Raw genomic sequence first — 112,883 nt, 5'->3', positions numbered from 1 at the left:
GGTCGAGCTGGAGGTCGACCGCCTCCTGGGGCGCGTCGGCGAGCTCACGGAACGGCTCGAACGCAGCGAGCGGCGTGCCGAGCAGCAGGCGACGGCCCTGCGCAAGGCACGCCAGGAGGCCGCACGCCTGCGCCGTCGGCTCGGTGACGCCGGAGGCGAGGAGCCCGAGGACCGCTACTTCCTCGACGACGAGGAACAGCTCCGGTTCGAGGTCCTGGCCGAGTGGGCCCGCGCGATCCCGGCCGCCGAGAAGTCCGGTCGCCCCCTGGCGGAGTACACGGTCGGGCCACGGTTCCTCGCCTCCCTCGCCGACGTCGAGGGAGTCAGCCGGGACCGCGTGGTCTGGACGCTCGTCATGGTGCTTACCGGGCACGCGCCCGAGATGAACGGCCTGCAGGTGCACCGCCTGCGGACGGGCTCCGGTGGTGACGACCCGGTCCGCCAGCGCGACGACGGCGCCGCGTGCTGGCGGGTGTCGCTCCAGGTCAACACGCCGTCGGCGCGCAGGCTGCACTACTGGAAGCTGCCGGGCGGGGCCTACGAACTGTCGCGCGTGGTGGTCCACGACGACGTGGAGCCCTGACCGCGGTCCTTCTCGTCCAGCTCCTCCAGGAGGTTGCGGATCTCCGACCGCACGAAGTCGCGGGTGGCGACCTCCGACAGGGCGATCCGGAGCGCCGCCATCTCGCGGGCCAGGTACTCCGTGTCCGCGAGATTGCGCTCGCCCCGCCGTCGGTCCTGCTCGGCCGTGACGCGGTCGCGGTCGTCCTGCCGGTTCTGCGCCAGCAGGATCAGCGGGGCCGCGTAGCTGGCCTGCAGCGACAGCATCAGGGTGAGCGCGGTGAACCCGTTGGCAGCGCTGTCGAACCGCAGGTTCTCCGGGCCCCACGCGTTCCACGCGAGCCAGATGATGCAGAACACCGTGAGGTAGATCAGGAAGCGTGGAGTACCCAGGAACCGCGCGATGCCCTCGGTGGCCTTCCCGACGGCGTCCTGCTCCATCCGGAACCGGGGTACCAGGCTGCGCCGTTGCGCGAGCGGGGTGTCCAGGCGGTCAGCCACGGGTCGCCTCCCGTCGGTTCGACTGCCGTCGGTTCGCGGGGGCGGACTGGGCGGCGATCGACTCGAGGTGCTCGTCGTCGCTCGCCCGCCAGTCGTCCGGGAGGATGTGGTCCAGCACGTCGTCGACCGTGACCACGCCAAGCAGCCGGCGCTGGGCGTCGAGCACCGGCAGCGCGAGCAGGTCGTAGGCGGCGAGCAGGCGCGTCACCTGACCCACCGACGCGTCATGGGTCAGCCACTCGGTCTCCGCGTCCAGCACCGACGCGACCGCGGCGTGCGGCGGTTCGCGCAGCAGCCGCTGGAAGTGCGCGACGCCGAGGAACCGGCCGGTCGGCGTCTCCTGCGGGGGCCGCACCACGAACACCATGGACGCCAGCGCCGGGGGCAGCTCGGCTCGCCGGATCTGGGCCAGCGCGGTGGCGATGGTGTCGTCCGCACCGAGGATCACCGGCTCCGTGGTCATGAGGCCGCCCGCCGTGTCCTCGGCGTACTCCAGCAGGCGCCGGACGTCGGCCGCCTCCTCCGGCTCCATGAGATTCAGGAGCTGGGTCGCCTGCTCGTCGGGCAGCTCGTTCAGGAGGTCGGCGGCGTCGTCGGGCTCCATGGCGTCCAGCACGTCCGCCGCACGCTCCCGGTCCAGGCCGGACAGGATCGCCACCTGAGCGTCCTCCGGGAGCTCCTCCAGCACGTCGGCGAGCCGCTCGTCGTTCAGCGCGCCGGCGATCTCCAGCCGACGCGCCGTCCCGAGCTCCTGGATCACGTCCGCGAGGTCGGCCGCCCGCATGTCCTCGTACGCCTCCAGCAGACGAGCGGCACCCTGCTCGACCGACCGACGGGTGAGGTCCTGCACGGCGTCGACCGGGATGGTCAGCGTGGAGCCCCGGCGGAACCGGGTCGATCCCCGCGCGGACCGGCGCCGCACGAACAGCTGGTCCACCAGCCAGTCGCCGGTGCGCTGCTGCGCGATCGAGACGTCCTCGATGGTGACCTCGCCCGAGCCGTCCTTGAGCTGCACGCGGCGGTCCAGCAGCTCGCCCAGCACCACCGACTCCATGGCCCGCTGCTCGAACCGCCGCAGGTTCACGAGGCCCGTGCTGATCACCTGGCCCGAGTCGATGCTGGTCACCCGGGTCAGCGGGAGAAAGACACGGCGACGGCCCGGGACCTCGACCACCAGACCCACCGCCCGCGGCGCGCCCTTGGCCCGGACCAGCACGACGACATCACGAACCCGGCCCACCTGGTCGCCGATCGGGTCGAAGACCACCGTGCCTGCCAGGCGTGCGACGAAAACCCGGGTGCTGGCGCTCACGCTGGTCAGCCTACGACCCTGCTCTGTCGCACGCTCCTCGCCACCAGCGACAAGGTAGGGGAGACTATGGGGTATGAGCATGTCTCGCCCGGGTGCTGTCCCGAAGGTCCCGACCCTGCCGGCAGGCGACGAGGTCGCCGCGTACTCCACCTATCTGGAGGCGCAGAAAGCAGTCGACTACCTCTCCGACAACAAGTTCCCCGTCGAGAACGTCACCATCGTGGGCACCGACCTGCGCATGGTCGAGCGCGTCACGGGGCGCCTCACGTACGGCCGGGTGGCGCTCGCTGGCGCTCTCTCCGGCGCATGGTTCGGTTTCTTCGTGGGACTGCTGATCACGCTGTTCGCCGGCGAGGCCGGCTTCCAGGTGATGTTCGCCGGTATCGCGCTCGGTGCCGGCTTCGGCCTGCTGTTCTCTGTGCTGTCCTACGCCTTCACGCGCGGGCGGCGGGACTTCACGTCCTCCTCGCAGATCGTGGCAGCCACCTACGCGATCCTCTGTGGCCACGACCACGCGGGCGACGCACGGGCGCTCCTGATGCGCTCGCCGAGCGGGCTGGGCAAGTCGCGCGGCAACGCCACCGTGGGGGTGCCGGCTCCCTTCCCGCCGCAGGCACCTGCCGCCCCGGCGCCTGGTGCGCAGGCACCTGGCGCCGATCCCGCGCAGCCCGCCGCGCCGCCGACTCGCCCGACCGACCCGCGCTGGGTCACGCCGACGGGTGAGCCCCGCTACGGCGCGATGCGGCCGGGAGCGGGTGGCGCCGGAGCGGCGCCGGCCGAGCCGCCGTCGGATGCGCGGGCTCCGGAAGCTCCGGCCGACGCGCAGACGGGGTCACCGACCCCGCCCGACCAGGCAGCGCAGGCCCCGGACAAGCAGCGCCCGGACGGGACGAACAGCCCGGACGACGACTCGCCCACGTCGCGCACCCGCTTCACGAACCCCTACGCCCCGCCGAGCGACGACCAGAAGTAGCACCACTGCCTGAGCGGGCGTGACTTCGGTCGGATGGGATGAGCTCGGTCGGTCAACCGACCGAGCTCATCCCATCCGACCGAAGTCACTGCCGTGCCGCCAGGGGATCAGCGCAGCGACGCCATCCAGGCCTCGATGTCCTCCGCGCGACGGGGCAGCGCCGCCGAGAGGTTCTCGTTGCCGTCCGCGGTGATCAGCACGTCGTCCTCGATGCGCACGCCGATGCCGCGGAACTCCTCGGGCACGGCGAGGTCGTCGGCCTTGAAGTAGAGGCCGGGCTCGATGGTGAACACCATGCCCGGCTCCAGGACGCCGTCGAGGTAGAGCTCGCGCCGGGCCTGGGCGCAGTCGTGGACGTCGAGGCCCAGGTGGTGGGAGGTGCCGTGCACCATCCAGCGGCGGTGCTGCTGACCGTCGTCCGCCAGGGCGTCGGCGGCGGTGACGCCGTCGGGCAGGAAGCCCCACTCCTCGAGACGGGCCGCGATGACCTCCATGGCGGCCGCGTGGACGTCGCGGAACTTGGCACCGGGCCTGGAGACGGCGAACGCCGCGTCGGCAGCGTCGAGCACCGCCTGATAGATCTTGCGCTGCACGTCGCTGTACTCACCGTCGACGGGCAGGGAGCGCGTCACGTCGGCGGTGTAGAGCGAGTCGACCTCGACGCCGCCGTCGAGCAGCAGGACGTCGCCGGGGTGGATCTCGCCGTCGTTCCGGATCCAGTGCAGGGTGGTGGCGTGCTCACCCGAGGCCGCGATGGTCTCGTAGCCGACCGCGTTGCCCTCGAGGCGCGCGTGCCCGTCGAAGGTGGTCTCCACGACGCGCTCGCCGCGGCGGTGCTCCTTCGCTGCGGGCAGTGCTCGGATGACGGCCTCGAAGCCCTCGATGGTGCGCGCCACCGCCTCGCGCATCTGCTCGATCTCGTACTCGTCCTTGACCAGGCGCAGCTCGGAGGTCACCTCGACGAGCTTCTCGTCGGTCAGCGCGTTCTCGTCCTCGCCGGCCTCCAGGCGCAGCTCCTCGACGAGCGACTCGACGGCGTCGTCCGCGCCGGTCACCACGAGGAGGTGCACGCCGCCGTCGCCCACGTCCTTCGCCAGGGCGTCGCCCAGCTCGTCGATGTGGCGGGCCTCGATGCCGGTGAGCGCCTCGACGTCGGCCAGCGACGGGCGGGCACCGACCCAGAACTCGCCGTAGCGGGCGTCGGCGTAGAACTCTTCGTTGTCGCGCGGTGCGAGGGGGCGCACGTACAGCACTGCGTGGTGGTTCGCGCCTGCGTCGCCGGAGCCGGACTCGACCGGGTGCAGCACCAGGACGGCGTCCGGCTCGCGGTCGGTGCCCAGCCCGGTGAGGTGCGCGAACGCCGAGTGCGGCCGGAACCGGTAGTCGGTGTCGTTGGAGCGGGTCTTGAGCGAGCCCGCCGGGATCACGAGGCGCACGCCGGGCAGACGCTCGGAGAGAGCGGCTCGCCGCGAGACCGTGTGCGGCGCGGCTGCCGATGCCGTCAGGCCCAGCTCGGCACGCGGGGCCCACTGCGACATCACGAAGTTCTTGAACGCGGTGGAGGCGGGGCGGTGTGAACGGTTGGACCCGCGGTCGGCGGTTCCCTGCTCGTCAGGCTGCGATGTGGTGGTGGGCTCGCTCATGCGCCCCAGTGTTTCACGCACGCCGCTCGAAGTCCGCAAGCGCCTTGGTGAGCACGCGGTTGAAGGTCGAGGGGGCCTCCATGTTGACGTCGTGGCCCGCACCGGGGATGACCACGAGCGACCCGTACCGGGCCGCTGCGAGGTGCCGCTGCTCCTCGATCCGCATGGCGTCGCGAGCGCCGTTGACGAACCAGAGGGGGACCTGCGCCGCGCGTACGTTGGCGATCGACGAGCGTCCGGCCAGGTGGGTCAGTGCGTCGGTGACGACGTCCCAGGCGGGGTGGTACGGCTCGGCGGTCTGGTGCGGCGCGATATCGACGCGGCGGAGGTCGGCACCGCCGGGTGGGCTGCGGAGGGGGCGGAGCGCGGGCACGGAGAGGCGTGCGCGGTGCACGCTCGGGCGCACCACCCTGCCGGTCACGCGACGAGTGAGGTAGGCGGCGTTCGCCACGCTCTTCGCGACGTCCCGGTACAGCCGGACCGGCTTGCCCTTCGGGTCCGAGGTACAGCCGGCCGCGAGCACGCCCACCAGGCGGTCGGTGGTGTCGGGGCGGGCAGCCCAGGCGAGCGAGGTGTAGCCGCCAAGGGACAGCCCGACCATCGCGACCGGTCCCGGCGGGAGGCCGGCGACGGCCTCGTCCAGCGCTTCGAAGGCGCCGTCCATGCTGAACCGGTCGTGGCGCCGTGCGCCGTGTGCGGGCAGGTCCACTGCGACGGCCTCGTGGCCGGCGGCGCGCACGTGGGCGAGCTGGTTCTCCCAGATCACGCCGGAGCTGCGCACACCGTGCACGAAGACGACGCTCGTGCTGGCGTCCTGCGGGGGCTGGTTGCAGCTTTTCATCCCTTCGATGATGCATTATCGGCTTGGGCAGGCGGCGGACGGCGGCGGAACAGCCCGTGAACGTGCTGTGTGGGCTTTTTACCCGCGCGCCGGGCACCGGCGGGGGTGCCGCACCTCACGCCGCCGTGACCCGCCAGCGGCCGCGACCGGGCCGGGGGATCTCTACGCTGGTGGAGTGATCGACCTCCATACGCACTCCACCGCGTCAGACGGCACCGACTCGCCAGCGCGCCTGGTGGAGGTCGCGGCGCTGGCCGGCGTCACCACGCTGGCCATCACCGACCACGACACGACGTCGGGCTGGCCAGAGGCCGCGGAGTCGGCGGGCCGGCATCAGATCGGCCTGGTGCGCGGCGCCGAGATATCGGCGCTCGCCAGGACCCCCGGGTGGGGTACGGGTGTGCACCTGCTCGCGTACCTGCACGACCCGACGCATCCCGACCTGCTGGCCGAGACGGAGCGCACGCGCGACGACCGGACGTCCAGGGCCCGGCGCATGGTGGACCTGCTCGGTGAGGACTACCCGATCACCTGGGAAGACCTGCTCGCCCAGACGAAGTCGGGGACCACCATCGGCCGTCCGCACATCGCGGACGCGCTGGTGGCGGCGGGCGTCGTGCCCGGCCGTGACGAGGCGTTCGCCACGATGCTCCGTCCCGGCACCCGGTACTACGTGGGCCACTACGCGCCCGACGCCGTCGCCGCCGTCCGGGCGATCCGCGCCGCCGGCGGGGTCCCGGTCTTCGCGCACCCCGGGGCCGACGCGCGGGGTCGGGTGGTGCCCGACTCGACCATCGAGGAGCTCGCCGCAGCCGGTCTCGCGGGTCTCGAGGTCGACCACCGCGACCACACCCAGGACGGGCGCCGACGGCTGCGCGACATCGCAGGGTCGCTGGACCTGCTGGTCACGGGCTCGAGCGACTTCCACGGGGAAGGCAAGAAGAACCGCCTCGGCGAGAACACGACCGCGCCGGACGTGCTCGAGGCGATCGCTGCGCAGGGGGCGCTCGAAGTACTCAGGTGACCTGGACGGGTTCTGCCGGGCCCGCGGCGGACATCTCAGATGTCGATGGTTTCTAGGGCTACCGTCACCGGCCGCTCCGGGGTCAGGTCCTCCGCCTGCCGAACCTTCTTCTTCAGGGGCAGCACGTAGCCGCCGTCGCGGTCACTGGGGAAGACGGAGGTGGTCCAGGTGGTCCTCCCGACCGTCACGCGCACCCGGATCGAGCCGAACCCGCGTGGAGGCAGCGGGAGGTCGGCCAGCTCGTCGGAGTGCTCGGGTGGCACGGTGACGAACCACCAGGAGTCGGTACGTACCTGCCACTGCCACAGGACAGCCGTGAACTCGATCTGCACGGGAGCAACCTAAGGGCTGACACGCTGGCTGGACCTGAGGCACACCGCCCCCGACGAGTTCGGTCGGACGGGATGAGATCGGTCGGTTGATCGACCGATCTCATCCCGTCCGACCGAACTCATGCCACGGCTGGTCAGTCCTGTGCCTCGCCGCCACGCGTGCGGCGGCGGTTGCGGCTCCGACGGCGGCGCTGACCGGCCTCGTTCTCGCCGCTCGACGCCGGGCGCTCACCCGAGTCGGCGCTCGTGGCGGCCGGCGCACCGGCGTCCTGCCGGGTGGCCACGCGCGGCTCGCTGTGCGAGCCGCCCTGCCGCCCGCCGGAGCGCGGTGCGCCGGAGCGCGGTGCGCCAGAGCGGGGTGCGCCGGAGCGTGGGCCGCCGTTGCGCTTGCCGGTCTCGCCCAGGTCTTCGACGACCTCGGCGTCCAGCCCGGCGAGGTGCTGCGCGGACCGCGGCAGGCGGCCCTTGGTGCCCTCGGGGATGTTCAGGTCGGCGAACAGGTGCGGCGACGTGGAGTACGTCTCGACCGGCTCGGGGTACCCGATCTCGAGCGCCTTGTCGATGAGCGACCAGCGCGGTACGTCGTCCCAGTCCACGAAGGTGACGGCGGTACCGGTGTTGCCCGCGCGGCCGGTGCGGCCCACCCGGTGCAGGTAGATGCGCTCGTCCTCGGGGCACTGGTAGTTGACCACGTGCGTGACGTCGTCGACGTCGATGCCGCGGGCGGCGACGTCGGTGGCGACGAGCACGTCGATCTTGCCGTTGCGGAACGCGCGCAGTGCCTGCTCGCGTGCGCCCTGGCCCAGGTCGCCGTGGATCGCGCCTGACGCGAAGCCGCGCGTCTGCAGCTCGTCCGCGACCTTCGCGGCCGTGCGCTTGGTGCGCGCGAACACGATGGAGCGGCCGCGGCCCTCGGACTGGAGCAGGCGGGCCAGGACCTCGACCTTGTCCAGGGCGTGGGCCCGGTACACGACCTGCTTGATGTTCTTGACGGTCGCGCCCTGGTCGTCCGGCTCGGCGGCCCGGATGTGCGTGGGCTGCTTCATGTAGCGGCGGGCCATCGAGACCACGGCGCCCGGCATGGTGGCGCTGAACAGCATGGTGTGCCGCTGCGCGGGGGTACGGGCGAGGATCTTCTCGACGTCGGGCAGGAACCCGAGGTCGAGCATCTCGTCGGCCTCGTCGAGCACCACGGTCGCCGCGCGGAGCAGCGTGAGGTGGCCCTGGTTGAGCAGGTCGATCATGCGGCCGGGCGTGCCCACCACGACGTCGACGCCGGTCTTCATGGCCTCGATCTGGGGTTCGTAGGCGCGGCCGCCGTATACCTGCACGATCCGCACGCTGCGGTGGGAGGACGCCGTGCTCAGGTCGTTCGCGACCTGGACCGCGAGCTCGCGCGTGGGGACCACGACGACGGCCTGCGGCTTGCCGGGAGCGACGAGCTCGTCGTAGCCGGGCTCGCCGGGGGCGACGACGCGGTGCAGCAGCGGCACGCCGAAGCCGAGCGTCTTCCCGGTACCGGTCTTGGCCTGGCCGATGATGTCGTGGCCGCTCATCGCGACGGGCAGGGTCATCGCCTGGATCGGGAACGGATGGGTGATGCCCGAGTCGTTGAGCGCCGCGACGATCTCAGGGCGGACGCCGAAGTCCGCGAACGTCACGTTCTGCGCCTGGATGGCGGACGGGCTGGAGTAGTCGGGTCCCGAGCTGATCGTCGGCTCGGGACTTGTCGTGATGACCGCGTCTGCGGCCGGGGTGTCTGTGGTAGTCACTGGCGCCTTCATCTCTCGCGGCGCGGTGGGCCCTCATGGCCCGGCGATCGCGCCTTCGTGCGGCAGCCGATCGTGAAAATCATCGCGCGCCGGGATTGACCCAGGCTGCGCGTCCTGTCGGGGCGGCCTCCTGGGAAGACCGAAGCACAGGCTCGGGGGTCGGAACGTGACGACCGGGCAACCGATGTACGCCATTCATGGTACGCGCACGATGTTTCCGTGCGGTTAGCGAAACACGTCAACCACCCCGTTAGTAATGAACGCCACGTGGCGGACGGCCCCTGCGGGCGTGCCGTCCGCCACCTGGCGTCAGGGACAACTCGCTCAGACCGCGCCGAAGCCGACCTTGCGCTGCTCCTCGGAGCCGATCTCGACGTAGCCGATCGCGGCGCCGGGGATGATCACTTGACGGCCGCGGGAGTCGGTGAGCTCGAGGGGGCCACCGGTCAGGGCCTTCTTGACGGCTGTCGCGACGGCGTCCGCGCTCTCGTCCGTCTCGACCACGACCTCGCGCGGCAAATTCTGCACACCGATGGTGACGTCCACGTTTACTCCAGTTCGGTCGGGGATTGCGCCGTGTGCCCGGTGATCCGGGGACCCGGCCTGTCGATCCTAGTCACGCTCCGGCGCCGTCGGCCCTCGGTTTCGCCGTGAGCCGACAGGACGTGCGCCACGTGGCCCACCGGACCGGGGCGGGCGGGCGCGATCACGCGACTCCCTGTGGACAGAGGCATGGGCTCGCGGGCGTGTGCGTGGCACCATGGTCGGCGTGAGCAGTCCGTCCTTCCACCGGCGTACCGGCAGGCACGCCACTGGCGGCGTGCCCGTCGGTCTCGGTGCGGAGGGCGTAGGCGCCGGTCGTCCCGCGGCGCGGAGCGTCAAGCGGCGCCCTGCCCAGAACCCCCGGCGTTCGATGATCGCGCTCAGCCTGTGCCTCGCGGCAGGGCTGGGCGGAGGCATGGCGGCGACCATGAGCACAGAGCCGGACGCGTCCGCCGCCGTCGTCGCAGGGGCGGTCGAGGACAGCCTTGGCGTCGAGGCGGGCGACGCGGTGCGCAGCGCGTACGAGGCCGCCAGGTCCGGTGACCGCACGTCGCCACCCGCGCAGGCGCTCTCGTCGGAGGCCACCTCGGAGGCCGCCTCGGAGGCCGACGTCGCCTCGGGCACGGGGCCAGGGGTCGGCGCCGCCGGCGCGGAAGGCTTGCCGGAGCCGGCGGCTTCCGGGCTGCCCGCGCCCGTCGCCTCGGCGCCGGCGGGCGGGTCGTCCCCCGAGAGGTCGGCGCCGCCGTCGCCCGGCCCGAGCCCGAGTCCCAGCGCTGGTCCGACGCCGGAGCCCGGCTCCGGCCTGATCGGTTCGAGGTTCGATGTCGAGCAGAAGCTCTCGGGCAAGCTCGTCGTGGCGAGCGGGTCCCGGCGTGCGCCCGCCGACGGGAAGGTCTGGCGGGTCCAGATCACCGTCGAGAAGGGCCTGCCGGTGGACCCGGAGGTGTTCGCCGAGTCGGTGCTGGCCACCCTGAACGACCCGCGCGGCTGGAACGCGGCGGACGGCTCCACCTTCGCCTGGACCGACTCGGAGCGCTACGACGCCCGCGTCGTGCTCGCGAGCCCTGACACCACCGACGAGCTCTGCCTCCCGCTGGACACGATCGGCGAGCTCTCGTGCGGCATCGAGGAGACCGCCGTGCTCAACTTCAAGCGCTGGGCCACGGGGTCCCAGGCATGGGAGAGCACCTCCCGCTACCGGCAGTACCTCGTGAACCACGAGGTGGGGCACGTCATCGGGTACCGCCATGACCTGTGCGCCGGCGAGGGGAAGCACGCGACGATCATGGTGCAGCAGACCACGACGACGAGCGGCTGCATCCCCGAGCCCTGGCCCGTCCCCGACGCGGGTTGAACAGGCCCCTGCGGGATGAATCGGGCATTCGTGACGCCTCCGCGCGGGGCGTCGGGGACTGTCAGTGGCTCGTGGTTCGATCGTCCGCGTGACACCGACCCTCGCTCTCGCACCTCGGCTGACGCCGCCCGGGACTCGTCCCGACGCCGCGGTCTCCGTGCCGCTCGACGACACCCAGGCGGCCGCCGCCGAGGCTGCGCTGAGCCACCGTGCGACGCTGGTCCTCGGCGCCCCCGGCTCGGGCAAGACCACGGTCACCTGCGAGGTCGCAGTGCGGGCCCTCGCCTCGGGTATGCGGCCGGAGCGCGTGCTGGTCCTCGCGTCGTCACGGCGTGCGGCGGCGCGCCTGCGGGACGAGGTGGCGGCTCAGGCAGGGCAGACGGTCGGCGCACCGATGGTGCGCACGGCGTCGTCGGCCGCGTTCGCGGTACTTCACAAGCGGGCCGCGGCGCTCGAGCAGCCCACACCCACCCTGGTCTCGGGTCCGGAGCAGGACCTGGTGCTGGCCGAGCTGCTCGCCGGCCACGTGGCAGGAGAGGGGCGGCCGCTCGTGCTGCCGGTGGGCCTGCCGGAGGAGTCGCTCGGCCTGCGTGGCCTGCGCCAGGAGCTGCGTGACCTGCTGATGCGGGCCGCCGAGCGAGGCCTCGGGCCGGTCGAGCTCGACGAGATGGGGCGCACGAACGATCGCCCGGAGTGGGTCATGGCCGCGCAGCTCTACGAGGAGTACCTCGACACCATGGCGCTGCGGCTCGCCACGCCCGACGCAGGGCCGCGCTACGACCCGGCGGTCGTGATCGACGAGGCTGCTGAGTCCCTGCGCTCCTGGTCGGACGAGGTGCCTGGTGTGGCCCGTCCGACGTGGGACCTGGTGGTCGTGGACGACTACCAGGAGGCGACGGCCGCGACGGTCCGCCTCCTGCGGGTCCTGCACGACGACGGTGCGCGTCTGGTCCTGCTCTCCGACCCTGACTCCGCGGTCCAGACCTTCCGCGGCGCCGCACCGGGCCTCACCGGCCGGGCCGCCGCTCCTGCTGGTCCTGGCCGTGCCTTCGGCGCCTTCGACGCCGAGACGGTGGTGCTGGGGACCGTCTGGCGGCAGTCACCCGAGCTGCGCGCGGTCACGCGTGCGGTGACGAACCGGATCCCGGTGTCGGCGAGCGCGCTGCACCGGCGCGCGACGGCGTACACGGCCGAGCCTGCTGCCGACGAGCCTGCCGATGATGAGCCGGCCACCGACGAGTCGGCCCCGGGCCAGGCCTCGGACACCGTGGGAGAGACGCCCGCGGCCGCGGGGATGCCCGCAGGGCACGCACCGTCCGTCCAGGTGGCGGTGCTCTCGGGTGCGGCACAGGAGGCGGCCTGGATCGCGCGGGAGCTGCGGGCCGAGCACCTGCTGCGGGGCACGCCCTGGGAGCGGATGGCGGTCATCGCCCGCAGTGGCACGCGGTTGGGGGCGCTGCGGCGTGAGCTGGTGTCGGCCTCGGTGCCCGTCGCGCTGCTCGGTTCGGACCTGCCGCTGCGTGACGAGCCCGCCGTGGCGCCCATGCTGGCGGCCGTGAAGACCTGCGCGGGTGCGCCGCGGGGAAGCCTGGAGGCGCTGATCGCAGAGGAGCTCGACGGCGATGAGCGCGTGCTGGACCCCGAGACGGCGGCGTTGCTGCTCATCTCACCGATCGGCGGACTCGACGCCGTGGCGCTCCGCCGGTTGCGCCGCGCACTGCGGTCCGACGAGCTGTCGGCCGGGGGCGGTCGTACCTCGGACGCCCTGCTGGTGGAGGTGCTGGCCGACCCCGCACGTGCGGCGCTGCTGCCCACGCAGGTGCGACGAGGGCCGCTCGCGGTGGCCCGGGTGCTCGCCGCCGGGCGCGAGGCCGCTGGGGAGCCGGGCGCCACCGCGCAGACGGTGCTCTGGGCCGTGTGGGCGGCGACCGGCCTGGCCGAGCGGTGGAGTGCCGCCGCCCTCACCGGTGGTCCGGCGGGCCTGCGGGCCGACCGGGACCTGGACGCCGTGCTCGCCCTGTTCCGAGCGGCCGAGACGTTCGTGGACCGGATGCCGGGCGCTCCGGTCGCCGCGTTCGTCGACTACCTGGCGTCTCAGGACCTCCCTGCCGACTCCCTGGCGGCGTCCGCCCAGGGTGCGGGCGCCGTGGAGGCACTGACACCCCCGGGCGCCGCGGGGCGGGAATGGGACGTGGTGGTCGTCGCCGGCGTGCAGGACGGGGTCTGGCCCGACCTGCGCCTGCGTGACTCCCTGCTCGGCTCGCAGGCCCTCGTCGAGCTCATCGCCGGCCGGTCGGAGGACGGTCGGGTGGTCGGCGCCGAGGCGCGGCGCCAGGTCCTCACGGACGAGCTGCGTGCCTTCGCGGTGGCGGTCTCCCGCGCCCGCCGGCGCCTCCTGGTCACCGCCGTCGAGGACACGGAGGAAGCGCCCAGCGTGTTCTGCGACCTGGTGTCCCCGCGGGACGACGGCGGCGACGGGCCCGACCCGCGACGGGTACCGGTCGGTCCGCCGCTCGATCTGCGCGGCGTGGTGGCCGCCGCCCGCTCGGACCTGGTGCGGGCGGCCGCGCTGTCGGCGTCGGGCAGCCAGCCCGCTGCCGCGCTCCTGGCGGACCTCTCGGCAGCGGGGGTCGCCGAGGCGGAGCCGAGCACCTGGTACGGCGTTGCCGGGGTGTCGAGCGAGGTGCCGCTGTGGGGGGCGCAGGACACGGTGACGGTGTCGCCGTCGAAGGTCGAGACGGTGACCACGTGCGCCTTGCGCTGGGCGTTCGAGGCGGCGGGCGGCACCAAGCCGGACGACACGCACCAGACGCTCGGCACGCTGCTGCACTCGATAGCACAGAGCCACCCCAAGGGTTCGCTCACCGACCTGAAGAAGGAGCTGGACAGGCGCTGGCCGGAGCTCGCGCTGCCCGACGGGTGGCCGTCGCTGCAGCTTCGCAAGCGCGCCGAGCGCATGGTGGTGCGGCTGGCGGACTACCTGGCCGACTCGGGCGAGCCGCTCCTCGTCGAGGCCGACTTCGACCTGCAGGTGGGGCGCGCGCGGCTGCGCGGCCAGGTCGACCGCGTCGAGGATGCGGGCGAGGGCGGCGTGACGGTGGCCGACCTCAAGACCGGCAAGACAGCGGCCAGCAAGGACAAGGCGGTGGACAACCCGCAGCTCGGCGCCTACCAGCTCGCTGTGGAGGAGGGCGCGCTCGACCTGCCCGACGGCGCGGTCAGCAAGGGCGCGAGCCTCGTCTACGTGGGCACGGAGACGGTGTCGGCGAGCGTGCGCAACCAGCCGGCCCTGGTCCCGGACGACGAGGGCAACAGCTGGGCACGTACCGCCGTGGAGGGCGCGGCCGACACGATGGCCGCGGCCGAGTTCGCGGCCAAGAAGAACGACCTGTGCGAGATGTGTCCGGTGCGACACTCGTGCCCGCTGCAGCCAGAAGGACGGAAGGTGGTCGAGTGACCGGGCACGAGCCGGAGGTCCGGCTGTCCGCGCGGGCGATCGCGCGGCTCCTCGGCCGTCATGACCCCACCGACGAGCAGGTCCGCATCATCGAGTCGCCCCTGGAGCCAGCGCTCGTCGTGGCGGGCGCAGGCTCGGGCAAGACCGAGACCATGGCGGCGCGCGTGGTGTGGCTCATCGCCAACAGGTTCGTCCAGCCCGAGCAGGTGCTCGGCCTGACGTTCACGCGCAAGGCCGCCGGCGAGCTCACCCAGCGCGTGCAGACACGGCTGGCGCAGCTGGGCCGGGCACTGGGGGAGGAATCGGGCGAGGCGCTCGCCGGCCTGGACCTCGACCGGCCCACCGTCGCCACCTACAACGCCTACGCCGCCTCCCTGGTCGCCGACCACGGCCTCCGCCTCGGCGTCGAGCCCAGTGCTCGCCTCCTCGGCCAGGCCGAGCAGTGGCAGCTCGCCTCCCAGGTCGTGGAGTCCTGGGACGAGGACCTCGGTACCGACAAGGCGGTCAGCACCGTCACCGGTGCGGTCGTTGCGCTGTCCGGCGCGCTCGGCGAGCACCTCGTCGACCCCGCCGACGCCCGCGACCGGCTCACCGAGATGGCCGAGCACCTCGAGTCCATCCCGCTCGGTCCGAAGCAGAAGAAGCGCACCAAGGACGTCGACAAGCTCATCGGCTCGGTCGCCGAACGGGCACGGTTCGTGGACCTCGTCGTCGAGTACCGCCGCCGCAAGCGCATCGCGGAGGCGCTCGACTTCGGCGACCAGGTCGCCTTCGCCGCCCAGCTCGCCCGCGAGGTGCCGATGGTGGGCGCCGCCGAGCGGGCCCGGTTCGAGGTGGTCCTGCTCGACGAGTACCAGGACACGTCCTACGCCCAGGTCGAGCTGCTGTCCGGCCTGTTCGGCGGTGGGCACCCCGTGACCGCCGTCGGCGACCCGCACCAGTCCATCTACGGGTGGCGTGGCGCCTCCGCGGCGGGCCTCGCCCGCTTCCCCGGCCGCTTCCAGCGCGACGACGGCGTCCCCGCCGCCGTCCACTACCTCTCGACGTCCTGGCGCAACGACGCCGCGGTGCTCTCCGCCGCCAACGTCGTGTCCAGCCCGCTGCGCTCGCGGTCAGGGGCGGGCACCAACGTCGAGGTGCCTCCGCTGGACCTGCGCCCTGGAGCCGGCGAGGGCGTGGTGTCCGCGCACGTCGCCGCCACCCTGGAGGAGGAGGCCGACGCCGTCGCCGAGTGGGTGGCGGCACGCTGGCGCTCCGGCACGCACCCGGACGGACGCTCCACGGCGGCAGTTCTCTGCCGTGCGCGGGCCCAGTTCGCCACCATCGAGGTGGCGCTACGCCGCCGCGGCCTTCCGGTCGAGGTGGTGGGCCTGGGCGGTCTGCTGTCCACGCCAGAGGTGGTCGACGTCGTCGCGCTGCTCCAGGCCGCACACGACCCGTCCCGTGGTGACTCGCTGCTGCGCCTGCTCACCGGCCCGCGCCTCAACCTCGGCGCCGCAGACCTGCACGCGCTGGGGTCCTGGGCGGCGGACCTGGCGCGTATGGACGACCCGCGCCGGGCCGCGGCGGCCGCTCGGGCGAGCGACGGTGCGGAGGGCGCCGACGACGATCCCCGTGTGGTGGAGGGTGACGTCTCCGACCACCGCTCGATCATCGACGCGCTCGACGACCTTCCGGTGGCGGGGAGGCCGGCCCGTGACGGGCGAGTGCTGTCCGAGGACGCGCACCAGCGGCTGGCCGCGCTGGCCCGGCTGCTGCGCGACCTGCGCGGCCTCACGTACCTCTCGCTTCCCGAGCTGGTGGTCCAGGCGGAGCGCGCGCTCGGGCTCGACGTCGAGGCGGCCACGGCGCTCGCCCTGGCGGGCGCAGGGGTCGGCGGAGCCGTGAGCGATCGCGGGCGCGAGCATCTCGACGCGTTCCGGGACGTCGCCGCGTCGTTCGCCCAGTCGTCCGACACGGCGACCCTCGGTGCGTTCCTCGCCTGGCTCGGGGTCGCAGGTGAGAAGGAGCGCGGCCTCGACATGCCGGTGCGCGAGCCCGACCCGGACGCCGTCCAGGTGATCACGGCGCACGCCGCCAAGGGCCTGGAGTGGGACGCGGTGGCGGTGGCGGGCCTTGCCGACGGGGCCTTCCCCACGTGGGACAGGGGTTCGCGGTCGGGGGAGTCGTCCTCGGGCTGGCTGTCCGACCTCGGCGAGCTGCCCTACCACCTGCGCGGTGACGCGGACGACCTGCCTGCCTTCGCCTGGGAGCACGCCTCCGACACCAAGGACCTCGTCGCGCTGCGGGACGAGTTCAAGCTCGACTGCGGCGAGCACCGCCTCGCGGAGGAGCGCCGGCTGGCCTACGTGGCGTTCACGCGTGCCCGGCGGGAGCTCTTCCTCACGGCGTCGTGGTGGGGCACCGCGAGCCGCCCGCGCGGTGTCTCCCCGTTCCTCGTCGAGCTGGCCGAGGCGGGCCTGGTCGCGACAGACCTCTGGGCGCCCATGCCTGACCCGGACGCCGAGAACCCCCGCAACGCGGAAGAGCTCACGGCGGTCTGGCCCACGCCGGACGGGCGCCCCGACCGGCCTGGAACCGACGGAACCACCGGAACCGACGGAACCGACCAGGCCGGGACCGACCAGGGCACGGCCGGCGGTCAGCTCCGGACCGCCCGGGACGTCCTGCGCGCCACGGCCAGGCTCGTCGACGAGGCGGCGGAGGAACGTCTGGTCGCACTCGCCGCCATGCGCCTCCCGACCGGCGTCCTCACCGCGCCGCAGGGCGCCCTCACCGATGCGGCGGGTCACGACCTCGTCGACCTCGCCCGCATGCTCCTGGCGGAGCGTGACCGGCACGCGGACCGGGAGGTCGCGTTCCCCGCGCACGTTTCGGCGTCCGGACTGGTACGGCTGGCCGCGGACCGCGAAGCGTTCGCGCTGCAGCTGCGCCGCCCCGTGCCGGTGCAGCCCACCGTGCACGCCCGGCGGGGTACGAGGTTCCACGAGTGGGTGGAGCAGTTCTTCACCTCGGCCACGCTGCTGGACGTCGACGACCTGCCCAGTGCCGAGGACGAGGACCTCCCGGAGGACACCGACCTCGAGAAGCTGCGCGACACCTTCCTGGGGTCCGAGTGGTCAGCCCGCACGCCTGTGGCCGTAGAGGCCGACGTCGAGACGCCGGTGGCCGGCGTCATGCTGCGGTGCCGCATGGATGCGGTCTTCCGGGACCCGCCCAGGGGGCCGGACGCCGTGGTGGTCGTGGACTGGAAGACCGGCCGTGAGCCCCTCGACACCGCGGCGCGGGCCGCCCGCGAGGTGCAGCTCGCCGTGTACCGGCTGGCGTGGTCCCGCTGGACCGGGGTGCCGCTGGACCAGGTGAGCGCTGCCTTCTACTACGTGGGCTCGGACACGACGGTCCGGCCAGAGCGGCTGCTCGACGAGGCGGAGCTGGAGGCGCTCATCCGGGGCGAGTAACGCTGTCGTCCACGCGAGCGTGGCCGACAGGCGGAGCCTAAGCGCCCTCTTCGAGCGTCGCCTCGTCCAGGTCCTCCAGCATCGACGTCGCGTCCTCGACCACCTCGGGCAGCCGGTGCCGCACGCCGTGCAACAGCCACCGTGCGAGGGCCAGCTCGCCCACGAGCATCGCGCGCTCCGCGAGGCGCGAGTCGCTCAGCTCGGTGCGGCGCAGCTGGTAGGCCTCCATGATCGAGTCGACCGCCTCGATCGGGGCCGCGGCGATGAGCCAGGCAAGATCGTCGGCCGGGTCGGCCACGCGGGCCTCCGACCAGCCCGAGACCGCCACGACCCGCTGCCGGTCCACGAGCAGCTGGTCCGGCGCCAGGTCGCCGTGCGCGACGACCGGCTTGAACTTCCAGAGGGACACGTCCTCGAGCGCCGTCTCCCAGCGTCGCAGCAGCGTGGATGGCACCCGCCCGGTCCTCGCGGCCTCGTCCACCTCCGTGAGCCGCCGCTCGCGGTACTCGGTGGCCGTGTAGCTGGGCAGGCCGCACGTCTCGACGACGGAGGTCGGCAGCTCGTGGATGGCGGCGATGGCCCGGCCCAGGTCGGCGGCCAGACCGGGGCCCGACTCCAGCGCCTCGACGTCGAGGTTGCTGCCGATGATCCGCCGGTGCACCACCGCCCGGCCACCTTCCGGCAGCAGGGCGTAGCCGGCGACCTGCGGCACGACGAACGGGAGCACCCCCGTGTCGATGTACAGGCGGAGCGCGTCGAGCAGCTCGATCTCCGCCTCCAGAGCCGCGCCGGCCACCGTGGTGCGCGGTGCGCGAACTACCCATTCCTGGTCGTCCTGGCCCGTGACGACGGCTACGTCGTAGTCGCCGACGAGGTCGCCGACACGGACCGACTGGGCGTCGAGACCGGGCACGGCGGCGGTCGAGAGGGCGGCGAGGGCGAGGGGCGTGCGGGACACGTGCTCACCGTATTGCAGTGTTCGCGTGCCATGGCACAGCGCGGTGGTGTGTCCGTGCTCCCGCGTGGACCGGAGCGGCACGTCAGAGGCACGTCACACGGTCGGGTGGTCTCGCACCCGGCGACGTGACGTGCCTCGTTCTCGGACGGACCCGGTGGTGGGGCCTGGCAGTGCTACATGCGGCCGGGCGTGCGCGGCCGGGCGTGCATGAGGGCTTGGCTCGCGCCGAGGGTGATGAACAGCCCGCCCGCCCACCAGACGCCCGAGGTGAGCATCCCCGGATCGAGCGCGGAATACACCAGAGCCGCGACGCCGACCACGGCCAGGATGATGCCGGCCCACGGCTTGCCGAGGGCCATCAGCACGCCAAGAGCGGCGACCACGGCGGTGTAGAGCACGCTCTCGAGGGTCAGGCCCCAGCTGCCGACGAGGGCCCCGCCGACACCCAGGGCCATGGGCAGGACGGCGAGCACACCTCCGGCGATCCGCCAGCCGGCCGCGGGCGGTCCGTTGCGGGCGATGACCGGTACGACGAGTGCGGCCCACGCGAGCCAGGCGGTGGGGGCGAAAGCCCAGCCCTCGGGGAAGGTGAAGCTCACGACCGACAGCATGATCGCCACCGCGGCGGTGAAGACGGTACGGGCACGCGAGGAGGCGAAGTTCGGGAGCGCCGCGATCAGCGCGGGGACCAGGCTCAACAGCACGATCCCGAAGCCGTGCGCCTCGAACTGGGTGTTCGGCATCGGGAGGGAGTCGTCCGGGTGCCAGAACGAGACGAACATCGCGGAGAAGACCGCCACACCGGTCGCGAGCCACTGCAGCACGCGCCTCATCCGGTCGGTCTGGCCTCGTTCGTGGCCCAGCTCGGTCCGTACTCGTTCGGTGAACTGCGCAGGGTCGCCGAGGCTCTCCGCGGCCTGCTCAGGGGTGCGGCCCGCATCCGCGGCATCCGCGAAGTGGGCTCGGACGTCGTCGAGCACCGCATCGCGCTGCTCGGGGGTGAGCGCACGCAGGCGCTTGCCCACGTCACGCAGGTAGGCGCCCTCGGTGTTCGCGTTCATCGCGGTCCTCTCGGTCATCGTGATGTTCTCAGTCATCGTGATCCCTCCAGCAGGGCGTCGACCTGCGCGCCGAGCGACGCCCAGACCTGGGCGAAGGTGGTGAGCTGGCCGGTGCCGTCATCGGTGATGGCGTAGTAGCGGCGGGGACGGCCGGTGCCGGACGCGTCCCATCGGGGCTCGACGAGCCCGTTCTCGCGCATGCGGGCCAGCAACGGGTACAGGCTGCCCTCGCTCGCGATGAGCCCTCGCGTGGTGAGGTCGTCCGCCAGCTCCAGGCCGTACTTCTCGCCGTGGGAGAGCAGCGCGAGCACGCAGTACTCGAGCACTCCCTTGCGGAGGTTCGTCGCGATGCGCTCTTCGGTCATGACAGAAATCTAACCTTGCGTAGCAAGACTTGCAATACAAGTCTTGCAAGACAAGGTTCGAGGTCGCCGAGATGGTGCTCCGTCGAGCCGGCCAGGATCCGGGTGCCGTGGTGGGCGGCTACTGTCGTCCTGTGCCAGTTCTCGACCTCCCCCTCGCCCGTGCCGCTCACTACCGCGCCGCGCATCGACGCGCCGAGCCGGGCCTCGTGGGCGACCTTCTCAAGGAGCTGGGCACCCGGGTGCTCGTGGTGCGCGGGAACCGGGCAGCGTTGGCCGGCCAGCGGCTCGCACTGTTCGCGCCCGACGACGTCGCGCACCTCGCCGTCGGCACGTACCTCTTCCTCGGGGAGGCCGACGGCGTCGCCTACCTCGCGGCGGTCCTTGCCGACGCGGAGGCGGAGCCCGACCTCGACGTCGAGTGGGCCGGGCTGCGCACCATCGACGAACCCGACCTGGCACAGGGACTCGTGGTCGAGGCCATCGCGCTGTCCCAGTGGCACGCGGTGCACACCCACTGCCCGCGGTGCGGCACGAGGTCGGAGGTGACGCAGGGCGGCTGGGTCCGGCACTGCCCGGCCGACGGCACGAACCAGTTCCCGCGGACCGACCCCGCCGTGATCATGGCCATCACCGACGCCGACGACCGCCTGCTCCTGGCCCGCGGGGCGCAGTGGGCCCCAGGCCGCCGGTCGGTGCTGGCCGGGTTCGTGGAGCCGGGGGAAGGGCTCGAGCAGGCGGTGGTGCGCGAGACCATGGAGGAGGTCGCCGTCGTCGTCGACCCCGACTCGGTCGAGTACCGCGGCAGCCAGTCCTGGCCGCTGCCCGCTTCCCTCATGCTCGGCTTCCGCGCTCGCGCGTCCACCACGCGGCTGGTGCGACAGGAGGACGAGATCGCCGAGGCCGACTGGTTCACCCGGGAGGAGATGGCCGCGGCGGTGGCCGACGGCGACCTGGGCCTACCGGGCCGCTCCTCGATCGCCCGCTCGCTGATCGAGGACTGGTACGGCGCTCGCCTGGAGGACTGACCGGGGCGGATGGTCGGCAGAACGTCAGATGATCGGCACCCCGGAGTGCCGAACACGTGACGGACTACCGACTACGGGACGTCCTGCCGACCAGCCCGGGGGTCAGTTCGCCAGCGCAAGCTTCACGGCTGCCAGGCTCGGGTTCGTCGCCGCAGAGCCGTCGGGGTACACGACGGTGGGTACCGTCTGGTTGCCGCCGTTGACCTGCTCGACGTAGGCGGCGAACTCGGGCTGCTGCTCGATGTCGATGACCGTGTAGCCGATGCCCTCCGAGTCGAGCTGTGTACGCAGCCGACGGCAGTACCCGCACCAGGTCGTCGAGTACATCAGGACCGTGCCGTCCGCAGGGATCGGCGCGAGGATCGGCGGGGTCGTCTCGGACATCTGTGCTCCTTGTCAGTGGTTGCTGCGAGAATCGCAGACGATGCTCACCCAGACCAACTCCGCCGCCGGTTCGAATCATCCTGGACCGATGAGCCCCGACGCGATCCTGACCGCCCTCGACCCCGAGCAGCGCGAGGTCGCCCTCGCGCTCAACGGTCCGGTGGTGGTGCTAGCCGGAGCGGGCACCGGCAAGACGCGCGCCATCACGCACCGCATCGCGTACGGCGTCCGCATCGGCGCCTACAAGCCGACCAGCGTGCTGGCCGTGACCTTCACGGCGCGAGCGGCCGGAGAGATGCGCACCCGCCTGCGTGAGCTCGGCGTCCAGGGCGTACAGGCCCGCACGTTCCACGCCGCGGCGCTGCGCCAGCTCGGGTACTTCTGGCCGCGCGTCGTTGGCGGAGCCCCGCCCCGGCTGCAGGAGCACAAGGCACAGATCATCGCGGAGGCGGCGCGCCGGCTCGGTCTCAGCGTGGACCGCGTGGCCGTCCGCGACCTCAGCAGCGAGGTGGAGTGGGCGAAGGTCTCGCTGGTCACGGCGGACGACTACGAGAGGGCGGCGTCCGCGACCGGCCGCGAGGCGCCGTCGGGCTACGACGCGCAGACGGTGTCGCGCCTCATCACGGCGTACGAGGACGTGAAGACGGAACGCGAGGTCATCGACTTCGAGGACGTGCTCCTCATGCTCGGGGACATGCTGAACAGCCACAAGAACGTGGCGGACGAGGTGCGCTCGCAGTACCGGCGCTTCGTCGTGGACGAGTACCAGGACGTGTCGCCGCTGCAGCAGTTCCTGCTGGACCAGTGGCTCGGCGGACGCAAGGAGCTGTGCGTGGTGGGTGACCCGTCGCAGACCATCTACTCCTTCACCGGCGCCTCGCCGCGTCACCTCCTGGAGTTCCGGCGTGCCTACCCGGAGGCGCAGGAGATCCGCCTCGTGCGCGACTACCGCTCCACGCCCCAGGTGGTGAACCTCGCCAACGAGGTGCTCAAGCGCGCGGGCCGCGCGGGCGGGGCCCACCAGGCGCTGGAGCTGGTCGCACAGCGGAAGCCCGGCCCGCCGGCCGCCTTCACGGCGTACGACGACGACGAGGCCGAGGCGAAGGGTGTCGCCACCCGCGCCGCGCGCCTGATCCAGTCGGGCGTGAAGCCGAGCGAGATAGCCGTGCTCTACCGCACCAACGCCCAGTCGGAGGCCTTCGAGGCGGCGTTCGCCGACGCCGGTGTGGGGTACCTGGTGCGGGGCGGGCAGCGCTTCTTCCAGCGCAAGGAGGTGCGCGACGCGATAGTGCTGCTGCGCGGCGCCGCCCGGTCGGCCGATCCGGAGCTGCCCATGCCCGACCAGGTGCGCGACGTCCTCGCCGCCGCAGGCTGGGCCGACCAGGCACCCGCGGCGCGTGGTGCCGCCAGGGAACGCTGGGACGCCATGCAGGCGCTCGTCTCGCTCGCCGACGACCTGGCCGCCGCCGCGACCCCGGAGGACCCGGCGACGATCACCGGGCTCGTCGCCGAGCTCGACGAGCGCGCTTCCGCGCAGCACGCGCCGACGGTCGAGGGCGTCACGCTCGCGTCGCTGCACGCGGCGAAGGGCCTGGAGTGGGACGCCGTCTTCCTCGCCGGGATGAGCGAGGGGCTCATGCCCATCTCGCTGGCGGAGACCGACGCCGCCGTGCACGAGGAGCGTCGCCTGCTCTACGTGGGGATCACCCGCGCCCGTGAGCACCTGGAGCTGTCGTTCGGGCGTGCGCGCAACCCGGGTGGTCGCGCCAGCCGCAAGCGCACGAGGTTCCTCGACGGGCTGTGGCCGGACGAGCCTCGCGCACCGCGTGCCCGCAGCGTGCCGAAGGGCCGGGCCCGCGCGCTCCTTACGGGCGTGCACGACGCCGCGCTCTTCGACGCGCTGCGTGAGTGGCGCCTCGAGGTGGCCCGGGAGACGGACAAGCCCGCCTATACGGTGCTCACGGACGCGACACTGGCGGCTATCGCGGAGATCCGACCTTCGGCCATAGCCGAACTGGCTCGCGTGGACGGGATCGGTCCCGCGAAGATCGACAGGTACGGCGCCACGATCCTCGCGATCGTGGCGAGCGCACCGGCTGAACCGAGTCCCTGAGCGGCTCGCCGGGGCGCCGGGCGAAGAATTTCTGAGTGGTTCCGGCTGTCCGGGAGGGCAGTCCAGCTGGTCATCCCGGCTGGTCCGAAAAACTTCTCAAGAAAGTTTGGAAAAAGAGTTGGCTCGCCATGGCGGCCCGGCATATTGTTCACATGTCCCTGACGGCAGTGGGCGAGACCGAAAGGTCTGGCCCGGATTCGAGTGAGGAGGTGGGTGTCTTGGAGATGAACATGATTTCGCAGACGGATCTGCAGGTGTGCGCGTACACGCTCGGCAACGAGCCCGTTTCGGCAACCGGCGCAGCTCTGTCCTTCCGCGCGCGCACTCACCGCGGAGGCAGCAAGCCGTCCGCTCTCGCACCCGACTCCGCATCTCCAGGAGACTCGCCGGTCTAACGACCGAGTCATCCAGGCCGCGGAGTCCATCTAGGACCCGCGGCCTTAGTTTTTGCCCGGAGACCCGGCCCTGTCAGGGCCGGCCGGCAGAGATCTAGCCCGGGGTCCTGTTCCCCCAGACGTTCACCGACGACGTTCATCCATACAGGACACAGGAGACAACCGTGCGCCTCACTGCGCTCCTCGACACTCTTCCCCAGGGCGGCTCGGGCCCCTGGGACCCGCCCCAACACCCCGCAACGAGCCGGACCGGTTCGGACTCGGCGGAGTTCAACCGGCTGATGGACACACTGCTGCCGTGCCGTACCAACGACCCGGAGCTGTGGTTCGCCGAGCACAGCACCCAGGTGGAGCAGGCCAAGGCCCTGTGCCGCACCTGCCCCCTGATGCAGGGTTGCCTCGCCGGCGCCCTCGAGCGCAACGAGCCCTGGGGCGTCTGGGGCGGCGAGGTCTTCGTCGACGGCGCCGTCGTCGCTCGTAAGCGTGGCCGCGGCAGGCCCCGCAAGTCGGAGAACGTCGCCGCGGCCTGACCAAGCCGAAGCATCGAGTGCTGGGTATTCGCTGGGCAAGCAGCCCTGGACCAACAAATACCCAGCACTCAACGGGAGGGTCAGGCTCTACTCGTACTGCCTGAGCCTGCGGTTCCGCTCCGGGCGGGTGCCTCGTCCCTCGGCCCCCACCCTGCGCTGCACCTCCGGCTCAGGCAGGCAGGGTCACGCAGCCGCAGCGCGGGTGCGGGTCTGCCGGCCTGGCGCGGGGGAGCCCCGCCGGGAGCGAGATCTCCAGGCACGCACCGACGGCCGCCGGCCGGTGCCCGTCCAGCTGGGCGAGCACCTGGCCGGCGGCCGTTGCCGCTGCCACGGCGGCGAGCGTCGCCTCGTGCGTCGGCTCCGCCGTCTTCCGTAGCTGCGTCGCCAGCGCCGGCCACTCGCGGTCGGCGTCGGCGTGGGCAAGGTCCACACAGGTGACGCACGCTGACCGGCCCGGCCGGACGAACGGCCCCACGACGACGTCCGCCTCCCGCACCACCACCGGCAGGTGCGGCACCCCGAGGCCGAGCAGCCGCTGGTACCGCGCAGGATGGGCGGCGTGCGGCTCGGTGACCACCACGACGTCGAGTGCTGTCGGGTCCAGCCCCATGCCGCCCGCCCCGCTGTCGTCCACCCGTACGGCCACGCGCGGTGAACGCTCCGCCAGCAGCGCTCGCACCGCGGCGTCGCGCGCCTGTCCCACGTCGATGGTCCGCAGGCCGCCCAGCCCGACGTCGGTGATCTGCACCGGCAGGGGGTCGTGCAGAAGGAGCCGGCCGACGCCGGCTGTCGCCAGGTGCAGCGCGACGGCCGTCCCCAGCCGCCCGAGGCCGACCACGCCGACCATGCGCCGCGCGCGGTCGGCCAGGGTCGCGAGGCCCGCGCCGTCGGGCCGCAGCATGCCGAGCGCCGTCGCGTCGGCGGCGCCGTCGGCCGGAGCGGTCACCGCACCCACGGTTCCTGGCACCGGGACGAGCACACCTGCGCGAACCAGGACGGTCATGATCTCGTCGCGCCGCTCGGCGGGCACACCGCACCGCGCCGCAGACTGCTCGACCGTCACGTGCCGGCGCTCGGCGATCTCCTCGAGCCACGTCTCCTCGGCAGGGGTGAGTCCCGACAGCACGAACGACCAGCGCGGGTCGGATCCGCACTGCATCTGGCCGCCGCCGCGGCTGAGCACCGGCGTGCCCGGCCGCAGCCGGAGGAGAGGAGGGGGCTTCATGCCCACAACGATGCCCGACGGCGGCGTTCGCCGCGGGTGCTCGTCCACAGTTCCAGAGGTATATCCAAAGCATCGCGAGAGCCGGAAGTTCCCGTGTGCGCCCAGAGCCAAATGGACGGCGTAGACCTTGCGGACCCGGTTACGGTGACTCTATGAGCGACCAGCACCAGCCCGGCGAGACTCCCCAGTCGTGGGAGGAGATGCTGCGCTCCATGCTCGGCGACGGCGCAGACGAAGTGATGGCCGAGATGCGGGAGCGGGGTATCGACCCGACCGCCCTCGGCGGACCACCCGACCCCGTGATGATGCAGTACGCGCTGGCCCAGGTGCAGAAGATGCTCTCGGCCGAGGGCGCCGGACCGGTCAACGCCGACGTCGCGCACGACGTCGCCCGGCAGGTCGCCGTCAGCAAGGGCGACCCGTCCCTGACGGGAAAGCAGGCCAAGGAGGCCACCGACGCGCTGGCCGTGGCCGAGCTCTGGCTCGACGCCGTCACCGACCTTCCGCCCGCCGGCGGGACCAGGCGCGCCTGGAACCGGTCCGAGTGGGTGGAGGCCACGCTCCCGGTGTGGAACCAGCTGGCGGCCCCCGTCGCCTCCTCCGTCTCGGAGGCCCTCGCGACCGTGCTGCGCGACCAGCTCCCTGAGGGCATCGACGACGGTGAGGCGATCCCGGGGATGCCCGCGGGCGTGCTGCACGGTCTCGGCGGTTCGATCGACCCGGCCCAGATGATGCGGAGGCTCGGTTCGGCGGTGTTCGGCATGCAGGTCGGCCAGGCCGCCGGCACGCTCTCGCACGAGGTGTTCGGCGCCACGGACGTCGGCCTGCCGCTGCTGGACAGCCCGGACACCGTGCTGCTGCCCACCAACGTGGCCGCGTTTGCGGAGGGTCTGGACGCGCCGATCGAGGAGGTCCGGCAGTTCCTGGCGGTCCGCGAGTCCGCCCACGCCCGGCTGTTCACCCATGTCCCGTGGCTCCGGTCGCACCTCCTGTCGATAGTGGAGCGCTATGCGCGCGGCATCACCATCGACCTCGACGCGCTCGAGTCCCAGGTGCGGGACATCGATCTCGCCGACTCCGACGCCCTGCGCAGCGCCCTGTCCGGTGGAGTGTTCGGGCTGCAGAACACGGACGAGCAAAAGTCCGTGCTGCTCAACCTGGAGACCACGCTTGCACTGGTGGAGGGCTGGGTCGACGAGGTCAGCGCCATCGCCACCCTGCCGCACCTGCCGCACGCGATCCCGCTGCGGGAGATGATCCGACGTCGGCGCGCCGCCGGCGGGCCCGCCGAGCAGACGTTCTCGACCCTGGTCGGGCTGGAGCTGCGGCCGCGCCGGTCGCGCGACGCGGCGACCCTGTTCTCGATAGTGGCGCGTGTCCACGGCACCATGGGGCGCGACGCCGTGTGGGACCACCCCGACCTGCTGCCCGGTACCCAGGACCTCGACGACCCGTCGGGCTACCTGGTGCGCCGCGAGGCCGCGGAGAACGAGCACGCCGACGTGGACGCAGCGCTCAAGGAGATCTTCGGCGAGGACATGGCGGGCGATGACCAGCCCGCTGACAACAAGGGCTCGGACGATACGCCCGCTGAACAGGACGGCCCTGCCCAACAGGACGGCCCGGCCGAAAAGGACAGCCCCGCGGAAGAGGACGGTCCCGCTGACGGGACGAAGGGCGAGGGGCGAGGCTGACCTGAGGCCGGCGTCGAGCGTGGGCGCCGGTCCGGTACGGACCACTCGATTGCCGTGGCTTCCCAGCTGACCGGGGGCTAGTGTCGGCGCTGATGGACGTCAGACAGAGCTGAAGTACCCGTCGAGCCAAGAGCTCGCCGGGATCTCACTCATGCCTGTTTCCCATCGAAAGTGACCTCTCCCGTGCCTCAGCGTGCACCCGGGCGTATCGACGCCTGCCTCACTCTTTCCTTGTCTCTCGCAGCACTGTCCGGAGGCCTGTTCCTCCCGCTGTCGCTGGTCTACTTCACTGTCCTGACCGACATCCCGCTCCCCGTGCTGGGCGCGATCATCAGCGGGAGCGTCCTGATCGGGCTCCCGCTTCCCCTCGTGACCGGGATGCTGGTCGATCGCTGGACCGCCCATCCCGTCGTGGCTGTCGGGCTAGGGCTCCAGGCCGTCGCGTACGCAGGTTTCGTCGTAGCCCGCGACCCGCTCGAAGTGTTGCTCGCATCAGCCGTGCTGGCCGTCGGGGTGCGGCTCTTCTGGTCGTCGGTGTTCACCTTCCTCGCGGACTACGCGGAGACCAGGGACGGCCTGTCGATGGAGCAGTGGTTCGGTCGCCTCAACGCGGCTCGGACGGTCGGCATCGTCGTCGGCGGGCTCATCACGGGAGCCGTGATCTCGGTCCAGGCGGAGGGCGCCTACCTGGCGCTCGCCTGGGCGGCGTCGGGGTGCACCGCTCTCTCGACAGGCCTGATCCTCGGTGTCGTGCGGACCAGGCCGCGAGCGGGCGATGCTCCCGGCGACGAGCCGTCGACCTATGTCTCGATCCTCCGGGACCGCGTGTTCCTGCGGTTTCTCGCGCTGAACAGCGTGCTTGCACTGGCGACCCTGTTCTTCGGCCTCTCGTTGCCCACGGTCGTCCGTTCGCGGCTGGACGGACCGGGCTGGTTGACGGCTGCCCTCCTGGTCGCCAACGCCCTGCTGGTCGCGGTGCTGTCGGCACGCGGTGCCGACCTGTCGTCCCGCACGTCGAAGGTGCGGCTCTTGAAGCGTGCGGCGCTCCTGTGGTCCGGCGCCTTCGCCGTCCTCGCCGTCGCGATGACTCTGCCCTTGGCCGCGGCCGCCCTGGTGCTCCTGCTCGGCGTCGCCCTGCTGAGCGTCGCCGAGATCCTGCACGCACCGTCGTCCACGGCACTGGTCGACGAGCTCGCACGAGGCGCGCGGGGAAGGTATCTCGCCGCGTTCCAGTACTCGTTCGTCGTCGCGGAGCTTGTCGGACCGATCATGTTCACCGCCCTGTTCGACCTCGCTGCCGCACTCCCGTTCGCGGTGGTCGCCGTCGGCTGCGGACTTGTCGCCGTGGCACTGAACCGTAGGGAGCGCCGTCCGCTTCCCATCGGCTGAGGCTGTCGCGCGGCGATCAGAGCCGCGCAGCGGCCTCCGCCGTGGCGGCGGCTCGTCGGGACTCGTCAGTCGTCCCCGTCGTCGGAGGTGATCTGGCCGGGGTCGTCCTGCGCGAACGACGCGCCCTCCAGGAAACCGCGCGCCCGGTCGGTCCTCGGGTACACCTCGAGGATCTTCCAGAACTCGGGACCGTGGCCGGCGTGCAGCAGGTGTGCCAGCTCGTGCAGCAGCACGTAGTCGAGCACCCAGGAGGGCATGCCCTGGACCCGGGTGGAGATCCGGATGGAGCCGTCGAGCAGCGTGCAAGACCCCCAGCGTCGACCCTGGTTCGTCGACCAGCGCACGCTCGACGGCTTGGCGTGGCCGTCGAGGTACTTGATGGAGAGCTCACCGGCACGGTCCATCAGCTCTTGGTCGGACGGACGGCGGCGCCGTTCCTTGTCCTCGAGCCGGGCCACCATCTTGGCCACCCACTCTCGTTCCTGTGCCCGAGAGAAGCGCGCGGGAATGGCGACGATGGTCCGTCCACCGTCGCGATATGCGCTCACCGTGGCGGTGCGACGGCGGCTCCGGCGCACCTCCACGGACGTCAAGGCGTCGTGGGCCACGGAACGACCGTAGCGTGTTATCGGCGTGGCGTGGGCTATAACACACCGTTCAAGTGGAAATTCTTTGCCCGACGGCGTAGTGCTTGGCATGGTGCGAGCAGGTGCCCACGCCGCCGTCGGGCCGCTTTCACGGAACCTCCAGCCAAGTGAGGAATGATGGGCCGGTGACCGATATGCGCGACCGCCAGCACGCCCCGCAGCCCGAGCCGTCGCCGTTCGGTGACGAGCCGGCCGCGGGCGAACCGATTGCGCGCCGCACCGTGACGCTGGGTGTCTCCCTGCTGGCCACGGCCGCTCTCGCGGCGGTGGCGCTGGTGGTGCCGACGCCCTACGCGATGCGCTCGCCGGGGCCCACAGAGGACACGCTGCAGCGCAACCTCATCCAGATCGACGGCGCCCGGACGTACGAGTCGACGGGCGAGCTGCGCCTGACGACGGTGTCGGTGCTCGGCGGGCCGGGCTACCCGATGTTGTCCGGGCAGGTGATCCAGGGCTGGCTGGACCCGCAGCGCTCCGTGCTCCCGGTGGAAGCCATCTTCCCCGAGGCGATCACCAAGGAGCAGCAGCAGGAGGCCAGCCAGGCCGAGATGGTGTCGTCGCAGGAGTCGGCAACGGTCGCGGCCCTGACACACCCGGCACTCGGCTACGACGTGCCGGCCGTCCTGGACGTCGCCGGTACGGAGCCAGGTTCCGGGGCTGAGGGCAAGCTAAACGATGGCGACGTCATCACCGGGTTCCAAGGTGCGCCGGTCGGCACCTACTCGGACCTCATCGACGGGCTCGCCGAGACGAGCCCTGGTGACGTCGTGACGCTCGGCGTGCAGCGCGGCAAGCGCACGATGGAGGTCGACATCACCACCACGGGCAACGAGGAGCGGGCGGTGCTCGGCGTCTTCATCGACCCGCAGTACGACTTCCCCGTGGACGTCTCGATCGAGATCGAGAACATCGGCGGGCCGAGCGCCGGCACCATGTTCGCGCTCGGGATCATCGACAAGCTCACGCCGGAGGACGAGGCGAACGGCCAGGTCATTGCCGGTACGGGCACCATGAGCCCCGAGGGCACGGTGGGTCCCATCGGCGGCATCGAGCAGAAGCTGTACGGGGCCGTCCGTGACGAGGCCGAATGGTTCCTCGCCCCGGCGGACAACTGTCCGCAGGTGGTGGGCAACGTGCCCGACGGGCTGAACGTCGTGCGGGTGGCGACGCTCGCAGAGGCCTACGACGCCGTCGAGCAGATCGGGCGCGGCGAGGGCGATGACCTCCCGACGTGTTCCTGACCTCCGGGTGCTGCTGTTGACCGTGTGTTGCACATCTGGAGGATGTGGGAACCTTGTGCTGGGAACCTTGAGCAGAGCCTGGTCGTTCCATCGTGGTACGGCCCAACCATTTGATGACGTGAGGTAACGCAGTCGTGTCCTTCGCCGCAGCACCTCGTCGCCCTTCCGGCGGCGGCACCCCCCGAGCCCGACGACGCAGTCCGCTGGGGGTGGCGGTAGTCGCGGTCGCCGTCGTCGTCGCGGCGCTGCTCCTTCTAGCGCAGTTCTGGACCGAGGTGAAGTGGTTCGAGCAGCTCGGGTTCTCCCGGGTGATCTGGACCGAGTGGGGCACGCGCGCCGCCCTGTTCGCCGCAGGGTTCCTGATCATGGCTGGGACAGTGTTCTGGTCCTTCACCGCCGCCTACCGGTCGCGCCCGATCTACGCCCCGAGCACGCCCGAGCAGGCGACGCTCGACCAGTACCGCGAGGCGGTCGAGCCGCTGCGCCGGGTAGTGATGATCGCCGCACCGGTGCTCGTCGGCTTCTTCGCGGGCCTCGCGGCGTCGGCGCAGTGGCGCACGGTGCTGCTGGCGTTCAACGGCGAGTCCTTCGGCGAGACCGACCCCGAGTTCAACATGGACCTCGGGTTCTTCGTCTTCACGCTGCCCATGCTGCGGTTCAGCGTCGGGTTCCTCATCTCGGTGGTCGTGATCGCCGGTATCGCCGGGCTGATCACGCACTACCTGTACGGCGGGCTCCGGGTCGGCCCTTCGGCGGCGGGCGGCCCTCGTACGACCCCCTCCGCGCGCATCCATCTGTCCGTCGTCGGCGCGGTCGGCCTGCTGCTGATCGCCGCGAACTACTGGCTGGACCGCTACTCGCTCCTGACGAACACGGGTGACCGCTTCGACGGCGCTTCGTACGCCGACGTGAACGCGGTGATCCCCTCCAAGGGGATTCTCGCGGTCGTGGCGATCTTCGTCGCCGTGCTGTTCATCGTCACCGCGTTCCGTGGTGACTGGCGGCTGCCGGCCATCGGTGTCGGGCTCATGGTGGTCTCCGCCATCGCGATCGGCGGTATCTACCCCGCGGTCGTGCAGCGCTTCCAGGTGAACCCGAACGCGCAGGAGCTGGAGAGCGAGTTCATCCAGCGCAACATCGACGCTACGTTGTCGGCGTTCGGTATCGACGACGTCGAGAAGGAACAGTACGACGCAACGACCGAGGCGGAAGAGGGCGCACTGCGGTCGGACGCCGAGACCGCCGCGTCGATCCGCCTGCTGGACCCGCAGATCGTGTCGCCGTCGTTCCGGCAGCTGCAGCAGAACAAGCAGTACTACAACTTCGACGACTCGTTGTCGGTCGACCGCTACGAGATCGACGGCGAGTCCCGGGACACCGTGATCGCGGTGCGCGAGCTGAACCTCGACGGCCTGGGTCAGGACCAGCGCAACTGGGTCAACGACCACACGGTGTACACGCACGGCTACGGGGTCGTGGCCGCGTTCGGTGAGCAGACCGGCCCGGACGGACGCCCGGCGTTCTTCGAGGGTGGCATCCCGTCGGAGGGCGCCATCACCGACCTCGAGGGCGGGTACGAGCCCCGCATCTACTTCAGCCCGAGCACCGACACCTACTCGATCGTGGGGGCCCCCGAGGGCACGAAGGCATGGGAGCTCGACTACCAGGCCGACGACCAGGAGAACGGTGGCCAGGTCAACACGACCTTCGCCGGCGAGGCCGGGCCGAGCGTCGGGTCGTTCGGGAGCAAGCTGCTGTTCGCGCTGAAGTTCGGCGAGGAGCAGCTCCTGTTCTCCGACCGCGTGACGAGCGAGTCGCAGATCCTGTACGACCGCGACCCCCAGCAGCGCGTCAGCAAGGTCGCGCCGTGGCTCACGCTCGACAACAAGGTCTACCCGGCTGTCGTGGACGGTCGCGTGAAGTGGATCGTCGACGCGTACACCACGACCAACGCCTACCCGTACTCGGCGTCGACCCCGCTCGACGAGGCGGTGGCGGACACGCTGACCCAGCAGCAGGGCGGCGCTCCCATCGAGCTGCCGGAGGAAGTCAACTACATCCGCAACTCGGTGAAGGCCACCGTCGACGCCTACGACGGGTCAGTCGACCTGTACGCGTGGGACGACGAGGACCCCATCCTCAAGGCCTGGACCAACGTCTTCCCGGCGTCGGTCAAGCCGATGGAGGAGATCTCGGGCGACCTGATGAGCCACGTCCGGTACCCGGAGGACCTGTTCAAGGTGCAGCGCACCCTGCTCAGCCAGTACCACGTGACGGACTCGGCCGAGTTCTTCTCGGGCCAGGACTTCTGGAACAACCCGACCGACCCGACGTCGGACGCGGCCACTGCGCCGCTGCAGCCGCCGTACTACCTGACGCTGCAGATGCCGGGGCAGGAGGAGTCGTCGTTCTCCTTGACGTCCACCTTCATCCCTGGCGGTAACACCGACCGCGAGGTGCTCACCGGGTTCCTCGCAGCGGACGCCGACGCAGGTAGCAAGGACGGCACGAGAGCCGAGGACTACGGCAAGCTACGCCTGCTGGAGCTGCCACGAGATACGACGGTGCCAGGCCCCGGCCAGGTGCAGAACAACTTCGACTCGAACCCGACGATCTCCGAGCAGCTGAACATCCTCGAGATCGGTGCCTCCACGGTGCGCCGTGGCAACCAGCTCACCCTGCCGGTCGGCGGTGGTCTGCTGTACGTGCAGCCGGTGTACATCCAGTCGACCGGTGGCACGCAGTTCCCGCTGCTGCGCAAGGTGCTGGTCGCCTTTGGTGACAACATCGGCTTCGCCGACACGCTCGACGAGGCACTGGACCAGGTGTTCGACGGCGACTCGGGTGTCGAGGCCAGCGATGCCGGCACGGCCGAGGACGAAGCGCCGATCGCTCCGCCCACCGGCGAGCCGGGCACGGAACCGTCGGGTGAGCCGTCGGGTGAGCCCTCCGTCGAGCCGTCCGGTGAGCCCTCCGCCCCGGCGACGGAAGAGCCGGGTAGTGGCGGGTCCACGGAGCTGGACGCCGCGCTGCAGGAGGCGGCCACCGCCATGGAGGAGGCCACCGCCGCCCAGCAGGACGGTGACTGGGCTGCTTACGGTGAGGCGCAGGACCGCCTCCAGCAGGCGCTGGAGGACGCGATCGCGGCCGAGGAGGCGCAGGGCGGCTCGGCAGGGTAGTCCGCTGGTCGCACGCTGAGCGTGCGGTACGCGTCAGACAATGGCTCCCCGGTGTTCGCACCGGGGAGCCCTTGTCGTACGAGGGTCGTGCTGGCCGCCGACCGCTTTCAGGCGCGTCTGCGGGCCACCACCACCGAGTTGATGACGTCGTCGGTGGGATGCACGACCTCCAGCACCTCGAAGCCTGGCATCGCGCCCAGGTCCACCGGTGGATACAGGAGGGTACGCAGGCCGCGCGCGCTGCGCGCCAGCAGCATCGCGCCGGGTCGCATGGCGCCGGCCACCCGCCGCAGGATCGCCGCCTTGGCCGACGGCGTCTCGCCCACCAGTGCCGCGAGCACCACGGCGTCGTATCCCATGAGGCCGACGTCGGCGGCGTCGGCCTCCTCGAACCGCACCGCGGTGGACCCGGTCCGGGTGGCGACCCGTCGGGCGAGGGCGACCGCCGCGGGTTCTCGGTCCAGGCCGACGACGGGGCAGCCGAGCGCGTCGGCGTAGCCGAGGGTGCTCAGGGGGAGCGGTCCGCAGCCGAGCACGGCCACCGACCTCGGCGTGCCGCCCGCGTGGACGAGGAGGCGCACCTCGAGGGCCGTGAGCCGGTCATAGTTGTCGAGATAGGGGAACGTGGCCAGCGCGGCCCTCGGGTCGGGCGCGGTGGCGATGTGCTCGGCCCAGGCGTGCTCAAGGGCGGTCTCGCCGCGCGCGGAGAGGTCTCGGACTGTGCTCCTCCGCCCGTCGACCTCAGGGTGCGCGAGGATCTCGCGGGCCTGGCGGTCGGGCGCCGAGAGGATCGCCTGGACCAGGTCGCCGAAGAGCGCGTTCGTACGCGGGTCCGGCCGTAGGTGGGAAAGGGCGGAAAGCTGGTCGGTGAGGTGGACGATCCTGTCGGCGGTCAGGGTGGTGTCGCTCAGCTCCGTCGTCATGGAGAGGATCGTTCCACGGCCGGATCGGTTCGATCGCTTGTGACCTGCGTCTCTACCCCCTGACCCCGTTTGCGCTCAGCCCCTGGGCGTGCGTAAAGTAGGGGTTACCGCCGCGGGGTGGAGCAGTTCGGTAGCTCGCTGGGCTCATAACCCAGAGGTCGCAGGTTCAAATCCTGCCCCCGCTACAAATGGGATGTCGCAGGACATCGGAATGGCCCGGACCCACGAATTGTGGGTTCGGGCCATTGTCATGTCTGGGGTCTGGGGTCGCGTGGCTGCCAGTGGGCGGGGGTTCTCGCTGTGCTGGTAGCACCACCATTCGATCGAATTACTCAACCGCGCTTCGAAACGGTGTCGTTGGCAATCTGCCACATCTCATAGTTCCCGCACTCTGCCGTGATCTCGGCCGTCTCCTGCGCCGCGGCGAAGAAGTCGTCGGCCAGCGGCGACGTCCGCGACGCCGCCATCGCGACGAATACCTGGTCGGGCGCCAGATCGGGGATGGGCACGTAGGTGATGTCCGGCCGCGAGTAGAACACTGTCTCTGAACGTCCCACGAATGAGATGCCACGGCCGGCCGCGACATGCTCGAGCTTCTCCTCGACCCCGCGCACCCGGAGCCCGGAGTCGGGGTGCGGGCGCCGGGTGGGCTGCGTGCTCGGGTCGGCATGCCAGACCACAGTCTCACGGGCCAGGTCGGCCTCGGTGACCTCCTCCTTGCCGGCCAGCCGGTGACCGGTGGGCAGCGCCACCATGAGGGGCTCGGTGTAGAGCGGAGTCAGGCGCAGGCCGGTCTCGTCGATGGGCAGCCGCACATAGGCGACGTCGACGCGGCCGTCGAGCAGCATCGGGGCCTGGTCGTCCCATTCCATGCGCTGCACGTCCACGACTGCGTCCGGATGCTGGGCCTCGAACACCCGCGTCGCCGGGATGACCGGGATACCGGCCCGGAAGCCGACCACCAGCCGCTGGCCGCCGCGTTCTGCCACGGACACCCGGCGCCGGACCGCGTGCGCGGAGGCGAGCAGCGGACCGGTGTCGTCCAGCAGCTGTCGGCCCGCGTCGGTCAGCGTGACGCCGTGGCTGTCCCTGGTGAACAGCGAGGCGCCGAGATCCTGTTCCAGCGCGCGGATCTGCCGACTGAGCACCGGCTGCGCGATGTGCAGATCGTCGGCGGCGCGGCCGAAGTGCAGCCTCTCGGCGACGGCGACGAAGTAGCGCAGCTTGCGCAGGTCCAGATCCATGAAGCCTCCCGAGCCGGCAATGCCCCGAGGGTATCACCACGGCTGAAAAGGGTCTTGGACACCCGCTCAGGCCGGTGGCATTGTTCATGAGGCCGGGAGAACTCGGTACAAGAATTCGGGATCGGCATTTGATAGCTGGGACCCAGACCAGCATGAGCGCGTCATTAATTGGGCCCTTCCATGCCTTTTTCGAAAAACCCATCAATTCAAAGGAGTGACCGTGGGAAAGCTCGATGGCAAGGTCGCAGTGATCACCGGCGGATCGACCGGCCTGGCGCTGGCCGGGGCCAAGCTGTTCGTCGAGGAAGGAGCGTATGTCTTCATCCAGGCCCGGCGGCAGGAAGCGCTGGACGAGGCCGTCAAGGTGATCGGCCGCAACGTGACCGCCGTCCAGGGTGACGCGGCCGAGCTGGACGACCTTGAGCGCTTGTACGACACCGTCAAGCGGGAGAAGGGCTCGATCGACGTGCTGTGGGCCAGCGCCGGGTTCGGCGAACCTGCCGTCCTCGGCGAGATCACGGAGGAGCAGTTCGAACGCTCCTTCTCGCTCAACGCGCGCGGCACCCTGTTCACCGTGCAGAAGGCACTACCGCTGATCAACGACAACGGCTCGATCCTCATGACCGGTTCCAACGCCTCCCTCGGCGCCTTCCCCGGCTGGAGCCTCTACGCGGGAAGCAAAGCCGTCCAGCAGGCCTGGGCCCGTGTCTGGCTCAACGAGCTGCGCGACCGCAAGATCCGGGTGAACGTCCTGACCCCCGGCCAGGTCGGCACCGCAAAGCAGGAAGAGCTGTTCGACGAGGCGACGAGGGCCGCATTCGAGTCCCTCATCCCCCGCGGAACGATGGGCCGCCCCGAAGAGATCGCCAGCATCGCCCTGTTCCTCGCCTCCGACGACTCCAGCTACGTCAACGGCCTGGAACTGGTCGCCGACGGCGGCACGACCGCCATCTGATCCACATCCGAACGAGTCAGAACGGCGCCCGGACCACAGGCGCCTCGGGAACACAAGAAGAGGCACAGCTCATGAGCAGCATCACCTTCATCGGTGCGGGGAACATGGCCCGCACGATCGGCACGCTCGCGGTGGCCGGCGGCAACACCGTCGAGATCATGGCGCGCAACCAGTCCAAGGCCGACGACCTGGCCAAGGCACTGGGCGGCGGCACCACGGCAGGTCAGTGGGGCGCCGTCCCGGCCGGGGACATCGTCATCACGGCCATGCTGTACGCCGGCGTCGTCTCGACCGTCGCCGAGTACGGAGACGCCCTCGCGGGCAAGACCATCGTCGACATCAGCAACCCGTTCAACGCCACGTTCGACGGGCTGGCCCACAGCGAGCCGACCTCGATCGCACAGGAGATCGCCAAGGTCGCCCCGGCCGACGCCAAGGTCTTCAAGGCGTTCAACACCATCTTCCGTGGGGTCCTGGAGACCGGCCGGCCCGACGTCTTCTTCGCCGGCGACGACCCACAGGGCAAGGCGGACCTGGCGGCCTTTATCGAAAGCCTCGGGCTGCGCCCGATGGATGTCGGGGGCCTGAAGATGGCGCACTGGCTGGAAGGAGCTGGCGTGCTCACGGTCGGCCTCGCGGGCAACGGAGTCGGCCACGGAAACTTCGCCCTCGGCGTCAACGAAGTCAACGGCTGATCTGCCCGGGCCGAACGGTCGCCGAACAAGGCGCCGTCGGCCCCGGCTGGTCGCTGGACCACCGACTCTCATGTCGGAAATCAATAACGGCCAGATTTCGCCTGAGGAGGCTTATCACCATGCAGCTCGGTTTCACGATTCCAGTTGTGGGGCCCGCCGTCAGCGACGCTCCCGCCCTGAGCGCTTTCGTCCGCGGGCTCGAGGACCTTGGCTACGACACCCTGTGGATCGGTGATCGCCTGGTCACGCCGGTTGATCTGGGCAGCGGCTACCTGGACCGAGGGCCGCAGATGGCCCGCTCCTTCGATCCGGTGCTGCTGCTGACCGTCGCCGCGGCGGCGACCAGCAGGGTGCGCCTGAACACCAGCACGCTCAGCACGTTCTACTACGAGCCGCCGCACCTGGCCCGGCAGCTGACCACGCTCGACGTGCTCAGCGGGGGACGCCTCGGCGTCGGGGTCGGGGTGGGGTGGATGAAGCAGGAGTACGACGCGGCTCGTAACGCGGACTGGCAGCGGCGCGGCAAGATGCTTGACGACACGCTGGCGTTCCTGCAGGCGTGGTGGACGACCAGTCCCGTGTCCTGGGACAGCGAGTTCTTCACCATGCCGCCGGTCCACGTCGGCCTCCGTCCGGTCCAGGCGGGCGGGCCGCCCATCTGGATCGGCGGTGCCAGCGAGGCCGCGATGCGTCGGGTCGGCCGCAGCGGGGTCGGCTGGCTCGGGGTCGAAGGACCGGCGCCCGCCGCGTCGATCAGCAGCCAGGACGAGGGCGCCGACCGCCTGTGGTCGATCGCCCGTCGAGCGGCGGAGGACGCCGGCCGCGATCCGGACGCACTGAAGAAGGCCATGCGGATCAATCTCGAGCCCGGCACGTCCGTCGACCTGGTCGCGGACCAGCTCAAGCGGTACGCCGACTCCGGCGTTGACGAGGCGTACTTCGATGCCTTCGCGATGTTCACCAGCCTTGACCAGCTGCTCGACTTCGCCGGCCAGGTGATCGAGCGTACCGGCCGGTTATGACCACCGAAGAAATAACCACCCAAGAAATAACCACCCAGAACGATCACCCAAGAAAGGGAGCACTCATCATGAGCAGCATCAGCTTCATCGGCCTCGGGGGCATGGCCCACGCCATCGCCTCCCGCGCGGTCACAGGCGGGCATTCCGTCGAGCTCATCGGCCGTGACCCGGCCAAGGCCAAGGGCCTGGCCGCCGAGCTCGGCGCCGGGGCAACGGCGGGGACCTTCGGCACCGTCCCTGTGGGCGACATCGTCGTCCTCGCCGTGCCGTACACGAGCGCCGTGCCGGTCGTCACCCAGTATGGGGATGCCTTGGCCGGCAAGGTCATCATCGACATCTCCAACACCTTCAACGCCGCCGCCACCGGGGTGCTCACTCCTGAGGGCACCTCCGGTGCGCAGGAGATCGCCAAGGCGGCCCCGGCGAGCGCGCACGTCGTGAAGGCGTTCAACACCGTCTTCGGCCACGTGCTGGTCCAGGAGCGTCCGTTGGACGTGTTCTTCGCCGGAGACGACGCGGGCGCCAAGGCGAGCGTGTCGGTGTTCATCGAGAGCCTCGGGCTGCGTCCCCTCGATGTCGGCGGCCTGGAGATGGCTCGCTGGCTGGAAGGGGTCGGGCCGCTGCTGATGGGCCTGGCCCGGAACGGCGCGGGCACCTTCGACATCGCCCTCAGCGTCGACTTCCCCCGCTGAGCCAACCCCGTACTACCAACGCTTCCCCCGCACCACTCACCCCGCACCACTCACCCCGCACCACTCACCCCGCACCACTCACCCCGCACCACTCACCCTGCACCACTCACAAGGAGTAGTACCGTGCGCGTCTTCGTCACTGGCGGGACCGGCCATTCCGGTTCGCACATCATTCCCGAGCTCATCACCGCCGGGCACGAGGTCACCGGCCTGGCTCGGTCGGAAACAGCCGCGGCGGCGCTGTCCGCGCTCGGCGCGAAGGTCAGACGCGGCGACCTCCAGGACCTCGACGGGCTCAAGGAGGCCGCTGCGGACTCCGACGGCGTCATCCACGTCGCGCACAGGCAGGACCTGCTGTCGTCCGGCGGGATCGACGCCGTGGCCGCAGCGGAGCTCCCGATCATGCTCGCGTACGGCGAGGCTCTCGCGGGAAGCGGAAAGCCGTTGGTCGCTGCGGGGAGCATCGGCTCGCCCGGGACCGGGAGGGACCTGGGTCGGCCGGGTACCGAGGACGACCCGGCCCTTCCTGTCGGCGACGAGCACAAGGGCACCCTGCGGGCTCGTAACGTCGTGGAGACCGCCGTGATCGGGCTCGCCGAGCGAGGAGTGCGGTCTTCGGTCGTGCGGCTTGCCAACATCGCGCACGACACTACTGATAATGCCGGCTTCCTCCCCACGCTGATCGCCCTGGCGAAGGAGAAGGGCTTCTCCGGCTACCCAGGAGACGGCTCGAACCGCTGGAACGCCGTGCACATCCGCGACGCCGCCGCCGTGTTCCGCCTGGCGCTGGAGAAGGGCCCGGCGGGCAGCTACTGGCACGCGGTCGAGGACGGAGGCATCCCGTTCCGCGAGATCGCCGAGGCCATCGGCAGCCGCCTGGGCGTGCCCGTCGTGAGCGTCCCCCTGGACGAGCTGATGCTGCCGGGACACTTCGGGTTCCTCGCGAACGTGGTCAGGCAGAGCTACCCGACGTCCAACCTCATCACCCGCCGGACCCTCGGCTGGGAGCCGGCTCAGCCCCGCCTCCTCGACGACCTGGACAACGGCCACTACTTCCCCGCCACCTGACAGCAGGGACCCCCACCGCAACGAGTCCGGCATGACAAGGACCAGGCCCTACTGGAAGGACACCAAGAACATGACAACCATAGGTTTCATCGGAAGCGGAAACCTCGGCGGCAACATCGCGCGGCTCGCCGTCGCGGCCGGCCATCAGGTCGTGCTCAGCAACTCGCGTGGCCCCGAGACGCTCGCGGGCACGGTCGCGGAGCTGGGGCCGCTGGCCTCCGCAGGGACGCGCGAGGAAGCCGCGGCGGCCGGTGACATCGTCGTGGTCTCGATCCCGGTCACGGCGTTCGCCGACGTCCCCGTCGCGCCGCTGGCGGGGAAGGCGGTCATCGACACGTCCAACTACGGCCCCGAACGTGACGGGCAGATCCCCGAGCTCGACGACGCGTCGCTCACCTCGAGCGGTCTGCTGCTCCGGTACATCCCGGACGCCGGGGTCGTGAAGGCGTTCAACACCATCTATTTCAAGCACCTCCTCTCACTCGCCCGCCCGGCGGGTGCGGCCGACCGCTCGTACCTGCCGATCGCCGGGGACTCCGCACCCGCGAAGGCGGCGGTGAACGCATTCACCGACTCCATCGGGTACAGCGTGGTGGACGCGGGCACGCTGGCCGACAGCTGGCGGCAGTCGACGGGCACGCCGGTGTGGGGGACCCCCTACGGGCCAGCCTCGAACGGGAAGGGCCAGCCGGCCGGCGCGGACGCCATCCGCGCGGCACTGGCCGCCGCAACCCGATAACCGTAAGTTGGCGCGGGCCGCCGTATGGCCCTGGCCGTGTCGTGGCCTCGTCCGGACGCTATCGGGCGGGGCCATGGGCGAGCCCGGTCACCGCCCACGAGCACGACCAGGAGAGGCACATGACCGACCACCCGCCACTGATCGCGGTGACCGACGCAGACCTCGAAGACCTGCGCGCGCGGCTGCGCAATACCCGGTGGCCCACCTCCTGGCCCGTCGAGGGCTGGGAGGCGGGCGCCGACACCACCGAGGTGCGCCGCCTGGCGGAGTACTGGGCCACCGGCTATGACTGGCGGACCCATGAGGCGCGGATCAACGCCCTGCCGCACCACACGGCCGACGTCGGCGGCACGCCCGTCCACTACCTCCGGTTCGACGGCGAGCGACCCGACGCCCTGCCGATCGTGCTGACCCACGGCTGGCCCAGCACCTTCCTGGAGCTCACCGACCTCGCCCGGCGCCTCGCGGAACCGTCGAAGCACGGCGGCGACCCGGCCGACGCGTTCACGGTGATCGTTCCCTCGCTCCCCGGCTACATGTTCTCGCCGCAACGCCCGGCCCTCCCGCCCGCACTCCAGACGCACGAGATCTGGCACCGGCTCATGCGGGACGAGTTCGGCTTCGACCGGTACGCCGCCCACGGCGGCGACCTGGGCGCGGGGATCACCTCACGTCTGGGTGAGGCCTACCCGGAGTCGCTGGCCGGTATCCACCTGCTCGCCGTCGCCGCACCCCAGGAGTACGACGACGCGAGCCTCACCCCGGACGAACAGGCCTACCTCGACCAGGTCGCCACCTGGAGCGCGGAGGAGGGCGGTTACCAGCACCAGCAGAACACCCGCCCGCTCACCCTTGCCCACGCTCTGTCCGACTCTCCGACCGGCCTGCTGGCCTGGATCGTCGAGAAGTACCGCGCCTGGAGCGACTCGGGCGGCGACCTCTCGTCCCGGTTCACCGACGACTTCGTCCTCACCCAGGCGTCCCTGTACTGGTTCACGGGCACGATCTCGACGTCGTTCCGGCCCTACTACGAGTACGCCAGCGGCCTGACCCGGCGCGTCGAGAAGGTCGAGGTGCCCACCGCCGTCGCCGTCTTCCCCGCCGACCTCACCCAGCCCCCGCGCTCCTGGGCCGAACGCACCTACAACATCACCCGGTACACGACGACGCCACGCGGCGGACACTTCGCCGCCCACGAAGAGCCCGAGCTGCTCGCCGACGACATCACCGAGTTCTTCCGCCAGCTGCGCTGAGGTCGACCTTGCAGCGGTCGGAGCGGCTCCGCGGGCGTCATGTCTGCGGAGCCTCGCCGTTTGCCGCGGGCATCTCGACGGAAGTCGCGACGCGGCAGCTTCTCGCCTGTACTCCGCGCCTGGCGCCGCGCAGCCGTCGGGTGGGCCGCTTGCTCCTTCGACGGCTGGTCATGATGCGGTGCCGTGTGTGGCCTGTCGTTCGGGCCCGGTTTGCGGACACGGTGACCTGTTAGGTCACCAGGCCGCTGCGGTAGGCGTGGACCACTGCCTGCACGCGGTCGCGCAGGCCGAGCTTGGCCAGGATGCGCGAGACGTAGGTCTTGACGGTCTCCTGGCTGATCACCAGCGTCGTGGCGATCTCGCTGTTCGACAGCCCGTTGGCGATCAGGCGCAGCACCTCGAGCTCGCGCGGCGTCAGCGCGGACTCGGGGTCCGCGTTCTCGGCCGGGCGGATCCGCGCCGCGTACCTGCCGACGAGCTTCCGGGTCACCTCGGGCGCCAGCAGCGCCGCCCCGGTCGCGACCGTGCGGATGCCGTGCAGGAGCTGCGCCGCCGGGGCGTCCTTGAGCAGGAACCCGCTGGCGCCGGCGCGCAGTGCCTCGTAGACGTACTCGTCGAGGTTGAACGTCGTCACCACGAGCACCTTGACGGGGCGCGCGACCCCGACGCCGGCGAGCAGGCGGGTCGCCTCGATCCCGTCGAGCACCGGCATCCGGACGTCCATCACCACGACGTCCGGGTTCAGCCGCCCGGCGAGCTCGACGGCGGCCTGCCCGTCCCCGCACTCGCCGACGACCTCGAGGTCGGGCTGGGCGTCGATGATCGTCGTGAACCCCGTTCGGATCAGCGCCTGGTCGTCACACACCAGGACCCGGATCGGCGGGTTCATGCCGGGCTCCCGGTAGGGATGCGCGCGTGGACGACGAACCCACCGTCCGCTCGCCGGTCCGCGCCGAACTCGCCCCCGAGGGCGTCCACCCGCTCACGGAGCCCGACGAGCCCCCGGCCGGTCCCCGCGGCCGGGCGCTGTCGGACGCCGGCGGGTTGAGGGCTCGCGCCGGCGGTGCTGACCTCCACGGTGATCTCCCTGTCGTCGTAGCGCACGCCGACCGCCGTCGGGCTGCCGTGTGCGTGCTTGAGGGCGTTCGTCAGGGCTTCCTGGACCACTCGGTGGGCGACCAGCTCGGCGCTCCCTGCCGACTCCGATGGTGTGCCCTCCTCGGTGAGCTCCACGGGTTGCCCGGCTCGGCGGGTCTGCTCGACGAGCGTGTGCAGCTCCCGGAGCGATGGTGTCTGGGCGGCGGTGTCGTGGCCCGGGTCGAGCAGGTCCAGGAGGTGCCGGAGGTCGCCGATGGCCCGCCGACCCGTGTCGGTGACCGCGTTCAGGGTCTCGTCGAGGCGGTCGGGGGCGGCTGTGAGGTATCGGGCGGCTTCTGTCTGCACGACCATGGCTGTGACGTGGTGGGTCACGACGTCGTGCAGCTCGCGGGCGATCCGCGTGCGCTCGGCGGTGCGGGTCTCCTCGGCGACCCGGAGCCGGCGATCGGCCTCGGCCGCCCGGGTGGAGCGCAGCCACGAGCCGACGGCCCACACGAGGATGAGCGCCAGGTAGAACGTCACGTACCCGTCCACCCGCTCCGTCCCGCCGGCCAGGTGGAGCGCGACCGCAAGCACCACGTACGCACCCGACAGGAGGACCGTGACCGTCCGGCGACGGCGTTCCAGGTAGGCACCCGCGCTGAGCAGCGCGATAGCGAGCCCGGTGCCCGCGAGCGTGTGGTAGCCCTGGAGCTGATCGAGGGCGAAGCCGAGGAACACCACGACGAGGACGGCGGCCGGCCACCGTCGGCGAACGGCGAGCGGGAAGCACTGAAGGACGATCGCGACGACGGCCAGCGCGTCGAAGGGACGGTCCGGCAGCTTGCCGATGTCCGTCCCCAGCCCGTGGAACGCCGGCACGAACGACACGACCGCGAGCAGCAACGCGAGCGGCAGGTCCCGGACTGTGACGTCGAGCTGACGCCACCGGTCCAGGACCTGCCGGAGTTCGGTCACCGGGTGAGCCTAGCGGCCACGTCCGCTCGGGCCGAGCGACGGACAGGGACCACGTGACCACGCCGGTAGGCCAGCCACATGAACAGGCCGGTGGCCAGCACGCCGAGCACCACCGGGAAGATGCTCGCCTCCGGTCCGAAGTCGCCGCCCGTGACCAGCGCGGGACCCGACATGGTCGCGTCCAGCAGACCCTGCGCGGTGTTGCTGCCGGACACCTCGGTGCTGAAGATCGCGCTCGCGGCGATGTTCCAGCCGAAGTGCAGACCGATCGGCACCCACAGCTTGCGGGTGGCGATGTACGCGGCGGTCAGCATTCCGCCTGCCTCGATGGCGATAGCGATGGCACCCAACGGGGTCGCGTTCGGGTTGGCCAGGTGGATCAGGCCGAACAGCGAGCCGGTCAGCCCGAGTGCGATCCAGGTTCCGGTCCAGCGCTCGATGTTCCGGAACAGGACACCGCGGAAGACCAGCTCCTCGGCCACGGCGGCACCCGCCATGACCCCGAGCAGGGTGACGGCGCCAGCCGGGTTGCCCAGGCCGTTGATCGTGTAGTCACCGAAGAAGGCGATGTTCGCGATGACTGCCCCGAACATCGCGATGCCGAGCAGAGTGCCCCAGCTGATCCCGGAACCCGCTCCCTTCAGCGACACCTCGACAGGGGCCCGGTGCTCGGTTCGCCGCACCACCCAGCCGTAGACGATGACCGCGACGACGGCCGTCAGCAGGCCGGCGGCGAGCGCCAGCCAGGGGTTGTCCTTCATCGCAGCCGTGCCCAGGTTGCCGAGGATCCAGACCGCCGCAACCGCCAAGAGCTGCCATACGAAACGCACGATGACTCCTTGTGAGAAGCCGCGGCGGGAGCGCCGCGGGCTACCCCAGACGTTATGGACCCAACGGCTCTTTGTAGTCACCGCGCGGTGGACACTCGCAGGTAGCTCGCACGGGGGACAGGCTGGGCAGCGGCGGGCAGCCAGCGTCCGGTCATCAGGTCAGTGCGGCGATTCCTCAGCGCTGATGTCGGTGACAGCCGCACCGTAGGCGGCGACCAGGGCGTCCGCGTCGATGAAGGCGATGCGCCCGGCCGCCCCCGCGCCCATGGCGATACGGCGGCCGACTATTCGCTCGTCGGCGACGACCGGCCAGGCCGTGGTCGACCCGATCGGCGTGACGCCGCGCTGGTAGCCCGTCGCGTCGAGGGCCATCTCCTCGTCGGACATCCGCAGCTTGTTGACGCCCACCACCGCGCGGAGCTTCGGCCACGAGACCTGGCGGCTGCCGGGGATCAGCGCGAACAGGAAGTTTCCGTCGTGCCGCTTCACGACAAGCGACTTCACGATGTCGTCCGGCTGGATGCTGAGCTGATCGGCTAGCTCTGCGAGGTTCTGCGCTTCCAGATGCTCGACGATCTCAACGTCGAGTCCGCGCGCGACAGCATCCGCCTCGAACCGCTCCGCGCCGTCCATCACACGACCTGCGTCGCTCATTCCTCCACCTCTCAGGCTTGAGCACGCAGGTATATGGCCCTCCGCACGGGCATCACAATAGCCCGCAAGCTTCCAGGGTAGAAAGCAATCCGGTCGAGTGAACGTCGAGTGAACCGTCGCCTCCACAGGGGAGCGCCCGCAGCTGTCATCTGCCGTCAGGGCCGGACGAGCGGGTCGGGCCTCGACCCGGCCGACCACGGAGCGCGACTGTCATGGGACGAGGGTCCAACCTCCGCTTGCGAGACGTACAGTCTCGATAGTGACGAGGGGAGCAGCAATGGCTGACGAAGTGGTCGTCGTGATCGGCGCCGGAGGTATGGGCCAGGCGATCGCGCGGCGCCAAGGCTCGGGCAGGAAGCTGGTCCTCGCCGACTTCGACCAGGCAGGCCTGGACCGGACGGTCGAGGCCCTGCGCGGCGAAGGACACCAGGTGGACGGGCACGTGGTCGATGTGTCCTCCGCAACGTCGGTCACCGATCTTGCCGACGCCGCGGCTGCTGCGGGCGGCGTCGTGCAGGTGATCCATACGGCCGGCCTCTCGCCGACCCAGGCGACGGTGGACCGGATCCTCCACGTCGACCTCCTGGGTGTCGCACACGTCCTCGACGCGTTCGGCGCGGTCGTCGCGCCGGGCGGTGCGGGTGTGGTGATCGCCAGCATGGCGGGAAGCCTGACGTCCGGGCGCCTTCCCGCCGAGCTGGAGGGCGCACTGGCGCTGACGCCGACCGACCAGCTCCTCGACCTCCCGTTCTGGACCGACCAGGCGTTCGCTTCCCCGGGTGCCGCCTACGGTCTCGCCAAGCGAGCCAACCAGCTCCGGGTGCAGGCCGCGAGCCGTGCGTGGGGTGCGCGGCGTGCACGGATCAACAGCGTCAGCCCCGGCGTCATCTCCACGCCAATGGGCCAGGAGGAGCTCGACAGCGGAAGCGGCGCGCAGATGCGTGCCATGGTCGAGGCCTCCGGCACGAAGCGGCTGGGCACGCCAGGCGACATCGCGGACGCGGTCGCGTTCCTGCTCGGCCCCGAGTCGTCCTTCGTCACCGGCACCGACCTGCTGGTCGACGGCGGAGTCGTCGCCGCTGTCCGCTCTGGCGCGCTGGCCAACGGCTGAGGGCCGGACGTTCTCGGGTATGACCGGACACTGCTCGCGCCCGGTATGACAAGACGCCTCCGGGGCGTCAGCTGCCCGAGGGGGACCATTCGGCCGGGAGACCGGACTGCTTGAGCACGTCGGCGAGGTTGTAGTAGTCGTTGTTGGTGTGGATGCGCGCGCCTCGCAGCTTCATGATGGTGACGGCCGGTACGGCGAACGGCTTGGTCGCACCGGGCATCACACCGGAGAAGGTCCACTCGACGGCGATCTGGTTACCGCTGCGGAAATGCGACTTGACCTCTACTCGGACGTCCTTGATACCGGCGTGGGTATTGGTCACCCACTGGCCGATCTCGGCCTTGCCGTGCCACGCCACATTCAAGGCGACGTCGGTGTAGTTGGCATCGCGGCTGAACAGCTCGGCCAGCTCGTCCGGCCGGTTGCCGTTCCACGCCGATGCCCACCTGGTGACGATGGCACGCGTGCGGTGCTGGTTTCCATGGCCGCCATCGGCGGACGCCGCCGACGAAGACGACGACCTCTCCGAGGCCGCAACCTTGGCGTTCGCGGGGGCGGCCAAGGCGATCGCTGCGACCGCCACCATGGCGGCCTGCTGCGTGACGACATCGTGGACGGCGCCACGAGGCTCCTCAACAGCGGTACGGAGCAGAGCGTGACCCTGCGCGCTGTGGCCAGAGAGGTCGGGATCTCGGCGCCGGCCATCTATCAGCACTTTCCCGACCGCGACGGGATCCTGCTTGCGGTCACCCAACGCGTCTTCGCAGAGCTCGGCCACGAGCTCCGCGAGGTCGGGGACCACTCCGACCCTGCCGACCACCTGCGGGCGGTCTGTACGGCCTACCTGGCGTTCGCTGAGCAGTGGCCCAACCGCTACCGAATTCTGTTCGGTGCTGTCTGGGACGCCAGCCAGGCCCTCAAGCACGCCCCCGACCTGGCCGACGACCTCGCCGCGCTCGGGATGGAGACCTTCAACATCCTGCGGCAAGCCGTCGCCGACTGCGCCGAAGCCGGTCGTTCAACAAGCTCCGATCCACATGCCGACACGGCGGCGCTGTGGGTCGGACTCCACGGACTCGCCCAGCTGCGAGTCGCGGCACCCCTGTTCCCGTGGCCGCCGCACCTGCAGTCCTCCGTCATCGACCGACTGTCATTACTGCGCGACTGAAGACTCTGGCGCGGGTTGCCATGATCGCGGCGCCGCTACTCCCGAGGTGGTTCAAGACATCCTCGGCGGCGGGCATCGAGGCAATCGTGATGAGGGGCGGAGCCCCGGATCGTGGGACTCCCCCTCGCTTGGCAGGCGGCCAGTTGCGGCTACCGGTCGCTCGTGCCCTGCGGCGACGTCGCGGAAGTCCCACGTGCCGTGAGTTCAGCAAGAAAGCGATGGCACTGTTGGGCACGTTCCGAGTCTTCTGCCATCACCTGCTCGAAGAACCGCGCGATCTCCTCAACGCCAGCGTTGCGAGCATCGCGTACGTACTGCCCGTAGTCGTGGCCCGCCTTGAGCGAGTGGTACTGCACAGAGATGAGGTCGAACGTGACGTCATCGAATCCGGTTTCTCCCGTTGCCATGATCCATCCTCCAGGTGTTGGCCCGCCAGCTCGGCCGTCAGGCAACTGTCCGACAGGTCTGGGTGGCCCCGTCTCTGGGCCAGTTCCCACCATCGCAGGCTCGCCCTGGCTCGCAACCCACACGCGCAACAGTCATCCGGAGCGCGGTGAGCCAGAGGGAGCCACGATAGGCGGACTCCCGTAGTCCGGCTGGTCCCAAGCACTACAGCCGTAGATCGGGTCGCTGACCTGGGATGACGCCGGGACGTGGGGGCCACCGCCGGGATGCTTCGGTGCTTGTGTGGGACAAGAAGTCCGTGGCCTCGCGCCAGAACGAGGCGAGCCCGCCGATGGTCCCGCGTCCGATGCTGACGAACTTCATGAGTGGCTTCTCTCGTGGGTGATGACGGGTGCGTACCCGAGCTCGGTGGTGGCTTTGTCGGTGCGCAGGAGGCACGGCTGGCCGAGGAACCAGCGGGCGGGGACCGGGACCTGCTCGGCGGCGGTCTCGGCGTCCATGTCGGGGATCGGCGTGTCCAGGCCGTAGCTCGCGAACTGCTCCTCCAGGAACTCGCGCAGGACGACACGGTGCTGGTCGGTGACGAAGTACGCCTGGCCGGGGCGACCCTTCGTCCAGCCGAGCATCAGGCCCTCGACGGCGTTGGCGACGTGGGTGACGTCGGTGAGGTGGCGGCCACCTTCGATCCAGGCGAACTGGCCCGCTCGGGCGCCGGCGACGAGACCCTCGATGAGGATGCTTTCAGGACCCCAGACGAACCGGGGGCGGATCGACACGGTGGCCAGGCCGGGGCCGTTCGCGTCCAGGACGATCTGCTCGGCGTCAGCCTTGGTGGCGCTGTAGGCGGCCTCCGAGTCCGGCCGCAGCGGGGCCGTCTCGTCGACCTCGAGGAGCGGTTCGCCGGCGAGCAGAGCCGCCTCGCTCCCGCAGTACACGAGGCGGGGCGCCTGCGCGAAGCGGGCCACCGCGACCACGGCGCGCGTGCCCTCCACGGTGACCAGCTCGTGGCGCGCCCGGTCCGCGGTGATATCGGTCTCCGCGGCCAGGTGGAACACCACGTCGCTTCCGGTGACCGCGTCCTGCCAGGTCGCCGGGTCGGTCAGCTCACCGGTCACCGCTCGCGCGCCGAACGCGGTGACGACCTGGGCCGAGGCGGCGCTGCGGACCAGGGCACGGACCGAATGCCCCTCGTCGAGCAGGCGCCGTACGAGCACCCGTCCGATGAAGCCTGAACCGCCGGTGACGAATACCTGTGCCATCTGATTCTCCTTGGTTCGCGGGCCTTCGTTCCCTCGGCTCGGGCACGGGACTCCGTACGTCTCAGCACGCGGCAGGGCCGAGCGATTCCCTCCAGGCTTCTCATAGTTTGGACGGCTCCCATAAGGTTTATGGATGACATCTCTCCGAGCGCTGGAGTGCCTCGTCGCGGTGGCGGACGCCGGGTCGATCACCCAGGCCGCGCGCTTGCTCTACTCGTCGCAGCCCGCCGTCTCGCACCAGCTCTCTGCGCTCGAGCGGGAGGTGGGGACGGCGCTGATCCGCCGCGAGGCGCGCGGCGTCCGGCTCACTCCGGCGGGGCGCGCCGCCGTCGTCGAGGCCAGGAGGGCTGTGGAGGCGGCCGCCTCCGCGATCCGTACGGCACGTGCTACGGGTGAGGGCCGCGGCGGGGCGCTCCGGCTGGCCTGCGCGCAGAGCCTCGTCTCCGTGGTGGCGCCCGTGCTCGGCGACTGGCACCGCGACCATCCGGACGTCGCGATCTCGGTGCGCGAATCCACGTCGCCGGACGAGCTGCACGGCCTGGTCGACGGAGACGAGGCTGATCTCGTACTGATGCCCGGCGCCGTCCCGGACCGATTCACGGCGACGGTGGTTGCAGAGGAGGAGATCGTGCTCGTGGCGCCGACCGATCATCCCCTGGCGACACGTCCCTCGGTAAGCCTGCAGGACCTGGACGGCGTGTGCCTGGTCCACTTCGCCCCGGACAACGGACTCAGCGTCTGGCTCGACCGGCACCTGGCCGACGCCGGGGTGCGGGTCGACCCCGTCATGCGCACCTCGGTCACGACGGCCGCACCTCAGCTCGCCGCAGCGGGCCTCGGCATCGCGGTCTGCCCGGCCAGCGCCGTCGGCCCGGGTCTGCCTGCGGCGGTCCGGTCCTTCACGCCGAGGTGGACGCGGGAACTCGTCGCGCTGACGTCGGCCGCACCCGATGTGCTGGCCGCGCGGTTCATCGCCGACCTCGCCCAGCGCGGCGTGCCGGTTCCGCGGGCGGTCGCGCCGGAGCCGTCGTCGGCCCGGTAGGCAGGGTATCTGCGACGCCCGTCACGACCCGAGGGCCGGGCCTCCAAGAGGCCACGGCCTGGAGATCGGCTACTTCTGCCGGGCTGAGCGATCAGCGGGACGTCGTACCCGGTCGCGGCGAACGTATGCCACACGAACCGACGGTCGAACTGAGCGTTGTGCGCCACGAACGTGCGTCCCCGCAGTAGCTCGGCCACCAGGCCCGCGATCCGGTCCTGTCCGCCGGGGAACAACCCGGTGGTCTCTACGTCCACGACGACGTAGCCGGTCACGTGCGTCTCCGTTCGCAGCGGCGCGTGCAGAACCGGCCGATCGTGGCAGCCGACCTGGTGCCGTGCCGGGTGGCTGGCGGGTGAACCAGGTGGAGTCGCCGAAATCGTCTTGCTTGCCCGTGCCAGGATGCGACCGTGGAGATGACCGACGTCACGCGCGCCGTCACGGCTGCGACCTCGGTCGCCGCGTCGCTCGACCTGCTCGCCGACGCCGCCGTCGTGCTGCACAACTCGAACAAGCTGGCCCTGCGGCTGACGCCGTGCGACGTCTTCGCCCGCGTCGCCCTGGTGGGGCAAGAGGTCGCGCAGTTCGAGGTCGACCTCGCCCAGCGGCTCGTCGAGGTCGGAGCTCCACTGGCTCACCTGGAGCCTCGGGTGGACCCGCGGGTGTACGAGCGCGACGGCTTCGCCGTGACTCTTTGGACCTACTACGAGTCTGTGACGCCGGGGGCTTCGCCGGTCGGCTTCGCCAAGGCCCTGAAGCGGCTGCACGACGGCATGCGCACGGTCGACCTGCCGAGCCCGCGGTTCACGGACCGGATCACGGAGGCGGAGAAGATCGTCATCGACGTGGGCCGCTCGCCGGAGCTCGCCGACGCCGACCGCGCGCTTCTCGTCGGCGAGCTGGCCGGCCTGCGACGAGCGATCGACGATCGCGGCGCCGCGGAGCAGCTGCTCCATGGCGAGCCGCATCCGGGCAACGTGCTCAGCACGGAGTACGGCCCGTTGTTCATCGACCTCGAGACCTGTTGCCGGGGACCCGTCGAGTTCGATCTCGCCCATGTTCCGGAGGCGGTCAGCGAGCACTACCCGGGCGTTCACCACGAGCTGCTGGACGAGTGCCGGCACCTCGTCCTCGCGATGGTCGCCGCCTGGCGTTGGGACGTCGACGACCAGTTCCCGCGGGGGAGACTGTTCGGTGAGGAGCTCTTGCGCGTACTGCGCGCAGGATCTCCGTGGCCGACGCTCGACACGGTGGTCAGTCGGGTAGACGGTCTGTAGTGCGGGTGGAGAGGTTCACGAGGATCGTCTGGATTCTTCTCGGAGCGGTTCTGATCCTCGATGCCCTGATCGTGTCGATCACGTTCAGCATCAATTCGGGCGTCGTCGCGACGTTCGGGATCGGCGTCCTCTACCTGTTCTACGGTCTCTGTCGAGACAGGGTCCGGGCCAGCAGGCGAAAAGGGCTGCTCCAGTGGATGAGGATCCCCATCCTGATCGGCAGCGGGCTGATGCTTCTCCTGTTCGCGTTCATCGCAGTTCTCGGCAGGGTGGACACCGTCTCGCACCAGGAGGATGCCGTCATCGTCCTCGGGACGGCGCTGAACGGCGAGGAGGTGACGCCGCCGCTCCGCTCTCGGCTGGACGTGGCTGTCGAGTACTCCACCGCGAACCCGGATGCCGTCATCGCTGTGGCCGGAGGCCAAGGGCCCGGTGATTCCATCACCGAGGCACTCGCGATGGAGCGGTACCTGGTCTCGCGCGGAGTCGCGGAGGACCGGATCATGCGGGAGGACCGGTCGACCAGCACCTACGAGAACTTCGTCTTCGCGAAGAGGCTCCTGCACGCGCACTTCGACGCGGACTGCACGACGGCCTTCATCACGAACGACTACCACGTGTACAGGGCAGGCGAGATCGCCGAGGTAGCGGGAATCGCCAGCACCCACGCGCACGCGGACACGCCGTGGTACGGGATCCCTGTCGACTACGTGCGGGAGTTCCTGGCGATCACGAAGTTCGTCCTGACGGGGCGCTGAGCACCGCGGGGAATCCTGGCGCGGAAGTCACTGTCTCGCCCCGGGTCTGATGGAGACATCGAAGACCCGGAAGGATCTGGAGCATGGCTGCACCGTCGTCTCCACGGGGGAGTGCGATGTGTCCTCCGCGCCGCCGGTCGCCGATCAGCCGCACCACCACAGGCGCCAGGCCCCACTCACCGTTCCTCTTGGTCGGCGAGCTCGTGTGCGCGTGACGCGGAGGTGCCGAGGACCAGCAGGCTGGTGATCGTGGCGGCGCGGACGTCGGGCGCACCCTCGGCCCGATGTTGGTCGGCGATGGTGAACACCGTTGCGTAGGCGATCTGTCCGAGGACCATGGCGGGCAGGTGTCGCCCGAAGGTTCCTGCGTCCTGGCCACGTTGCACGAGATCGGCCAGGGTTCGGTCGACCGAACCCAGCAGGGCGTGGATCTCGTCGCCCTGTTCGCCACGACGCAACGCCAGCAGCACCCGGTACCGGTGCGCCAGCGGCCAGAGACGTGCGACGAACAGCGCCCACGCCGCATCGACGGGCGCATCATCGGCGTCGATCTCCTTCAGCACGTCGGTAATCTCCTCGACTGCCCGCTCGGCGAGAGTGCGCACCAGGTCAGAACGAGCCGGGAAGTACCCGTACACCGTCCGGCGCACGACGCCTGCTGCGGTTGCGATGTCGCCCATTCCCGCGTCGGGGTTCTGCCCCAGGATGTCGCGGGCGACGTCGAGAATCCGGTTCCGTGTCTTCTCCATGGCCCTCGCCCGGGCGGATTCCGGCTTCATGACTCAATGATTGCACACCTCTGTGCAAGGGAGTACGGTGGTGGCATCGAAGTTGCACACGCGTGTGCAACGAAGGCGTTTCGCCAGTAGTTCCGAAGAGGAGCACACATTCCATGACGACATCGACGCAGATCCGGCCCTTCGTAGCGGCGGTTCCCGACGCGGACATCCAGGACCTCAGGGAGCGGCTTGCGAGAACCCGGTGGCCGGACGCGGAGACCGTCGGTGACTGGTCCCAGGGGGTCCGTCTGGGCAGGGCGAAGGCGCTTGTCCAGGACTGGCGGCACAACTACGACTGGCGTCGGTTCGAGACGGACCTGAACCGGTACCCGCAGTTCCTGACCGAGATCGACGGACTCGACATTCACTTCATCCACGTCAAGTCCCCGAACCCGGACGCGATGCCGTTGATCCTGACTCATGGGTGGCCGAGCTCTGTGGCGGACTTCCTGAAGCTGATCGGCCCGCTCACCGACCCGGGAGCGCACGGCGGGGCGATCGAGGACTCCTTCGACGTGGTCATTCCGTCGCTACCCGGGTTCGGCTTTTCCGCCAAGCCGACCGAGACGGGGTGGAACGTCGAACGCATCGCAGCGGCCTGGGCTGAGCTGATGCAGCGGCTCGGCTACACCCGGTGGGCCGCGCACGGTGGTGACTGGGGCGCCGTCGTGACGACGATGCTCGGGGCCATGCAGCCGGACGGGCTGATCGGGATCCATCTGAATACCCCATACGCGTTCCCGGCGACGATCCCGCAGGCGTTGTCGCCGGAGGAGCAGTCCGCCGTCGACGGTCTCGCCCTCTACAGCGGCACTCTCGGGGGATCCAACCACCTCCAGGGCACCAAACCACAGACCCCCGGCTTTGCCCTCGCTGACTCCCCAGCAGGGCAGGCGGCGTGGATCTATGAGAAGTTCCAGTCCAAGACCGACAACCACGGCCTCGCCGAGGACGCGATCGATCTCAACGACATCCTCGACGCGATCTCGCTGTTCTGGTTCACCAACACCGCCGCGTCCTCCGCTCGGATCTACTGGGAGAACCGTGCCGCCACCATGGCCGGCCCGAAGCTGACACTGCCGGTCGCGGTGACAGTGTTCCCCCGCGACATCCCATTGATGCCGCGCACATGGATCGAAGACACCTACGTCAATCTCATCCACTACGGAAAAGCGAGCAAGGGTGGCCATTTCGCCGCCCTTGAGCAGCCCGAAGTCCTCCTTGATGAGATCCGCAGCGGTCTCCGCAGCCTCCGGCGTGGTCTCACCGAGGGCAGAGTGAGCGTGCCCAAGGCTCCGCCGGCCGTCGACGTCGTGACGGGCGGGTCCCGCGCGTCGGCGTCTACAGGTGCTCGATCAGCTTGTCGGGGGTGATGGGGACGTCGTACACCCGGATACCGGTGGCGTTGTGGACGGCGTTGCCGATCGCTGCCGCCGAGCCGACGTTGCCGATCTCCCCGAGGCCGCGTGCCCCCAGGCTCCTGGTCCCGACGTCCTCGCTGCCGTCGCCCAGCGGCCCCGTCAGGACGGGGTCGGGCCGGTCGAGCATGTGCACGTCGATGTCGGGGACGTCGGCGTTCACGGGCACCAGGTAGTCGGCCAGCGTGCTGTTCGCCAGGCGTCCGGTGGCGAGCTCCAGATGGTTCTCCTCCAGCAGCGCGTACCCGATGCCGAAGATGACGCCGCCGACGAGCTGGCTCCGGGCGGCCCGGGCGTTGATGATGCGGCCGACGTCGGCGACGGTGGTGAACCGGGTGACGCGGGTCTCGCCGGTGAACCGGTTGACCCGCACCTCGCAGAAATGGGCGCCAAAGCTGTGGTACGCGTACCCGGGGATGGGCTCGCCACCGCCCGGCGAGGACTCCATCTCGACGCCCGGCGATCCGACGGCGGCCAGCAGGCGGCCGAAGGTCATCGAGTGGCCGAGCCCGTGCAGGATGCCGCGCTCGTACCGCAGGTCCGAGGTGTCCGCACCCTGCCAGGGCGACCCGTTCTCGGTGACGGCGACCCGCTTGAGCTCGGCGATGACGTTCCGGGCGGCGTCCACGACTAGCGGTACGGTCGCGTGCGTGTTGCTGGAGCCCACCGCGGGTGCGCCCGGGGGCAGGAGGGTGTCACCGATCTCCGGGGTGACCCGCTTCATGGGGAGGCCAAGGGCGTCGGCGCCGGAGATCGCCACCACGGTCGCCCCGCCGGTACCGACGTCCGAGACGCCGGTGGACACCACCGCCGTGTCGTCGTCGCGCAGCCGGATACTGCGCATCCTGGACCGGCTGGAGGACACGCCCGCCGAGATCGTCACCGAGGTCGGCGAGACGCTGCGGCAGACGCCGATGGGTGTCGCGCTCACCGGCGACACGACCCGGTTCACGGGACCTGCCCGGAGCATGGGCTACCGGTGGTTCACCGACCCGGCCGCACGGGACCTCTACGCTCCGGAGGAGCACGCGTTCCTGACCAGGATGTTCGCGTCAGGGCTGCGCGCGCTGGTCACCCTCAGGGGCCCGGAGTCCCGGGCCGCGTACCTGGCGGGTCTGTTGCTGGACAGCAGCGAGGAGTTCCGGCGCGTGTGGGACGACCACGAGATCGGGATCCACCCGCACGAGGTCAAGCACTTCGTCCACCCGGAGGTCGGTGCCCTCGAGCTCAACTGCCAGCGGCTGGTCGACCCGGGTCAGGCCCACTCGCTGATGGTCTACACCGCAGTGCCAGGCACCGAGAGCTACGAGAAGCTTCAGGTCCTGTCCGTCATCGGCGCGCAGGCACTGAGCAGTCGGTGAGCGGCACGAGGGCGGTCGGGCTGGTGCTCGCGGCCGGCGCCGGTACCCGTTACGGCATGCCCAAGGCGCTGGCCAGGACCGACGCCGGAACGTCGTGGCTTGAGCTGGCCTGCCGGGCGCTCGTCGGCGGCGGCTGCGGGGAGGTCGTCGTCGTGCTCGGAGCCCGGGCCGACGAGGCCGAGGAGCTGGTCCCCGCCCACGCCCGGACGGTGGTCGCCTCGGGGTGGCGCAGCGGTATCGCGGCGTCGCTGCGCACCGGCCTCGCGGCCGCCGACCGGCCGGGAGCGCGAGTCGCCGTCGTCTCCCTGGTCGACCTTCCCGGCCTGCGGCCCGACGCCGTACGCCGGGTCCTGGGCTCCGTGCCGCAGCAGGATGCCCACCACGCGCTCGCCCGCGCCACCTACGACGGCAGGCCAGGGCACCCCGTGCTGGTGGGCCGCGCGCACTGGCAGCTCCTCGGCGCCGCGGTGCGCCGGGACACCGGCGCAGGGCCGTACCTGCGTGCGCACGGCGCCCTCGCCGTCGACTGCACGGACCTGGGCGGCGGGGACGACGTCGACCACCCGGACGGGAGCCGGTGAGGGGCCCTGCTCGGGTGCACGTCAGATCCGTTCGAGGCGAAGCATCGACCAGGACACCGGCGGCAGGTCCACGTGCGCGTGGTCGTCGGAGACCTTCGCCGTCGTGTTGGGCCGTGGCAGCACGGAGGTGGCGTCGTCCGCCGTCGCCGACCACGTGTGGTCGGGGTTGGACAGCGTGAGCGCCTCGGCCACCCGGAGCCCGGGGAAGCCGCGCAGGTCGACGTCGAGCGCCACGTCGTCGGTGAGCGACCGGTTCACCGCGAGGAGCACCACGGCCCCCGTCTCGGCGTCGTGCGTCGCGACGGCGTCGAGCACCGGGACGGCGCCGAACTTGGCCGTCTCCTGAACGGGTGCGGCCACGGCCAGGCGCAGCACGTCCCCTGCGGCGTGCCTGGCGGTGAGCGCGAAGGGGTGGAACGTCGTCTGCCGCCAGGACCGCCCGCCCGGCTCGGTCATGATCGGCGCGATGACGTTGACGAGCTGCGCGAGCGAGGCCGCGTGCACACGGTCGGTGTGCCGCAGCAGGGAGATGAGCAGGTTGCCGACCACGACGGCGTCGGCGACGTTGTAGCGGTCCTCCAGCAGCACGGGCGCCACGGGCCAGTCGTCGCCCGACGGCGGCCGGGACTCGGCGCGCTTCTGGTACCAGACGTTCCACTCGTCGAACGAGACGTGGATCCGCTTGGTGTGCTTGCCCGCCGCGCGCACGGCGTCGGCGGTCGCGGCCACCGCGTCGACGAAGCGGTCCATGTCCACGGCGGAGGCGAGGAAGGACGCGAGGTCGCCGTCCTCCTCCCAGTAGTACGCGTGCGCCGAGATGTGGTCGACGTGCTCGTACGTCTCGGTGAGCACCGTGTGCTCCCACTCGCCGAACGTAGGGATCTGCGAGCCCGACGAGCCGCACACCACGAGCTCGAGGTCCGGGTCGACCATGCGCATCGCCCGCGCCGTCTCGGCAGCGAGCCGCCCGTACTCGTGCGCGGTCTTGTGGCCGATCTGCCACGGTCCGTCCATCTCGTTGCCGAGGCACCACATCTTGATCCGGTACGGGTCCTTGGCGCCGTTGGCCCTGCGCAGGTCGCTCCACTCCGTGCCGCCCGGCACGTTGCAGTACTCGAGCAGGTCCAGCGCCTCCTGCACACCGCGGGTGCCGAGGTTGACGGCCATCATCGGTTCGACGCCGGCCCTGACGCACCACCGCACGAACTCGTCGACCCCCACCAGGTTCGGGTCGGTCGAGTGCCACGCGAGGTCGAGACGCCGGGGACGCTGCTCGACCGGTCCGATGCCGTCCTCCCAGCGGTACCCCGAGACGAAGTTGCCGCCGGGATAGCGCACCGTCGAGACCCCCAGCTCGCGCGTGAGCTCGACGACGTCGCCACGAAAGCCGTCGGCGTCGGCGGTCGGGTGGCCGGGGTCGTGGAGGCCCGTGTACACGCTGCGGCCCAGGTGCTCGACGAACGAGCCGAACGTGCGGGGGCGTACCGGCCCGACGACGAACGCCGGGTCGATGGTGACGGATGCGGACAGCATGAGTGATGTACTCCTCGGTGGTCGGTGCTTGCGGCATGCTTCGCGCGGGCGGGGCGGCTGCCGTCGCGACCGCAGCCGCCCCGCCCGCGCGTTCAGAGGGCCAGGGCCTTACTGCCCGAGCTGGTTCTCCAGGTCGGCCTGCGCCTGGTCAAGGGCCTCCTGGACCGGCGTGCCGTTCTCGTAGATCTCGTTGAGCGTGACCGTGCGGAACGTGTCGTCCACGGTGGGCCAGCTGGGGTCGCTGAACGACTCGAAGTGTCCGATGCCGTCCTGCACCTCGCGCAGGACGTCGAACAGGTTGTTCTGGAAGTACTTGTTGAACTTGTTCTCCGGGTTGTCGGTGACCTCTTCGTCCTCCCAGACGGCCATGTTCACCGGGTCGAAGCCCAGCACCTCCCACACGGCGACGTTCGCCTCGGGGGAGAGCTTCGCGAACGCGAGCCAGTCGGCGGCGAGGTCCTTGTTCGGCGAGACGGCCGGGACCGCCGCCCCGGTGCCGCCGCCGCCGATGGTCTGCACGACGGCGTCGTCGGGCACCGGCGCCGGAGCGATGGCGACCTTGCCGGCGAGGTCGGGCATGTAGTCGACGAAGCGGGAGGTGTACCACGCCGGGTAGACGATCGCGGCGTAGTCGCCGTCGTTGATGGCGCCGAACGCCTCCTCGGAGTCGGGGCTCCCACCGGGGATCGTGGAGACCGCACCGGCGTCCTGCATGTCCTTGACCGTCGAGAGGGTCTCGACGACCTCGGGGCTGTTCACCTGCACGTTGCCGTCGGCGTCGAAGAACTGCCCGCCGAGCTGCGCCGCGATGAGCGGCTCCAGGAACATGACGCTGGTGCTCGCGACGCCGAACTCCTTGCCGGTCTCCTCGTTGTACCGGGTGCCGGCCTCCTTGAAGTCGTCCCAGGTCTCGATGGTCGTGTAGTCGATCCCGGCGCCCTCGAGCGCCTCCGTGTTGTAGAACGTCGTGAAGGCGCCGACGTGCGTGGGGAACCCGTAGATCTTCCAGTCCTTGCTGTACAGGTCGAGGCGGGCCTGGACGATGTCGTCCGTGTACGGCGCCGCGGCCTCGGTCAGGTCGACCAGGGGCGGGTTCTCGCCCTTGACGAAGTTGGCGAACTTGTTGACCTCGATGTCGACGACGTCGGGCAGGCCCTCACCGGAGTTCACCGCGAGCTGCAGCTTGTTGTGCATGTCGTCGTAGGGATAGACGGTGACCTCGAGCCTGATCTCCTGGTCAGGGTTGGCCTCGTTCCACCGCTCGGCCATCTCCTCGTAGTACGCGGCGTGCACGTCGGCGAACGTCCACATGTCCAGCGTCGTCGAGCCGTCCGAGTTCTTGACGGGTGCCTCCGGCTGACCGCCGCCCCCGCATGCGGTGAGCGCCGTCACCGCGAGGGCGGCGACCAGCGTGGACACCGTCGTCCGTAGCCTTGTCATGAGTTTCTCCGTTCGATCTGGGGAGGGGTCAGCCTTTGACCGCTCCCGCGGTGATTCCTTCGATGAAGGCCCGCTGGAATGCGAGGAAAAGAATGAGGACGGGGATCAGCGAGAAGAAGGCCCCGATGATGAGCAGCTCGTAGTTGTTCCCGTACGGCGTCAGGAGGGTGTTCAGGCCGATGGGGAGTGTGAACTTCTCCGGGCTGCGCAGCACCAGCAGCGGCCAGAGAAAGTTGTTCCAGCAGAGCATCCCGTTGAGGATCGCCATGGCGGCCATCGCCGGTCTGGTGATCGGCAGCACGAGGCGGAAGAAGATCCCGAACTCGCTCACGCCGTCGACCCGGCCGGCCTCGATGATCTCCTTCGGTATGCCGAGGAAGTACTGGCGGAAGAAGAAGATGGTCACGGCAGATGCCAGGAACGGGAGCGCGATCACCGTGTAGGTGTCGGCCAGCCCCATGTCGTTCACCTGGACGTACAGGGGGAGCATGAGCATCTCGAACGGCACGGTCATGACCAGCAGCACCATGACGAACCACAGCGTCTTGGTCCTGAACTCATACATCGCGAAGCCGTAGGCGACGAACGAGCTCACCAGGAGCGTGCCGGCGACCTGAGCGACCGTCAGGAGCAGCGTGTTGGCGAACCACCGGAAGTAGGGGCCGGAGTCCGTGAGGAGCAGGACGTAGTTGTCCAGGCTCAGCGCGCCGAGGTCGACGTCGAACGTCATGCCCCGCCGGATCACCTCGTTGCCGTCCTGGAACGTGCCAACGAAGATCGCGAGGAGCGGAACCAGGGAGATCAGCGCGATCACGACGAGGAAGGCGCCCTGGATCCACGCAGCGGTGGACGGGGCGATGGACCGGCGGGCGGTCGGCTGAGCGGCCATCACGCGGCCTCCTTCTTGAAGGTGCCGCTGGCGACGAGGTAAGAGATGTTCAGCGTCATGACGACGACGAGCAGCACCACACCGACCGCGGAGGCGAAGCCGAGGTCGTTCTCCTCGATGCCCTTGCGGTAGAGGTATCCGACGACCGTGAGGCCCTGGTTGTTGGGTGAGTTGTTGCCCGCGTAGAGCATGAAGCTCTCGAGGAACATCGAGAGGCCGCCGTAGATGCTGATCGTGACGACGTAGACGACCGTCGGCTTGATGTTGGGGATCGTGATGTGGATGAACTGCCGGAACTTGTTCGCCCCGTCGATCGACGCCGCCTCGTAGTACTCGGTCGGGATCGCCTGCATTCCTGCCAGGAAATACATCATGTTCACCCCTGCCCACCGCCAGAGCGCGATGGCCAGCAGCGCCACGAGCCCGGTGAGGTCGCTGCGCAACCAGCGGACGGGACCGAACCCGAAGAACTCCACCACCTGGTTCATCATCGCGGAGTCGGACTCCGCGAAGATGAGGCGGAAGACGATGCCCGCGACCACGACGGAGGTCAGCGCGGGGACGAACATCGAGGCCTTGAAGAAGCCCTTGATCCGAGCACTACCGATGTTCGAGTTGACCAGCGCCGCGAGGGCGAGCGGGATCGGGACGAGCAGGACGAGCGTGAGCACCATGTAGCGCAGGCTGTTGAACAGCGCCTGCCAGAAGATGCGGTCCCCCCAGAGCCGCTCGTAGTTGCCGAGCCCGATGAACGTCGCCTGCCCGTAGAGCACTTCTTGGGTGCTCATCACGAACGAGCGGCCCAGCGGGACCACCCAGAAGACGGCGAGCGTCACGAGAAAGGGCAGGATGAACAGATAGGGCGCGAGTTTCTTCGAGTACAGGAGCTGCTTCACGGCGGTCTGGATCCTCCTTGATCAGAGCCATGGGGTGACGCCGGCGCGAACGGACGAGGCCGTCGATCGCGGGGTGTCATGATGGGCGGCGTGGTGAAGATGAGTGATGTGGCGCGAGAAGCCGGGGTTTCGAAGATGACGGTCTCGAATGTCATCAACGGGCGGCCGGGGGCGAGTGATGACACGCGCGCCCGCGTGCTCGAGGCGGTGGCCCGGCTGGGCTATCGGGTGAACGCGACCGCGCGCCGGCTGCGGGCCGGCCGCACCGGTGCGATCGGCCTGCTGGTACCCCACCTGGACGGGCCGTACTACTCCCACCTCGCCGCGCGCCTGGACACCCTGGCGCGAGCGCGGGGATACCACGTCATCATCGAGCGCACGGGTGCGAGCAGGGAGGGCGAGCTCGCCGCCATCTCTCCCGAGCGGGTGCGTCCGTACGACGGTGTGGTGTTCAGCCCGGTGCAGATCGACACGGCGGACGTACGTCGTGCCGGCGTCGAGGTGCCGGTGCTCCTGCTCGGTGAGCGGCGCCTGGCCGGCGAGTTCGACCACGTGATGATGGACAACGTCGGCGGTGCGGAGCTCGCGACCTCGTACCTGCTCGAGCGTGGTGCGCGGCGCATCGCCCTGATCGGTGGCCGCACGGACGACGGCGTCGACAGCATGGCGACGCTGCGCACCCGTGGCTACCGGAAGGCGCACGCCACGGCGGGCGTGCCCGTCGACGAGCAGCTCGTCGTCGACGCCGCCTCGTTCACCACGAAGGACGGCTACGAGGCGGTCATGCGGCTCCACCGCGACGGCGTCCGGTTCGACGGGGCCTTCGCCCTGACGGACGCGGCGGCGATGGGCGCGCTGCGCGCGCTGGCCGACATCGGCCTGCGCGTCCCTGACGACGTCCAGGTGGTCGGCTTCGACAACGACGCGGAGGGCGAGTACCTCGTCCCGCGCCTGACGACCATGGACCCCGACAACGACACGATGGCCGAACGCATCATGGACCTGCTCCTGCGCCGCGTCGAGGAGGACTCGTCCGACGTCGGAGACGTGGTGGAGTCGGTGATGTCGGCGCGGATCGTCGTGCGTGAGTCGACGCTCGACGAGGCACTCGGCCGCTAGTCGGTCGGTCATGGCTGCTCCTCCTCGAGTCGCTGTCCGGCCGATATTTATCGATAAAGTAGAGCGCGCTGCCGAGGGTGTCAACGCCTTGTCGAAACCGTGTCTTTACCGTTAAAGTCCTGGCGACCGGACCGCACTCGTGCAAGGGAGCACGCAGATGACCAGAAGGTTCCGCACCACCGTCCGCCTCGCCAAGGCAGCAGTCGCCACCGCCACGATCGCCGTCCTGGCAGGGCTCGCGCCCGTCGCGCAGGCGGGACCGGCCGAACCGCCGCCGCCGGCTTCCCCGGTGCGCCCGGCTGCTCAGGCCGCCGGGCCGACGGCGTCGGGCACGCCGTCGTTCCGCTGGACCACCCGCGATCCGGTGATCACGCCCATGCCCGACCAGGAGCACGAATCGGTGGCGGTCAAGGACCCGAGCGTCGTCCGGTCCGGCGGCAAGTACCACGTGTTCATGACGACCACGCCCGGCGAGGGCAAGGGCTGGCACATGGCCTACAAGAGCTTCACCGACTGGTCGGAGGCCGACACCGCGCCGATCCACTACCTGGACGAGACTGCTGTCGGCCCCGGGTACCGGGCCGCGCCGCAGGTGTTCTGGTTCGAGCCGCAGCAGCTCTGGTACCTGGTCTACCAGGACGGGAACGCCGCGTACTCGACCACCGAGGACATCAGCGACCCCACCTCGTGGAGCGCGCCGAAGCACTTCTACTCGGGCATGCCACAGATCATCCAGGACAACATCGGCAACGGCTACTGGCTCGACTTCTGGAACATCTGCGACCGTGGGAAGTGCTACCTGTTCTCCTCCGACGACAACGGTCACCTCTATCGGTCGGAGACGTCGGTCGCGGACTTCCCGAACGGGTACGACGAGAGCACCGTCATCGCGCGTGAGGAGGCCGATCGCTTCGACTTCTTCGAGGCCGGCGCCCTGTACAAGATCCGGGGGACCGGCAAGTACCTCCTGCTGATGGAGGCGATCGGGGACGACGGCGCACGCCTGTACCGGTCGTGGACCGCTGACTCGCCCGACGCCGACGGCGACGAGTGGGTGCCCCTCGCGGACACGGCGGAGAACCCGTTCGCCCGGTCGAACAACGTCAGCTACGAGACCGAGCCGTGGTCGGTCGACGTCTCGCACGGCGAGCTCCTGCGCACCCAGCGCGGCATGACGCCGACGATCGACCCCTGCGAGCCGCTCCAGATGGTCTTCCAGGGCTACGACCCCGACGGCGTCGTCGAGGGCGGTGGCTACGGTGACCTGCCGTACCGCCTTGGCCTGCTCACCGCGGACGGACCTAACCCGATCAGCGCCCTGTGCGAGGAGCGGTAGACCCGGGCCGTCCGGGTCCGTACGGGAACGGCGCCGCGCCACAAGGGGTGCGGCGCCGTTCCGCTGGTCTAGCGCTGGAGGGTGAGCAGGCCCGGCCGGTACGGGAGCAGCCCGTAGTCCCCGCCAGAGCTGGGGGAGCGGCCCTGGTACAGGAACTGCAGGTTGCAGGGATCGATCGTCATGGTCTGGCCGGCACTGGTGCGGATGAGCTCACCGTGGCTGATGTCGTTGGTCCAGGTGGCGCCGCTGTTGGCCTTGCCGGCGAACGGGTTGCTCTCCGTGGCGGCCTGCGGGGTCCACGAACCGGAGAGGCTGTTCGCCGTGAACGAGCGGAAGTACCGTCCGTTCGCGCCGATCGCCTCGACGATCATGAGGTACTTGTTCTGGTCCTGGACCTTGTAGACCTGGACGGCCTCGAACAGGTTGTTCGTGGTGTCGCTCATGATGGTCTCGTACGAGCTGCCGAAGCTGCCGGGGAAGTTGCCGATCGGCATGCTCGCCCGGTAGATCTTCCCGTTGTCCCCGGCGAAGAACAAGTACATGTTCGTGCCGTCGCCGATGACCGCCTGGTCGATGGGCCCGGTGCCCGAGCCGGAGATCGACCCGGTGAACAGCGGGCTCGCAGCCGACCACCCGTTCGGGTTCCTCGGGTCGCTGGATGTCCGGTACATGAACGGTGACGGACCCCACTGGTAGGTGAGCACCCAGATGTTCCGCGGGGCGAAGTAGAACAGCGACGGGGCCACCGTCGACGACGACATCTGGTTCTGGCTGGCGCCGGCCATGTCCGACCAGCTGTCGAGGAGGCTGAAGTTCATCGAGCCCCAGGACGTGCCGGTGTCGTGCGTGGTCGCGTAGACGAGGTGCTTGCCGTTGTACGGCGCCGTGGTGAAGTCCTTGAGCGCGACCCAGCCCGACCTCGGGTTGGCCAGGACGCCCGTCGATGTCCAGCGGTAGGTCGACGGCAGGTCGCAGGCCGCGGCGGAGCTGCTCGTGAGCGAGGCGTCGTCGATGTAGAGGCCGTCGGTACCGGCCGCCGTCTCCACGTAGAACGCGGCGGACGACAGGGTGCCCGACCAGGACACGTTCGCGGTGCCGGTCAGTCGCGTCCAGCCGGAGGAGCTCACCGCCCCCTGGGCCAGGTTGACATAGCTCGTCGTGCCGCCCGCGGTCACGCGCAGCGTGACGCGGCCGGTCGGGGAGCCGCTCTGGGACCGCACCCACACGCTCGCCGTGTAGCTGGCGTTGTTCGTCAGCGACGGCGTGACGGTCTGGGCGGGGCCGTTCCACGAGGCGGTGCGGCCCGTCTGTGCGAGGGAACGGCCGCCCGCGTGGACCGGGTTCGTGCTGGACGTCAGCGTCCCGGCGCCGAACGCCGACCAGCCGGTCGTGCCGTTCTCCAGCTCGCCGTTCACGAGCAGGTTGCCGTCCGCCGCGGCGGCGGCCGGGACGTCGGCGGTCGGCAGCACCGTGGCCGAGGCCAGTACCAGTGTTGCGGCCAGCCCCAGCGCGAGACTTGCGATGGACCTCTTCATCCTTCGCTCCTATATCTGTCGGGGCACCGGCCCGCGAGGGCGGTGCCGTGGCGTGCGTGGTGCCCTACCTGCGGCGTGATCAGCGCCGCGGCTCAGGGGAGCCGCCTGCGTGGAACCTTGCTGTGTGAGCGCTAACATCGGTGTCGCGACATGTCTTCGAGCAGCGGTAGGTTTACCGATACAGTACTGAATCCGCTTGGATCATTCAAGACATATCCCTTAAAAGTCACGGGGTGGTCAGGCGTGTGCCCTCGGGTGGGTGGCCCCGAGGTGCCAGGCGTGGACGTCGCACCTTGCGGCCACGATCCTGACCGCTGTCCCGGGGCGGCACCAAGCAGGCGTGGCACCTTTCTCCCACTTCCCGGCACTTGAGGCTGATTGCCAACATCTTCCTATCCGGTGCGGGATCCCGAACCGGCAGGAGATGCGGGTCGCTCTGCGACCTGGTGGAGGGAGAAATGGTGATGAGAAGAGCGTCTGCGCTTCTCGCGGTCTTCGCGTTGATGGCCTCGATGCTGGCGGCCGTGGTGGGTGTGGCGGCCCCCGCGTCCGCCGCGGCACGTGACGGGAACTGCGACAGCGGCGAGTTCTGTTATTACTACAACAGCGACAATGCAGGGTCTGTCTCGGACTTCACCGGTTCGGTCGATGACTACGGCACCACGCAGCCGTCGTGCTACGACTTCAAGGGTTCGGGCTCCGGTCAGGGCGAGTGCATCAAGAACAACGCTGCCTCGGTGTGGAACCGGACCGGCGAGACCGTGCGTGTGTATTTCAACACCGGCTACGGCGGTATGTACCAGAACATCGGCGCGGGCTACAAGGGCCAGCTCAGCGCGGAGCTGTACAACAACAACGCCTCGCACCAGCTCGTCGGGACCGCCGGCACGGACACCGGTGCACGCAGCGGCACCTGCGAGAGCGGCGAGTTCTGCTACTACTACAACAGCGGGAACGCAGGGTCGATCTCGGACTTCACCGAGTCCGCCGGCAGCTACGGTGACGCACAGCCCACCTGTTATGACTTCAAGGGCGCTGGTGCCGGCCAGGGCGAGTGCATCAAGAACAACGCCGCATCCGTCTGGAACCGGTCGAGCAAGGCCGTCCGCGTCTACTTCAACAGCAACTACGGAGGCTCGTACCAGGACGTGGCGCCGGGCTTCAAGGGCCAGCTCAACAGCACCGTCTACAACAACAACGCCTCGCACCAGTTCGTCGGCGCGACCGCACCCGGCAGCGGTTCGCGCAGCGGTACCTGCGAGAGCGGTGAGCTCTGCTACTACTACAACAGCGGCAACGCAGGCTCGATCTCGGACTTCACCGACTCGGTCGGTGACTACGGCACCACGCAGCCGTCGTGCTACGACTTCAAGGGTGCGGGCTCCGGCCAGGGCGAGTGCATCAAGAACAACGCCGCGTCCGTGTGGAACCGGTCCAGCAAGACGGTCTGCATCTACTTCAACAGCTATTACGGCGGCTCCGCGCAGGAGGTTGCGGCCGGCTTCAAGGGGCAGCTGAACGGCACGCTGTACAACAACAACGCCTCCCACAAGTTCGTCACGAGCTCCGAGTGCCCTGTCTCCGAGGGTGGCGGCGGCGGTGGCGGCGGTGGGGACACCAGCGGTGACTACGCACAGAAGGTCGAACGGGTCATCCAGGCCGCACTGTCGCAGACCGGTCAGGGCTACACCTACTCGTGGGGCGGCGGCAACAAGTACGGCCCGACCTACGGCGTCTGCTGCAGCCCTGGTGGCTACGACGACCGGAGCCGGTACGGCTTCGACTGCTCCGGCCTGACGCAGTACGCGTTCTGGCAGGGCGCTGGCGTCGACATCGGTACGTACACCGGTGCGCACCTCAGCAAGGGCACGAAGGTCTCGATGAGCAACCTGCGGCGCGGCGACCTCATCATGTGGGGCGGCTGGTCGAGCACCTATCACGTCGCCATATATCTAGGAAATGGCCAGATGGTCGAGGCATCATCACCACGCACCTCGACCAGCGTGCACGTGACCAACGTGTACGGCGGTGACTTCGGGATCCGCGTGAACATGTGATCCTGGCGCGCAACTGAGCAGATGGCACGGTCCTGCCACCGCCTCCGGTGGCAGGACCGTGCCATTTCTTGTTGTCGCGGCAGGGATTGCTGGGGCACTTTCGTGACAGCCCGCATCCCTTGTTGCGTACCGAGAGGCGGGAAAGGATCAAGGCAGAAGCCAAGAAGCCCCCGTCGAGACGGAGAATCATCGTGCAGCTCAACGTCCTCCAGCGCGCTACCGCCGTCGTCGTGACCGCCGTCCTGCTCACCGCCGCGGGCCAGGGCGTGGCGAGCGCGTCCGACCCGCAGTGGGAGTCGGACCCCCAGTGGGAGTCGGCTCCGCCCACCTCCGCCCAACCCTGACGATCGATGCGCATCGTCAGGATCGTCGTCGAGGCCCCACGCACCGCGGCCTGGACCACGTCGGCGCAGGTCGCCGAGGCGGTCCGGGCCGTAGCCGTCCCGCAGGACGAGCTGAGGCACGTCTACGTCGGCCCGCTGCCCGCAGGCTTCGGTGTGGTGCTCTTTCTCCTGGTCCCGCTGGACCAGGCGGCAGCGACCGGGTGCCGGCTGGTGCTCGCCGCTGCCGACTCCCTCGAGCTGCCGGGCTGGAGGCTGGGTACGGTCAGAGTCTCCAGCCCGGCCGGAATCAGCTGAGGTCCGCCGGATCCAGCCAGCCGCACTCCAGCGCCAGCGCTCCCGCCTGGAAGCGGCTGCAGGCGTCCAGCCGTTCCATGAGACCGCTGCTCAGGCGGCGCACCGTGCGCAGGGACACCCCGAGCCTGCGGCCGGCTGCCTCGTCGGTAGCTCCCTTGGCCCACAGCCGGAGCAGCTCGTGCTCCTGCACCGACAGGCCGTCGTCGTCGTGCCGGCGGTCCGCGCCCAGCGGGGTGGCCGAACGCCAGGTCTGGGTGAACAGGGCCATGAGGGCGGCCACGACGCCGGGGGACGTCATCACGACAGCTCCGGAACCCGACTCGGTGTCGGTCAGGGGCACCATCGCGTGGTCCTGGTCGATGATCTGCAGGCGGACCGGGACGGTCGCGGCCAGCCGCACCTCTGCCCCGTTGTTGCGCAGCCAGGTCGCGTGGTCCCAGGTCGGCTGGTCGTTGCGGATGCTCTCCAGGTAGACGGTGCGCATCCGGACGCCGCGTTCCAGGAGCGTCTCGCTCAGCGCACGGCTCGACTCCAGCGCACGCGACGACGTCGCACGGGTCGGCACGAAGGTGCACAGGTCCTGCGTGCACTGCTCCGTGAGCGTCGCCAGGCGGTCCCTCGCCTCCGCAGCGGTCTCGAGGACCTCGACGTCCGGGCCCTTGCGCACGTTCTGCAGCTCGGAGACGAGGCGGGCGAGCGCGACCCGGCCCTCCTCGATCTCCTGGTTGCGCCGCGCGACGTCCGCCTGTTCCCTGGCGAGCAGTGCGGCGAGCCCTACCTCCGGGCTGACCGGACGAAGCCCGTCGTCACCGGCCCAGGAGTCCTCGACCAGCATCAGGCGGGACAGCTCGTCCAGCGCGTCGTGGACCTGCGCCTCGTCGATCCCGAGCGCGTCCGCGATCCGGTCCGGCCCCGCGTCGCGGTCCCTCAGCATCTGCAGGTAGACCGACTCGGCCGTACCGGACATCCCCAGGCTCTGCAGCATCCTCTGACTCCCCGATCGAACGGACGAACGGGCCCCGGGTGGCCGCCCCGGTGTCGCATGTTTGCACAGGGTGCCAGGCTCGGACAGGGTTTTGACACGAATTCATCCCCTCCTCACGACCGCCTGAGCCGGCCCACCTGGCACCCTCCGAGACGGAGCGACCTGCCCGGCCGGCGCCGGCGGACCGGCCGACGCGGTTCGGTTCGCCGACGGGCCACGGTCGCGCGGAGTTCACCCGCCCGTCAGCGCACGGCGCTTGCATGGCCTCAGCAGGCAGCCCACCCGGCAGTCACAAGGAGACAACCATGCGCGTACGAACCACCATCGGAGCGGCCCTCGCGGCCGCCACCCTGCTCGCGGGGCTGGCCACGCCGGCGTCGGCCACGCTGCCCGGGGGCGGCGCCGACCTGGGCGAGCCGCACGACGCCGCGCACGCCCACAACGACTACGAGCACGACCGCCCGCTCCACGACGCGCTGTCCCACGGCTTCACGAGCGTCGAGGCGGACGTCTGGCTGGTCGACGGCGAGCTGCTCGTCGCGCACGACCTCGTCGACGTGGACCCCGCCCGAACCTTGGAGAGCCTCTACCTCGACCCGCTGCGGGACCTGGCGCGCGGGCGCGGCCGCAGCGTCTACCCCGGCTGGGACGGCAGCCTGCAGCTCCTCATCGACATCAAGTCGGACGGGGAGTCCACGTACGCGGAGATCCACGAGGCGCTCGCCGAGCACAGGGCGATCATGTCTCGCGCCGTGCACGGCCGGGTCCATGACGGCCCCGTCACCGCCGTCATCAGCGGCAACCGGCCGCTGGAGACGATGCGGTCGCAGGCGGTGCGGTACGCGTTCTACGACGGACGCTCCGGCGACCTGGGCTCGGGGCTCCCGGCGAGCCTGATGCCGCTGGTCAGCGACAACTGGACCAAGCTGTTCACGTGGCAGGGTGATGGCGAGATGCCCGCGGCCGAGCGGGAGCGCCTGCACGCGTTCGTGAACCAGGCGCACGCAGCGGGCCACCGCGTCCGGTTCTGGGCGACGCCCGACCAGCCGGGCGCGGCGCGCGAGGCGATGTGGACGGAGCTCGCCGACGCCGGCGTCGACCACATCAACACCGACGACCTCCCAGCCCTGGACGGCTTCCTCACCAACCGGTGACCGCCGGCTGAGCGCCGGCTGTCCGCGCTCTCCGGGGTCGGAAAGACGCAGACAGCCGGCACTCAACGGATCGGGTCAGGAGGCGAGGGCCGCCGTCGGGGGCGTCCGGGCCGCGCGGACCGCCGGGTAGAGGCCGGCTACGGCGCCGATGACGAGGGTCGCCGTGACGGCTACCACGATCGCGGCCGGCGGCAGGGCGAACGGCCAGCCGTTGATGCCGGCCATGATCGCGGTGGCGCCCGCCCCGAAGGCGCTCCCGAAGAGGCCGCCCAGAGCGGAGAGCAGCAGCGCCTCGGCCAGGAACTGGACCAGGATGTGCCGCCGGGTGGCCCCGAGGGAGCGCCGGAGCCCGATCTCCCGCCGGCGCTCGAGCACCGAGATGATCATGGTGTTGGCCACGCCGATCCCGCCGACGAGCAGCGCGATCGACCCGAGCCCGAGCAGCAGGCCGGTGAACGCCTGGTTGGCGGCGGTGCGCGCGGCGAGGGCGTCCGACGGCCGGGACACCTCGACCTCGCCCGGTGCCTCCGGTGCGATCGTCGGGGCCAGCAGCACGCGGACGTCCTCGACGGCCTCGTCGGCCGAGCGCTCGTAGATCGTGGTGGGGCTGCCGTCGAAGTCGAACAGGTCGGTGGCGACGTCCGCACCGATGAGCGCGGCGGAGTCCAGCTCGGGAGCCAGCGCGACCGGGTCCAGGATGCCGACCACGGTGAAGTGGGTGCCGCCCAGCCAGACCTGGGTGCCGGGCGAGGTCACGCCCAGCCGCTCGGCGGCGACGCTGCCGAGCACCACCGCAGGGAAGCGCTCGGTGGCCGGGTTGAGCCAGACCCCTGAGCCGACCTGGCCGGAGACCACGCCGAGCAGGTTCTGGTCGGCGGCCATGGTGGCGATCCCGCCGGTCGCGTCCGGGTCCGACAGCGAGCTGCGGTAGACAGGTTCCGGCACGAGCGCGGTGCTGCTCGCGCTCTCGACCCCGTCGACCCGCCGCACCTTGCCGAGGGTGTCGGGCGGCAGAGCGGTCTGCTCCCCGGTGATGCTCGTGCCGGCCTGCGCGGTCAGGAGGTTCGTGCCGAGCTGCGCGAGCTGGTCGTTCAGCCGGGCCTGGCTGGACGACGAGATGCCCACCACGGCGACCATCGCGGCGATGCCGATGGCGATCCCCAGCGCGGAGAGCACCGCGCGGGTCGGCCGCGCACGCAGCCCCGTGGTGCCGAGTCGCACCACGTCCTGGCCGAGCAGACGCGACCTGGCCGGAAGGCGTCCGTCCGGCGGCCGGCTCGTCGTCCCGGGCGGGGGAGCGGTGACGGTGCTCATCTCGGCTCCCCGATGCCGGTCGAGTCGCTGACCACGCGCCCGTCCCGCAGGGCGATCCGGCGCGGGAGCCGCCCGGCCAGCTCCGCGTCGTGGGTGATCACCACGACCGTCGTGCCCTGGGCGTTGAGCTCGTGGAGCAGCTCGACGATCGCGGCACCCGAGGCGGTGTCGAGGTTGCCGGTGGGCTCGTCGGCCAGCAGCAGCGGCGGGTCCCCGACGACGGCGCGGGCTATCGCGACCCGCTGGCGCTCGCCGCCCGAGAGCTGGTTCGAGTGATGGTCGAGCCGCCGGCCCAGCCCGACACGCTCCAGCGCTTCGGCGGCCCGCCGACGACGTTCTGCGCGCGGGACACCGGTGTACAGGAGACCGTCGGCGACGTTGTCCAGCGCGGTGACGCCCTCGGCGAGGTGGAACTGCTGGAACACGAACCCGATGCGGTACGCCCGCAGGGCCGAGAGGGACCGGTCGTCAAGGTCGTCGACGTCCAGGCCGTCGATGCGTGCGACACCCGCGGTGGGGCGGTCCAGCGTGCCGATCAGGTTCAGCAGCGTCGACTTGCCGGACCCGCTGGGCCCGACGATCGCGACCAGCTCACCGGGCATGATCCGCAGGCTCACTCCCGCGCAGGCCAGGACCGGTGGCTCGCCGTAGGCACGCTGGACGTCGTCGAGGGCGACGAGCGGGTTCACCGGGCGGGCGGGCAGGGCAGCAGCAGTGGCGGTCATCGCTGGGGCACCACCACTCGCTGGCCGGCCTCGACGTCGTCGCCGGAGACCTCCACGCGGCCACCGGCGAACAGCCCGGTGGTCACGGGGACCTGGTGCGTCGAGCCGTCCGGGTCGACCACCTCGATACCGAACTGCTGGGGCGTGATCGCGACGAGAGCCCCCACGGGCACCGAGAGCACGTCCTTGCGCCGTTCGCTGGGGATGTCGACGCTCACCGTGGCCTCCTGGAAGGCTGCCGCCTCCTTCGGGGAGTCCAGCGAGACGACGACGGGGATGACCGTCTTCGCCTGTCCGGTGGAGTCCTCGGTCTCCGTCGGGGTGCCGACCGAGGTGATGGTCCCGGCCGTCTCCTTCCCACCGGGGAGGCGCACCGTGACCGGGTTGCCGATGACGGCGAGCTGCTGGTCGTCCAGCCCCAGGTCCACGCTCACGACCTGACCGGTACCTGTCGTCTCGAACAGCTCGGCACCGGGGCCGGCCTGGCTCCCGATGCTCGCCGTCAGCGTACCGATGCGCAGGTCACCCCTTGCGAACAGGACCGACCCGAGGACCAGCTCGCCGGTGCGCCTCAGATCGCCCGCCTCCTGCCAGTCCATGATCGCCTCGGTGGTGGTCCAGTCGAAGTCCTCGTCGGGCTCGGCATCGAAGTGGCCGAGCTCGCGGAGGTTCTCCTCCAGCTGGCGCACGTCCGGCCCGTCGCTCATCCCGGAGACGTAGTCGCGCCAGGCGGGCAGCTTGCCGCGCAGCAGGAACACCGGGGCGTCGTCGACCGCGTAGAGCCGCTCGCCCTGGCTCACGACCGAGCCGGCCTTCGGCAGGCTGGTCACGACTCCCGCGAGGGCAGTCTGGATGGTGCGCGGGTCGGAGAACCGCAGGGTGCCCGCCGCGGTGGTGCTGCCCTCCAGGTCGCCGAGGACGACCTCGTCGGTGTCGCCCTGGAAGTTCTTGGCCGTGTCGTCCTGCTGGTTTGCAGAGCTCGCGAACGCGTGGATCCCGAAGCCGGCGCCTGCTGCTGCTGCCGCTACGGCTATCAGCCCGACCACTGCCCGCCGCCGCCGACGTCGTGGCCGTCCCGGGGCGGCGCCGGACTCTTCGGTCGCCGCCATCAGCTGCCACCTGCGCCGGTGGAGCCGCCGATGCCCTCGGGCGCGCACTCCTCGAGGACCGCCTCAGGGGCGTCCATGGGGATGGTGATCGTCTCGCCGGGCCCCGGGTCCGGGACGTCGTGGCCCTGGTCGCGGAAGCACGCGGCGATCTTCAGCCATTCTGCTCGCATCTCCTCCTCCGACTGCTGCGGACCGGCACCGGGAGCGGCCGGCGGCTCGCCCAGCTCGGCCTGGCACGTCTCGGCCGCCTCCATGAACCCGTCGCCCGCCTGCGCCTCGACCGAGCCGTCCGTGTTCGGGTCGGGCATGTCGACGCCCTGGTCACGCATGCAGGAAGCGAACGCGAGCTGGTAGTCGTCGAAGGACTGGGACGACGACGTGTCGCTGCCCGTACCGCCGTCCGTACCGCCGCCGGCGTCCGGTGTGTCGTCGCTGGTACCGCACGCGGCGAGGGCGCCCAGCAGCAGCGGGATCGCCAGTGCCGCCGCGGTGAGCCTCGAGGTCAGGTAGGTCGTCATGGGTGATCCTTCGGTCGGTGCCACGGGCTGTCCGTGGACGCCGCCAAGTCGAGCACCGGAGGCGTTGTCAGGGTGTTCAGGGTTTCCTTTACGTTTTCCCAACCCTCGATGTGATTGCCTGTCCGAGTTCCGCATTCCTGCCTGACCCGTCTTTCGACCTGTGCCTGGAGGCCCCGCAGTGCGCGTGCTGATCGTCGAGGACGAGCCATATCTCGCCGACGCCGTCCGGGTGGGCCTGCGTCGCGAGACCATCGCCGCCGACGTCGTCCACGACGGCGCCGCTGCCCTCGAGGCGGTCGCAGGGAGCAGCTACGACGTCGTGGTCCTCGACCGTGACCTGCCCGGCATCCACGGCGACGAGGTTTGCGCGCGGCTCGCGAGGGACCATCCAGAGGTGCGGGTGCTGATGCTCACGGCGGCGCGCTCCCTGGGCGACCGCGTGGCCGGGTTCGAGCTGGGGGCTGACGACTACCTGCTCAAACCGTTCGAGTTCCCCGAGCTGGTCGCCCGGCTGCGCGCGCTCGAACGCCGCACCCAGCCCGCACGGCCCCCGGTGGTCGAGGCCCATGGCGTCCGGCTCGACGCGTTCCGGCGCGAGGTCTACCGCGACGGCCGGCTGGTCCGGCTCAGTCCCAAGGAGTTCGCGGTGCTCCAGGTGCTGATGAACGCCGACGGCGGGGTGGTCAGCGCCGAGGCCCTGCTGGAGCGCGCCTGGGACGCCAACACCGACCCGTTCACCAACACGATCCGGGTCACCATCTCCAACCTGCGCAGGCGTCTCGGCGAGCCGTGGGTCATCCGGACGGTGCCGGGCGCCGGCTACCGGTTCGGTGCCTGAGATGGGGATCAGGCGGCTGACGATCCGCGCCCGGCTCACCCTCAGCTACGCAGGCTTGATCACCGGGTGCGGCGCGGTGCTGATCGCCATCGTCTACCTGTACATGCGCTTCGTCCCGAGCTACCAGATCGCGCCGGCTCGCCGCCTCGATTCCGCTGAGTTCCAACCTGCCACCCCCATCGGGGCGTCGGGACCGACGCAGGCCATCGAGATCCAGACGGTCGACGACTTCCTCGACAACCTGCTGACCGCGTCGGTCGTGGCACTGGTCCTGCTCGCGGTGCTTGGCGGCACCGTCGGCTGGCTCCTGGCCGGACGCATCATCAAGCCGCTCGCCGTGATCAACGCCGCGGCCAACCGGGCCTCCACCGGCACCCTCGACCACCGCATCGGCCTCGGCGGGCCTGCCGACGAGATCCACGACCTCGCCGACACCTTCGACCGCATGCTCGCGTCGCTGGAACGCTCGTTCGCCGCCCACCGCCGGTTCGCCGCGAACGCCTCCCACGAGCTGCGCACCCCGCTGGCCACCACCAAGACCATGATCGACGTGGCCCTCGCCGACCCCGGTGCTGACCGGGCCGAGCTGCGCCGGCTGGCCGAACGCGTCGGCGAGGTCAACCGCGCCAGCGTCGAGACCGTCGACGCGCTCCTCGACCTCGCTGACGCGGAATCCGGCACCGCGGCCCGAGCACCCGTCGACCTGACCGCCATGGCCCACGACGTGGCGGCGGACCTGGCCGACGAGGCGGTCGCCGCCGACGTCGACCTCATCGCCGTCGGCCCGCCGTGCGTGGCCCTTGGCGACGCGGTCCTGCTGCGCCAGGCAGTCACGAACCTCGTACGCAACGCGATCCGGCACAACGTGCCGGCGGGGCACGCCATCGTGCGGGTCGCCACCGACCACGACCGGGCGTGCGTCACCGTCACCAACACCGGCCGGCAGGTGCCTCGTGAGTCGCTGGACGCGCTCACCGAGCCCTTCGTGCGTGGGGCGGGGCGCTCCCTCACGCGCGGGTCGGGCCACGGCCTCGGCCTCGCCATCGTCTCGGCCGTCGCCACGGCGCACGACGGCACGCTCGCGCTGCACCCCAACGCGGACGGCGGCCTCACCGTGCACCTCGACCTGCCACGCCCGGCCGAGGCTCCCGTGGCGGCATCGTAGGGTCTGGTCATGACCAAGGAGCCGCTTCGGCAGGACGAGGTGGAGGCCTTCGAGAGCTTCCGGCCGCGCCTCGAGGCCATCGCGTACCGCCTGCTGGGATCGGCCGCGGAGGCCGAGGACGTCGCCCAGGAGGTGTTCCTGCGCTGGGCGGCTGCCGACCGCGAGCAGATCAGGGTGCCGGAGGCGTGGCTGACCCGGGTCCTGACCAACCTGTGCCTCACCCAGCTCAGGTCCGCGCGGTCCCGGCGCGAGGTCTACGTCGGCCAGTGGCTGCCCGAGCCGGTGCTGGGCGGTGACTCGATGCTCGGCCCGGCCGACACCGCGGAGCAGCGCGACTCCGTGTCGACGGCGATGCTCGTGCTGATGGAGCGCCTCACGCCGAACGAGCGGGCGGTCTACGTGCTGCGGGAGGCGTTCGCCCTCACGCACGCGGAGATCGCCGAGATGCTCGACATCACGGAGGTCGGCAGCCAGCAGATCCTCCACCGCGCCAAGCAGCACCTGGCCACCGAGCGGGTCCGCGCCGCCGTCGACCAGGCCGCGGCCCGGCAGGTGGTGGCGGAGTTCCTCGCGGCCGCCACGAGCGGCCGGACAGAGCCGCTGGTGCGGCTCCTGACCTCGGACGTGATGGGGATGGGCGACGGCGGCGGCAAGATCCCGGCGCGCCGCAAGCCGTTCTTCGGTGCGGCGGCCGTCGCCCAGTTCCTGCGCGGGCTGTTCCGGCCGGCGGAGGCCAAGTGGGCGCTCGTCGGCGGGCGCCCGGACCTCTACGCGTGGACGGCCAACGGCCGCCCTGCGCTGGTCGCGGTCGTGCACGGCGAGCTGGTCGGCGTCATGACCCTCGAGGCGACCACCGAGGGCATCTCCGCGGTGCTCAGCCAGGTCAACCCGGACAAGCTGGGCCGCGCGGCGCGCCAGTGGGCGGCATCGGAGCACGGCGAGCCCCTGCTCAGCTGGTGAAGCGGGCTCCGGGCGGTGGGTGACCACCGTCACACGTGCGGGTGTCAGGGACCGGGCGGCCACCCGGTTCAGGGAGCACAGTCACCGCACGACAGGAGCTGATGGACTCATGAAGCACCGCATAGTGATTCTCGGAGCCGGATACGCCGGGGCGTCCGCCGCCGGCCGCCTCGCGCGGCGCCTGCACGCCGACGACGTGGACGTCACCCTGGTCAACGCCGAGCCGGACTTCGTCGAACGGGTCCGCCTGCACCAGGTGGCCGCCGGCCAGGAGCTGCGGCAGCGGCCGCTGCGCGACGTGCTCGCCGGTACGGGGGCCACCCTGCGCGTCGCCCGGGTCACCGCCGTCGACGTCGACCGCCGGACCGTAGCCCTGACGGCGGCCGCCGGCGCGGACGGCGTCGGCAGCGCGGGCAGCTCCGACGAGCTGGGGTACGACACGCTCGTCTACGCCCTCGGCAGCTCGCTGGACCGGCGCGGGGTGCCCGGCGTCGCCGAGCACGCGTACGACGTCGCCGGACGGCCGGGTGCGCTCCGGCTGCGCGAGCGCCTGGGGGAGCTGGCCCCCGGCGGACGCGTGGTGGTGGTCGGGGGCGGCCTGACCGGTGTCGAGGCGGTCAGCGAGATCGCCGAGGCCCGTGGGGACCTGGAGGTGGCCCTGGCGGTCCGCGGCGGACTGGGCGACTGGCTCTCGCCGGCGGGGCAGCGGCATCTGCGCGCGACCTTCGGCCGCCTCGGTGTCGCGGTCCACGAGCACGCGCATGTCGAGCAGGTGGGCGCCGCAGAGGTGCTGACCCGCGACGGCGCCGCGATCCCTGCGGACGTCACCGTCTGGACCGCAGGGTTCGCCGTGCACCCGATCGCCGCCGCCACGGCGCTGGAGGTGTCGGAGAGCGGCCAGATCGTCGTCGACGACACCATGCGGTCCGTCTCGCACCCGGACGTCTACGCCGTCGGCGACGCCGCGCTGGCCGACGGCCCTCTGGGCACGCCCCTGCGGATGTCCTGCGCCTCGGGCATCCCGATGGCCTGGCAGGCTGCCGACTCCGTCGTCGCGCGCCTGACCGGCGGCAAGCTTCCGAACATGCCGCTCGGCTACGTGCACCAGTGCATCAGCCTCGGCCGACACGACGCCGTCATCCAGCTGGTCACGGCCGACGACCGGGCCAAGCCCGCCGCCCCCAGCGGGCGCCTCGCCGCCGGGTACAAGGAGCTGGTCTGCGCGAGTGCCGCGTTCATGGTGGCCCACCCGCTGCCGTACCCGGCCCGCCGCCGTCGGCTGGTGATCGTGGGAGAGCGTCGGCAGTCCCGGTCCCGGCCGGCCTCGAACGCCTCGACCCGCTGATACCCGCGAGGCTCGCGGAGCGGGGGGACATCCCCCCACGGCTCGGCGGTGCACCCCATGTCGGGGACGGCCCGCACGCCCGAACCTGGGAGCATGACAACCATGGCCCTCAACCGGCAGGCAGTCGGCACCGTCCAGAGTGACGTGCGCTTCCTGAACGCGCCCTTCGCGAGCCGTACCTGGCGCCAGTACGGGTTCCTGTGGCTCGTGCTGCTGCTCGCGCCGTTCGCCCTCGCGTACGGGATCCTGTCGGTCGCGCTGACGGTCGGGACCGCCGTGACCGTCGTCGGCCTGTTCGTCGCCGGCGGCGTCGTCCTCGGTGGGCGTGGCTGGGGCGCGACCTATCGCGGCCTGGTACGCAACCTGCTCGACGTCGACATCACCCCGCCCGCGCCGTACGTGCGCCGACGGCTGGGCTTCTGGCGCACCCTCGGCTCGATGATCGGCGACCCCGTCGGCTGGCGCGCCGTGCTGTTCATGATCGTCTCGTTCCCTGCCACCGTCGTCAGCTTCCTGGTGAGCACGGTCTTCCTGTGCACAGGGCTGGGCGGCCTCACCTTCTGGTACTGGCACCGGTTCCTGCCGCTGGAGCAGGCGAGCGACGGCACGTGGTACCGCGGTGGGGAGCTCGCAGGCACGGCCCTCGGCCAGCTCGTGATCGCGCTCGGCGGCCTCGTGCTGCTGTTCCTGTGGCCGTGGGTCCAGTGGCTGTTCGTCGCCCTGATCCGGGTTCTCGCCGTCGCCCTGCTCAGCCCGACCCGCGCGAGCGTGCGCGTCGCGGAGCTGGAGGCCTCGCGCGCGGGGACGGTGGACGACGCCGACGCACGCCTGCGCCGCATCGAGCGCGACCTGCACGACGGCACGCAGGCCCGCCTGGTCGCCGTCGCCATGCAGCTCGGCGAGGCGAAGGAACAGCTCGCCCGGCAGGGCGACCCGCGCGAGGCCGCCCAGCTGCTCGACACCGCGCACACCTCGACCAAGGAAGCGCTCGTCGAGCTCCGCGAGCTCGCCCGTGGCATCCACCCGCCAGCGCTCGACGACGGCCTCGCGGTCGCGCTCGCGACGCTGGCCGCACGGGCTCCGCTGCCGGTCACCGTCGAGGTGGACCCGCGGGTCGAGGCGAGCGGGCGGCTGGCGCCGGCCATCGAGTCCATCGCCTACTTCACGATCGCGGAGCTGGTCACCAACACCGCCAAGCACGCCCGCGCGTCGGGCGTGCGCGTGCTGGTGGAGCGCTTCGGAACCGGTGCGGCCGGCGCCGTCGGTATCCAGGTGCACGACGACGGGCGCGGCGGCGCGAGCGTGGTGCCGCCCGACGGCTCCGGCCTCCGGTCCGGTCTGGCCGGTCTGGCCGAGCGGGTGCGGTCCGTTGACGGCACGTTCGAGGTGTCCAGCCCGGTCGGCGGGCCCACGCTGGTGGCCGTGACCCTGCCGGCCCAGGCGGCGCCGCGCCGCGGATAGCCTCATCGAGCCCGAGACGTGAGCAGCGCCCGGCCGTGGTTCACAGCCGGGCGCTGCACGTGCGCCAGACAGGCGTCAGGGGGTCGGGGCGAGCTCCGGCAGCACGAGCGCGGAGTGGGCAGGCGGTGGGGTCGTCGCGGGCATGGCGGCCAGGCCACGGAGCATGGCGTTGCGTCGTTCCAGGGCCTCGGCGGTGGTGGGGAAGAGCCGTGCCCCGCCGTTGTCGACCAGCGCCTGGTTCATCGTCACGAACTCCCTGGTGTCGCGTTCGTAGGCGGCGAAGGCCGCCGCGTGATCACTGTGCCTGGTCAGGGAGTCGGCGAGCATGTAGGCCCCGACCAGCGCGAGGCTGGAGCCCTGCCCGGTCAGGAACGAGGGTGCGTAGGCCGCGTCGCCGGCCAGCGCCACCCGGCCGTTCGACCAGGTAGGCATGCGGATCTGGCTGACGACGTCGAAGAACAGGTCGTCCGCGTGCCGCATGGCCCCCACGATGCCGGGGACCTCCCAGCCGGCCCCCGCGAAGGTCCTCGCGACCAGGTCCCACCGGGCCTGCGGGTCACGCAGGGCGGCCAGCGGCCGTTCGGGCTGGTGGAAGGTGAGGAAGGCGTTCAGCTCGTCGCCGTCCCCGGTGGCGTAGAGCGCCGCCGACCGGCCCGGGGTGCTCCACAGCGCCACCTCACGGGAGAGCCCGAACGTGTTGGGGACGGTGCACACCGCGACGGCGTAGCCGAGGTAGCGGTCGAACTGCTCCTCGGGGCCGAGCAGGAGCTCCCGGGTGCGTGAGTGGATGCCGTCAGCACCGAGCACCAGGTCGAACGTGCGCCGCGTGCCGCTGCGGAAGGTGACGTCGACCCCTGGCCCGGACTGGTCGAGGGTGTCGACGGAGTCGTCGAACAGGAGCTCCACGTCCTCCCGGACTGCCCCGTACAGGATCGCGGTCAGGTCTCCTCGCCGTACCTCGAGGTCCTGTCCCTGCACGCTCCCCGCGACGGTGTCCGCGCCGAGCGCGGCGACCAGGCCGCCGTCGGCGTCCAGGAAGGTGAACCGTCCGGTGTCGACGTGCGCGTCCCGCAGCTGCGGCAGGATCCCCATGCGCCGAACCACCTCGATCGCCGTGCCGCGGATGTCGATCGGGTAGCCGCCCCCGCGCGGGGCGCTCGCCTTCTCGACGACCGTGACCCCGAACCCGGCCCGGTGCAGCCAGTAGGCCAGGGCGGGCCCGGTGATGCTGGCCCCGGAGATCAGGACGGTGCGCTGCGGTGTGCTCCACGGAGATGTCATGCCTCAGCTCCCTTCTTCAGGTGACGAACGACGAGCAGCGACAGCACGGCGACGAGGCCTGCGACGACGAAGCCTGTGACGAAGGCCGACTCGGCCGGCTCTCCCGACGCCGGGTCGATCCCCGCCGCGAGGACCGAGCCGGCGATCTGGCCGCCCAGGACGGCCCCGACCAGGCGGACCACCACGAGCAGGCTGGTGGCGATGCCGGTGTCCGCTGCGGCGACGGCGACAGCGGTGCTGGCGAGCAGCGCCGTGGTGGCAAGGCTCCCGGCGAAGGCGGCAAGCGCCCGGACGACGACGAGCTGCCAGGACGCGTCGTGCAGCAGGGCAAGGGCGAGCAGGGCGCCCGCCGTGACGACGACGCTCGCTGTCACCACGACGCGCGCGCCGTAGCGCTGCACGGCCAGCCCGCCGACCGAGCCTGCCACCACCCCTGCGATGGTGGCGGGCATCATGAGCAGCCCGATCTCGGTCGTGCTGAGCCCGAAGCCGTAACCGTCACCGGCAACCCCGAACATCTTGGGGATGACGGTCTGCAGCATCGCGGAGATAGCGGCGATGGCGACGGTGAGCACGCTCGCGCTCCACATGGCCGGCGCTGCCAGCATGCGCAGCTCGACCATCGGCGAGACCGCCCGGCGTTCGACGGCCACCCACGCCGCGGCGAGCGCGGCGACGACCGCCACGACGCCACCGACCGCCAGGGGCGGCATGCTGCCATCGGTCACCATCAGGAGGCCGAGCATGAGGGCGAGCAGCGTGGCACTCAGCAGAGCCACACCGAGCCAGTCGATCGCGGTGTCCTGCTCGCTCGGCGGGTCGTTCGGCATGAGCCGGGACACGACCGCCGTCGCAGCGACGATCACGATCGTCGGCGCCGCGAAGATCCAGTTCCAGGACAGGCCTTCCGCCAGCGGCCCGGCAATCAGCGTGCCGATCGCACCGCCGGCGGTGAACAGCGCGCTGACCACGCCGATGGCCACCTGCGTCTGTCCCGGCGGGAGGTGCTTGCGCACCAGGATGAACGACAGGGGCAGCGCACCCACCATCGCGCCCTGCAGCATCTGGCCCACCAGCAGGACCGGCAGGTTCGGTGCGAGGCTCGACACCGCACCGCCGGCCGAGACCAGCGCCATCAGCACGAGCAGGACTCGCTTTCCGCCGTAGCGGTCGCCGAGCTTGCCCGCGATGGGCGCGACGATCGCGCCGGTGATCAGCAGCGTGCTGACGATCAGCGCCGCCCCGGCCGAGTCGATGCCCAGCTCGCGCTCCAGCATGGGGCGGGCGGGATCCACCACCGTCTGCAGGGTGCCCAGAGCGAGCGCCAGGACGCCGAGGGCACCGATCGCCGGCCCTCCCATGCGTGCCGGCGACGGTCGCCCGATGGGGACAGGGGAATCAAGAGCTACGGACATGGACGGCCCTTTCACGGTTGGAGATCTCCATGACCTCGAACCTAGATTCCGGGCACGGCGGCCCGGAATGGTGCCCACCGCCGCAGTCGACTGGGGCTGTCCCCCCTACGGCGAATCGCCTCTGACCAGCGCGTACATACAGATCAGGTGCCTATACCAGCACTCGACGAGGGGTCAGCTCTCCTGCGGGCGGCGGCGCGCCCAGGAGCTCGTGATGTGGTCGCGCATGGCGTCCGCTGCGGCGTCGGCGTCGGTGTCGAGCAGCGCGGCGACGATCCGCCGGTGGCCGGCGTGCGTGTGCTCGAGGTCCTCGCGCGTCGGCTGCCCGCTGTACTGCGGGGTGTGCAGCGCCTTGCCCTGGATGTTCGACACGATCGCGCGGCCGAACGCGTCCTGCGAGGCACGGTGGATCAGCTCGTGGAGCTCGACGTCGGTGGCCGCGTAGGCGGTCGGGTCGTCCATCAGCCCGCCGAGCTCGTCGAGCTTGGCCGACAGCGCCGTCCGGTCCGCCGCGTCGAGCCGGCTCGCGGCGCGTGCCGCCATGGCGCACTCCAGGGTGGCCCGGACCTCGACGAGGTTGTCGAGGTAGACGAGGCGGTCGTCGCGCTGGAAGAGCGCGTCCAGGACCAGGGGGTCCAGGAGGCTCCACTGCTCCTGGTCGAGCACCACGGTGCCCCAGCCCTGCCGGGTCGCGACGAGGCCCTTCTCGGCCAGCGTCGTGGTGGCCTCACGGATCACCGTGCGGCTGACCTCGTACTGCTCGCAGAGGACGCCGGCGGGCGGAAGCGCCGACCCGGGCGCGTAGTCGCCGATGACTATCGCATCGACCAGGCTCTTGATGACAGCCGCGGCGAGCGGGGGCCGGTGCCGTTGGGGCCGGGGCACGGCGGCACCGGCCGCAGGTGTCGCGTTCATGTCGTGGGTGACTCCATCGTGGGCGGGTCCGGCGGGGTGCCGCCGGACAGACCGAGGGTAGCCGAGTGTTGTACTATCGTCACTCGTATCATAAGTTATGAATGACATGCTGGCGGAACCTGCGAGCGTGCTGTCTCGACGATGCGGAGCACGATGCGAATCACCGGGTACCGGAGCCTGACCACGGTCCACCGCTGGGGCCGCCCGGTGGGCGACGTCAACGGCATCGTCGCCGGTGGTGTCACGGAGGTCCCGATCGTGCTGGTCGAGACCGACGGCGGCCTGACCGGGGTAGGCCTCGGTGCGCACCCGGACGTCGAGCGGGTCTTTCCCGCGCTCGACGGACAGGACCCGCGAGCGGTGACCGCGCTCTACGACCGGATGCTCGCGTTCGTCTTCAAGTCGGGCCACCACGGCGCGACCTTCGGCACCATCGGTGCCCTGGACATGGCGCTGTGGGACCTCAAGGCGAAGCTCGCGGAGGAGCCGCTGTGGCGCACGCTCGGTGCGACCGACCGGTTCGTGCCCGCCTACGCCTCGGGGCTGGAGTACGGCCTCGCCGACGACGAGCTGGCCGCCCTCTACGAGCCGTGGGCCGAACGCGGGTACACGGGCGCGAAGGTGAAGGGCGGCCTCGACGTCGACCAGGACGTGAAACGGCTGGCCGCCGTACGGGACGTGCTGCGCGTCAACAGCGACCAGCCCGCCATCATGTACGACGTGAACGAGGCGTGGGGCCGCCACCAGGCGGTGCGGCTCGCGCGCCGGGTCGAGGAGCAGGTCGACCTCACCTGGATCGAGGAGCCGGTGCGTCGCTGGGACGTGGCGGGGCACCGCGCCGTCGTCGCGGGCATCCACGGGGCGGTGGCCACGGGGGAGAACCTCACCGGGCTCGAGCAGTACCGGCAGCTGCTCGACGCCGACGCCGTCGGCGTGGTGCAGACCGGGAGCGTGTGGGGCATCACGCACTTCCTGCGGGTGTCGGTCCTCGCGCTCGGCCACGACCTCCCGGTCAGCCCGGTGGCCTACGACGTCAACCCCCTCGCGCACGCCTCGGCCGCGGTCCCGAACCACCTCGTCACCGAGGTCCAGGACCTCGAGCTTCCCGTCGGCCTGCGTGCCGACCAGGAGCTGGCCGACGGCGGCATCGTGCTCGGGGACGCACCCGGCCTGGGGATCGAGGTCGACGAAGGCGTCATCGGCGCACTGCGCGAGGCCGGGGTGTGGGCGACCGTCGCTGGCCCCCACGTGCGCCCGGCCGACGCGGGGCTGCGGCTCGCGCCGCGTCGATCGTGACCCTGGAACCGCCGGCGACCACCCCGGCCGAGCACAGCAGGATGACCACCATGACGACCCAGCACCCCCGCGCGGTCCTGGCGTTCGGGCCCCGGTCCCTCGTGCCCAGGATCTTCAGCCACGGGGCGGCCGGGCGCCTGAGGGCGGCGCTCGACGTCGACGTCGACCAGGTCCTCACCGAGGTCGCGTCCGGCCGGGCGCGCCGCCTGCTCGCTTCCGCAGAGGTGCTGATCGCGGGCTGGGGAGCGCCCCAGGTCCCGGTGGAGCTCACGCCACGGCTGCGGGCGGTCCTGTACGCGGGCGGCGTCGCGCGCACGTGCCTCGCCGACCCCGGGGCGCACGCCGCACGCGGCGTGGTCGCGTCGAACGCGCGCGCAGCCAACGCCGTCCCCGTCGCCGAGTACACCCTCGCGACGATCCTGCTGGCGGGCAAGCGGGCCCGCGCGGCCGAACGCGAGCTCCGTGCGCACCGGCGCCTGCCGGACCGCGAGCAGGAGCCCGCCGGCCTGGGCAACTACCGCCGCACCGTCGGGATCGTCGGGGCGTCGCAGGTGGGCCGCCGGGTCATCGAGCTGCTGCGTCCGTTCGACCTCGACGTCGTGGTCCACAGCCCCGAGCTGACGCCGGAGAGCGCGGCCGCGCTCGGCGTGCGCTGTGCGACGCTCGAGGAGGTCGCCGCGCAGAGCGACGTGCTGTCCCTCCACCAGCCGCTGCTGCCGGAGACGGTCGGCCAGATCGACGCGCACGTCCTCGCGCTGCTGCCCGACGGCGCGACGCTGATCAACACGGCGCGCGGCGCGGTGGTCGACGAGCCCGCGCTCCTCGCAGAGCTGCGCACCGGCCGGATCGACGCCGTCCTCGACGTCACCGCACCCGAACCCCCGGCCCCGGACAGCGCCCTGTGGGACCTGCCCAACCTGGTGCTGACCCCGCACATCGCCGGGTCCGCTGGCGGCGAGCTGCACCGGCTGGGCGACCACGTGGCGGCGGAGGCCGAACGCTTCGCACGCGGTCTGCCGTTCGCGCACCCGGAGGATCTCGCGGACGGCGCGGCACCCGCACCGGGCGCACCGGCGACAGAAGGGCACGGGCATGCGTGAGCACCGGCTGCGGACCGGCGTCCGGCTGACGGAGCTGGGCTTCGGCGCCGCCCAGCTCGGCAACCTCTACCGCCGCACCACTGACGAGGAGGCGCGCGACGCCGTCGACACGGCCTGGGGCGCGGGGATCCGCTACTTCGACACGGCGCCCCACTACGGCCTCGGGCTCTCCGAGCGCCGGCTGGGCGCGGCGCTCGCCGGCCGGCCGCGCGACGAGTACGTGCTGTCGACCAAGGTGGGGCGCGCCCTGGTGCCGACGCCGGACCGGGCACACCTGCGGGACGACGACGGGTTCGACGTGCCCGCGCGGTTCCGGCGCGAGTGGGACTTCACGCGCGACGGGGTCCTGCGGTCGCTGGAGGGTAGTCTCGGCCGGCTCGGTACGGACCGGGTCGACGTCGTCTACCTGCACGACCCGGACGCGCACTGGGCGGAGGCGGCCACCAGCGGGATCGACGCCCTCGTGGAGCTGCGCGACCAGGGCGTCGTCTCGGCGGTCGGGGCCGGGATGAACCAGTCGGGGATGCTCGCGCGGTTCGTCCGCGAGACCGACGTCGACGTGGTGATGTGCGCCGGCCGCCTCACGCTCGTGGACGGTGCGGCGCTCACCGACCTGCTCCCCGCCGCGCTGGACCGCGGCGTGTCGGTGGTGGCGGCCGCGGTCTACAGCTCGGGGCTCCTGGCCGGCCCCCGGCCGCGGCCCGGCGCCCGGTACGACTACCAGCAGGCGCCCGCTGACGTGCTCGACCGCGTGCACCGGATCGCCGACGTCGCCGAGCCCTTCGGGATCACCGTCCCTGAGCTCGCCGCGCGGTACCCGCTGCGGCATCCCGCAGTGCCCTCGGTGGTGCTCGGCATGCGGACGGCCGCGCACGTCACGGCGAACACCGCTCGGATGACGCGTGCGGTACCCGAAGAGCTCTGGGACCAGCTCGACCACCTCGGCCTCGTGCCGGGCGTGGGCAGCGATCAGGACGGCACACAGGACGGAGCACCCCATGACTGAACGCGCGGACGTCACTGCGCTCGCCCGCTGGCTGCGCACTTGGGTGGGCGAGGAGGGGCAGATCAGGGGGTTCCACAACCACAGCGTGTGGGGCACCAACCCCGCCACCTTCCTCGACTTCACCAGCGGGCACCAGGCGTTCTCGGCCCCGGCGACGGCGGCGTTCGCCGAGGCCCTGGCCCGCCGGCCCGACGAGCGCGCGCTGGCGATGTGGCGCCGGATGATGCTCTTCCAGGCCCGCACCGTCCAGGCGGACGGCCAGTTCTGCCACATCGGCTTCCAGGTGGGGGAGTCCGCGACGGCCGGCCTGATCCACAACATGGTGGGCTGCATCGGCCTGCTCGAAGGCCTGCGGCATGCCGGGCACCTGCTGGAGCCCGCCGAGCAGGCGGAGGTGCTGGCGGCCGTCCGGGCCAACCTCGACGCGTGCCGGGTGTACGGCGGGGGACGGCCCACCGCCGAGGGCACCGTGAACCAGGAGTACGCCCGGGTCTGGGCGAAGCTGCGCTACACCGAGCTGTCCGGGGACGACCGGTACGCCGACGAGCTGGCGGACGACCTCGACGACCTCGTCCGGCTCAGCAGCGTCCCTGGCGTGCCCGACGCCGAGAGCGCCGGCGCCTACCGGCAGCCGACGGACCGTGCGGGCGGCGGCATCCTCGAGCCGGCGGAGTACTACGGCCTGATGATCGTGCCGCTCGTGCTCGGTGCCCGGCGGTTCGGCCGGCCCGACCTGCTGGCCGAGGCGGTGCGGCTGAGCCTGCACGTCGCGCGGTCCGCCTGGGTCGACGACCGGGGCTGTACCCGCTACCACCGCTACTGGTACGTGCGGGACTCCACCGTGCTGCGGACCACCACCCCCATGCTTGTCGCCGGGATGGGCCTGAGCCTCTACGGCATCGACGAGGTCCTTGCCGACGTCGACCACACGGAGCTGGCCGAGTTCGTGGACCGGTGCCTGGCGACGTATGCCGCCTACCAGACGCCCGCCGGGTACTTCGCCTCCGCCACGGGGTGGCACAACGAGGCGGACGTCGCCCCGAGCACCGCGTGGCACGCGCACGACCTGCTGTTCCTCGTGCGGCACACGGAGACGCCTGCGTCCTTCTGGGACGCGGTGTTCGCCGAGCACGACCGGCAGTCCGTGCTGCTGTCGGACCGCGCGTACTGGGTCGAGGACGGTGTCCACTGGGCGATCCTCAGTCCGGCGACCGCCGGCGACCTCAGCATCTACGGCCGCAAGGACCGCGACGTGTTCGGACGATCGTTCTTCGCGTGGACGGACAAGGAGCCGCTGCCGGCGGAGCTGGAGCTGCCGGGGGCGCCACAGTTCTTCGTGGCCGACGACGGGATCTACCGCCTCGACGACTCCGAGCGGGCCGTCGACGTGTCGGTGCTGGGCGCGCTCCCGTACCAGGGGCACCTCCGGGACGCCTGACGCCCGGGTCCCTTGCCCCGAACTTTGCACATGTAGTATGTATGACAAGTAGTCGTCGTTCTTCCGGACACGACTCTGACCCAACGCAGGGAGACAAAGATGTCAACTTCGTTCCGGCGCCGGGCGCGCGGAGCCGCGGCCCTCGGCTTCGTCCCCGTCCTCGCGCTCGCGGCCTGCAGCACGGGTGACGCGAGCGCCGACACCGATGACGGCTCGGTGCGCATGCTCGTGAACATCACGGACAACCTCACGCAGGCCAAGTGGGAGGAGCTGGTCAAGCCGTTCGAGGACGAGAGCGGGATCGACGTCAAGATCGAGGGCCCGAGCGGCCAGTCGGTCGCGGAGTCGTTCCCCGCGCTCCTCGCGGCGGGCACGGCCCCCGACGTGATCCAGTCGATCGTGCCAGGGCCCGACACGGCCCCGGAGCTCCTCGACCTGACGGAGTACGACTGGGCCTCCGACACGCCCATGGCCGACCTGTACTCGACGGACGGCGCGATCAACGTCGTCGGCGTCGGCATGCAGGCGCAGTCGCTCATGTTCTACAACGCGGACCTCTTCGAGGAGGCGGGCATCACCGAGCCGCCGGCCACCTGGGACGAGCTCGACGCCGCCCTGGCCGCGCTCGACGACGCCGGGGTGGCCACCCCCATCGCGTTCGCCTCGGACTGGGCGACCGGTGTGCAGGTCCAGCAGATCTGGCACCCGCAGCAGAACCTCACGACCCCGGGCTGGCAGCAGAGTGTCGCGGACGGGTCCTCGACGCTCGGCGACCAGTTCCAGCCCGTGCTCGAGCACGTCGCCGGCTGGGTCGAGGCGGGGTACACGACCGCCGACGACGTCGCGACCGACAGCGGGACGCAGGAAGCCAACTTCATCGCGGGCGAGGTCGGCATCTACCCGATGGGCTCGTGGTTCAGCACGACCCTCGCCGCGTCGCCGCCCGACTTCGAGGTGGGCGTCTTCGCGCCACCGGTGGACGACGCCGCCGATGCCCCCGGGCCGATGGGCGCGACCATCGCCTTCCCGTACATGGTCTGGGACGGCACCGCGAACCCGGACGGTGCGACCGCGCTCGTGGAGTACCTCGTGACCTCCGACGAGGCGATCGCGAAGCAGGCCGAGATGGACAGCTTCAGCCGCGAGGGCCTGGAGCCCAGCGGCAACGAGTACGCGGGGCAGGTGCAGGAGCTGACGGACAGCGCGCCGTCGTACGTGGTGCCCGGCAACCAGACCGTCGGTGACTACGCGCTGCCGGTGGCCGGGTTCAACCCGAAGTTCACCGAGCTCGCCCAGGGGCTGTGGCAGGGCCGGCCGCCGGCCGACGTCGCCGCCGACCTCACGGCCTGGTACGAGGCGGAGAAGCTCGGCTGACATGGCGCGCACCACTTCCTCCCGGCGCGGGTTCGCCGGCAGCCTCGTGAGCGGGCTGATGACGATCCCTGCGGCCGCCGTCTACACCGGGCTGACGGTGGTGCCGGTCGGGTTCGCCGTCTACTACTCCTTCACGCAGTACAACGGGATCCCCAGCCAGCCGCCGACCTGGGTCGGGTTCGAGAACTACGCGCGGATCATCCAGGACCCGATCGGCGACCTGCGCCCGGCGGTCGTGGTCACGGCCCTGATCGCCGTGGCGGGCGCGTTCCTGGTGAACGGCGCGGCGCTGGGGCTGGCGCTGCTCCTGCGGCGGACCACGCCGTTCAACACGTTCGCGCGCGTCGTGATGTTCTACCCGCACGTGCTCTCCGCGCTGATCGTCGGGTTCCTCTGGCAGGCGATCCTCGGACCGCAGGGGGCGGTGAACAACCTGCTCGAGAGCAGGGGAGCGTCGTCGCTGCCGTTCCTGGCGGACCCGGACTGGGCCCTCACCACGCTGATCGTGGTGATCGTGTGGGCGCAGTTCGGCGTCCAGCTCGTCCTCTACCTTGCGGGCCTGCAGGCGGTGTCGCCGGAGCTCCAGGAGGCGGCCCGGCTCGACGGCGCGGGCAGCGTGCAGGTGTTCCGGCACGTCACGTGGCCGGCGCTCGCGCCGACCGTGACGGTCACGATCGTGACGTCGGTGCTCTCGCTCCTCAAGGTCTACGACGTCGTGCTGGGCCTCACCAACGGCGGGCCGGGCGACGCTACGCAGACCTGGGCGTACGAGATCCTCGCGGTCTCGTTCGCGAACAACAAGGTGGGGCTCGCCTGCGCGCAGGCGGTCCTGCTGGTCCTGGTCGCCGGGATCCTGTCGTTCACCATCATCGCGCTGCGCAGGCGTGCCGAAGAAGGAGCGGAGGCCGTCGGATGACCAGGACATCTGTCCGTTCCGCGGTGCGGGTCGCAGTCGTGGCGGTGCTGTCGGTCGCCATGCTCGTGCCGATGTACATCATGGTGGTCAACGCGTTCAAGCCGCAGCAGGAGATCCTGCTGTCGCCGCTCGGCCTCGACCTGGCGACCGCGACCACCGAGCACCTCGCGGCCGCGTGGCAGAACACCAGCTTCCCGGTGGTCGAGGGCTACGCCGTCACCCTGTTCCTGGTGCTGGCCTGCAACGTCGTGGCGATCGGGACGTCGGTCCCCGCCGCGTACGCGATCGCCCGGACGCCGGGGCCGCTGTTCCGGTTCCTGCTGTTCTTCTTCGTCGCGGGGATGTTCGTCCCGGCGCAGATCATCCTCGTGCCCGCGATCTTCGTGCTCAGGGCGACCGGTCTCATGGGGACGCTGCCCGGTCTGGTGCTCTTCATGGCCTCGACGATGATCCCGTTCACGCTGTTCGTCTTCAGCGGCTACATCAGGATGCTGCCCCGGTCCCTGGACGAGGCGGCGTCGATCGACGGCGCGAGCCGCCAGCGCATCCTGTGGACCATCGTCTTCCCGCTCATGCGGCCGATCGTCGCCACCGCGTTCATTCTCAACGCCCTGAGCGCGTGGAACGACTTCGTCAGCCCCCAGCTCATCCTCGGGCCCGGCTCGGAGTTCAAGACGATCACGACCGGGGTGTACGCCGCCGTGTCCACGTACACGACCAACTACGAGATCGTCTTCCCCACCCTGCTGCTCGCCGTCGTGCCGATCCTGGTGATCTTCGTGGTCATGCAGCGGCACATCATGGGCGGCCTCTCGGCGGGCGCAGTGAAGGGCTGACCTGCCCGCACCCCACCAGCTCTCGTATCAAGGAGACCCAGATGACCGTCGACTTCACCGACCCCAAGCAGGTCGCCAAGGCGATCCAGTACACGAACGTCAACCCGGACCTGACGAGGGCAGGAGTCGTGCGGCACCTCAAGACCTGCGTCGAGTACGGGTTCGACGCCGCGATGATCGCGCCCTACTGGGTCTCGCTCGCCAAGGACGTGCTGGCCGGCACGGAGGTGCGGATCGCGTCGACCCTTAACTTCCCGATGGCCAACGACACCCTGCCGATGCGGCTGGCAGCGCTCCGCGCGCTCGTCGCGGAGGGCGTGGACGAGCTCGACTTCCCGCCGCATCCCGGGCTCCTCCTCGGCGGCGACGAGGAGCTGTACGCCAAGGACGTGCGCGAGATCGTCCAGGTGGCCCACGCCGAGGGGGTCCGGGTGAAGGCGATGCTGGAGTTCGGGTTCCTGGAGACCGACGAGCTCAAGGTGAAGGCCACCCGCATCGCGTACGAGGCGGGCGTCGACTGGGTCAAGCAGTCCTCCGGCTGGGGCAAGGGCGGCCTCGCCGCCACCGAGCACGACGTGCGTCTGCTCGCTCAGAACATCGAACCACCCTGCCGCGTGAAGGTGTCCGGCAAGGTCAACACGCTGGAGAAGATGGCGTCGCTCTTCGCGGCGGGCGCCGAGCTGGTCGGTACGAGCTCCGGCCCGGCCATCGTCGACGGCCTCGTGGGGGACCCCGATGCCTACTGAGCGCCCGGCCGTCGCCGTGGTCGGCAGCTACGCGAAGGCCCTCGTGATGACGGCGGACCGGATCCCGACACCCGGCGAGACCCTGATCGGCCGGGACTTCCGCGGCACGTTCGGCGGCAAGGGCTCCGACATGGCCGTCCAGGCGGCCCGGCTCGGGGCCGCGGTATCCTACCTCGGCGTCGTGGGCGACGACGGTCACGGCGCCGAGCTCCGCGACCTCCTGGAGCACGAGGGCGTCGACCTTGGCGGCCTGCGCGTTGCGCCCGGTACGCCGACGGGCGTCGGGTTCATCGTCAAGGACACGGCGGGCAGCAATGTCATCGTCGTCGACCCGGGGGCGAACGCCGGCTTCTCCACCGCCGACGTCGACGCGGCCGCCGAGCTGGTGCGTGCCGCCGACGTCGCGCTCGCCCAGCTGGAGATCCCGCTCGGGACCGCCCTGCACGCCCTCGCGCTGGCCCGAGCGGCAGGAGTCACCACCATCCTGAACCCCGCCCCGGCCGTCGACCTGCGGCACACCGACCTGACCTGCGTGGACGTGCTGACGCCGAACGAGCACGAGGCGAAGGTCGCCCTCGGCCTCTGGCCCGACGACGTGGTCCCCGCCGAGGACCTGGGCCGCAGGCTGCTCGCGCTCGGCCCGCGGGCCGTGATCATCACGCTCGGCGAGTCCGGCGCCCTGGTGATCACCGCGGAGCACGTCACGGAGGTGGCCCCGGTCCGCGTCGCCGTCGTCGACTCGAACGGCGCCGGCGACGGCTTCAACGCGGCCCTCGCCGTCGCCCTCGGCGAGGGCCGGGACCTGGCCGCCGCCGCGCGGTTCGCCGGCACCGTCGCGGCGCTGTGCTGCGAGCACTGGGAGACCGTCCCGTCCTACCAGGACCGGGCGACCGTCGAGGCCTTCCTGGCCGCGAACCTGACGACGACCGCCACGAGCCCCACGACCACGACCACCACGGAGGCACGACGATGAGAGCCGGACGGATCCTGCACCCCGAGCTGGCCCGCGGCCTGGCCACGCTCGGACACACCGACGTCGTGCTGGTCACGGACGCCGGTTTCCCGATCCCCGCCGGGGCGAACCGCGTGGACCTCGGGCTGACGCCAGGGCACATCGGTGTCCGGACAGTGCTCCGGACGCTCCTCGACGAGATCTTCGTGGAGGAGGTGCACCTCGCCCGCGAGCTCAAGACGCACCATCCGCGCCTCTACGGCGAGGCCCAGGAGATCTTTACCGGGTCGGGCGCCACCTTCCACGGCACCACGCACGAGGCGCTCATCGGTCAGTGGGCCCCGCGCGCCAAGGTCGTGGTGCGGTCCGGCTCGTTCGAGCCGTGGGCCAACTTCGCCCTCGTCGCCTCGACGGCGCCCTTCGAGTGGTTCGCCGACGACGACGTGACGATCCTGCCCGCGTACGTGCAACGGCATCGGCTGATCACCGAGGCGGTGCGCCCCGACGTCCCGGAGGAGCAAGGTTGAGGTTCATGCAGGCCCTGCGCGCCCGTCGGGACTGACCCGTGGCCTTGACGTGCGCCCGCTCGGACACAATGTCGCAACGGTCACGAGGGGCCCGACGACCCCTACGGACGGCACGGGACACGCCGATCGAGGCGTGCGTGCCGTTGGAGTCGAATCCGGTCCTGCCAGGATTCGGTCGGGACGAGGTCCGCGGGCCCTTCGGTGGACCGAGCACCCTCTGACATGCGGAAAGATGCCCGCATGAGGTTCGAGTATTTCGCAGCCCCGGACGACGAGAGCGCGGCCAAGACCATCGACGGTGGCGAGGTCGACGGCAGCGTGGGATCCCACGTCGTCGACCCCGCCTCGGTGCTGGGCCAGCTGGAACGGCTGCTCGGTGGACCGGTAGGGGACGACGGCCTGCGCAGCGCCCAGCTCGTGGCCGAGAGCGCCGACGGCGCCCGGCTCGTGATCCGGCTGTCCAACCACCTGGTGTCGCTGTTCGGGATGGTGCGCCCGACGACGCTGGACGACGTGGTCAGGCAATGGTCGCTGTCCCGCCGGTTCCGCCGCGCGGACCCGGAAGACCTGAACGCCTTCGCGGTCGGGCTGAACGAGCTGTGCAAGGGAACCGGCAAGCGCGTCTACTGCCGGGCGACGGCGGACGAGGCCGAGCTCGCCGCGGCGCTGGCCCCGGCCGGAGTCGGTGCGGGTGCGGGCGGCGACCCGGAGGAACCGAGGCCCCTGCCGCGGCGGCGATGACGGGCACCCGGCTGATCTATTCGCTTCCGCGGGTTCGGGAGCGCGCATAGGCTCCACGAGCGTGAGCCCGTTCGAGACCTTCCGCCACCTGTCGCACCGCGAAGCGGCAGGGCGCCTGCTCGCCGACGGCTGGAACGTGTGCGGAGTCGGGGACTGGGCGACGGTCTGGCGCTCGCCCGAGGGAACGCAGGTCGCCAGGGTGAGTCCGTTCGAGCCTGCCTACGAGATCTTCGTGAACCTGTGCCGCGGCCTCGAGGGGCATCCGCTGCTGCCACGGATCGACGTCGACACCCCCTTGGCGGGCGGGGGTCGCCTCACTGCGATGGAGTTCCTGCTGCCGGTCGACGCTGCCGAGGCGAACGGCGTCGTCGAGCGGTGGGCTGCCGCCCTGCCGGACGACCCGATCAGCGAGGTCCGCCGGAGGGCCGAACAGCTCGACGCCGAAGCGGCGACGTCGATCCCGTTCTGGGGCGGACTCGACCACAACCCGGGCAACGTCATGAAGAACGCCGCCGGCGAGATCAAGCTCGTCGACCTGTTCTACGCCGCCGGCCTGGAGATCTACCGGGTCCTGCTGGAGGACCCGGCGAAGATCGCCGAGGCCTTCGCAGCAGACCGGCGCCAGTACCTCTGCGACATCGCGGCGGTGGCCCGGAGGTCGGCGCCGGACGAGCTGGCGGCACTACGAGCCGCGGCGGAGAGCATCGCGTGAGCGCCGCCCCGAGACCTCGGCCATCGGCGCCGGTGCCTCGGCCACACCGAGTCCGCCCTGAGACGACTTCTCGCCGAACGGCGTCCGTGCTCACGCCTGCTTCGGCAGGGTGAGGATCTCGGCCCCGTCGTCCGTGATGGCGATCGTGTGCTCGCTGTGCGCCGTCCGGCTGCCTGTCGCGCTGCGGAGCGTCCACCCGTCGGCGTCGGTCACGAGCTCGTCGGTGTCCGCCATGACCCACGGCTCCAGCGCGAGCAGGAGTCCTGGGCGCAGCCGGTAGCCACGGCCGGGCCGCCCGGTGTTCGCGATGTGCGGGTCCTGGTGCATCGTCGATCCGATGCCGTGCCCGCCGAACTCCGTGTTGATCGGGTACCCCGCCGCGCTGAGGACGGAGCCGATGGCGTGGGAGAGGTCGCCGATGCGTGCCCCCGGTCCGGCGGCGGCGATCCCCGCTGCGAGCGCGCGTTCGGTCGTGTCGATCATGGCCACGCTCTCCGCGGGCCTGCTGGTGCCCACGAGGAAGCTGATGGCCGAGTCCGCGGCGATCCCGCCCTGGGAGACGGCGAGGTCGAGGGTCAGCAGGTCGCCGTCGGCGAGCGCGTAGTCGTGCGGCATCCCGTGCAGCACCGCGTCGTTGACGGCCGTGCAGATGTAGTGGCCGAACGGCCCGCGGCCGAAGGACGGTGCGTAGTCGACGTAGCACGACTGCGCGCCGGCCTCGACGATCATGGCCTTGGCCCACCGGTCGATGTCCAGGAGGTTCGTGCCGACGGCGCTGCGCCCCTTCAGGGTCTGCAGGATGTGCGCGACCAGAGCGCCCGTGTCCTTCGCTCGGGCCAGCTCGGTGCGGTTCAGGATCTCGATCATGCGGTTGCCTCTCCCATGCGACCAATAACTATCCCGGCCATATTATCCCGGGATTAGTATTGGTCCATGGTCCGGTTGCCACTTACTCCCGCCGAGCTCGAGCGTGGACAGCGCCTCGGCGCCCTGCTGCGCCGCGCGCGGGGCGAACGCTCGATGCTCGAGATCGCGCTCGACGCGCGCGTGTCACCGGAGACCCTCCGGAAGATCGAGTCCGGCCGCGTGGCGACACCGGCCTTCCCCACCATCGCGGCGATCGCCGAGGTCCTCGGGCTCTCGCTCGACGCGGTGTGGGCCGAGATCAGCCGGCCCGACGGCGGTGCCGAACCCGCGCGCTCGGCTCGCGAGGCGCGTGCGCGGTTGGTCTCGTAGGCCTCTGGCCCGTGGCTGCCCCTGCGCCTGCCGACGCAGGAGGGTGAGCGCGGCTCCGGGCCGAGGGTCAGGACGGCCGGCGGTCGCCCCGTGAGTTCCCGAGCCGGTCGAGCAGCTCGCCGAGCAGCGCCTGCTCCCCCGCGGTCAGGAGTCCGCCGGTCTGCCCGAGGGCGGCCTTGAGCGCCGTGGCGTGCTGCGGGTACCTGGGAGCGCTGGGCGGTGCGTCACCCGTGACCACGCCGAGGACGGCCTCCCGCAGCCGGCCGGGCAGCTCCGGGTCGCGTTCACCGGGCGGCGTCCCGATGAGGTGGAACGTGAGACCGCTGCCCGCGGAGTGGATCATCGCGGCGGCGGTCTCGACGGTGACCGCCAGGCGGCCCGCCGCGGCGACGCGCTCGACGAGCAGGTGCAGCCGGTCGGCCGAGCGCTGGGCGGCTGCCGACGTCTCGCCCGGAGTGCGCCTGCCGTACATGAGCAGGTAGTGGGCCGGGTGGGTGAGGCCGAACTCGACATGGAGGTCCCAGCCGTTGCGCAGGTCCTGCACGGGGTCGTCCGTGAGGCCGACGGCGTGCTTCTGGGCGAGGTGGCTGTCGAAGCCGTGCGCAGCCACCGCATCCAGGAGGCCGTTCATGTCGGTGAACTGCCGGTAGATGGTCGGCGGCTGGACCCCGGCCGCGTGGCTCACCGCGCGCGTGGTGACGCCGTCTCGCCCGTGCTCCTCCAGCAGGCCTGCCGCCGCGTCGAGGATCCGTTGCCGGGTGCTGGTGGGCTCGCTCATGTATCGACGATAACGCAAATCTGATATCGATAGTTGCGTACACTCGATAACGAGACTAGCGTTACCGTCGATAACACTTGGACGGAAGGAACGCCTGTGTTCAACGCAACGCGTAGCGCCCTGGTGGCAGCGGCCGCCACGGCGTCCTTGGCAGTTCTGGTGACCGCTGGGTGCGGTGGACCGACGTCCGCCCCGGGGGGCGAGGCCGGTGGCGAGCTGACCGAGCTCACGACAGGGCTGGAGGCACCATGGGGGCTGGCCTTCCTCCCGGACGGGTCGGCCCTGCTCACCGAGCGGCTGACGGCCAGGGTGCTGCGGGTGCCTGCCGACGGCGGACCTCCGCAGGAGGTCGGCGTGGTCCCCGACGTGGAGACCAGCTCGGAGGGCGGCCTGCTCGGCCTGGTCGCGTCGCCCGACTTCGCGACAGACCGCACGGTGTTCGCCTACGCCTCCGGCTCGCCGACCAACAGGGTGGTCGCCCTGGAGATCGGGCCTGACTTCGACTCGCTGGACGTCTCGCGGGTGCTGCTCGATGGCATCGAGACCGCCGACCGGCACCACGGCGGCCGCCTGCGGATAGGCCCGGACGGCCACCTCTGGATCGGCACCGGCGACGCGTTCCTGCCCGAGAACGCCGCGGACGACAGGTCGCTGAACGGCAAGATCCTGCGGATCGCGCTCGACGGCTCGATCCCGGAGGACAACCCGTCCGGGACCGCCGTCTACTCCTCGGGCCACCGCAACGTCCAGGGCATCACCTTCGGTCCGGACGGGACGGCGTACGCCTCGGAGCTCGGGCACCGCACCTGGGACGAGGTCAACGTGCTGCGTCCCGGCGCGGACTACGGCTGGCCGGAGACGGAGGGCGTTGCAGGGGACACCGGCGAGCCGCCCCTGTTCACCATCCATCCCGACGACGCGTCGCCGTCCGGCATCGCCTACGCCGACGGATCTCTCTGGATGGGCGCCCTGGGCGGGCAGCGCCTGTGGCAGCTGCCCGTGGACGGACCCGAAGCGACCGGGGACCCGATCGAGCACTACACCGGCGAGTACGGCCGGATCCGCACCGTCGAGGTCGCGCCAGACGGCGCGCTCTGGCTGGTCACGTCCAACACCGACGGCGCGACGTGGGGCGGCACGGAGGCCAGGCCGGGTGACGACAGGATCCTCCGGCTCGAGCTCGGCCCCACCGAATGACCGGCCTCGCTCAGCGCTGGGCCGTCGGGCGCACGATGATCTCGTTCACGTCGACGTCGGCGGGCTGGCCGAGCGCGAACGAGATCGCCCGGGCGATCGCGTCCGCCGGTATGACGTTGCGCCGATAGGTCTCCATGGCGTCCAGCGCCAAGGGGTCCGAGATGTGCTGGGCGAGCTCGCTCTCGACCACGCCGGGCGTGATCGTGGTGGTCCGGATGCTCGGGTCCGACTCGAGCCGGAGACCCTCGGTGATCGCCCACGCGGCGAACTTGGTCGCCGAGTAGACGGCCGACGTCGGGACCACCTCGTGCGCGCCGACCGAGGCGACCGTCACGACGTGCCCGGCGCCCTGCCGCTGGAAGTGCGGCAGCACCGCGGCGACGCCGTGGAGCAGCCCCTTGACGTTGACCTCGATCATGCGGTCCCACTCGTCGACGAGCAGCGCGTCGAGCCGGGACAGCGGCATGACGCCGGCGTTGTTCACGATGACGTCGATCCGGCCGTGCTCATCGACGACGCGGTCCACGACGGCGCGCACGTCGTCGCGGTCGGTCACGTCGAGCCGGTGGACGCTCGCCCGCCCGCCGTCGGCCACGATGCGGGCGGCCACCGCCTCGAGACGGTCCGTCCGGCGGGCGCCGAGCGCCACCCGGTGGCCCTCCGACGCGAGCCGGAGGGCGGTGGCCTCACCGATGCCGCTGCTGGCGCCGGTGACGAGGACGACGCGGGAGGTTCTGGTCTGTGCTGTCGTTTCCGTGGTCATGGCTCCAGACTGCGACGCCGTGCGCCAGGCAGGAAGGGCGCCCTCTTCCTGGGTGCGGCACACCCTGGATGCGCGCGGCAGGCGCCCCCGGCTCACGCCGGAGGCGCTCGGGCCGGTGTCTGTCAAACTTGACCCGTGACAGATCGGATCCCCACCGGAGTACCGACCCGGCCGGGGCCCAGGCCTCGGGTTGCCATCCCCTACCCGCGCCTGTCGCCCGGACTGCGCACCTACTTCGCGACCGAGGGCGGGGGAGCGACTCTCCTGCTCGCGGCGTCCGCCATCGCCCTGGTCTGGGCGAACGTGGCGAGCGGTTCCTACGACGCCGTGTGGGAGACGCCGGTCAACCTCACGGTCGGCACCTGGGAGCTGCACCTGTCGCTGCACCACTGGGTGAACGACTTCCTCATGGCGGTGTTCTTCTTCGTGGTCGGGGTCGAGGTCAACCGCGAGCTCACCGTCGGCGAGCTGCGCACCTTCCGTGCCGCGTCCGTGCCGCTCTTCGGGGCGATCGGCGGGCTGGCCGTCCCGATCGGGCTGTACCTGCTGATCAACCCGTCCGGTCCCGACATGTCCGGCTGGGGTCTGCCGATGTCCACGGACACGGCGTTCGTCATCGGCGTGCTCGCGCTGGCCGGGCCGCGCTGCCCCGACCAGCTCCGGGTCTTCCTGCTGACGCTGGCGATCTTCGACGACATCGGGGCCATCGCCCTGCTCGGCATCTTCTACTCCGACGCGATCTCCCTTGGCGCGCTGGCGCTCGCGGCCCTGCTCGCGGTCGTGCTGTTCGCGATGCGCTGGATCGGCGTCTGGCAGATTCCCCCGTACCTGCTGGTGGGCCTGATCCTGTGGGTGACGGTCCTCGAGTCCGGGTTGCACCCGACCCTCGCGGGCGTCGTCGTGGGCCTCGCTGTCCCTACCGTCCGTCGTGGGCGCGACGACGAGGCGCGGCGGCACCTCGGGTTCTACGGGCGAGCGCTCATGGAAGAGCTCGGCCCCGCCCGCTCGCGCCTCGCCGTCAGCGCCGCGCGGTCGGCGGTCCCGACGAGCGACCGCATCCTCGACGCGCTGCACCCGGTGAGCTCGTACTTCGTCGTGCCGGTGTTCGGGCTGGCCAACGCCGGCGTGGCGCTGTCCGGTGAGTCGATCAGTGCCGCCATGACCAGCCCGGTCACGCTCGGCGTCCTGGTCGGTCTCGTGCTCGGCAAGGGGATCGGCGTCTTCGCCGGGGCGATGATCGCGCTCGTGACCGGTCTGGGCACCCTGCCGGGCCAGGTGCGCTACGGGCATCTCGCCGGCGGCGCGTTCCTGTGCGGCATCGGCTTCACCATCGCGCTGTTCGTCAGCGAGCTCGCCTTCGACGACGACGCCCTGATCAACGAGGCCAAGGTGGGCATCATCGTGGGATCGGTCCTGTCCGGCGTCATCGGCATAGTGATCCTCCGGTACTTCGGTGACCGCCTTCCGCTGTGCTCGCCCACCGAGGCCAGCGGTCCGCCCCCGCTCCCGGACGGAGCCTGGCGCCAGCCGGTGTGACGGTCGCGCGCCCCGCCGGCTGTATGAGATCGGTCGGTTGGGATGAGATCGGTCAATCAACCGACCGATCTCATCCCAACCGACCGAAGTCACTCAGGGCCGCCGTCAGCTCGTGAGGAACTCCGTCAGGGCACGCAGGTGATCTCCGACCGGCCCGGCGGTCAGGACGCCGCTGCCCGCTGCCACCTCGTCCGCTGCCGGGACGAGCGCCGCGCGGGCGCGCTCGGCGACCCGGCGGTCGCCGACGGCGATCGCCGCCCGCCCCGCCAGGACCCACAGCACCTCGGCGAGCAGGCCGGGCGGCGGGTCGGGGATGCGGCGGACGGCGGCCGCGGCGTCGGCGTCCGCCCCGTGGGACAGGAGCAGGTGCGGGCGGGCCCACGGCTCGTAGGGGCCCCAGCCGCCGCCGGCCGCACCGCCGTCGGCCGCACCTCCGTCGGCCCGCGGAGCCGGTTCGGCCGGCAGCCCGTGCCAGACGCGCAGAGCGAGCACCGCCAGCGGGAGCAGGCCGTCGGCGAGCCCCGGCATGCCGGATCCGTCGAGCAGGGCAGCGGCCCGGCGGTAGGCGCGTTCGGCGTCGTCCACCGGGGCGCCGGACGCCGCCGTCCGCAGCGCGGCGAACCACCGGGTGAACACCTCCACGAGCGGCCGCTCGTGCCGCAGCCCGAGCGCGGCGGCGGCGTCCGCGTGCTGTTGCGCAGCGTCCCACCGGCCGAGGGCCGACAGCGCCTGCATCCGCACCAGGTGCCCCAGGACCTCGAAGGTGGACAGCCCGTGCCGGGCGGCCAGGTCCCCCAGCTCCGTACCGATCGCGTCCCGTTCCCGGGCCAGTCCCGTCCGGTCGAAGGCCGTCAGGTACCGGCCGGCCAGGGCGAACGCCAGGACCGCCGGGTCGCCGGACCGCCGCGCGAGCGCCTCGGCCCGGCGCGCGGCCTCCGGACCGCGCGGGCCGGGAAGGCCGCGTGACTCGCCGCCGACCGTCGCGAGCAGCCTGGAACGGACGGCGTCGGGTGCGTCGGCGGGAAGAGCGTCCAGCGTGCGCTCCGCTGCGGCGACCGCCTCGGCGGCCAGCTCAGCGTCGTCGGACCGGGTCCAGGCCCCCGGGACGTCGAACGCGCCGATCACCCGGGCGGTGAGCTCCGGGTCGCCGAGCTGCTCCGCGGCGCGTACTGCCCCCATCCGCTGGGAGCGGGCAGCGGCCAGCCCGGCACCACCGGTCAGCGCCAGGGCGCGCAGGAGGGTCGCGGTGGACTCCAGCCGGGAGCGGGCACCGGCCGCGACGACGCGTTCGTACGCGGTGGTGGTGTCGCGCCACACGTCGTCGGGCGCTGGCGCCGAGCCCACCTCGTGCCGCAGCACCTGGGCCTCCAGCTCCACGAGTCGCGGTCCCGGATCGACGCCGAGCTCGCCGCCGAGCATCGTGCGTGCCCGCCGGAGCACGGCGAGCGCCTCCGCCTGCCGGCCCGACCGGTACAGCGCGAGCGCGAGCAGGCGCCACGACTCCTCCCGCCACGGGTGCTCGGCCACGTGCGCGTCCAGGCCCGGCACGACGTCGGCCGCGGCACCGAGCGAGATCCGCATCTCGGCGCGGCGTTCCGTCGCTACCAGTCGCAGCTCGGCGAGCCGGGCCCGCTCGGCGACCGCCCACGGCTGGTCCAGCGCGGCGTAAGGAGTCCCGCGCCAGGCGTCGAGCGCCCGGTCGAGGGCGGCGTGCGCCGCACCGGGGGCCAGATCCCGGGCACCGGACACCGTGGCCTCGAACGACCAGGCGTCCACCTCGACGCCGCGCAGCGCGTATCCGGGGCCGTCGGTCACGAGCAGCCGGGCCGGAGTGCGCGCCGTCCGCCCGGGCTCGATGCCGCGACGCAGCGCCGCGACGAACGTGCGCAGCGTGACCAGCGCACCCTGCGGCGGGTCCTCCCACAGGTCCTCGACCAGGCGGCCGGCGGTCACGACCCGTCCGCGGGCGGCGACCAGCCGCGCGAGCACCGCCCGCTGGCGCGGGCCGCCAAGGGTCGCCTCGGCGCCGTCGACCCACGCGGTGACGGGGCCGAGCACCCCGACGCGCACGTCCGCACTCATCACTTGCTCATTGACGTGCTGGAGATTCGGGGCATGACACCGACAATTCCTCAGTTCGACTATCAGCGCGTCGCCGTGGGCGACGTCGTCCTCAACGTAGCCGTCGGCGGCGCCGGCAGCCCGGTCGTGCTGCTGCACGGGTTTCCGCAGACGCACCTGATGTGGCGGCACGTCGCGGCGGACCTCGCCGACGACCACACCGTGATCGTTCCCGACCTGCGCGGCTACGGCGCGAGCGGCAAGCCCGCCGAGCAGGACCGGACCACCTACGCCAAGCGGACCATGGCCGAGGACGTGGTGGAGCTGGCGCGCGCGCTGGGCCACGAGACGTTCGCGCTCGCCGGGCACGACCGCGGCGCGCTCGTCGCGATCCGTGCGGGCCTGGACCACCCGGACCGTGTCACCCACCTGGCCGTGCTCGACGTGCTGCCCACCCTCGACATGTGGGACGTGCTGCACGGTGCCGACGCCGCCGTCGCGTTCCACCTGTACCTGATGGCGCAGCCGCCCGGCCTGCCCGAGCGGATGATCGAGGCCTCCGCCGACGAGTTCTTCGGGTTCTTCCTCGACGCCTGGGGCGCCGGCCAGGACGCGATCCCGGCCGAGGTCCGGGCGGAGTACCTGCGCGCCTCGCGGGAGGCGGTGCCCTCGATCGTGGCGGACTACCGCGCGTCGGCGGGGATCGACGTCGAGCACGACCGGGTGGACCGGGCGGCCGGGCGGCGGCTGGCCATGCCGGTCACCGTGCTCCAGCAGGACTGGGGCACGGCCCTCGGCTACGACGCGGCGGGACTGTGGTCGGCGTGGGCCGCAGACCTCGAGCACCGCACCCTGGACGCGGGACACTTCATGGCCGAGCAGTCACCGCACGAGGTGGTGGCCCACCTGCGCGCGCTGCTGGCGCGGTAGGCAGCGGCTACCGGCCGAAGCGGGCGCGCTTGCGTGACAGCCCGATCGTGTCCCGCAGGTCGGTGAGCGTGACGCCGTCGGTGTACGGCCGGCCGTTGATGAACAGCGTGGGCGTACCGTGCACGCCGGCGTCGATGCCGTCCTGGTAGTCCGTGCGGACGGCGTCGGCGAACCGCTGGGCCGGGTCGCCGACCAGTGCGGTGGTGTCGAGGCCGAGCTGCTCCCCGTAGCGGACTATCGCCGCGTCGTCGAGGCTGTCCTGGTTCTTGAAGAGCAGACCGGCCATCGGCCAGAACGCTCCCTGGTGTCCCGCCGCCTCGGCCGCGAGGGCCGCGGTCAGGGCGTACGGGTGCGGCTCGAACAGGGGGAAGTGACGCCACACCAGGCGCACCTGGCCTTCCGACCTGTTGACGAGCTCTGCCAGCACGGGCTTGGCGGCGCCGCAGTACGGGCACTCGAAGTCGCCGAACTCCACGATCGTGAATGGCGCCTCGGGGTTGCCGTAGGCCCAGCGAAACGCGAAGTCGCCCTCGTGCGGGCCGCTCTGCAGGCTGAGCGGGGCTGCTTCCTGCGTGCCGCCGTCGGGCTCGTCGGTCGTCATGGCACCCATCGTCTCAGCCGCGCCCGGTCATGGCGACGTCGATCAGCGTCTCCGCGGCGGCACGCGCCTGGTGCGCGGCCTCCGGGGTGCCCGCGATGGCGGCCGTGGTCTGCGCCCCCTCGGCGAGGATCGCGAGCTGGGGCGCCAGGGCGGCGGGCGCGCCGACGTCGGCCACGAGGCGGGCCACGTACTCCTGGAAGGTGCGCTTCTGCTCACGGACGGCGTCCGCGACGGCCGACGACGTCGCGCCCAGCTCCCCGTGGGTGTTGATGAACGCGCACCCGCGGAAGTCCGGTTCCCGGAACCAGGCGTCGAGGAAGTCGAAGATCGCGAGGATGCGCTCGCGGGCCGACGTCGCCCGCTCGGACGTGGTGGCGAGCCCGGCGTCCCAGATCGTGGTGCGGTGGTGCAGCACTGCGACGATGAGCTCGTCCTTGGAGGCGAAGAGCGAGTAGATGCGCTTGAGCGATACGCCGGCCGCCGTCCGGACCGCGTCCATGCCGACAGCCTGGACGCCGCGCGTGTAGAAGAGCTCGTCCGCGGCCCGGACCACGGCGTCCCGTGCGGTCGTCTCGTCGATCATCCGATCTCACCCCGTCTTCTGCTCCGCACGACTTGCGCGGAGAACGTTCGTTCTCTACTGTAACGGATATCGGGCAGAGAACGTTCGTTCTCCGCCGCGGCGCAGGTTCACGAAGGGACAGATCATGGGTTACATCAAGGTCGGCACCGAGAACAGCACCACCACGGAGCTCTACTACGAGGACCACGGAACGGGTCAGCCGGTAGTGCTCATCCACGGCTACCCGCTGGACGGCAACAGCTGGGAGCGCCAGTCCCGCGAGCTGATCGCCGCCGGGTACCGCGTCATCACCTACGACCGCCGCGGGTTCGGGCAGTCGAGCAAGGTGGGCGCCGGCTACGACTACGACACGTTCGCCGCCGACCTGAACACGGTGCTGAACACCCTCGACCTGCGCGACGTCATCCTGGTCGGCTTCTCGATGGGCACCGGCGAGCTCGCCCGCTACGTGAAGAACCACGGCCACGAGCGGGTCGCCAAGCTGGCCTTCCTCGCCTCGCTCGAGCCGTTCCTCGTCGCGGCCGACGACAACCCGACCGGTGTGCCGCAGTCCGTCTTCGACGGGATCGAGGCGGCGGCCCGTGCCGACCGCTTCGCCTGGTTCACGAACTTCTACCAGGACTTCTACAACCTGGACGAGAACCTCGGCAGCCGGATCAGCCAGGAGGTCGTCACGGCCAGCTGGAACACGGCGACGGGCAGCGCGCCGGTCGCGGCGTACGCCGTCGTCTCGGCCTGGACCGAGGACTTCCGGGCCGACGTCGAGGCGGTCCGCGCCGCGGGCAAGCCGTCCCTGATCCTGCACGGGACCAAGGACAACATCCTGCCGATCGACTCCACCGGCCGCCCGTTCCACAAGGCCTTCCCTGAGGCGCAGTACGTCGAGATCGAGGGCGCGCCGCACGGCCTGCTCTGGACGCACGCGGCCGAGGTCAACGAGACCCTCCTGGCGTTCGTCAAGGCCTGACACGGGGGCTGACGCGGGCTGACGCGGGCTGACGCCCGCCAGCGAGTGATCGGCAAAGGGTCAGGTGGTCGGCAGCCCGAGCTGTCGACCACCTGACCTTCTGCCGATCACCGGCTGACGGCGGCGGGCAGCCCGTCCCGCTCGAGCCGGCGCGGGCGCTGCGGTGACCGGATCCGTCCGCCCCGGGACCCGATCCGGCCTCCCGCCCGCGCGCCGTCGGACACAGACTGGGGGCATGAACCGAGCCCTGATCGTCGTCGATGTCCAGGAGTCCTTCCGCGCCCGCCCGCAGTGGGCCGACACGCTCAACCCAGGTCTGGCGGAGCCCGTCAACCGGCTGGTCGACCTCGCCCGCGCGGCCGGTGACCTGATCGTGTGGGTGCTGCACACAGAGCCCGGCACGGGCAACGCGTTCGACCCGGAGTCCGGCCACGTCCGGTTCCTCGAGGAGCTGAGCGATCCCCGCCCCGGCGAGCCCGTCCTCCGCAAGACCTCGCACAACGCGTTCACCACGACCAACCTGCAGCAGATCCTCACCACCCACGGCGTGAGCGAGCTGCGGGTCTGCGGCATCCGGGCCGAGCAGTGCGTGGAGACCACCACGCGGGTCGGCTCCGACCTCGGCTACGACATGACGTTCGTCAGCGACGCGACCAGCACCGACCCACTGGGCCGGTTCAGCGCCGCGGACATCCTGGAGCGCACCGAGGCCGTGCTCCGTGACCGGTTCGCGCGGATCGCCACCGTCGCGGAGCTCGAGGCGGAAGCGGCGTCCGCTCCCGGCGCCGAGGTGGCAGCATCGGCGGTGTGACCACCGTCGTCTTCGTGCTCCTGCCCGGGGTCCACCTGCTCGACCTCGCGGGTCCCGCGCAGGCCTTCTTCACGGCGGGGGACCTCGGCCGCCCCTACGACCTGCGCTACGTCTCGGGCGCGCCGGCCGGCGACCATCCCGGGTCCGACGCCGGTGTGGTCGCCTCGGCGCAGGGCCTCCCGCTCGTCGCGAGTACCGACTGGCCGGAGCTGGGGCCGGACGACCTGGTCGTCGTCCCCGGTTGGCGCGTGGGCAGCGACCCGGCCGCCTGGCCGCTCGTGAGCGAGCCGGTGCGGGAGCGGCTCCGTTGGCACCACGCGGGGGGCGGGACGGTCGCGAGCGTGTGCGCGGGCGCTGACGCGCTCGGCCAGGCCGGGCTGCTCGACGGCCGGCGCTGCACCACGCACCACGCGGTCCAGGACGACCTCGCTGCCCGGCACCCCCTGGCGCACGTCGTGCGGGACGTCCTGTTCACCACGGACGACGGCGTGGTGACCTCAGCGGGCATCGCCAGCGGCATCGACCTGTCGCTGCACCTGCTCGCCGTGCGGCACGGCCCGGCGCTCGCGGCGCGGGTGGCCAGGGAGATGGTCGTGTACGCCCGCAGGAACGGGACGGAACCGCAGGCCAGCGCCATGTTGCGGCACCGGGCGCACGTCGACGACACGGTCCACCGCGTGCAGAACCACATCGACACGCACTTCGCACGCGCGCTGCCGCTCGCCGACCTGGCCAGGCATGCCGGCGTCGCCGAACGCACCCTCACCAGGCTGTTCACCCGCGCGGCCGGGGTGACGCCCTTGCGCTACCAGCAGCTGCTCCGGCTGGAGCGGGCGGAGCACCTCATCGGCCACGGCGCCACTGTCGAGTCGGCGGCCCGCACGGTCGGCTTCCAGGACGCGCGCATGCTGCGCCGCCTCCGGAACACCCCCCACCTCGTCCGTTGAGTGGGTGGGGGTCAGGCGCCTGCGCCGCCGTCCACCTGGAGGACCGCGCCCGTGACGTACGAGGCACGATCGCTCAGGAGCCAGGCCGCGGCCTCGGCGATCTCCTCGGGCTGCGCTCCGCGGCGCAGCGGTATCGCGGGCGTCATGTGCTCCATCAGCCCCGGAGTGTGCTCCTCCCAGGTCCGGATCATCTCCGTGTAGGTGCCGCCGGGGGATACCGCGTTGACCCGGATCCCCTCCGGGCCGTAGGTCACGGCGGCCGACTCCGTGAGGCTGTTCAGGCCCCGCTTCATCGCGCCGTAGGCGGGCAGCACGGGGTTGGCCCGCAGGCTGCCGATGCTGGTGGTGTTCACGATGGCGCCCGTGCCCGCGGTGGCGCGGATGGCGTTGATCTCGGCGACCATGGCCAGCCAGGGCCCGCGCAGGTTGACGGCGTAGACGCGGTCGAAGTCGGCCTCGGACACCTCGTCCAGCGGCTGTGGCGGGGTGAACGCAGCGCCGTTGTTGAACGCGACGTCCAGGCGCCCGTACAGCTTCACCGCGCGGTCGACGGCGGCGCGCACGCTGTCGGCGTCGGACAGGTCGGCCACCACGTACTCCGCGGTGCCGCCCGCCGCCCGGACCTCCTCGGTCACTGTCTTGAGCTGCGACTCCGTGCGGGCCGAGAGCAGCACGGTGGCGCCCTCGCGGGCGAACAGGCGGGCCGCGGCCGCGCCGATGCCGCGGCCGGCACCGGTGATGAAGGCGACCTTGCCGGCCAGCAGGCCGGCTCCGGTCGTCGTGGTGGTTGCTTCGGTGGCTGGTGTGCTCATACCGACGAGCCTGCGCCGGGTCCCAGGACCTATCCAGGCATCGCGGGTACCTGGCTACGGTCGCGGCCCCCGTTCATACTCGGGAACATGGACAGAGCCGAGCTCGCGACGTTCCTGCGCGGCCGGCGCGAGCGGATCAGCCCCGCCGACGTCGGACTGCCCGCAGGGCAGCGACGTCGTACACCGGGCCTGCGCCGCGAGGAGGTGGCGCAGCTCGCGTACATCTCGACCGAGTACTACACGCGGCTGGAGCAGGCCCGCGGCCCGCACCCGTCGCGCGAGGTCCTGGGCGGGCTCGCCCGGGCGCTGCGCCTGTCCGACGCCGAACGGAGCTACCTGCACCAGCTCGCCGGCGTCCCTCCGGGCCCGCCGCCCGGACCGTCGCGCGAGGTGCGCCCGAGCATCCAGCTCATGCTGGACCGGCTGCCGCAGGCCGCGGCGTTCGTGACCTCCGCGACCCTCGAGGTGATCGCCTGGAACGGCCTCGCGGCGGCGCTCATGGAGGACTGGTCGGCGCTGCCCCGGCGCGAGCGCAACCTCGCGCGGCGGGCGTTCCTCGGGCCGGAGGCCCCGGGCGACCGGCTGTACGGGGTGTCCGACGCCGACGAGTTCGCCCGCTCCGCCACCGCCAGGCTGCGTGTCACGGCGGCCCGGTTCCCGGGCGACCCCGAGGTGACCGTGCTGATCGACGAGCTCGTCGCGGGCAGCCCGGAGTTCGCCGAGCTCTGGGCTGCCGGTGACGTGCAGACGACCCGCACGCTGCGCAAGTCCTTCCAGCACCCGCTGGTCGGGCTGGTCACCGTGAACTGCGACGCGCTCGACCTCACCGACCAGGACCAGCAGGTGGTGGTCTACACGGCCGAACCAGGATCGTCGTCCGAGGATGCGCTGCGCCTCCTGTCGGTCATCGGCACGCAGAACATGACCGTCCCCACCTGACCCCCAGCTTGGTTGTGGGCGTGATCGTTGCGCCTCGGCCTGCTCCGCCGTCATGCCGAACGTCCGCTCAGCGCGCGGGGCTGTTGACCGGTTCCCCCCGGCTGGACGGGCTCGCCGGGAATAGGTGGCACGTCGTCATCGCTCCGGTTCGTATGGAATGGGAGATGACGGCGCTGCGGCGCGAGCGGCTGCCCGCTGAGGCGAGCCTGGTTCGGCCCGGCGCGCTCTGGGGCCTGGTCCTGTCCGGTGCCGTGACCCTCGAGACGGCGGGTGACCGCCGGACGATCCTGCCCGGGGACGCGGTGCTCGTCGACCCGCGGACGGCGCACCGGCTCACCGCCGACGTCGAGACCGACCTCGTGCACGGGGACCTGCGCCGGTCCGTCACGTCCACGCCGCTGCCGAGCCCGCTGGTCCAGCGCCGGTTCGGCAAGGAGCATCGCGGCATCGTCGCGCTCGTGACGACCTGCCCGCTCTCGGTGCAGTGCAGGGTGGACCGGTTCGCGTCAGCCTACGCGGGCCTCATCGGGGCGGCGATCTCGTCTCTGTCGCCTCCGCCCGAGAGGGCCGGCGACCAGGGCGCCGTGCGTGGCCCGGCCGACGACCCGCAGGTCGCCGAGGTGGTGGCAGCTCTCGCGGCGCGGCCGGGTGAGCCGTGGAACCTCGACCGGATGGCCGCCCTCGTGCACCTTTCCCGTTCCGCGCTGACCGATCGCTTCCGACGCGCGACCGGGCACAGCCCGATGCGGATGCTGCGGGAGGTGCGTATGCACCGGGCCCGCCTGCTCCTCACCAAGCAGTGCCTGGCCGTCACGCGGGTCGCGTTCGAGGTGGGGTACGGCTCGGTCGCCGCGTTCAGCAGGGCGTTCGCCGCGGACCACGGCGTCTCGCCGCTCGCGTGGCGGGCGATCCCGAGGGCGTCAGTCGCGAGGTATCCGCAGGAACGCCCAGCCGAGCCCCGCCGCCACCGCCGCTCCAGCCCCGACCAGCAGCAGCGGCCGGACGCCGTACCCGTCCAGTAGCAACCCGCCCAGCGCAGAGCCCACGGTGATCGCCACCTGGAAGGCTGTGACGCTGAGTGACATCGCCGACTCCGTCCGCTGGGGCTCGACCCGTGCGCCCCAGAGCTGGACGATGACGGGGATCATGTTGAACGAGAAGCCCCACAGGACCACCGCGATGGTCAGCACCGGCACGGACGAGGCATTCGCAGTGAGCACGAGGGCGACGCCGAGCGCGATCGGTGCGGCCGCGGCCAGCGGACGCAGCCGGCGCGCGAGCAGCCCGGCCACGATCGTGCCCGTGACGGCGCCGACACCCCACGCCAGCAGCATCCAGGTGGTGGCGCCGGGATCGATGCGGTCGATCGCGAGGCGGATGTACGGGTAGGCCGCGAAGTTGCCGAACGCGACCAGCACCACGCAACCGATGCCTGCCATCAGCCGCGTGTTGCGCAGGGCCTCCCTCAGCATCCGCAGCCCCGCCGTCGGGTGGGCCGGTACGGACGGGATGGCAGCGGCGAACGCGACCGCGCTGATCACGCAGAGGACGGCGGCGCCACCGAACGCAGCCCGCCAGCCGACGGCGTCGCCCACGATCGATCCGACCGGGACGCCGAGCACCGTCGCGATGCTGACGCCGAACGAGATGGCCGACGACACCAGGCGGTCCTTGCCGGGGACGGCGTGGGTGCCGACGCCGAAGGCGAACGACCAGTACCCGGCGATCGCGATGCCGAGCAGGAGGCGGCCGATCAGCAGCACCGCGAAGCTCGGTGCGACGGCGACCACGAGGTTCGACACCGCGGCGGCGGCAAGCAGGCCGAGCATGACCGTGCGCCGGTCGGCCCGGGGGAGGAGCACCGCGATGCTCGGCGCGGTGAAGGCTCCGGCGATCGCCGTCGCGGCCACGGCAAGGCCCGCGATGCCTTCGCTCACGCCGATGTCGGCCGCGAGGCCCGGCAGGACGCTCGCGGGCAGGAACTCGCTCGCGACCAGGATCGCGATACCGAAGGAGAGCGCGACGACCGCGGTCCAGGTGCGGCGTGGGGTGCTCGGGGCAGTGCTCGACGGAGGCGGTGCGGGCACAGTAATGCTCTGGGTGGGCATGCCCTCAGCCTGGGCGTCGCACGCGCGCTCTAGTTGATCCTGCGGCGCGCGCTGTTGATCGCCCGGCCAGCCACCTCACCGTGTGTGGTCGGTAGAAGGTCAGGCGTTCGGCAGCTCGGGATGCCGACCACCTGACGTCCTGCCGATCACGCTCGGGGAGTCGTCGCTCGCTCCTGCCGCCACGCGCGGATGCCCGCGACCACCGACGCGGCGATGACCACGCCCGCCACGACGTACGCGACGGGGCGCACCGACGGGTCCGACGCCGCGAAGTATCCGAGCACCGTGATCAGCACGGCCCAGCTCAGCGCCCCGAAGACGTTCGCGGTGAGGAACTTCGCGTACGGCATGCGGGCCACGCCCGCGATGACCGGGACGAACACGCGGGCCCACGGCATGTAGCGGCCGATGACGACGGACCACCACCCGAAAAGGTCGTAGAACTTCTCTGTCCGGGCCACGGCCGCCTGCACCCAGCGGCCCTTCCGCGACTCGAGGTACGGCCGCCCGTACCTGCGGCCCAGCAGGAACGCGACCTGGTCGCCCGCCACGGCGGCGACGCCGACGCCGACCGCGAGCACGAGGATGTCGATACGGTCGGTGCTCCCTGCCACGATCCCCGCGCCGAACAGCAGGCCGTCGCCGGTCAGGAACGGGATGAAGACGCCGACGAAGAACGCCGTCCCGACGAACACGAGGCCCCAGACCACCAGGTAGAACGTGAGGGGACCGAGCACGTCGAGCCAGCCGGCGACGTCGTCGGACACCGTGGTTCTGATCATCGAGGGCACCCTCCGGTCGGGACAGGAAAGTCCTGTTAGGACACCCTAAGGCGTACCGCGCCCGCGCCGGTCGTGGTCAGGCGCCCGGCCGGTCGACCACCCTGGACATCACCAGCGCCGTGCGCGTCTTGACCACGTGCGTGACGGTCCGGATGCGTTCGACGACGTGCTCGACCTGTTCCATGTTCGCCGCCATGACGTGCACCATCGCGTCGGCGTCGCCCGTCACGGTGGAGACGCGTACCACCTCCGGGATGGGGGCGAAGTCGCGCTCGAGCACCGCCGGCGACACGATGC

General features: G+C 71.2%; 106 protein-coding genes, 1 tRNA gene and 1 pseudogene (2 of these 108 running past the window's edge). 61 read left to right on the top strand and 47 right to left on the bottom strand.

The annotated features are described in order from the left end of the window. Window positions 1–583, top strand: partial view of a hypothetical protein gene (locus APR04_RS06860; protein WP_253868778.1) — the 3' end only. The gene continues 1,391 nt to the left of window position 1, outside the view; only the last 583 of its 1,974 coding nucleotides appear in the window; its start codon lies off the left edge, out of view; it ends in the stop codon at window positions 581–583. Here the strand turns inward: APR04_RS06860 and APR04_RS06855 are convergent. After that, window positions 538–1,062 carry a DUF1003 domain-containing protein gene (locus APR04_RS06855; protein ID WP_253868776.1) on the bottom strand — a complete coding sequence of 175 codons (525 nt, stop codon included), beginning with the start codon at window positions 1,060–1,062 and terminating at the stop codon, window positions 538–540. The genes APR04_RS06860 and APR04_RS06855 overlap by 46 nt on opposite strands. Then, window positions 1,055–2,374, bottom strand: coding sequence for a magnesium transporter MgtE N-terminal domain-containing protein (locus APR04_RS06850; protein ID WP_253868774.1), 1,320 nt, complete (start codon window positions 2,372–2,374; stop codon window positions 1,055–1,057). The genes APR04_RS06855 and APR04_RS06850 overlap by 8 nt, the downstream gene beginning before the upstream one ends. Window positions 2,375–2,447: 73 nt before the next feature. On the opposite strand from APR04_RS06850, the gene APR04_RS06845 reads away from it, so the two are divergent. After that, entirely contained in the window at window positions 2,448–3,347 is a 900-nt protein-coding gene (locus APR04_RS06845) for a YflT domain-containing protein (RefSeq protein ID WP_253868772.1), read from the top strand. 107 nt (window positions 3,348–3,454) lie between these two features. On the opposite strand, the gene APR04_RS06840 is transcribed toward APR04_RS06845, so the two are convergent. Together APR04_RS06840 and APR04_RS06835 are read right to left on the bottom strand one after the other, a co-directional pair. Continuing rightward, window positions 3,455–4,990, bottom strand: coding sequence for an aminopeptidase P family protein (locus tag APR04_RS06840; protein ID WP_253868770.1), 1,536 nt, complete (start codon window positions 4,988–4,990; stop codon window positions 3,455–3,457). 13 nt (window positions 4,991–5,003) lie between these two features. Continuing rightward, a complete protein-coding gene (locus APR04_RS06835; protein ID WP_253868768.1) occupies window positions 5,004–5,831 on the bottom strand; it encodes an alpha/beta fold hydrolase in 828 nt (275 codons plus the stop codon). Window positions 5,832–6,006: 175 nt separating this feature from the next. On the opposite strand from APR04_RS06835, the gene APR04_RS06830 reads away from it, so the two are divergent. Next, a complete protein-coding gene (locus APR04_RS06830; RefSeq protein WP_253868766.1) occupies window positions 6,007–6,855 on the top strand; it encodes a PHP domain-containing protein in 849 nt (282 codons plus the stop codon). A 35-nt stretch (window positions 6,856–6,890) separates the two neighbouring features. On the opposite strand, the gene APR04_RS06825 is transcribed toward APR04_RS06830, so the two are convergent. The 3 genes from APR04_RS06825 to APR04_RS06815 form a co-directional block, all read right to left on the bottom strand. Further along, window positions 6,891–7,187: a DUF1905 domain-containing protein gene (locus APR04_RS06825; RefSeq protein ID WP_253868764.1), complete on the bottom strand. Its 297-nt coding sequence runs from the start codon at window positions 7,185–7,187 to the stop codon at window positions 6,891–6,893. A gap of 134 nt (window positions 7,188–7,321) precedes the next feature. Continuing rightward, a complete protein-coding gene (locus tag APR04_RS06820) occupies window positions 7,322–8,971 on the bottom strand; it encodes a DEAD/DEAH box helicase (protein ID WP_301312199.1) in 1,650 nt (549 codons plus the stop codon). A gap of 312 nt (window positions 8,972–9,283) precedes the next feature. After that, window positions 9,284–9,505: a DUF3107 domain-containing protein gene (locus APR04_RS06815; RefSeq protein WP_253868762.1), complete on the bottom strand. Its 222-nt coding sequence runs from the start codon at window positions 9,503–9,505 to the stop codon at window positions 9,284–9,286. Window positions 9,506–9,728: 223 nt separating this feature from the next. Between APR04_RS06815 and APR04_RS06810 the strand changes: the two genes are divergently transcribed. From APR04_RS06810 to APR04_RS06800, 3 genes are all read left to right on the top strand, one after another. Continuing rightward, window positions 9,729–10,856, top strand: a complete 1,128-nt coding sequence (locus APR04_RS06810) for a DUF3152 domain-containing protein (protein ID WP_253868761.1) — start codon at window positions 9,729–9,731, stop codon at window positions 10,854–10,856. Window positions 10,857–11,013: 157 nt separating this feature from the next. Then, the gene (locus APR04_RS06805; protein ID WP_372496076.1) at window positions 11,014–14,313 is read left to right on the top strand and encodes an ATP-dependent helicase; all 3,300 of its coding nucleotides are present in this window, start codon (window positions 11,014–11,016) and stop codon (window positions 14,311–14,313) included. Further along, on the top strand, window positions 14,310–17,771 hold the full coding sequence (locus tag APR04_RS06800; RefSeq protein ID WP_253868757.1) for an ATP-dependent helicase: 3,462 nt from the start codon (window positions 14,310–14,312) through the stop codon (window positions 17,769–17,771). Before APR04_RS06805 ends, APR04_RS06800 begins: the two co-directional genes overlap by 4 nt. Window positions 17,772–17,808: 37 nt before the next feature. Here the strand turns inward: APR04_RS06800 and APR04_RS06795 are convergent, their stop codons facing one another. From APR04_RS06795 to APR04_RS06785, 3 genes are all read right to left on the bottom strand, one after another. Further along, window positions 17,809–18,729 carry a phosphotransferase gene (locus tag APR04_RS06795; RefSeq protein ID WP_253868756.1) on the bottom strand — a complete coding sequence of 307 codons (921 nt, stop codon included), beginning with the start codon at window positions 18,727–18,729 and terminating at the stop codon, window positions 17,809–17,811. Between the two features lie 173 nt (window positions 18,730–18,902). Beyond that, window positions 18,903–19,826, bottom strand: coding sequence for a DUF1700 domain-containing protein (locus APR04_RS06790; RefSeq protein ID WP_253868754.1), 924 nt, complete (start codon window positions 19,824–19,826; stop codon window positions 18,903–18,905). Then, complete coding sequence (locus APR04_RS06785; protein ID WP_253868752.1) at window positions 19,823–20,155, bottom strand: PadR family transcriptional regulator; 333 nt, start codon at window positions 20,153–20,155, stop codon at window positions 19,823–19,825. The genes APR04_RS06790 and APR04_RS06785 overlap by 4 nt, the downstream gene beginning before the upstream one ends. A gap of 131 nt (window positions 20,156–20,286) precedes the next feature. Here APR04_RS06785 and nudC point away from each other — a divergent pair, with 131 nt between their 5' ends. Then, window positions 20,287–21,180, top strand: coding sequence for an NAD(+) diphosphatase (nudC, locus tag APR04_RS06780; protein ID WP_253868750.1), 894 nt, complete (start codon window positions 20,287–20,289; stop codon window positions 21,178–21,180). A 102-nt stretch (window positions 21,181–21,282) separates the two neighbouring features. On the opposite strand, the gene APR04_RS06775 is transcribed toward nudC, so the two are convergent. Then, window positions 21,283–21,564, bottom strand: a complete 282-nt coding sequence (locus APR04_RS06775; RefSeq protein ID WP_253868748.1) for a mycoredoxin — start codon at window positions 21,562–21,564, stop codon at window positions 21,283–21,285. Between the two features lie 88 nt (window positions 21,565–21,652). On the opposite strand from APR04_RS06775, the gene APR04_RS06770 reads away from it, so the two are divergent. After that, the gene (locus APR04_RS06770) at window positions 21,653–23,677 is read left to right on the top strand and encodes an ATP-dependent helicase (RefSeq protein WP_253868746.1); all 2,025 of its coding nucleotides are present in this window, start codon (window positions 21,653–21,655) and stop codon (window positions 23,675–23,677) included. Between the two features lie 559 nt (window positions 23,678–24,236). Further along, entirely contained in the window at window positions 24,237–24,602 is a 366-nt protein-coding gene (locus tag APR04_RS06765) for a WhiB family transcriptional regulator (protein WP_308292326.1), read from the top strand. Between the two features lie 169 nt (window positions 24,603–24,771). Here the strand turns inward: APR04_RS06765 and APR04_RS06760 are convergent, their stop codons facing one another. Further along, window positions 24,772–25,827, bottom strand: a complete 1,056-nt coding sequence (locus APR04_RS06760; RefSeq protein WP_253868744.1) for a ThiF family adenylyltransferase — start codon at window positions 25,825–25,827, stop codon at window positions 24,772–24,774. Window positions 25,828–25,979: 152 nt separating this feature from the next. Here APR04_RS06760 and APR04_RS06755 point away from each other — a divergent pair, with 152 nt between their 5' ends. Next, window positions 25,980–27,521 (top strand): zinc-dependent metalloprotease, encoded by a 1,542-nt coding sequence (locus tag APR04_RS06755; protein ID WP_253868742.1) that lies wholly within the window; start codon window positions 25,980–25,982, stop codon window positions 27,519–27,521. Window positions 27,522–27,752: 231 nt separating this feature from the next. After that, on the top strand, window positions 27,753–28,910 hold the full coding sequence (locus tag APR04_RS06750; protein ID WP_253868740.1) for an MFS transporter: 1,158 nt from the start codon (window positions 27,753–27,755) through the stop codon (window positions 28,908–28,910). A 65-nt stretch (window positions 28,911–28,975) separates the two neighbouring features. Here APR04_RS06750 and APR04_RS06745 read toward each other — a convergent pair whose 3' ends face one another. Then, the gene (locus tag APR04_RS06745) at window positions 28,976–29,518 is read right to left on the bottom strand and encodes a SprT-like domain-containing protein (protein ID WP_253868738.1); all 543 of its coding nucleotides are present in this window, start codon (window positions 29,516–29,518) and stop codon (window positions 28,976–28,978) included. A 173-nt stretch (window positions 29,519–29,691) separates the two neighbouring features. On the opposite strand from APR04_RS06745, the gene APR04_RS06740 reads away from it, so the two are divergent. Together APR04_RS06740 and APR04_RS06735 are read left to right on the top strand one after the other, a co-directional pair. Further along, window positions 29,692–30,798, top strand: coding sequence for a YlbL family protein (locus tag APR04_RS06740; RefSeq protein ID WP_253869260.1), 1,107 nt, complete (start codon window positions 29,692–29,694; stop codon window positions 30,796–30,798). 134 nt (window positions 30,799–30,932) lie between these two features. After that, window positions 30,933–33,977, top strand: a complete 3,045-nt coding sequence (locus APR04_RS06735) for a UPF0182 family membrane protein (RefSeq protein WP_253868736.1) — start codon at window positions 30,933–30,935, stop codon at window positions 33,975–33,977. A gap of 107 nt (window positions 33,978–34,084) precedes the next feature. Here the strand turns inward: APR04_RS06735 and APR04_RS06730 are convergent, their stop codons facing one another. Continuing rightward, entirely contained in the window at window positions 34,085–34,900 is an 816-nt protein-coding gene (locus APR04_RS06730) for a nicotianamine synthase family protein (protein WP_253868734.1), read from the bottom strand. Between the two features lie 111 nt (window positions 34,901–35,011). On the opposite strand from APR04_RS06730, the gene APR04_RS06725 reads away from it, so the two are divergent. Next, window positions 35,012–35,085: transfer RNA gene (locus APR04_RS06725), tRNA-Met, on the top strand. Between the two features lie 147 nt (window positions 35,086–35,232). Here the strand turns inward: APR04_RS06725 and APR04_RS06720 are convergent. Then, entirely contained in the window at window positions 35,233–36,144 is a 912-nt protein-coding gene (locus APR04_RS06720) for a LysR family transcriptional regulator (protein ID WP_253868732.1), read from the bottom strand. A gap of 220 nt (window positions 36,145–36,364) precedes the next feature. Between APR04_RS06720 and APR04_RS06715 the strand changes: the two genes are divergently transcribed. From APR04_RS06715 to APR04_RS06685, 7 genes are all read left to right on the top strand, one after another. Beyond that, complete coding sequence (locus APR04_RS06715; protein WP_253868730.1) at window positions 36,365–37,099, top strand: SDR family NAD(P)-dependent oxidoreductase; 735 nt, start codon at window positions 36,365–36,367, stop codon at window positions 37,097–37,099. A 71-nt stretch (window positions 37,100–37,170) separates the two neighbouring features. Then, entirely contained in the window at window positions 37,171–37,794 is a 624-nt protein-coding gene (locus tag APR04_RS06710; protein ID WP_253868729.1) for an NADPH-dependent F420 reductase, read from the top strand. Between the two features lie 146 nt (window positions 37,795–37,940). Then, window positions 37,941–38,816, top strand: a complete 876-nt coding sequence (locus tag APR04_RS06705) for a TIGR03619 family F420-dependent LLM class oxidoreductase (RefSeq protein WP_253868727.1) — start codon at window positions 37,941–37,943, stop codon at window positions 38,814–38,816. Between the two features lie 68 nt (window positions 38,817–38,884). Then, window positions 38,885–39,508 (top strand): NADPH-dependent F420 reductase, encoded by a 624-nt coding sequence (locus APR04_RS06700; RefSeq protein WP_253868725.1) that lies wholly within the window; start codon window positions 38,885–38,887, stop codon window positions 39,506–39,508. A gap of 123 nt (window positions 39,509–39,631) precedes the next feature. Then, on the top strand, window positions 39,632–40,576 hold the full coding sequence (locus APR04_RS06695; RefSeq protein ID WP_253868723.1) for an SDR family oxidoreductase: 945 nt from the start codon (window positions 39,632–39,634) through the stop codon (window positions 40,574–40,576). A 31-nt stretch (window positions 40,577–40,607) separates the two neighbouring features. Continuing rightward, complete coding sequence (locus tag APR04_RS06690; RefSeq protein WP_253868721.1) at window positions 40,608–41,315, top strand: NADPH-dependent F420 reductase; 708 nt, start codon at window positions 40,608–40,610, stop codon at window positions 41,313–41,315. Window positions 41,316–41,434: 119 nt separating this feature from the next. Then, entirely contained in the window at window positions 41,435–42,568 is a 1,134-nt protein-coding gene (locus APR04_RS06685) for an epoxide hydrolase family protein (protein ID WP_253868719.1), read from the top strand. Window positions 42,569–42,797: 229 nt separating this feature from the next. On the opposite strand, the gene APR04_RS06680 is transcribed toward APR04_RS06685, so the two are convergent. The 4 genes from APR04_RS06680 to APR04_RS06665 all read right to left on the bottom strand — a co-directional run bounded on the left by APR04_RS06680 (window position 42,798) and on the right by APR04_RS06665 (window position 46,107). Beyond that, entirely contained in the window at window positions 42,798–43,457 is a 660-nt protein-coding gene (locus APR04_RS06680) for a response regulator (protein WP_253868717.1), read from the bottom strand. After that, window positions 43,454–44,623: a sensor histidine kinase gene (locus APR04_RS06675; RefSeq protein WP_253868715.1), complete on the bottom strand. Its 1,170-nt coding sequence runs from the start codon at window positions 44,621–44,623 to the stop codon at window positions 43,454–43,456. Before APR04_RS06675 ends, APR04_RS06680 begins: the two co-directional genes overlap by 4 nt. Then, window positions 44,620–45,453 (bottom strand): CPBP family intramembrane glutamic endopeptidase, encoded by an 834-nt coding sequence (locus APR04_RS06670; protein WP_253868713.1) that lies wholly within the window; start codon window positions 45,451–45,453, stop codon window positions 44,620–44,622. Before APR04_RS06670 ends, APR04_RS06675 begins: the two co-directional genes overlap by 4 nt. A 159-nt stretch (window positions 45,454–45,612) precedes the next feature. Then, complete coding sequence (locus APR04_RS06665) at window positions 45,613–46,107, bottom strand: aminoacyl-tRNA deacylase (protein WP_253868711.1); 495 nt, start codon at window positions 46,105–46,107, stop codon at window positions 45,613–45,615. A gap of 277 nt (window positions 46,108–46,384) precedes the next feature. On the opposite strand from APR04_RS06665, the gene APR04_RS06660 reads away from it, so the two are divergent. Further along, window positions 46,385–47,218 (top strand): SDR family oxidoreductase, encoded by an 834-nt coding sequence (locus tag APR04_RS06660; RefSeq protein WP_253868709.1) that lies wholly within the window; start codon window positions 46,385–46,387, stop codon window positions 47,216–47,218. Between the two features lie 67 nt (window positions 47,219–47,285). Here APR04_RS06660 and APR04_RS06655 read toward each other — a convergent pair whose 3' ends face one another. Further along, the gene (locus APR04_RS06655; protein WP_253868707.1) at window positions 47,286–47,804 is read right to left on the bottom strand and encodes a nuclear transport factor 2 family protein; all 519 of its coding nucleotides are present in this window, start codon (window positions 47,802–47,804) and stop codon (window positions 47,286–47,288) included. On the opposite strand from APR04_RS06655, the gene APR04_RS06650 reads away from it, so the two are divergent. Beyond that, entirely contained in the window at window positions 47,700–48,386 is a 687-nt protein-coding gene (locus APR04_RS06650) for a TetR/AcrR family transcriptional regulator (RefSeq protein WP_301312196.1), read from the top strand. The genes APR04_RS06655 and APR04_RS06650 overlap by 105 nt on opposite strands. Before the next feature lie 149 nt (window positions 48,387–48,535). On the opposite strand, the gene APR04_RS06645 is transcribed toward APR04_RS06650, so the two are convergent. Together APR04_RS06645 and APR04_RS06640 are read right to left on the bottom strand one after the other, a co-directional pair. Beyond that, window positions 48,536–48,793: an acyl carrier protein gene (locus tag APR04_RS06645; RefSeq protein ID WP_253868703.1), complete on the bottom strand. Its 258-nt coding sequence runs from the start codon at window positions 48,791–48,793 to the stop codon at window positions 48,536–48,538. Between the two features lie 357 nt (window positions 48,794–49,150). Continuing rightward, window positions 49,151–50,050 (bottom strand): NAD-dependent epimerase/dehydratase family protein, encoded by a 900-nt coding sequence (locus tag APR04_RS06640; protein ID WP_253868702.1) that lies wholly within the window; start codon window positions 50,048–50,050, stop codon window positions 49,151–49,153. Window positions 50,051–50,183: 133 nt separating this feature from the next. On the opposite strand from APR04_RS06640, the gene APR04_RS06635 reads away from it, so the two are divergent. The 3 genes from APR04_RS06635 (at window position 50,184) to APR04_RS06625 (ending at window position 53,124) form a co-directional block, all read left to right on the top strand. Then, on the top strand, window positions 50,184–51,092 hold the full coding sequence (locus APR04_RS06635) for a LysR family transcriptional regulator (protein WP_253868700.1): 909 nt from the start codon (window positions 50,184–50,186) through the stop codon (window positions 51,090–51,092). A 413-nt stretch (window positions 51,093–51,505) separates the two neighbouring features. Beyond that, the gene (locus APR04_RS06630) at window positions 51,506–52,366 is read left to right on the top strand and encodes a phosphotransferase (RefSeq protein WP_253869259.1); all 861 of its coding nucleotides are present in this window, start codon (window positions 51,506–51,508) and stop codon (window positions 52,364–52,366) included. Window positions 52,367–52,371: 5 nt separating this feature from the next. Beyond that, entirely contained in the window at window positions 52,372–53,124 is a 753-nt protein-coding gene (locus APR04_RS06625; protein ID WP_253868698.1) for a YdcF family protein, read from the top strand. A 176-nt stretch (window positions 53,125–53,300) separates the two neighbouring features. On the opposite strand, the gene APR04_RS06620 is transcribed toward APR04_RS06625, so the two are convergent. Further along, window positions 53,301–53,903 (bottom strand): TetR/AcrR family transcriptional regulator, encoded by a 603-nt coding sequence (locus tag APR04_RS06620; protein WP_253868696.1) that lies wholly within the window; start codon window positions 53,901–53,903, stop codon window positions 53,301–53,303. A 113-nt stretch (window positions 53,904–54,016) separates the two neighbouring features. On the opposite strand from APR04_RS06620, the gene APR04_RS06615 reads away from it, so the two are divergent. Further along, complete coding sequence (locus APR04_RS06615; protein ID WP_253868694.1) at window positions 54,017–55,276, top strand: epoxide hydrolase family protein; 1,260 nt, start codon at window positions 54,017–54,019, stop codon at window positions 55,274–55,276. Here APR04_RS06615 and APR04_RS06610 read toward each other — a convergent pair. Further along, complete coding sequence (locus tag APR04_RS06610; protein ID WP_253868692.1) at window positions 55,245–56,165, bottom strand: xanthine dehydrogenase family protein molybdopterin-binding subunit; 921 nt, start codon at window positions 56,163–56,165, stop codon at window positions 55,245–55,247. The two genes, APR04_RS06615 and APR04_RS06610, sit on opposite strands and share 32 nt — an antisense overlap. Here APR04_RS06610 and APR04_RS06605 point away from each other — a divergent pair. Next, a pseudogene (locus APR04_RS06605) lies at window positions 56,155–56,682 on the top strand (MmyB family transcriptional regulator); the annotation flags it as partial. The gene APR04_RS06610 and the pseudogene APR04_RS06605 overlap by 11 nt on opposite strands. Then, on the top strand, window positions 56,679–57,263 hold the full coding sequence (locus tag APR04_RS06600) for a nucleotidyltransferase family protein (protein WP_253868690.1): 585 nt from the start codon (window positions 56,679–56,681) through the stop codon (window positions 57,261–57,263). The pseudogene APR04_RS06605 and the gene APR04_RS06600, both read left to right, overlap by 4 nt. A 21-nt stretch (window positions 57,264–57,284) precedes the next feature. On the opposite strand, the gene arfA is transcribed toward APR04_RS06600, so the two are convergent. From arfA to APR04_RS06580, 4 genes are all read right to left on the bottom strand, one after another. Continuing rightward, window positions 57,285–58,796, bottom strand: coding sequence for an arabinosylfuranosidase ArfA (gene arfA, locus APR04_RS06595; RefSeq protein ID WP_253868689.1), 1,512 nt, complete (start codon window positions 58,794–58,796; stop codon window positions 57,285–57,287). A gap of 108 nt (window positions 58,797–58,904) precedes the next feature. Beyond that, window positions 58,905–60,236 carry an ABC transporter substrate-binding protein gene (locus tag APR04_RS06590; protein ID WP_253868687.1) on the bottom strand — a complete coding sequence of 444 codons (1,332 nt, stop codon included), beginning with the start codon at window positions 60,234–60,236 and terminating at the stop codon, window positions 58,905–58,907. Window positions 60,237–60,264: 28 nt separating this feature from the next. Beyond that, window positions 60,265–61,125: a carbohydrate ABC transporter permease gene (locus tag APR04_RS06585; RefSeq protein ID WP_253868685.1), complete on the bottom strand. Its 861-nt coding sequence runs from the start codon at window positions 61,123–61,125 to the stop codon at window positions 60,265–60,267. Continuing rightward, on the bottom strand, window positions 61,125–62,021 hold the full coding sequence (locus tag APR04_RS06580) for a carbohydrate ABC transporter permease (protein WP_253868683.1): 897 nt from the start codon (window positions 62,019–62,021) through the stop codon (window positions 61,125–61,127). The genes APR04_RS06585 and APR04_RS06580 overlap by 1 nt, the downstream gene beginning before the upstream one ends. 78 nt (window positions 62,022–62,099) lie before the next feature. On the opposite strand from APR04_RS06580, the gene APR04_RS06575 reads away from it, so the two are divergent. Continuing rightward, window positions 62,100–63,140 carry a LacI family DNA-binding transcriptional regulator gene (locus APR04_RS06575; RefSeq protein WP_308292325.1) on the top strand — a complete coding sequence of 347 codons (1,041 nt, stop codon included), beginning with the start codon at window positions 62,100–62,102 and terminating at the stop codon, window positions 63,138–63,140. Between the two features lie 157 nt (window positions 63,141–63,297). Next, window positions 63,298–64,476: a glycoside hydrolase family 62 protein gene (locus APR04_RS06570; protein WP_253868679.1), complete on the top strand. Its 1,179-nt coding sequence runs from the start codon at window positions 63,298–63,300 to the stop codon at window positions 64,474–64,476. A 68-nt stretch (window positions 64,477–64,544) separates the two neighbouring features. On the opposite strand, the gene APR04_RS06565 is transcribed toward APR04_RS06570, so the two are convergent. After that, complete coding sequence (locus tag APR04_RS06565; protein ID WP_253868677.1) at window positions 64,545–66,011, bottom strand: non-reducing end alpha-L-arabinofuranosidase family hydrolase; 1,467 nt, start codon at window positions 66,009–66,011, stop codon at window positions 64,545–64,547. A gap of 464 nt (window positions 66,012–66,475) precedes the next feature. Between APR04_RS06565 and APR04_RS06560 the strand changes: the two genes are divergently transcribed. The 3 genes from APR04_RS06560 to APR04_RS06550 all read left to right on the top strand — a co-directional run bounded on the left by APR04_RS06560 (window position 66,476) and on the right by APR04_RS06550 (window position 68,706). Further along, complete coding sequence (locus APR04_RS06560; protein WP_253868675.1) at window positions 66,476–68,068, top strand: peptidase inhibitor family I36 protein; 1,593 nt, start codon at window positions 66,476–66,478, stop codon at window positions 68,066–68,068. Between the two features lie 191 nt (window positions 68,069–68,259). Then, a complete protein-coding gene (locus tag APR04_RS06555; protein ID WP_253868673.1) occupies window positions 68,260–68,412 on the top strand; it encodes a hypothetical protein in 153 nt (50 codons plus the stop codon). Between the two features lie 6 nt (window positions 68,413–68,418). Beyond that, window positions 68,419–68,706, top strand: a complete 288-nt coding sequence (locus APR04_RS06550) for a hypothetical protein (RefSeq protein ID WP_253868671.1) — start codon at window positions 68,419–68,421, stop codon at window positions 68,704–68,706. Here the strand turns inward: APR04_RS06550 and APR04_RS06545 are convergent. Then, window positions 68,699–69,691, bottom strand: a complete 993-nt coding sequence (locus APR04_RS06545; protein ID WP_253868669.1) for a helix-turn-helix transcriptional regulator — start codon at window positions 69,689–69,691, stop codon at window positions 68,699–68,701. The two genes, APR04_RS06550 and APR04_RS06545, sit on opposite strands and share 8 nt — an antisense overlap. A gap of 305 nt (window positions 69,692–69,996) precedes the next feature. Here APR04_RS06545 and APR04_RS06540 point away from each other — a divergent pair, with 305 nt between their 5' ends. Continuing rightward, window positions 69,997–70,845: a phosphatidylinositol-specific phospholipase C/glycerophosphodiester phosphodiesterase family protein gene (locus APR04_RS06540; RefSeq protein WP_253868667.1), complete on the top strand. Its 849-nt coding sequence runs from the start codon at window positions 69,997–69,999 to the stop codon at window positions 70,843–70,845. 75 nt (window positions 70,846–70,920) lie between these two features. Here APR04_RS06540 and APR04_RS06535 read toward each other — a convergent pair whose 3' ends face one another. From APR04_RS06535 to APR04_RS06520, 4 genes are read right to left on the bottom strand one after another with little or no spacing between them, the layout of a single operon-like run. Then, window positions 70,921–72,159 carry an ABC transporter permease gene (locus APR04_RS06535; RefSeq protein ID WP_253868665.1) on the bottom strand — a complete coding sequence of 413 codons (1,239 nt, stop codon included), beginning with the start codon at window positions 72,157–72,159 and terminating at the stop codon, window positions 70,921–70,923. Continuing rightward, entirely contained in the window at window positions 72,156–72,884 is a 729-nt protein-coding gene (locus APR04_RS06530; RefSeq protein ID WP_253868664.1) for an ABC transporter ATP-binding protein, read from the bottom strand. The genes APR04_RS06535 and APR04_RS06530 overlap by 4 nt, the downstream gene beginning before the upstream one ends. Next, window positions 72,881–73,993, bottom strand: coding sequence for an efflux RND transporter periplasmic adaptor subunit (locus tag APR04_RS06525; RefSeq protein ID WP_253868662.1), 1,113 nt, complete (start codon window positions 73,991–73,993; stop codon window positions 72,881–72,883). The genes APR04_RS06530 and APR04_RS06525 overlap by 4 nt, the downstream gene beginning before the upstream one ends. Further along, complete coding sequence (locus tag APR04_RS06520) at window positions 73,993–74,511, bottom strand: hypothetical protein (RefSeq protein WP_253868661.1); 519 nt, start codon at window positions 74,509–74,511, stop codon at window positions 73,993–73,995. Before APR04_RS06520 ends, APR04_RS06525 begins: the two co-directional genes overlap by 1 nt. Before the next feature lie 178 nt (window positions 74,512–74,689). On the opposite strand from APR04_RS06520, the gene APR04_RS06515 reads away from it, so the two are divergent. The 5 genes from APR04_RS06515 to APR04_RS06495 all read left to right on the top strand — a co-directional run bounded on the left by APR04_RS06515 (window position 74,690) and on the right by APR04_RS06495 (window position 80,280). Further along, window positions 74,690–75,349, top strand: coding sequence for a response regulator transcription factor (locus APR04_RS06515; RefSeq protein ID WP_253868659.1), 660 nt, complete (start codon window positions 74,690–74,692; stop codon window positions 75,347–75,349). A gap of 1 nt (window position 75,350) precedes the next feature. Then, complete coding sequence (locus APR04_RS06510) at window positions 75,351–76,514, top strand: sensor histidine kinase (RefSeq protein WP_253868657.1); 1,164 nt, start codon at window positions 75,351–75,353, stop codon at window positions 76,512–76,514. A 9-nt stretch (window positions 76,515–76,523) separates the two neighbouring features. Next, window positions 76,524–77,474 (top strand): RNA polymerase sigma factor SigJ, encoded by a 951-nt coding sequence (gene sigJ, locus APR04_RS06505; RefSeq protein ID WP_253868655.1) that lies wholly within the window; start codon window positions 76,524–76,526, stop codon window positions 77,472–77,474. 109 nt (window positions 77,475–77,583) lie between these two features. After that, entirely contained in the window at window positions 77,584–78,819 is a 1,236-nt protein-coding gene (locus APR04_RS06500; protein WP_253868654.1) for an NAD(P)/FAD-dependent oxidoreductase, read from the top strand. A 93-nt stretch (window positions 78,820–78,912) separates the two neighbouring features. Further along, entirely contained in the window at window positions 78,913–80,280 is a 1,368-nt protein-coding gene (locus APR04_RS06495; RefSeq protein WP_253868652.1) for a sensor histidine kinase, read from the top strand. Window positions 80,281–80,355: 75 nt separating this feature from the next. Here the strand turns inward: APR04_RS06495 and APR04_RS06490 are convergent, their stop codons facing one another. The 3 genes from APR04_RS06490 to APR04_RS06480 form a co-directional block, all read right to left on the bottom strand. Further along, on the bottom strand, window positions 80,356–81,561 hold the full coding sequence (locus APR04_RS06490; RefSeq protein ID WP_253868650.1) for an FAD-dependent monooxygenase: 1,206 nt from the start codon (window positions 81,559–81,561) through the stop codon (window positions 80,356–80,358). Further along, window positions 81,558–82,922, bottom strand: coding sequence for an MFS transporter (locus APR04_RS06485; RefSeq protein WP_253868648.1), 1,365 nt, complete (start codon window positions 82,920–82,922; stop codon window positions 81,558–81,560). The genes APR04_RS06490 and APR04_RS06485 overlap by 4 nt, the downstream gene beginning before the upstream one ends. 228 nt (window positions 82,923–83,150) lie before the next feature. Continuing rightward, window positions 83,151–83,891: a FadR/GntR family transcriptional regulator gene (locus tag APR04_RS06480; protein WP_253868647.1), complete on the bottom strand. Its 741-nt coding sequence runs from the start codon at window positions 83,889–83,891 to the stop codon at window positions 83,151–83,153. Between the two features lie 153 nt (window positions 83,892–84,044). Here APR04_RS06480 and APR04_RS06475 point away from each other — a divergent pair, with 153 nt between their 5' ends. The 12 genes from APR04_RS06475 (at window position 84,045) to APR04_RS06420 (ending at window position 95,535) form a co-directional block, all read left to right on the top strand. Then, the gene (locus APR04_RS06475; RefSeq protein ID WP_253868645.1) at window positions 84,045–85,187 is read left to right on the top strand and encodes a mandelate racemase/muconate lactonizing enzyme family protein; all 1,143 of its coding nucleotides are present in this window, start codon (window positions 84,045–84,047) and stop codon (window positions 85,185–85,187) included. Between the two features lie 50 nt (window positions 85,188–85,237). Next, entirely contained in the window at window positions 85,238–86,287 is a 1,050-nt protein-coding gene (locus tag APR04_RS06470) for a hydroxyacid dehydrogenase (RefSeq protein ID WP_253868643.1), read from the top strand. Beyond that, window positions 86,280–87,293, top strand: a complete 1,014-nt coding sequence (locus tag APR04_RS06465; RefSeq protein WP_253868641.1) for an aldo/keto reductase — start codon at window positions 86,280–86,282, stop codon at window positions 87,291–87,293. The genes APR04_RS06470 and APR04_RS06465 overlap by 8 nt, the downstream gene beginning before the upstream one ends. Next, window positions 87,286–88,731 (top strand): hypothetical protein, encoded by a 1,446-nt coding sequence (locus APR04_RS06460; RefSeq protein ID WP_253868639.1) that lies wholly within the window; start codon window positions 87,286–87,288, stop codon window positions 88,729–88,731. The genes APR04_RS06465 and APR04_RS06460 overlap by 8 nt, the downstream gene beginning before the upstream one ends. 99 nt (window positions 88,732–88,830) lie before the next feature. Continuing rightward, window positions 88,831–90,105 (top strand): ABC transporter substrate-binding protein, encoded by a 1,275-nt coding sequence (locus APR04_RS06455; protein ID WP_253868637.1) that lies wholly within the window; start codon window positions 88,831–88,833, stop codon window positions 90,103–90,105. A gap of 1 nt (window position 90,106) precedes the next feature. Further along, complete coding sequence (locus tag APR04_RS06450) at window positions 90,107–91,021, top strand: carbohydrate ABC transporter permease (protein ID WP_253868635.1); 915 nt, start codon at window positions 90,107–90,109, stop codon at window positions 91,019–91,021. After that, window positions 91,018–91,857 (top strand): carbohydrate ABC transporter permease, encoded by an 840-nt coding sequence (locus APR04_RS06445; RefSeq protein WP_253868634.1) that lies wholly within the window; start codon window positions 91,018–91,020, stop codon window positions 91,855–91,857. The genes APR04_RS06450 and APR04_RS06445 overlap by 4 nt, the downstream gene beginning before the upstream one ends. A gap of 41 nt (window positions 91,858–91,898) precedes the next feature. Further along, window positions 91,899–92,603: a deoxyribose-phosphate aldolase gene (gene deoC / locus APR04_RS06440; protein WP_253868632.1), complete on the top strand. Its 705-nt coding sequence runs from the start codon at window positions 91,899–91,901 to the stop codon at window positions 92,601–92,603. Further along, window positions 92,593–93,576 carry a ribokinase gene (locus APR04_RS06435; protein WP_253868630.1) on the top strand — a complete coding sequence of 328 codons (984 nt, stop codon included), beginning with the start codon at window positions 92,593–92,595 and terminating at the stop codon, window positions 93,574–93,576. Before deoC ends, APR04_RS06435 begins: the two co-directional genes overlap by 11 nt. Next, window positions 93,573–94,082 (top strand): RbsD/FucU domain-containing protein, encoded by a 510-nt coding sequence (locus tag APR04_RS06430; RefSeq protein ID WP_253868628.1) that lies wholly within the window; start codon window positions 93,573–93,575, stop codon window positions 94,080–94,082. The genes APR04_RS06435 and APR04_RS06430 overlap by 4 nt, the downstream gene beginning before the upstream one ends. A gap of 240 nt (window positions 94,083–94,322) precedes the next feature. Then, complete coding sequence (locus APR04_RS06425; protein ID WP_253868626.1) at window positions 94,323–94,823, top strand: hypothetical protein; 501 nt, start codon at window positions 94,323–94,325, stop codon at window positions 94,821–94,823. 61 nt (window positions 94,824–94,884) lie between these two features. Further along, window positions 94,885–95,535: a hypothetical protein gene (locus tag APR04_RS06420; protein WP_253868624.1), complete on the top strand. Its 651-nt coding sequence runs from the start codon at window positions 94,885–94,887 to the stop codon at window positions 95,533–95,535. 90 nt (window positions 95,536–95,625) lie between these two features. Here APR04_RS06420 and map read toward each other — a convergent pair whose 3' ends face one another. Further along, on the bottom strand, window positions 95,626–96,402 hold the full coding sequence (gene map / locus APR04_RS06415) for a type I methionyl aminopeptidase (RefSeq protein WP_253868623.1): 777 nt from the start codon (window positions 96,400–96,402) through the stop codon (window positions 95,626–95,628). Between the two features lie 66 nt (window positions 96,403–96,468). Here map and APR04_RS06410 point away from each other — a divergent pair, with 66 nt between their 5' ends. Next, the gene (locus tag APR04_RS06410; RefSeq protein ID WP_253868621.1) at window positions 96,469–96,771 is read left to right on the top strand and encodes a helix-turn-helix domain-containing protein; all 303 of its coding nucleotides are present in this window, start codon (window positions 96,469–96,471) and stop codon (window positions 96,769–96,771) included. 67 nt (window positions 96,772–96,838) lie between these two features. Here the strand turns inward: APR04_RS06410 and APR04_RS06405 are convergent, their stop codons facing one another. Further along, window positions 96,839–97,549, bottom strand: coding sequence for a TetR/AcrR family transcriptional regulator (locus tag APR04_RS06405; RefSeq protein WP_253868620.1), 711 nt, complete (start codon window positions 97,547–97,549; stop codon window positions 96,839–96,841). A 96-nt stretch (window positions 97,550–97,645) separates the two neighbouring features. On the opposite strand from APR04_RS06405, the gene APR04_RS06400 reads away from it, so the two are divergent. Then, window positions 97,646–98,746, top strand: coding sequence for a PQQ-dependent sugar dehydrogenase (locus APR04_RS06400; RefSeq protein ID WP_253868618.1), 1,101 nt, complete (start codon window positions 97,646–97,648; stop codon window positions 98,744–98,746). A 10-nt stretch (window positions 98,747–98,756) separates the two neighbouring features. Here APR04_RS06400 and APR04_RS06395 read toward each other — a convergent pair whose 3' ends face one another. Beyond that, window positions 98,757–99,509 carry an SDR family oxidoreductase gene (locus APR04_RS06395; RefSeq protein WP_253868616.1) on the bottom strand — a complete coding sequence of 251 codons (753 nt, stop codon included), beginning with the start codon at window positions 99,507–99,509 and terminating at the stop codon, window positions 98,757–98,759. Window positions 99,510–99,644: 135 nt separating this feature from the next. Here APR04_RS06395 and nhaA point away from each other — a divergent pair, with 135 nt between their 5' ends. Beyond that, window positions 99,645–101,045: a Na+/H+ antiporter NhaA gene (nhaA, locus tag APR04_RS06390; RefSeq protein ID WP_253868614.1), complete on the top strand. Its 1,401-nt coding sequence runs from the start codon at window positions 99,645–99,647 to the stop codon at window positions 101,043–101,045. Window positions 101,046–101,150: 105 nt separating this feature from the next. On the opposite strand, the gene APR04_RS30400 is transcribed toward nhaA, so the two are convergent. Beyond that, window positions 101,151–103,127 (bottom strand): AfsR/SARP family transcriptional regulator, encoded by a 1,977-nt coding sequence (locus APR04_RS30400; protein WP_301312195.1) that lies wholly within the window; start codon window positions 103,125–103,127, stop codon window positions 101,151–101,153. Window positions 103,128–103,160: 33 nt separating this feature from the next. Between APR04_RS30400 and APR04_RS06380 the strand changes: the two genes are divergently transcribed. Next, the gene (locus APR04_RS06380; protein WP_253868612.1) at window positions 103,161–104,036 is read left to right on the top strand and encodes an alpha/beta fold hydrolase; all 876 of its coding nucleotides are present in this window, start codon (window positions 103,161–103,163) and stop codon (window positions 104,034–104,036) included. Between the two features lie 7 nt (window positions 104,037–104,043). On the opposite strand, the gene APR04_RS06375 is transcribed toward APR04_RS06380, so the two are convergent. Both APR04_RS06375 and APR04_RS06370 read right to left on the bottom strand, forming a co-directional pair. Continuing rightward, window positions 104,044–104,637, bottom strand: a complete 594-nt coding sequence (locus APR04_RS06375; protein WP_253868610.1) for a DsbA family protein — start codon at window positions 104,635–104,637, stop codon at window positions 104,044–104,046. A 13-nt stretch (window positions 104,638–104,650) separates the two neighbouring features. Next, entirely contained in the window at window positions 104,651–105,220 is a 570-nt protein-coding gene (locus APR04_RS06370; protein ID WP_253868608.1) for a TetR/AcrR family transcriptional regulator, read from the bottom strand. A 124-nt stretch (window positions 105,221–105,344) separates the two neighbouring features. Here APR04_RS06370 and APR04_RS06365 point away from each other — a divergent pair, with 124 nt between their 5' ends. The 3 genes from APR04_RS06365 to APR04_RS30945 all read left to right on the top strand — a co-directional run bounded on the left by APR04_RS06365 (window position 105,345) and on the right by APR04_RS30945 (window position 107,945). Next, window positions 105,345–106,187, top strand: a complete 843-nt coding sequence (locus APR04_RS06365; protein ID WP_253868607.1) for an alpha/beta fold hydrolase — start codon at window positions 105,345–105,347, stop codon at window positions 106,185–106,187. A gap of 235 nt (window positions 106,188–106,422) precedes the next feature. Continuing rightward, window positions 106,423–106,998, top strand: a complete 576-nt coding sequence (locus tag APR04_RS06360) for a cysteine hydrolase family protein (protein WP_253868605.1) — start codon at window positions 106,423–106,425, stop codon at window positions 106,996–106,998. After that, window positions 106,995–107,945 carry a GlxA family transcriptional regulator gene (locus APR04_RS30945; protein ID WP_253868603.1) on the top strand — a complete coding sequence of 317 codons (951 nt, stop codon included), beginning with the start codon at window positions 106,995–106,997 and terminating at the stop codon, window positions 107,943–107,945. The genes APR04_RS06360 and APR04_RS30945 overlap by 4 nt, the downstream gene beginning before the upstream one ends. Before the next feature lie 11 nt (window positions 107,946–107,956). On the opposite strand, the gene APR04_RS06350 is transcribed toward APR04_RS30945, so the two are convergent. Further along, the gene (locus APR04_RS06350; protein WP_253868601.1) at window positions 107,957–108,757 is read right to left on the bottom strand and encodes an SDR family NAD(P)-dependent oxidoreductase; all 801 of its coding nucleotides are present in this window, start codon (window positions 108,755–108,757) and stop codon (window positions 107,957–107,959) included. Window positions 108,758–108,844: 87 nt separating this feature from the next. On the opposite strand from APR04_RS06350, the gene APR04_RS06345 reads away from it, so the two are divergent. Both APR04_RS06345 and APR04_RS06340 read left to right on the top strand, forming a co-directional pair. After that, window positions 108,845–109,696, top strand: a complete 852-nt coding sequence (locus APR04_RS06345) for a helix-turn-helix transcriptional regulator (RefSeq protein ID WP_253868599.1) — start codon at window positions 108,845–108,847, stop codon at window positions 109,694–109,696. Window positions 109,697–109,860: 164 nt separating this feature from the next. After that, window positions 109,861–110,718: an AraC family transcriptional regulator gene (locus tag APR04_RS06340; RefSeq protein ID WP_253868598.1), complete on the top strand. Its 858-nt coding sequence runs from the start codon at window positions 109,861–109,863 to the stop codon at window positions 110,716–110,718. Here the strand turns inward: APR04_RS06340 and APR04_RS06335 are convergent. From APR04_RS06335 to APR04_RS06325, 3 genes are all read right to left on the bottom strand, one after another. After that, complete coding sequence (locus tag APR04_RS06335) at window positions 110,617–111,804, bottom strand: MFS transporter (RefSeq protein WP_253868596.1); 1,188 nt, start codon at window positions 111,802–111,804, stop codon at window positions 110,617–110,619. The two genes, APR04_RS06340 and APR04_RS06335, sit on opposite strands and share 102 nt — an antisense overlap. Before the next feature lie 146 nt (window positions 111,805–111,950). Next, a complete protein-coding gene (locus APR04_RS06330; protein ID WP_253868594.1) occupies window positions 111,951–112,586 on the bottom strand; it encodes a DedA family protein in 636 nt (211 codons plus the stop codon). Between the two features lie 76 nt (window positions 112,587–112,662). Beyond that, a protein-coding gene (locus APR04_RS06325) for an Lrp/AsnC family transcriptional regulator (RefSeq protein ID WP_253868592.1) crosses the window boundary here: on the bottom strand, window positions 112,663–112,883 show its 3' portion. 217 nt of this gene lie beyond the right edge of the window; 221 of the gene's 438 nt are visible here — the last part of the coding sequence; its start codon lies off the right edge, out of view; it ends in the stop codon at window positions 112,663–112,665.

Source organism: Promicromonospora umidemergens, assembly GCF_024171995.1.
Taxonomy (GTDB): domain Bacteria; phylum Actinomycetota; class Actinomycetes; order Actinomycetales; family Cellulomonadaceae; genus Promicromonospora; species Promicromonospora umidemergens.
Note: the sequence above shows the minus strand (reverse complement) of the source record. Positions and strands in the feature narration are given on the sequence as shown.

Coding starts and splice junctions, on each gene's coding strand:
- APR04_RS06590 (WP_253868687.1), bottom strand. CDS start 60,236: ATGACAAGGCTACGGACGACGGTGTCCACGCTGGTCGCCGCCCTCGCG.
- APR04_RS06545 (WP_253868669.1), bottom strand. CDS start 69,691: ATGCTGCAGAGCCTGGGGATGTCCGGTACGGCCGAGTCGGTCTACCTG.
- APR04_RS06475 (WP_253868645.1), top strand. CDS start 84,045: ATGCGAATCACCGGGTACCGGAGCCTGACCACGGTCCACCGCTGGGGC.
- APR04_RS06615 (WP_253868694.1), top strand. CDS start 54,017: ATGACGACATCGACGCAGATCCGGCCCTTCGTAGCGGCGGTTCCCGAC.
- APR04_RS06365 (WP_253868607.1), top strand. CDS start 105,345: ATGGGTTACATCAAGGTCGGCACCGAGAACAGCACCACCACGGAGCTC.
- APR04_RS06480 (WP_253868647.1), bottom strand. CDS start 83,891: ATGAACGCGACACCTGCGGCCGGTGCCGCCGTGCCCCGGCCCCAACGG.
- APR04_RS06520 (WP_253868661.1), bottom strand. CDS start 74,511: ATGACGACCTACCTGACCTCGAGGCTCACCGCGGCGGCACTGGCGATC.
- APR04_RS06845 (WP_253868772.1), top strand. CDS start 2,448: ATGAGCATGTCTCGCCCGGGTGCTGTCCCGAAGGTCCCGACCCTGCCG.
- APR04_RS06430 (WP_253868628.1), top strand. CDS start 93,573: ATGAGAGCCGGACGGATCCTGCACCCCGAGCTGGCCCGCGGCCTGGCC.
- APR04_RS06640 (WP_253868702.1), bottom strand. CDS start 50,050: ATGGCACAGGTATTCGTCACCGGCGGTTCAGGCTTCATCGGACGGGTG.
- APR04_RS06350 (WP_253868601.1), bottom strand. CDS start 108,757: ATGAGCACACCAGCCACCGAAGCAACCACCACGACGACCGGAGCCGGC.
- APR04_RS06630 (WP_253869259.1), top strand. CDS start 51,506: ATGACCGACGTCACGCGCGCCGTCACGGCTGCGACCTCGGTCGCCGCG.
- APR04_RS06665 (WP_253868711.1), bottom strand. CDS start 46,107: ATGAGCGACGCAGGTCGTGTGATGGACGGCGCGGAGCGGTTCGAGGCG.
- APR04_RS06650 (WP_301312196.1), top strand. CDS start 47,700: ATGGCCGCCATCGGCGGACGCCGCCGACGAAGACGACGACCTCTCCGA.
- APR04_RS06460 (WP_253868639.1), top strand. CDS start 87,286: ATGACTGAACGCGCGGACGTCACTGCGCTCGCCCGCTGGCTGCGCACT.
- APR04_RS06585 (WP_253868685.1), bottom strand. CDS start 61,125: ATGGCCGCTCAGCCGACCGCCCGCCGGTCCATCGCCCCGTCCACCGCT.
- APR04_RS06840 (WP_253868770.1), bottom strand. CDS start 4,990: ATGAGCGAGCCCACCACCACATCGCAGCCTGACGAGCAGGGAACCGCC.
- APR04_RS06570 (WP_253868679.1), top strand. CDS start 63,298: ATGACCAGAAGGTTCCGCACCACCGTCCGCCTCGCCAAGGCAGCAGTC.
- APR04_RS06445 (WP_253868634.1), top strand. CDS start 91,018: ATGACCAGGACATCTGTCCGTTCCGCGGTGCGGGTCGCAGTCGTGGCG.
- arfA (WP_253868689.1), bottom strand. CDS start 58,796: ATGCTGTCCGCATCCGTCACCATCGACCCGGCGTTCGTCGTCGGGCCG.
- APR04_RS06560 (WP_253868675.1), top strand. CDS start 66,476: ATGAGAAGAGCGTCTGCGCTTCTCGCGGTCTTCGCGTTGATGGCCTCG.
- APR04_RS06785 (WP_253868752.1), bottom strand. CDS start 20,155: ATGACCGAAGAGCGCATCGCGACGAACCTCCGCAAGGGAGTGCTCGAG.
- APR04_RS06375 (WP_253868610.1), bottom strand. CDS start 104,637: ATGACGACCGACGAGCCCGACGGCGGCACGCAGGAAGCAGCCCCGCTC.
- APR04_RS06465 (WP_253868641.1), top strand. CDS start 86,280: ATGCGTGAGCACCGGCTGCGGACCGGCGTCCGGCTGACGGAGCTGGGC.
- APR04_RS06455 (WP_253868637.1), top strand. CDS start 88,831: ATGTCAACTTCGTTCCGGCGCCGGGCGCGCGGAGCCGCGGCCCTCGGC.
- APR04_RS06380 (WP_253868612.1), top strand. CDS start 103,161: ATGACACCGACAATTCCTCAGTTCGACTATCAGCGCGTCGCCGTGGGC.
- APR04_RS06660 (WP_253868709.1), top strand. CDS start 46,385: ATGGCTGACGAAGTGGTCGTCGTGATCGGCGCCGGAGGTATGGGCCAG.
- APR04_RS06565 (WP_253868677.1), bottom strand. CDS start 66,011: ATGAAGAGGTCCATCGCAAGTCTCGCGCTGGGGCTGGCCGCAACACTG.
- APR04_RS06395 (WP_253868616.1), bottom strand. CDS start 99,509: ATGACCACGGAAACGACAGCACAGACCAGAACCTCCCGCGTCGTCCTC.
- APR04_RS06340 (WP_253868598.1), top strand. CDS start 109,861: ATGACGGCGCTGCGGCGCGAGCGGCTGCCCGCTGAGGCGAGCCTGGTT.
- APR04_RS06775 (WP_253868748.1), bottom strand. CDS start 21,564: ATGTCCGAGACGACCCCGCCGATCCTCGCGCCGATCCCTGCGGACGGC.
- APR04_RS06610 (WP_253868692.1), bottom strand. CDS start 56,165: ATGCGCAGTATCCGGCTGCGCGACGACGACACGGCGGTGGTGTCCACC.
- APR04_RS06635 (WP_253868700.1), top strand. CDS start 50,184: ATGACATCTCTCCGAGCGCTGGAGTGCCTCGTCGCGGTGGCGGACGCC.
- APR04_RS06485 (WP_253868648.1), bottom strand. CDS start 82,922: ATGGGAGGGCCGGCGATCGGTGCCCTCGGCGTCCTGGCGCTCGCTCTG.
- APR04_RS06755 (WP_253868742.1), top strand. CDS start 25,980: ATGAGCGACCAGCACCAGCCCGGCGAGACTCCCCAGTCGTGGGAGGAG.
- APR04_RS06535 (WP_253868665.1), bottom strand. CDS start 72,159: ATGAGCACCGTCACCGCTCCCCCGCCCGGGACGACGAGCCGGCCGCCG.
- APR04_RS06790 (WP_253868754.1), bottom strand. CDS start 19,826: ATGACTGAGAACATCACGATGACCGAGAGGACCGCGATGAACGCGAAC.
- APR04_RS06655 (WP_253868707.1), bottom strand. CDS start 47,804: ATGGTGGCGGTCGCAGCGATCGCCTTGGCCGCCCCCGCGAACGCCAAG.
- APR04_RS06575 (WP_308292325.1), top strand. CDS start 62,100: ATGATGGGCGGCGTGGTGAAGATGAGTGATGTGGCGCGAGAAGCCGGG.
- APR04_RS06700 (WP_253868725.1), top strand. CDS start 38,885: ATGAGCAGCATCAGCTTCATCGGCCTCGGGGGCATGGCCCACGCCATC.
- APR04_RS06435 (WP_253868630.1), top strand. CDS start 92,593: ATGCCTACTGAGCGCCCGGCCGTCGCCGTGGTCGGCAGCTACGCGAAG.
- APR04_RS06370 (WP_253868608.1), bottom strand. CDS start 105,220: ATGATCGACGAGACGACCGCACGGGACGCCGTGGTCCGGGCCGCGGAC.
- APR04_RS06360 (WP_253868605.1), top strand. CDS start 106,423: ATGAACCGAGCCCTGATCGTCGTCGATGTCCAGGAGTCCTTCCGCGCC.
- APR04_RS06770 (WP_253868746.1), top strand. CDS start 21,653: ATGAGCCCCGACGCGATCCTGACCGCCCTCGACCCCGAGCAGCGCGAG.
- APR04_RS06820 (WP_301312199.1), bottom strand. CDS start 8,971: ATGAAGGCGCCAGTGACTACCACAGACACCCCGGCCGCAGACGCGGTC.
- APR04_RS06740 (WP_253869260.1), top strand. CDS start 29,692: ATGCGCGACCGCCAGCACGCCCCGCAGCCCGAGCCGTCGCCGTTCGGT.
- APR04_RS30400 (WP_301312195.1), bottom strand. CDS start 103,127: ATGAGTGCGGACGTGCGCGTCGGGGTGCTCGGCCCCGTCACCGCGTGG.
- APR04_RS06720 (WP_253868732.1), bottom strand. CDS start 36,144: ATGGATCTGGACCTGCGCAAGCTGCGCTACTTCGTCGCCGTCGCCGAG.
- APR04_RS06645 (WP_253868703.1), bottom strand. CDS start 48,793: ATGGCAACGGGAGAAACCGGATTCGATGACGTCACGTTCGACCTCATC.
- deoC (WP_253868632.1), top strand. CDS start 91,899: ATGACCGTCGACTTCACCGACCCCAAGCAGGTCGCCAAGGCGATCCAG.
- APR04_RS06335 (WP_253868596.1), bottom strand. CDS start 111,804: ATGCCCACCCAGAGCATTACTGTGCCCGCACCGCCTCCGTCGAGCACT.
- sigJ (WP_253868655.1), top strand. CDS start 76,524: ATGACCAAGGAGCCGCTTCGGCAGGACGAGGTGGAGGCCTTCGAGAGC.
- APR04_RS06425 (WP_253868626.1), top strand. CDS start 94,323: ATGAGGTTCGAGTATTTCGCAGCCCCGGACGACGAGAGCGCGGCCAAG.
- APR04_RS06680 (WP_253868717.1), bottom strand. CDS start 43,457: ATGAACCCGCCGATCCGGGTCCTGGTGTGTGACGACCAGGCGCTGATC.
- APR04_RS06690 (WP_253868721.1), top strand. CDS start 40,608: ATGACAAGGACCAGGCCCTACTGGAAGGACACCAAGAACATGACAACC.
- APR04_RS06525 (WP_253868662.1), bottom strand. CDS start 73,993: ATGGCGGCGACCGAAGAGTCCGGCGCCGCCCCGGGACGGCCACGACGT.
- APR04_RS06530 (WP_253868664.1), bottom strand. CDS start 72,884: ATGACCGCCACTGCTGCTGCCCTGCCCGCCCGCCCGGTGAACCCGCTC.
- APR04_RS06405 (WP_253868620.1), bottom strand. CDS start 97,549: ATGAGCGAGCCCACCAGCACCCGGCAACGGATCCTCGACGCGGCGGCA.
- APR04_RS06835 (WP_253868768.1), bottom strand. CDS start 5,831: ATGAAAAGCTGCAACCAGCCCCCGCAGGACGCCAGCACGAGCGTCGTC.
- APR04_RS06730 (WP_253868734.1), bottom strand. CDS start 34,900: ATGACGACGGAGCTGAGCGACACCACCCTGACCGCCGACAGGATCGTC.
- APR04_RS06685 (WP_253868719.1), top strand. CDS start 41,435: ATGACCGACCACCCGCCACTGATCGCGGTGACCGACGCAGACCTCGAA.
- APR04_RS06500 (WP_253868654.1), top strand. CDS start 77,584: ATGAAGCACCGCATAGTGATTCTCGGAGCCGGATACGCCGGGGCGTCC.
- APR04_RS06490 (WP_253868650.1), bottom strand. CDS start 81,561: ATGACATCTCCGTGGAGCACACCGCAGCGCACCGTCCTGATCTCCGGG.
- APR04_RS06345 (WP_253868599.1), top strand. CDS start 108,845: ATGGACAGAGCCGAGCTCGCGACGTTCCTGCGCGGCCGGCGCGAGCGG.
- map (WP_253868623.1), bottom strand. CDS start 96,402: ATGATCGAGATCCTGAACCGCACCGAGCTGGCCCGAGCGAAGGACACG.
- APR04_RS06330 (WP_253868594.1), bottom strand. CDS start 112,586: ATGATCAGAACCACGGTGTCCGACGACGTCGCCGGCTGGCTCGACGTG.
- APR04_RS06495 (WP_253868652.1), top strand. CDS start 78,913: ATGACAACCATGGCCCTCAACCGGCAGGCAGTCGGCACCGTCCAGAGT.
- APR04_RS06620 (WP_253868696.1), bottom strand. CDS start 53,903: ATGAAGCCGGAATCCGCCCGGGCGAGGGCCATGGAGAAGACACGGAAC.
- APR04_RS06550 (WP_253868671.1), top strand. CDS start 68,419: ATGCGCATCGTCAGGATCGTCGTCGAGGCCCCACGCACCGCGGCCTGG.
- APR04_RS06510 (WP_253868657.1), top strand. CDS start 75,351: ATGGGGATCAGGCGGCTGACGATCCGCGCCCGGCTCACCCTCAGCTAC.
- APR04_RS06540 (WP_253868667.1), top strand. CDS start 69,997: ATGCGCGTACGAACCACCATCGGAGCGGCCCTCGCGGCCGCCACCCTG.
- APR04_RS06450 (WP_253868635.1), top strand. CDS start 90,107: ATGGCGCGCACCACTTCCTCCCGGCGCGGGTTCGCCGGCAGCCTCGTG.
- APR04_RS06760 (WP_253868744.1), bottom strand. CDS start 25,827: ATGAAGCCCCCTCCTCTCCTCCGGCTGCGGCCGGGCACGCCGGTGCTC.
- APR04_RS06410 (WP_253868621.1), top strand. CDS start 96,469: ATGGTCCGGTTGCCACTTACTCCCGCCGAGCTCGAGCGTGGACAGCGC.
- APR04_RS06710 (WP_253868729.1), top strand. CDS start 37,171: ATGAGCAGCATCACCTTCATCGGTGCGGGGAACATGGCCCGCACGATC.
- APR04_RS06470 (WP_253868643.1), top strand. CDS start 85,238: ATGACGACCCAGCACCCCCGCGCGGTCCTGGCGTTCGGGCCCCGGTCC.